Origin of the sequence: Rathayibacter sp. VKM Ac-2857 (assembly GCF_013205025.1) — a bacterium.
Lineage (GTDB): Bacteria > Actinomycetota > Actinomycetes > Actinomycetales > Microbacteriaceae > Rathayibacter.
This window is the reverse complement of sequence record NZ_JABMLE010000003.1, coordinates 589,332-702,546: the sequence shown is the minus strand read 5'-3', so window position 1 is coordinate 702,546 and position 113,215 is coordinate 589,332. Positions and strand designations below refer to the sequence as shown.

The following is a 113,215-nucleotide window of genomic DNA, read 5'->3' as shown; positions in this document are numbered from 1 at the left end:
CGGTCACCGTGACCGCCGCGCCCGCGAACCTCGACACCGAGTACGACGCGGGCTACCTTTGGACCCACTTCGCGTCGACCGACTACGAGAAGATCTACTTCGGCTCCAGCACCGACGGCCTGCACTGGTCGAAGCTCAACAACGACAAGGCCGTGCTCGCCAACCTCGCCGGCACGCTCGGCGTCCGCGACCCGCACCTGGTCCGCTCCCCCACGGGTGACGAGTACTGGATCCTCGGCACCGACCTGCACGCCGAGGGCACCGCCGGCGGCGGCTCCTGGGACCAGGTGAACGCCAGCCAGAAGCTCGTCGTCTGGCGCTCCACCGACCTCGTGACCTGGGGTCAGCAGAACCTCGTCTTCGCCGGCGCGCCGAACGCGGGCAACGTCTGGGCGCCCGAGGCGATCTGGGACGAGGCCACCGGCCAGTACTACGTCTACTGGTCCGGCCGCGACAAGACGCAGGTGAACACGGACGACTGGGCGCTGCGCGTCTACGTCAGCACCACCCGCGACTTCCAGACCTTCTCCGCCCCGACGGTCTGGCTCGACGAGAACTCGCCGACCAACAACGCCGACGGCCCGAACATCATCGACACCACCATCGCGGTCGAGAACGGCGTCTACTACCGCTTCTCCACCTCCGACTGGCGCACCGTCGTCGACAAGGCGACCAGCCTGGCCGGCCCCTGGACCCGCGTGATCGCCCGCGGCGAGGAGACCTCCCGCGGCCTCGCCGACCACCTCGAGGGCCTCACCGTCTACCAGCTGCCCGACGGCCGCTGGGTCGTGATGGGCGACTCGTTCGGCTACTCCGCCTACGTCACCGACACCCTCGCGGACATGCGGTTCACGGCGCTGCCGGTGGGCACGACCGGAGCGAACACCTACTCCTTCTCGAAGCCCTTCCGTCACGGCTCGGTGCTGCGGCTCTCCAGCGCCGAGGAGGCCCGCCTGAACGCGGCCTACGGCGGCACGACCGCCGGACCGACCCCGAAGCCGGTGAACGCGAAGGGCGAGATCCTCCGCTACTCCTTCGACGGCGGCTCCGGCACCACGGTGCAGGACGTCTCGGGCAACGGCCAGAACGCGACGATCGTCTCGGGCGGCGCCTGGCAGACCGGCTCGGTGAAGCTCGACGGCACCGACGACTACATCAAGCTGCCGGACAACCTGCTCGCCGGCGTCACCGACGTCACCGTGCAGACCGAGGTCTGGATCGACCCCGCGCAGAGCGGCGCCTACTTCCTCTACGGCCTCGGCAACACGACGAGCGGCGCGGGCGACGGCTACCTGTTCACCTCGGGGAACAACTACCGCACCAGCCTCGCGACCGGCAACTGGACCACCGAGCAGACCGTCTCCTCCGGCTCGGCCCTGCCCCGCGGCCAGTGGGCGCAGCTGACCTACACGCTCTCCGGCACCACCGCGACGCTCTACCTCGACGGCGTCCGCGTCGGCGGCGGCACCGTCACGGCCGACCCGAAGGACATCGGCGGCGGCACGACCACGGCCAACTCCATCGGCCGCTCGAACTACGACGCCGACAACCGCTTCCGCGGCCAAGTCCGCGAGTTCGCCCTCTACAACCGGGCGCTGAGCTCGGCCGAGGTGCTCGCCTCCTCCGGCAACACCACCGTGCTGGCCGACGTGACGCTGACCGGCGACGTGCTGAAGACCGCACCGATCGTCGACCAGGCGACCCGCACCGTCACCCTCCCGGTGAAGCCCGGCACGGATCGCTCGAAGCTGACCGCCACCTACTCCACCGCCGCGGGCGTCACCGCGAGCCCCGCCTCGGGCACCGTCCGCGACCTGCGCACCCCGCAGACCGTCGTGCTGACCCCGGCCGGCGGCGGCGCGACCACCACCTGGACGCTCAAGGCCGTCGAGATGAAGAGCCCCGTCCTCCCGGGTCTCTACGCCGACCCGAACATCGCGGTCTTCGGCGACACCTACTACCTCTACGCGACCTCGGACGGCTTCCCCGGCTGGGGCGGCAAGACCTTCTACGCCTGGTCGTCGAAGAACCTCGTCGACTGGACCCGCTCCGCGCAGCCGATCCTCACCCTGGACGGCGCGAACGGGAACGTCCCGTGGGCGACCGGCAACGCCTGGGCGCCGACGATCATCGAGAAGGGCGGGAAGTACTACTTCTACTTCTCCGGCCACAACGCGGCGCTCGACCGCAAGACCATCGGCGTCGCCGTGGCGTCGAGCCCGATGGGCCCGTTCACCGCGCAGCCGACCGCGATGATCACCAACGGCGAGTCCGTGAAGTCCGGCCAGGCCATCGACCCGGCCGCGTTCACCGACCCGGCCACCGGCAAGAGCTACCTCTTCTGGGGCAACGGCGCACCCGTGTACGCCGAGCTCTCGGACGACATGCTCTCGGTCAAGGCCGGCACCATCAAGACGATCTCGGGCCTCACGGACTTCCGCGAGGGCGCGTTCATGAACTACCGCAACGGGCTCTACCACCTGACCTACTCGATCGACGACACCGGCTCCGAGAACTACAAGGTCGGCTACGCGACCTCGACGAGCATCGACGGACCGTGGACCTACCGCGGCGTGATCCTGGAGAAGGACCCCTCGCAGGGCATCCTCGCCACCGGCCACAGCTCGATCGTCAACGTCCCCGGCACCGACGACTGGTACATCGCCTACCACCGCTTCGCCATCCCCGGCGGAGACGGCCAGCACCGCGAGACGACCATCGACAAGGTGACCTTCGACCCGGCGACCGGCCTGATGCAGAAGGTCGTCCCGACCCTCACGAGCGTCAGCCCGCAGACGGTGCCGACCGCGGCCCCCGCGATCACGGCGACCGCCACCGCCTCGACTCGCTGCGTGCAGGGCAAGGTCGTCCTCTCGGTCGTCGCGACGAACCCGAACGCCTTCCCGGTGAAGATGGTCGTCACCTCGACCTCGGGCTCCAAGACGTTCGAGGAGGTCGCCGCCGGCAAGAGCGTGACCCACTCCTTCACGACCCGCACCGCCGCGCTGCCCGCCGGCTCCGCGACCGCGACGGCCACCGCGTTCGTCGCAGGCAAGCCGGCCACCGCCACGGCCACGGCGCCGTACGCGGCGGCGAGCTGCGGCTGACGCGCGGTCGCCCCTCCTTCCACCACCCGACACCACTGACCCCACACCACTGAACCGGACGGCGACGACGCCGTCTCGAGAACGGAGAACACCCGCTATGAACACCCGATCCCTCCTCACCCGTGGCGCTGCCGGCATCGCCGGAGGCCTGCTCCTGCTCGGCGTCGCCGGGACCGCGTTCGCCGCCGAAGTCGAGCTCGGCAACGACGACGTCGACGTCAACGTGCAGATCGCGCCACTCACCACGCCCGGCTCGCTCTCGATGACCGTCGCGAGCGACTCCACCGCCCTGACCGAGAACGGCTCGACCAGCGTGGTCCGCCAGTTCACGGGCACCCTGCCCACGGTCACCGTCACCGACACCCGCGACGCCGCCGACATCCCCGACGGCGCCGGCTGGTACGTGCTCGGCACCGCGAGCGACTTCGTCTCGTCGACCGGTGACACCATCGGCGCCGAGAACCTGGGCTGGGCGCCGAACCTGATCGACGGCGGCGACTCGGGCCTGGTCGCCGAGGGCGACGTCGTCGACACCGCCATCGACGGCGGCCCCGACGGCGTCGGCCTCGTCGACCAGGAGCTGCTCGCCATCACCAACGACAGCGCCGGAGTCGCCGAGGAGGGCTCCTGGACCGCCAACGCGGCCCTGACCCTCAAGACCCCGACCACCGTCGACGCCGGCGACTACAGCTCGACGCTCACCCTCTCCCTCTTCGAGTGAGCCCAGCGGCCGAGAACCGCACCCTCATGCTGGTCGAGCAGCCGCCGCAGGCGGCGCCCATGCTGGTCGAGTAGCCGCCTCCGGCGGCGCCCATGCTGGTCGAGTAGTCGCCGCAGGCGGCGTATCGAGACCCACCCTCCTGAACACGGTGGATCTCGATACGCCCGCTGCGCGGCCTACTCGATCAGCATGAAGCGGCCCCGCCCGCGGGCTGCTCCTGCAGCGGTTCTAAGCGACGGCCTGCGCTGTGCATGCTGGTCGAGTAGCCGCCGCAGGCGGCGTATCGAGACCCACCCCGTGAGAACCTGGACTCCCCATGACCTCCGTGCTCCGCGCCCTCCTCGCCGTCCTCGTCGGCGCGCTCGCGCTCTCCGCCGCTCCCCCGGCCCTCGCCGCCGCGACCGACCAGATCACCTGGGCGGTCAGCCCCGCGACCGACGGCGCCGTCGACAAGCGCTCCTGGGTCGAGCTCGACCTCGACCCCGGAGCCACCGCCGACGAGCAGGCCGCCGTCCGCAACCTCAGCGACCAGACCGTCACCTTCCGCATCGACACCGCCGACGGCTACTTCACCGACAAGGGCCGCTTCAACATGCTCCCCTCCGACCAGGAGTCCGTCGACGCCGGCACCTGGATCACCGCCCCCGAGACCGTCACCGTCGAGCCCGGCGGCACCGGCATCGTCCCCTTCACCGTCACCGTCCCCGACGACGCCGAGCCCGGCGACCACGCCGCCGGCATCGCCGCCTCCCTCGTCTCCGTCGGCACCGACGTCGGCGGCTCCTCCGTCGGCGTCGAGAGCCGCATCGGCTTCCGCGTGATGACCCGCGTCACCGGCGACGTCGCCCCCGCCGTCGCCGTCGAGAACCTCACCGGCGACTACCGCCTGTCCTGGAACCCCTTCCAGCCCGGCTCGCTCACCGTCACCGCCGACATCGTCAACACCGGCAACGTCCGCCTCCTCCTCGACGGCAGCGCCACCGCCCAGAGCGCCACCGCCCCGCTCGTCGCCGCCGACGCCGCCCAGCAGGAGCTCCTCCCCGGAGACCGCCGCGCCGTCACCCTCCAACTCGACGACGTCTGGCCCCTCTTCGCCGTCGGCACCGACCTCACCGTCGCCCCCACCGTCGTCACCCCCGACGGCCTCGACCCCGTCGACATCGCCCCGCTCACCGAGTCGACCACCACCGCCGCCGTCCCCCTGCCCCAGCTCGCCGTCCTCCTCGGCCTCGCCCTGATCCTCGCCGCGCTCCTCGCCGGCCGCACCCGCTCCCGCCGCCGCGTCGCCACCCTCGTCGAGCAGGCCAAGGAGGAGGGCCGCCGCGAGGCCGCCCACCAGCCCTCCTGACGTGTCTCCTCCCCTCCGCGAGATGCCACTTGTGCGCGCTCTCCTCGGCGTGTCGCGCTCATAAGTGGCATCTCGCGGCGGCGGGAGGGTGTTGCGCGGGCCACCCGGAGGTCTACTGTCGGGCGTGCTGCCGCTCGATGACGCGCGCTTGACCGGATCCCCGCAGATGCAGCCTCTGACTCCGGGCGTGAACTCCCCCCTCGGGACCTCTCCCCCGAGCTCCCCCCTGAGCGCGGCCCTACCCCGTCGCGCACGATCCGGAGCGATCATGTCGGCTCTGCGGGCGGCACTCGCCCTCGTCCTCGTCCCCCTGCTGACCGCCGGTGTCGTGCAGGCGGCGGATCCACCCGCGTCGGCACTGCCCTCCGCCTCGGCGATCCTCGAGAAGACGTCGCTCGCGGCTGACTACTACCGCCCGATCCTCCGCCTCGCCCCGGTGTCGACCCTCGCCGGCTGGTCGTGGGCGACCTTCGCGCAGGGCGAGAACGCGATGTACTCGGCGTCCGGGAATCCCGCCTACCTCGCGGACGGGATGACCTGGGGCGGCCTCACCTCCTGGAAGGTCGCGACGACCGGGCTGGACCCGGACGACCTCAAGGCCGGGCAGGTCTACCACGCGCTGAACGACTCCGACCCGCGCGCCTCGCTGACCTCGATGGACGCCCGGATGGCGCAGGGGCTGGCGACCCTCCCGCTCGACCAGTACGACTGGTCGGACGCCCTCTTCATGGGGCTGCCGAACTGGGCCTCCTGGTCGAAGCGGAAGAACGACCCCGCCTACCTCGCCAAGATGGACGCCCTCTACGAGTGGTCCCGCGACCAGGGCGCGACGAGCGACCGCTGCGCAGGGCGGGCGGTGCCGCAGTCCGGGCTCTTCGACGCCGCCGAGGGGCTCTGGTACCGCGACTGCCGCTACGTCGGCGTGCCTGACGTCGGCGGGAACAAGGTCTTCTGGGGCCGCGGAAACGGCTGGGCGATGGCCGCGATGGCCGACGTGATCGATGCGCTCCCCGCGGGCGACGCGCGCGCCGTCCCGTACCGGGCCATGCTGCGGACGATGGCCGCCCGCGTCATCGGACTGCAGGGCTCCGACGGGCTCTGGCGATCGAGCCTGCTCAACAGCAGCGCTTTCCCCGCGCCCGAGACGAGCGCGACCGCGCTGTTCGCCTACGCGCTGGCCTCCGGGATCTCCTCCGGCACCCTAGACCGGGCGGTCTACCTGCCCGCCGTCACGCGTGCGTGGCAGGGATTGACGACCGTCTCGCTGAAGCCGAGCGGCTTCGTGAGCGGCTGCCAGTCGGTCGGCTTCCAGCCCGCCGGGAGCTACACCGCGGCCGCGCCGCGCACGGCCGCGACGGCGACCTCGGCCGGCACCCTGATCGCCGACTCGCCGCCCTTCTGCGTCGGCGCCCTCCTGCTCGCGGGCAGCGCCATCGCGGCGCTGGGCGGCGGATCGACGCCGACGCCGACCGTGACGCCGACAGCCACCGCCATTCCGACACCGACACCGACACCGACACCGACGGCCACCGCGACTCCGACCCGCACGCCCACCCCCACTCCCACCCCGACGCCCGGCGTCTCCGGACCGGGTCGCTACCAGGAGTCCTCGCCCGCCCTCACCCGCTCCGGCACCTGGACGACCCTCAAGGCCGCGTCCGACGACGGCGGCGGCTCGGCCTACAGCACGGGCGCCACCGCGACCGCGACGATGACGTTCACCGGCACCGGCGTGCAGTGGATCAGCCGGCTCTCGCCCTCCGGCGGCATCAACGAGGTCTACCTCGACGGCGTCCGCGTCGCCCGGATCGACCGCTACAGCAGCACGACGCAGTACCGGCGGACCGTCTGGACCAGCGCCGTGCTCCCCGCCGGCGTGCACACCGTCTCGTTCCGCGCCACCGCCGACCGCAACCCCGCCGCGAAGGGCAGGACCCTCCTCCTCGACGCCGTCCTCATCACGGGCTGACCCTCCCTCCCTCCCGCGAGATGCCACTTGTGCACGCCTTTCACGGCGTGTCGCGTGCACAAGTGGCATCTCGCGGAGAGGGGGGGGCTACTGGTACGTCACGAGGTCGGGGAGGGGGGCGACCTGGGACATGGTCTGGGCGGGGGTCAGCATCGGGAGGTCCTCGTCGTAGAAGTTCTTCCAGCCCCAGGCGATGCCGTCGGGGGCGCCCTCGTGCAGGGCGTTCCAGGTGGCCTGCTTGTCGGGCTGGCCGCCCTGGCCGTCGACGTGGATGAGGAACTCGAGCTCGGGGCGGTCGCGGCGGATGCTGCCGCGGTCCTGCAGCATCGACAGCCGGAACTGGTGCAGCACGAACATCTTCGGCGGCAGGCCCTCGCGCTGCACGAGATCGGCGAGCCAGCTCGAGACGCTGTCGACCTCGGCGGCCTGGACGCGGCCGATCTGCGCGAGCGGCACCTCGTCGGGGGCGAGGCGCCACTCCGGGTCGAGCGCGAGGCCGACGTTCGGCAGCCGCAGCAGCTCCTCGTAGGCCTGCGCCTGGCTGAGGAAGTCGGAGCGGCCCGGCTGCAGGTCGAGCACGACGTACATCCCCGCCGCGGCGGCCGCGTCGATGTAGGGGCGGATGCCCGACGGGTCGAGCTCGTTGGAGTAGTCGCCGTCGCCGCCGGCGCTGCCCGCCGCGACCGTGGTGATGATCTCGAGGCTCGGCACCACCTGCAGATCGGTGAGCGAGCGGTACGGCTCGGCCACCGCCTCCGCCCGCGCGATGGTCGCGTCGAGGCCCTGCTCGCCGAGCACGCCGAGGACGGGCGCGCCGGGCGTGCCGTAGATCGCGACGAAGAGGTGCCCGCCGAAGAGGCGCTGGCCCCCGCCGGGCAGCTGCCAGCCGCTCGCGGCGGCGCGCACGGACCACTCCGGCAGCGACTGGGCGGCGAGCACCGGGCCGAGCAGAAGGGTGCAGGACGCGCCAGCGTCGGCGATCGCGGTGACGGCCGGACCCGAGGCGAGCAGGTCGGTCACGCTGTCGGCGACGAGGGTCACCGGGACGCCCGCGGCGCGCGCGTTCGCGACGGCGGCGACGTCGGCCGTCTGGGCGAGGGCGGTCACGCCGGTCAGCGAGTCGGCCCGTGGGGGCAGCGCGCCGAACGGCGGCTCCGCGGGGGTACCGGGCGCGAGGGCGACGAGGGCCGCGACGTCGAGCGCGCCCACCGCGACTCCGGTCGCCTCCTCGATCGCGGCGGCCTCGGCGGCGGCGGACACGGTCTCGACGCCCGCGTGCTCGACGACGGTCCCCACGGCGAGGATCCGGGTGGTGCCGAGGCGGGAGAGCTCGGCGTCGACCGGCGAGTCCGACGGCGCGGGCGAGGCCGTCGCGGTCGCCGTCGACGCGGCACCCTCCACCAGCAGCGGCACGCCCCAGGCGATGCTCACCTGCGCGGCGAGCAGCACCGACGCGGGCACGTCCTCCACCACGACGACGAGCGGCGCCGCGGTGAACAGCAGAGCGCTCGCGCTCGCGGCGTCCGCGGCGAGCGCCACCGGACCGGCGGGCGCGGCGGCCTGCGTGCGCGGCGCCTCCTGCGGCTCGGAGTCCGAGGGGGACGCGGAGTCGAAGGTGCAGGCGCTCAGCAGCGGCAGGACGGCGAGCCCGCCGAGCACGACGCCGCGGCGGGTCAGGCCGCGGCGGGACAGCCGATCGAGGGCGGGGGAACCAGGGGTCTCGGGGGGCATGCGCGGACCTCTCCTCTCGGAGCCGGCGGGCTCACTGGTGCGCGGTGGGTCTCGCTCCAGTGTCGCAGGCGCCGCCCCCCTCCCGTGGGACCGGGGCGCCGGTCAGACCGTGCGCGGCGCCTTCGCCAGGTTGGCCTCGAGCTCCTCGCGGTTCTGCCGCACCACGTAGGCGGGGCGGTCGCGCTCGACGCGCCACGACTCGCTCAGCGGGGTGATCGCGACGGTGTCGAAGCCGAGGCGGTCGTAGAGGTCGGTGACGAAGTGCACGGCCTCCGGGTAGTCGCTCGATGTGGCGAGAGCGCGGCGGTCGTCGCTGCCGGCGGGCGTGCCCGTCGTCGTGATGTCGGCGGCCATGATGTGGTTGAACGCCTTGACGACCTTCGAAGTCGGGAGGTGCTTCTGCAGCATCTCGCTGACCGTCGTCTCGCCCTTGTCGAGCGCCTCGATGCGGCCGTCGCGCTCGAAGTAGTAGTTGTTCGTGTCGAGCACGATCTTGCCGGCGAGCGGCTCGACCGGCACCTGCTCGAGGTTCTTCAGCGGCACGGTCACGACCGCGATCTCCGCGGCCTCGGCCGCCTCCTGCGCCGTGGCGGCGCGCGCCTTCGGGCCGAGCTCCGCGATGAGGTCGGCGAGGGTCTCGGGACCGCGCGAGTTCGCGATCACGACCTCGTCGCCCTGGGCGAGGACCGCGCGCGCGACCTGGCTGCCGATGTTGCCTGCTCCGATGATTCCGTAAGTGGTCATGGGGAAGGGAACGCCCGCGGAGGGGAGGAATTCCGTCCCACGGCGCACTCCCACGCCGCGTCCAGGCACCACCGGGGTGCGCCGCCGCGATAGGTTCGAGCGTCCGCTGACGAACGACCCCGGAGACCGCGATGCCGCAGTTCGACCTCCCGCTCGAGCTCCTCGAGCAGTACCAGCCCGACCTTCCGGAGCCCGAGGGCTTCGCGGACTTCTGGCGCGAGACGATCGCCGAGGCCCGCGGCCTCGCGACCGAACCCGTCTTCGAGCCCGTCGACGCCGGCTTCCCGCTCCTGGAGATGTTCGACGTCACCTTCTCCGGTTTCGGCGGCCACCCGATCCGCGGCTGGCTGATCCTCCCCCGCGGCGTCGAGGGCCCGCTCCCCGCCCTGGTCACCTACATCGGCTACGGCGGCGGCCGCGGCCTCGTCGACGAGTGGACCGCGATGAGCGCCGCCGGCTACGCGCACTTCGTGATGGACACCCGCGGGCAGGGCTCCGGCCACCGCGGCGGCGTCACCCCCGACCCGGTCGGCAGCGGTCCGCACGTCAGCGGCTTCATGACCCAGGGCATCGAGTCGCCCGCCGACCACTTCTACCGCCGCGTCTTCACCGACGCGGTCCGCGCACTCGACGTGCTGCGAGCCCACCCCGCCGTCGATCCCGCGCGCGTCGCGATCTCGGGCGGCAGCCAGGGCGGCGGCATCTGCCTCGCCGTCGCCGGCATCGTGGGCCTGCTCGGCGAGTCGGAGTCGGCGCGCGCCGCGATCATCGACGTCCCGTTCCTCAGCCACATCGGCCACGCCGTCCGGATCGTGGAGACCATGCCCTACGGCGAGGTCGTGCGCTACCTGCGCACCCACCGCGGCTCGGAGTCGTTCGTCTTCGACACGCTGTCCTACTTCGACGGCACCTCGTTCGCCCCGCACGCCGAGGTCCCGGCGATGTTCTCCGTCGCCCTGCTCGACGAGATCTGCCCGCCCTCCACCGTCTACGCCTCCTACAACCGCTACGCCGGCCCGCGCGAGATCCGCGTCTACCCGTTCAACGGCCACGAGGGCGGCGAGGTGTTCCAGATCCGCGAGCACGTGCGCTTCCTGGCCCGCGAGCTGGCGTAGGCGCGGCCCGGCCCTGCCGACGCCGCTCAGCCCGACTGCGCGTCGAGCATCGCCGTGCCGATGCGGTCCTCCAGATCGGCCAGCTCGTCGAGGACGTCGACCGCGACCCAGGCCTGGTCCCGCTTCCGGTCGGTCAGCGGAGTCAGCACACCGACGGCGACGAGCTGCCCGATCGCCGCGCCGACGCTCGAGGGCGCCCGTCCGGTCAGCTCGATCGCGCGAGCGGTCGTGACGATCGGGTGGTCGAGGAGCCCGTCGAGGAGGAGCGCCGCCGCACTCCCCGCGCGCGGCCGGACGGCGGCCCGCCACGACGCCGGGAGCGCCTCGAGGACGGCGGCCGTCCGGGCCGATTCCGGAGCCGCGACCGCGCAGGCCCGCGCGAGCTCGTCGACGAAGGGCGCGAGCGCGCCGTCCCGGTAGTCGTTCACCAGCTCGAAGTAGCGCTCGCGATCCGCGACGAGCGCCGACGCCACGGGGACGACCGTGGTCCTCGTCAGCCCGCGACGGCGGAGGATCGCGGTGATCAGCGCTCGGCCGATGCGCCCGTTGCCGTCGGTGAAGGGGTGGATCGACTCGAACTGCGCGTGCGCGATCGAGGCCTGCACGATCGGATCGAGGTCGCTCCGATTCGAGAACCGGATCAGATCGGCCATCAGCGCCGGGACCGCCTCGGGCGGCGGCGGGACGTGCACCGCACCGCGCGGGGAGTGGTCGCTGCCGCCGATCCAGTTCTGCATCGGCCGGTAGGCCCCGGCGTACCGCGCGTCCACCAGGTCGTCGGCCATCAGGACCCGGTGCGCCGCGAGGATCGCCGCCTCGTCGATCACGCCGGTCCGGCCGGCGGCGTCGACCATGCCCGTCATCGCCTCGGCCGCGGCCACCATCGACGTCGCACTGGAGTTCGCCCGGATACCGATCGTGGCGCGGGCGTAGTCCTCGAGGCTCGCGTTCTCGTCTTCGATCTTGGAGGAGGAGACCGCCTCGGTCCGGAGCAGGAGCCTGCCGAGCACGCCGAGCCGGTTCCCGTACTCGGCGTCCAAGGCGACGACCGCGTGCCGCGCGTCGTCGAGGGCCGGCCGGGAGGCGGACGGCGGCTCCCAGGACGACTCCGCGATCAGCGGCGGCAGGGCGACCACGACCTCGCTGAGCATCCGGTCCGCGCGTGTGCCGGCTCGGACGGTCTGCCGCCAAGGGCGTGTCTCGTACTCGTGCGCCGGCCACTCGGACGTCATCGGGCTCCCTTCGACAACCCGAATCAGCGGGCGCGTTGTTTCGGCTTAACCGTACAACCCGAATCAGCGCCGTAGCTGTTTCGGGTTGCGGCGCGCAGACCGACGGCCATCGGTTTGTGACGTCGCGCGTCGGCCGCGGAGCGCACTCCCGGGCACACTCGGCACGATCGAGGAATGACTCGCCAGATCCGCTTTAACGCCTTCGACATGAACTGCGTCGCCCACCAGAGCTCGGGCATGTGGCGCCACCCGCAGGACCAGTCCTGGCGCTACAAGGATCTCTCCTACTGGACCGATCTGGCGAAGCTGCTCGAGCGGGGCACCTTCGACGGCATCTTCATCGCCGACGTGCTCGGCACCTACGACGTCTACGGCGGCTCGAACGAGGCCGCGATCCGGCACGGCGCGCAGGTCCCGGTGAACGACCCGATCCTGCTCGTCTCGGCGATGGCCGCGGCGACCGAGCACCTCGGCTTCGGCATCACGGCCGGCACCGCCTACGAGCACCCGTACCCGTTCGCGCGGCGCATGTCGACGCTCGACCACCTGACCAAGGGCCGGGTCGGCTGGAACGTCGTCACCGGCTACCTGCCCAGCGCCGCCCGCAACATGGGCCACGAGGACCAGCTCGAGCACGACGACCGCTACGACGTCGCCGACGAGTACCTCGAGGTCCTCTACAAGCTGTGGGAGGGGTCGTGGGAGGACGACGCCGTGATCCGCGACCGCGAGTCCGGCGTGTTCACCGACCCGGCGAAGGTGCACGAGATCGGCCACCGCGGCAAGAACTTCACGGTGCCCGGCATCCACCTCTCGGAGCCGTCGCTGCAGCGCACCCCCGTCATCTACCAGGCCGGCGCCTCGCCGCGCGGGATCCGCTTCGCGGCGGGCAACGCGGAGGCGATCTTCGTCGCGTCCTCGACCAAGGCCGGCCTGAAGGCCACGGTCTCGCGGATCCGCGACGCACTCGAGGCGGCCGGCCGCGACCGCTACTCCGCGAAGATCTACACGCTGCTGACGATCATCACCGACGAGACCAGCGAGAAGGCGCACGCGAAGCACCGCGACTACCTCTCCTACGCGAGCGAGGAGGGCGCGCTGGTCTTCATGTCCGGCTGGATGGGCATCGATCTGTCGCAGTACGACCTCGACGAGCCGATCGGCAACGTGAAGAGCAACGCGATCCAGTCGACCGTCGCCAACTTCCAGGAGGCGAACGAGGACGGCAGCGAGTGGAAGGTCCGCGACATCGCCAAGCTCGGAGCGATCGGCGGGCTCGGCCCGTTCATCGTCGGCTCGCCCTCCGAGGTGGCCGACCACCTGCAGGAGTGGGTCGAGGACACCGACGTCGACGGCTTCAACCTCGCCTACGCGATCACCCCGGGCACCTTCGAGGACGTCGTCGAGTTCATCGTGCCGGAGCTGCGCCGCCGCGGCGCCTACCCCGACGAGTACGTCGAGGGCAGCCTCCGCCAGAAGCTGCACGGCCGCGGCGACCGCCTGCCCGAGGAGCACCTCGGCGCCGGCTTCCGCTACCGCGCGGACGCCTGACGCCCGGGTCTCGATACGCCGCGTGCCGCGGCTACTCGACCAGCATGGGGGGCATCGGGCGTCTCGAGATCCGCCCACCGCACGCAGAGAAGCACCCCGCCGCAGTGCGCGACGGGGTGCTTCTGTGCGTGGGCGAGGAGCGTCAGCCCTCGAAGGTGGCGTCGAGGGTGATCTCGACTCCGGTGAGCGCCTTGCTGACGGGACAGGTGTTCTTCGCGTCCTCGGCGGCCTTGAGGAACGCGGCCTCGTCGATGCCGGAGACCTCGCCGCTGACGACGAGGGCGATCTTGGTCAGCTTGAAGCCGCCGGCCGAGTCCGGGCCGAGCGAGACGTCGGCGCGGACGTCGAGGGCCTCGACGGTGCCGCCGGCCTGGCCCAGGACGGCCGAGAACTGCATGGCGTAGCAGGCGGAGTGCGCGGCGCCGAGGAGCTCCTCGGGGCTGGTCGAGCCGTTGGCGTCGTCGGCCGCGCGCTTGGGGAACGAGACGTCGTAGGTGCCGAGCTTCGAGCTCGAGAGCTCGACCTGGCCCTCGCCGGTCTCGAGCGAGCCGTTCCAGGCGGTGCGTGCAGAACGAGTGGGCATGGTTCCTCCTTCGGGACGGGGAGCACCTGCCGTACCGGCGCTCTCCCTTGGGGTCCCGAGCCTAGGGGAACGATCGTTCTCCTGCAATGCGCTGGCGCGGAACGTCGCCTGGGAAGGCGCCGGCTCAGTGCAGCAGCTTCAGCCCGATCACGCAGCCGACGATCCCCAGGACCAGCAGCGTGCGCACGAGCGAGAAGCCCTCGCCGCCGAAGAACATGCCGTAGAGCACGGTCAGCGAGGCGCCGATCCCGACCCAGACGGCGTAGGCCGTTCCGGTGGGCAGGTCGCGCATCGCGTAGGCCAGCCCGGACAGGCTGGCGACGACGCCGACTCCGAAGATCACGGTCGGCCAGAGGCGGGTGAACCCCTCCGACTTGCCGAGGGCGGTGGCCCACACGGCCTCGAGGACACCGGAGACGATCAGGACGATCCAGGACACGACGACTCACTCCTTCGAGTCAGTCTTGTCGTGCTGCCGGGTACTGCTCCCTCGTCCGGATCGCCGTCATCGGCTCCCGCCAGCCTGTCACCGCGCCCTGGGCAGGCCCTGGGCAGCGATCCGGTCGCGTCAGCGGTCCTCCTGGCGCGCCGCGTCCAGGCCGTGCGGCGCCGGATCCGAGGGCGTCGCCGCCGTCTGCGGGGCGACCCGCGAGCCGGACGACGACTGTGAGACCTCGGGCAGCTCCTCGGCGACGGTTCCCGCAGGCTCCGCTCCGCCGCGCAGCTGCTCGAGGCGGGACCGGACGATCACGGTGATCGGCAGGCGGTCGCCGTGCGCCTCCTCGTAGGCGAGCAGCGTCGTGAGCGCCTCCTCGTCGAGCGGGCGGATCCGCTCGGCGAGCGTGCCCAGCGGGATGTCGTTCCAGTCGGGCAGCGGCAGGTCCTCGCGAGAGGGGGTGTTCGACATGGTGTCTCCTTCCGTTCCCTCCATCCCACGCGATCCGGCGCGAGGAACGAAGGGGTTGACCGCGTCCGGTCACGCGTCCGTGCGGGCGCCCCGGCGACGGGTGATCAGGTGCAGCAGCACGCCGACGACGAGCAGGGCCCCGGCGGAGAGCCAGACCGTCGGCTCCTGCTGGCTGAGCAGGAGGACGCAGGAGGCGACCCCCAGCACCGGTATCGCGGTCCAGACCCGGAAGTGCTCGTGCTCGACGCGGTCGCGCCGCAGCACCAGCACCGACACGTTCGTGCTGATGAACACCAGCAGCAGGAGCAGCACCACGGTCTGCGCGAGCGTCGCGAGATCGCCGACGAGCGTCAGCAGCGCGGCGGCGACGGTCGTGACGGCGATGGCGACCCACGGCGTCCGCCGCTTCGGCAGCACCCGGCCGAGGACGCCCGGCAGCAGCCCCTCCTTCGCCATGCCGTAGGTGACACGGCTGGCCATGATCATCGTCAGCAGGGCGCCGTTCGCCACCGCGATCAGCGCGATGACGCTGAACAGCCAGGCCGGGACGCCCGCGCCGCTCGCGGTCACGACGTCGAGCAGCGGGGCCGAGGAGCCGGCCAGATCGTCGGCGGGCACGGCGATCGAGCTGGCCAGGCCGACCAGCAGATAGACGCCGCCCGCGGTGATCAGCGCGCCGAACAGCGCGCGCGGGTAGATCCGGCTCGGGTCGCGCAGCTCCTCGGCGATGTTGGCCGAGGTCTCGAAGCCGACGAAGGAGTAGTAGGCGATGATCGCGGCGCCGAGCACGGCCAGCACGGGCGCCTGCTCGGAGCTCAGCTCGACGGTCCGGCCGAGGTCGCCGCCGCCGGCCGCGACCATCACTGCGACGCAGACGATGACGATCAGTAGCCCGCCGACCTCGATCACGGTCATCACCGTGTTGCTGAGCAGCGACTCCGCCACCCCGCGAGCGTTGAGGCAGGCCACGAGCACCAGGAAGACGATCGCCGTCGGCACGGCCGGCACGTCGAGGAAGGTCCCGAGGTAGTCGCCCGCGAAGGCGAGCGAGAGGCCCGCGGCGCTGGTGACACCGGCCGCGAGCATCGCGAAGCCCACCAGGAACGAGACGATGGGGCGGCGGAAGGCCCGCTGGGCGAAGACGGCCGCGCCGCCCGCCTTCGGGTACTTGGTGACCAGCTCGGCGTAGGAGCCGGCGGTCAGCAGCGCCAGGCCGAGGGCGACCAGCAGCGGCAGCCAGACCGCGCCGCCGACCTCCGCCGACAGGGTGCCCATCAGCGCGTAGATCCCGGCGCCGAGGACGTCGCCGAGGATGAAGAAGTAGAGCAGCGGACCGGTGATGCGGCGCCGGAGCGACGTGCGCTTCTCGCCGGTGGAGTTCTGCCGGTCGGTCGCGCTCACGCGAGCACCCGGTGCCCGCTGCCGCGCTGCTGCGCGATCTCGGCGCCGACGCTCTCGGCCTCCTCGCGGGAGTCGTGGCGGGTGAGCGGGACGGCGGCACCCGCGATGCGGTTGTGCCAGCCGGCGTCGTCGGCGTAGGTCTCGATGGCGGCGATGCGGTCGCTGGTGGTCCCGGTGGTGTGCGCAGTCAAGGCGCCTCCGTCTCTCCCTGCCTCGCGGAGAGGCCGGGCCCACCAGACAACCCCGCGCCGCGGCATAGGCCACAGGGGGTTGACGGCCTCGAGCCTCGAGGAGGAGGGCTCAGCCCGCGACGGTGGCGGCCGGATCGAGGTGGTCGGCCAGCGCGTCGATCGCCTGATCCCAGCCGTCGTAGAACGAGTCGTCGCCCTTCTCGCCGTCGACGCCGGCCAGCTCGAAGGTCAGCCGGGTCAGCTCGCCGGCCGAGCGGATCGACACGGTCACGACGGGCGCGTCCGCGTCGCCGGGCTCACCCCAGGTGAAGACGAGCTTCTCGGGGGCCTTGATCTCGCGGTAGACACCGCCGGTCGGGTAGGTCTCCTCGCTCGCGGTGGAGACCATCGTGTAGGCGTACGTGCCACCGACCTTGAGGTCCACCTCGACCGTCTCGCGCGGAGTGGTCAGCCCGCGCGGGTGCCACCACTGGGCGAGCTCGTCGGGGTCGGTCCACGCGCTCCAGATCTCCTGGGGCGTCACGTCGAACAGTCGGGTGAGGGTGAAGCCAGCGTCGTCGGTCATGGTCGTGCTCCTTGCTGAGCGTCGGAAGAGGTGCGCGCGAGCGTACTCCGGGGGCCTCCGAGGCTCCTCCACTCGGTTCCCGGCGCGCAACCCGGGCCATGCTGGTCGAGGGAGAGGATGCGCGGCGCCCCCTTCATGCTGGTCGAGTAGCCCCGCAGGGGCGTATCGAGACCTGCCATCGTCAGCAGGGCGGGGCTGCAGACTCGCGTTCTGACGGTGGTGGATCTCGATACGCCCGCTCCGCGGGCTACTCGATCAACATGGGGGAGCTCGCTCCGCGGGCTACTCGATCAACATGGGGGAGCTCGCTGCGCGGGCTAATCGATCAACATGATCGATCAGCATGGGGCGTCCCGGGTCAGCTGCCGAGGCGGCCTGTCAGGCGGCGGTGGAAGCCGGTGCTGCGCTCGTCGAGGCCCTCGATGGTGACGGTGGCGCCGTGGTCGCGGTACTTCGTCTCGATGGAGTCGAGGGCGGCGACGGTGGAGGCGTCCCAGATCTGGGCGCGGCCGAGGTCGATCACGACGGCGGACGGGTCGTCGGAGTAGGCGAAGCGGTCGACGAGGTCATTGCTGCTGCCGAAGAAGAGCGGGCCGGTCACCGTGTAACGGACGGACGCGCCGTCGTCGGCGACGGCGCGCTCGACCGCGATGACGTGGGCGACGCGGCGGGCGAAGAGGATCATCGCCAGGATCACGCCGACCAGCACGCCGAGCGCGAGGTTGTCGGTCGCGACGACGACCACGACGGTGACGACCATCACGAGCGTCTCGGGCACGGGCATCCGGCGCAGGGTCGAGGGGCGGAGGCTGTGCCAGTCGACGGTGCTGATCGCGACGATCATCATCACCGCGGCCAGCGCCACCATCGGGATGCGGCCCATCACCGAGCTGAGCCCGGTGACCAGCGCGAGCAGGAAGACGCCGGCGACGATCGTCGAGATCCGGGTGCGCGCGCCGCCGGTCTTCACGTTGAGGACGGTCTGGCCGATCATCGCGCAGCCGGCGATGCCGCCGTAGAAGCCGGCGAGCAGGTTCGAGACGCCGAGCGCCCAGGACTCGCGGCCCTTGTGCGAGGGGGTGCCGGTCATCTCGTCGACGAGCTTGGCGGTGAGCAGCGTCTCCATCAGGCCGACGAAGGCGACGCTGAGCGCGGTCGGCAGGATCAGCTGCAGCGTCGCGAGGTCCAGCGGCACCAGGAACGGGGTGATGCCGGGCAGCTGCCCGGTCAGCGGTCCCTCGTCGGCGACGTCGGGGACGGCCAGGTTCGCGAGGATGACGACGGCCGTCACGACGACGATCGCGACGAGCGGGGCCGGCACCGCGGTGGTGAAGCGGGGCAGCACGAAGATGATCAGCAGGGTCGCGGCGAAGAGCGCGTAAGCGATCCACGGCACATCGATCACGTGCGGCACCTGCGCGAGGAAGATCAGGATCCCGAGCGCGTTGACGAAGCCGATCATCACCGAGCGCGGGATGAACCGCATCAGCCTCGCGAGACCGGCGAAGCCGAAGACGATCTGGATGACCGCGGCGAGGATCACCGTCGCAGCACGTACTCGACGCCGTGCTCCGAGACGAGCGGCGCGATGACCAGCGCGACGGAGCCGGCGGCCGCGGTGATCACGCCGGGGCGTCCGCCGAGGATCGACATGGTCAGGGCGAGGACGATCGAGGCGACGAGGCTCACCATCGGGTCCACTCCCGCGACGACCGAGAAGGAGATCACCTCGGGCACCAGCGCGAGCGTCGTCACCATGCCGGCGAGCACCTCGCGGGAGAGCTGGCGCGGCGAGCGGAGGGCGTCGAGGACGGTGATCGCGCGGCGCGGGGCGGCGGGCCCGGCGGGCAGGCCTGCGGCGGGGGAGGTGGGGACGGACACGACGGCCCAACCTACCCCGGCCGTCCCGGCCGCCCGACCCGCCCCGGCCGCTCTAGAGGATGAAGAGCATCTCCTGGTAGGTCGGCAGCGGCCACAGGTCGTCGGCGATGAGCCCCTCGATGGTGTCGGCCGCCTCGCGGACCGCCGCCATCGCCGGGATCAGCGCGGCGCGGGCGTGCTCCGCCTCGTCGAGGGCCGTGTGGCCCGGCTCCGCGGCGAGCGCGTCCTTCAGAGTGGCGAGCGCCGCGCGCAGGTCGGCGATCGGCGCACTCACCTCGTGCAGCGGCGCGAGATCCGGCTCCACCCCCGCAGCCTTCAGCGCGCCGACGTTCAGCGCGACCTCGGTCTGGTGCCGCACGGCGGCCGGCAGGATCGAGGTCGTGCCCATCTCGAGCGTGAGCCGCGCCTCGACGCCGACCGAGAGCGCGTACTGCTCGAGGCCGATCTCGTAGCGGCTGTGCATCTCGCGGTGGTTGAAGACCTTGTACTTCTCGAAGAGCTCGAGGGCGGAGTCGGTGATCAGCTCGGGCAGGGCGTCGAGCGTCGTGCGCAGGTTCGCGAGGCCGCGCTTCTCGGCCTCGATCGGCCAGGCGTCCGCGTAGCCGTCGCCGTTGAAGACGACCGCGCCGTGCTCGGTGATGATCGCGGTCAGGAGGTCCTGCACCGCGGTGTCGAAGTCGGTGCCGGCGGCGACCGCGGTCTCGAGCTCGGTCGCGGCGAAGTCGAGCGATTCCGCCATGATCGTGGCGATCGTCACCATCGGGCCGGCGACCGACTGCATCGAGCCCGGCGCGCGGAACTCGAAGCGGTTGCCGGTGAAGGCGAACGGGCTGGTGCGGTTGCGGTCGCCCGGGTCGGTCGGGAGGATCGGCAGGGTGTCGACGCCGATCTGCATCGCGCCGCGCCCCTTCGACGAGGTCGCCGGGCCCTTCGCGAGCTGCTCGAAGACGTCGGCGAGCTGGTCGCCGAGGAAGATCGAGATGATCGCGGGCGGGGCCTCGTTGGCGCCGAGGCGGTGGTCGTTCGAGGCGGAGGCGACGGAGGCGCGCAGCAGCCCGCCGTAGCGGTGCACCGCGCGGATGACCGCGGCGCAGAAGACCAGGAACTGGGCGTTCTCGTGCGGGGTGTCGCCGGGGACGAGGAGCGAGCCGAGCTCGCTGTTGCCGAGCGAGAAGTTCACGTGCTTGCCCGAGCCGTTGACTCCGAGGAAGGGCTTCTCGTGGAAGAGGCACTCCATCCCGTGCTTCTTGGCGACCGACTTGAAGGTGGTCATCAGGAGCTGCTGGTGGTCGGCGGCGATGTTGCCGCGCTCGAACATCGGGGCGATCTCGAACTGACCGGGAGCGACCTCGTTGTGCCGGGTCTTCGCGGGGATGCCGAGCTTGAACAGCTCGCGCTCGGTGTCCATCATGAAGCCGAGCACGCGCTCCGGGATGGCGCCGAAGTAGTGGTCGTCGAACTCCTGGCCCTTGGGCGGCTTGGTGCCGAAGAGGGTGCGGCCGGCGTTCAGCAGGTCGGGGCGCGCGAGGAAGAAGTGCCGGTCGATCAGGAAGTACTCCTGCTCCGGTCCGCAGAACGAGACGACGGGCTTGGGCGCGACGTGCCCGAAGAGCTTCAGGATGCGGACCGCGTGCTCGCCCATCGCCTGCTGCGAGCGCAGCAGCGGCGTCTTGTGGTCGAGGGCCTCGCCGGTCATCGAGACGAAGACGGTCGGGATGCAGAGGGTGTTGCCGTTGGGGTTCTCGAGCACGTAGGCCGGGCTGGTGACGTCCCAGCCGGTGTAGCCGCGGGCCTCGAAGGTGTTGCGGAGCCCGCCGTTGGGGAAGCTCGAGGCGTCGGGCTCGCCCTGGACCAGCGTCTTGCCGGCGAACTCGGCCAGCGCGGAGCCGTCGCCGACCGGCTCGAAGAAGCTGTCGTGCTTCTCGGCGGTGAGGCCGGTCAGCGGGTAGAAGACGTGCGCGTAGTGGGTGGCGCCCTTCTCGAGGGCCCAGTCCTTCATCGCCGAGGCGACGGCGTCGGCGACCAGCGGGTCGAGCACGGCGCCGTGCTCGATGGTGGCCATGACCGACTTGAAGACCGACTTCGGCAGGCGCTGCCGCATCACGATCGTGCTGAAGACGTTCGAGCCGAAGATCTCGCCCGGAGCCTCGGTCTGGTCGAAGACGACCGCGGGCGGGACGTAGGCTTCGACGTCCTTGATCGCGTCGCGGCGGACCGTGTTCCCACTCATGTGTGCCCCGTTCAGCGGCGTCGTGCTCCGCGCCGACCGCGGAGACCGTGGCCAGGCTAGGGAGCGCAGATGCCGGGGCTGTTTCGGGGCCGTGACGTTCTGCTCCGGCCTGTCGCTCCCGCGCGTCTGCTTGCATGGGGGGATGAGCCTGCAGCGGACCGACGTGCTGGTCGTCGGCGGCGGACCGGTCGGCGTGCTGCTCGGCGCGCTGCTCGCCCGCCGCGGGGTCGACGTGCAGGTCTGGGAGCGGCGGACCGCGGTGCCCGCCGGCTCGCGGGCGATCGGCATCCATCCGCCCTCGCTCGACGCGATGGCCGAGGTCGGCGCGACCGAGCGGATCCTCGCCGAGGGCGTCCGGGTCGCCGAGGGCGTCGCGGTGAGCCGGCGCCGGGTGCTCGGGGCGCTGTCGTTCGCGCGGGCCTCGCGGACGCATCCGTACGTGGTCACCCTCGATCAGCACCGCACCGAGTCGATCCTGCGCGAGCGGCTTCGCGAGGTCGCGCCGGACGCACTGCGCTCGGGCGTCACGCTGACCGGGCTAGCCCGCGGGCGCGACCACGTCGACGCGACCGGGGCGGATGAGCACGGTGCGCCGGTGACGGTCCGCGCCGCCTTCGTCGTCGGCGCGGACGGGGCGCGCAGCGCGGTGCGCGAGCTGCTCGGGATCCGCAGCACGGGCCGCGACTACCCGGACTCCTACGTGATGGGCGACTTCGCCGACCCGGAGCCGGCCGCGCGGGCGTCGTCGGCGCTCGTCGACGTCGGGCCGGAGGGCGTGGTGGAGTCGTTCCCGCTGCCGGGCGGGCGGCGGCGCTACGTGGCGCTCGCCGGTGACGATCTGGTGGCGCCCGCGTGGCGGCCGGATGCGGCGCCCGATCCGGTCGCCGCCCTGGCGCTCAGCACCGTGGTGCGGGCGCGGACCGGCGCGGAGCCCGACCCGGCGACCTGCACGATGCTCAGCGGCTTCCAGGTGCGGCGGCGGGCGGCGGAGCGGATCGGCGTCGGGCGGGTGGTCCTGATCGGGGATGCGGCGCACGAAATCAGCCCGATCGGCGGGCAGGGGATGAACCTGGGCTGGCTGGACGCGGCCGAACTCGCGCCGCTGCTCGCGGACGCGGTGCGGAGCGGTTCGGCAGGGCCGTTCCCCGCGTTCGCCCGGCGGCGGATGCGGGTGGCCCGGCGGGCGGCGCGGCAGGCCGAGCTGAACATGGCGGCGGGGCGGCCGGCCGGCGGCGCGGGGCTGCTCGGGCGCGAGGGACTGCTGCGGGCGCTGCTGGCGCTGCCGACCTCGGACCTGCTGGCGCGGGTGTACTCGATGCGGTGGTCGTAGGGCTGCTGGTCGGGCTGCCGGGGCTGCTCAGGCGACCAGCCGCGCGCCCGCCAGGCCGAGCTCGACGACGAGGACGAGCGAGGAGGCGATCACCAGGCGGAACAGCGTGCGGGTCGGCGGGCCGGTGAGCACCAGGCGGATGCCGGCGGCCGCGAGGACGAGGACCGCGACGGTCGCGACGACGGCGAGGACGACTCCCGCGCCGCCGACCGGATCGTCGCCGACGACCTGGCCGAGCAGCACGAGCACCGCGCCGAGCATCAGCGAGCCGAAGGCGACGACGCCGGAGAGCCGCAGGCCGAGGCGGTGCGGGAAGCCGCGGACGCCGGTCGCCGCGTCGTCGACGAGGTCGGGGAGCACGTTGGTGCAGTGGATCGCGAAGCCGAAGACCGCGCCCGTGGCGATCGCCCACCAGGCCGGCAGCTGCCCGCCGCCCGCCGCGACGGAGACGACGGGGAGCAGCCCGAAGGCGACGAGGAACGGCACGACCGAGAACGCGGTGCGCTTGAGCCCGGCGTCGTAGGCCCAGCCCGCGGCGACGAGCACGAGGTGCGCGACGGCGGCGACCGGCCCGAGCAGGAGCGAGAGCACGACGGCGACGGCGGCGGTGCCGAGTGCGGCGGCGCGGACCTCGCCGACGCTGATCCGGCCGAGCGCGACGGGCTTGTCGGTGCGGCCGACGGCGCGGTCGCGGTCGGCGTCGATCCAGTCGTTCGCCAGCCCGATCGAGAGCTGCCCGGCGAACACGGCGAGCGCCACGAGGACGACGATCCCTGCTGCGTGCCCGGACGCGGCGGCGAGCACGGTCGCCAGCACGGTGACGGTGACGGTCGGCCCGGGATGCGACGAGGCCAGCAGGAGGCGCACCCGGGACGTCATCCGGCCAGCCTACGGCGGGCGTGCGCGCGGCAGCACGGGGCGACAGGGCGGGCAGAGGAAAACCCCGGGTCAGTAGCCTGATACCGGGGTTCCCGTGTCGTGGCCAGAGGGACGTGTCGCCGCGGCGATATCGGTCATCAAAGGCTCTCGATGGATCGATTGTACGCCGGGAGGGCGGAGGATGCCGAGCAGCGCTGGACCATGGGTCGTCGAATGGCTCACTGTCGAGCGCTTCGCGAAATATGTGCGGGCTGCAGGGGGTGACCACGCTCGCGCTCTCGCCTTCTACGAGTGGAACGCGCGCCTGTCGGCGGAGCTGCTCCACGACCTCGGTCACCTCGAGGTAGGACTGCGGAACGCCTACGACCGAGCGCTGCTCGCCCACCCTGCCATTCACGGCCGCGACTGGATCGAGCAAGCGACGTATGAGCAACTACTGCCCGTGCACCTGGCTCTCGACTCTCACGGTGTGCCTCAGGACAAGAACGCGACCCCGCGCTCCGCGATCAAGACCGCCCGCAGGTACGCGAGGTACACCGCCGGCGGGCGGACGCCCCGCGGCAAGGTCATCGCGGAACTGATGTTCGGCTTCTGGACGTACCTCTCGGACGGGCTCCACGAGAAGACGCTCTGGGTACCGGCCCTGAATCGGGCGTACCGGCCCGGCACCGATCGTGTGAAGATCCATGCCGCCCTTACGGACCTACGAGATGTCAGGAACCGTCTCGCTCACAACGAGTCCGTGTTCGACCGCCGTCCCGAGAACATCCGTCGCTCGCTCGTCTTCGTCGCCCGCTCGCTCTCCCCGGACCTCGGAGATCAGATCGTCAGTACGAGCCGAGCGTCGGACACGATCTCCGCACGTCCGTGACCGGGGCCTCCGTGCTGCCGAACCAGAAGGCGCACAGGGGAACCCCAGAAAGGTGCCAGGCGGCGCATCGGGTCGGAGCCGTAGGCTCGGAGCGTTCTGAAACCGCTCCCACACCCCGGGGCGGCGACCGCCACGACGCCAAGGACGACGCCGATGAACCGCATGCCCAGCAACCGCACGACCGTGATCACCGCACTGGCCTGCGGCCTGCTGCTCTCGACCGGAGCAGTCGCCCAGGGCGCCGCCGCCGACACGGCCGCCGCGTCGCTCGAGGACCACATCGGGCCGGACAGCGCCGCGGGCGACACCCTGCTGGTGAACGGGCGCGCGTATCCGCTCGAGTAGTGGCCGGCGCCGAGCAGTGCGCCACTGAGTAGTTCTCTCCAGGCCGCCCCGAACGGGTGGTATCCGCTCCCTGTGAATCTCATCACACTGAGGAGCCTTCTCGACGGACGTCGTTCAGCCGCGCTCGTGTCCCGCAGGCACCGCACTGCCACCCGCTCGCCGCTCGCCCTGGAGTCGTCATGCCCGAACACCGTCCCGCCCGCGCGCGGGTCCTCGCCCTCGCCACCGCCCTCGCGGTCGGCTTCGGGCTGCTGGTCGCTCCGGCGGCGGCTGCCGCGGAAGCCGCACCGTCGGCCGCGCCGGTCTCGGAGACCTCCGGGGAGTGGCACACGAAGGAACCGGCCGCCCGCCAGGCCGCGCCGCAGGCCGCCGAGCCGCGTGCGCTGGTCGCCGCGACGCCGCCCGCGAACGACCTGCGCGAGAACGCGACCGTCGTCACGAGCCTGCCGTACTCCGCGTACGGCGTTCCTTACGAGGGCGCGACGCTGTCTGAGGGCGAGATTTCAACATGCCGCACCACTGATCCGGACTACAGCGAGTACTTCGAGGGCGGAGACAGCTCGATCTGGTTCAAGTACGTCTCGACCAAGCGGCAGACGCTGACCTTCAACGGGAAGTCGCCGGGGTACACACAGATCACCAGCGCCTTCGTCGAGGGCCCGATCACGGACGCGACACGGATCAGCTGCGCCGAGATCGGCTACCGCGATCAGAACTTCGTGCAGGCGGAGGCCGGCCGCACCTACTACTTCCAGGTCAGCTCCGACATCTCCTCGTTGGACGTGCCGACTGGAACTGCGCAGTTCTCCCTCTCTGCCAGCGCTGCAGTCCCGAACACGACTTATTCCTCGGCCTCCTCGATCTCCACCCTCCCGGCGACCATCGAGGGGTCGACCCTCAAGGTCGACAGCAACTGGTATCAGCCGTACGCGGGATGCGACTACAACCCGTTCATGGGGTCGGTTTGGTACAAGTACCGGGCGACCTCCACGGGAAGCTTGCGGGCGGACGTCGGCGACAGCTACTCGCCGATGAACGTCGCCGTTTTCGAATCCGATGGCGTGACGCCGGGTCGTGAGCTCGGTTGCGGAGACGCGGATGCGGAGCCCGGGTACAACGAGCACTCCGCTGACCGCGCCAATGTCGAGTTCCCCGCGACAGCCGGTAGGACGTATTTCATCCAGGTGGGCAACTACTCCTTCCACGAGGGCGACTTCGTTCTGACGCTCGCGAACGTCGGCACTCTCACCGCGCCGACGCCGACCATCAGCGGGTCCGCGACCGCGGGTGACACGCTGACCGCGGTTCCCGGCACCTGGGGCCCCTCGCCGGTGGCGCTCAGCTACCAGTGGCTGAGCAACGGCTCTCCGATCAGCGACGCGACCGGTCCTCAGTACGTCGTCTCGCAGTGGGATCTCGGCAACGCGATCACCGTGCAGGTCACCGGTACCAAGGCCGGCTACGCGACGGCCTCGCGCACCAGTGCCGCCGTCACCGTCACCGCGGGGTCGCTCACGAACTCCGTGCCGACCGTCACCGGGTCCTCCGCGATCGGCGGGACGCTCACCGCGAACCCGGGCAACTGGGGTCCCGCGCCCGTCGAGCTGGCGTACCAGTGGAAGCGCAACGGGACCGCGATCGCGGGGGCCACGGGGAGCAGCTACGCCGTCACGTCGGCCGACTCCGGGACCGCGCTCACCGTCAGTGTCACCGGCACGAAGTACGGCTACACGACCGCGACCCGCACGAGCTCGGCCACCCAGATCGGGCTGCCGCTGCAGACGCTGATGCCGACGCCGACCATCACCGGCAGCACCACCGTCGGGTCGACGCTCACCGCGAACCCGGGCACCTGGGACTCGGGCGTGACGCTGAGCTACCAGTGGAAGAAGAACGGCGGCACCTACATCTCCGGCGCCACCGCGAAGACGTACGTGCTCAAGTCCTCCGACGCCGGAGCGACGCTGACCGTGAGCGTCACCGGCACCAAGACCGGCTACTCCCCCGCCACCAAGACCAGCGCGACGACCGCGGCCGTCACCAACGGCGCCGTCATCACCGGAGCGACGCCGACCATCACCGGCACCGCGACCGTCGGCCAGAAGCTGACCGCCGTCCCCGGGACCTGGACGCCCGCGCCCGTCACGCTCGCGTACCAGTGGCAGCGCAACGGCACCGCGATCAGCGGGGCGACCGCGAGCACCTACACGCTCGTCGCGGCCGACGCCGGCGCGGCGATCACCGTCGCCGTCACCGGCACCAAGTCCGGCTACACCGCGGTCACCAAGACCAGCGCCGCGGTCACGGCGAAGGCAGCACTGCAGACGCTCATGCCGACGCCGACGATCACCGGCACGACGAAGGTCGGCTCGACCCTCACCGCGAACCCGGGCACCTGGGACTCCGGCACGACGCTGAGCTACCAGTGGAAGAAGAACGGCGGCACGTACATCACCGGCGCCACCGCGAAGACCTACGTGCTCAAGGCCTCGGACGCCGGCGCCACGATCACCGTGAGCGTCACCTCCACCAGGACCGGCTACTCCCCCGCCACCAAGACCAGCGCCACCACGGCGGTCGTCACCGGCGGCGTGCTGACCGGCGCGACCCCGACGATCACCGGCACGGCGAAGGTCGGCCAGACCCTCACCGCGGTGCCGGGCACCTGGTCGCCGGCGCCCGTCGCGCTGAGCTACCAGTGGAAGCGCGGCGGCACGGCGATCTCGGGCGCGACGTCCGCGACCTACAAGACGGTGTCGGCGGACGCGGGCAAGGCGATCACGGTGACGGTCACCGGCACGAAGGCGGGCTACACGACGCTGAGCAAGACCAGCGCGGCCAAGACGGTCGTCAAGTGAGCACCGTCGCGAAGTAACCCGCCGGACACCTGAGGGGGGCCGGGGCGTGCGAGGCTTGATGGTCGCCGCCCGCCCCACCTCCCTCAGGACACCGTGAACACCCCTCCGCGCACCAGCTCCAGCACCCGCACGACCTCCCCCGCCGCCTTCCCCTGGATCGGCCTGCTCACGCTCGCCGGCGCCGTCTTCGTGTCGGTCACCAGCGAGTTCCTGCCGACCGGCCTCATCCCGGACATGTCGCGGGAACTCGGCGTGAGCATCCCGCTGACCGGTCAGCTGGTGACGATCTTCGCGGCGACCGTCGTGATCGCGACGACGCCGCTGACGCTCGTGACGCAGCGGTTCTCGCGGAAGAGCCTGCTCCTCATCGCGCTGTGCACGATCGCGGTCGCGAACGTGCTGGCCGCGCTCGCGCCGACGTTCGCGCTGCTGGTCGGCGCGCGCATCCTCGGCGGACTCGCGCACGGGCTGTTCTGGGCGATCGTCGCCGCCTACTCGGCGCACCTCGTCGCTCCGGAGCACCTCGGCCGGGCGACCGCGATCACGGCCGGCGGCGGCTCGGCGGCGTTCGTGCTCGGCGTGCCGGTGGGCACCGCGCTCGGCCACGCGTTCGGCTGGCGGCCGACCTTCGCGATCCTCGGCGCGATCGTGCTGCTGCTGGCGCTGCTGGTCGTGAAGTTCCTGCCGGCGGTCGACCACAGCATCCCGCTGCGCACTGGCGAGATCCGGCTGCCCGCCCGCAAGGACCGCAGCCTGCCGCGCATCATCGGCGTCTGCGTGGTCATCCTGCTGGTGCTGATCGGCCAGAACACGCTCTCGACCTACATCACGCCGTGGCTCGAGAACGCGTCGTTCTCCTCCGACAGCGTGCCCCTGCTCCTCTTCGCGTTCGGCGGCGCGGGGGCGGTGGGCCTCGTGCTCGCCGGCTTCGCGACCGACCGCTTCCCGCGCTCCGGCTTCGTGGTCGCGGCGATCGCCGTCGTGATCGCACTGGTCGCCCTCGGGCTGGCCGCCGGCTCGCAGGCCACGGTCGCGATCGTCGTCGCCGCGATCGTCTGGAACATCGCCTTCGGCGGCATCCCGGCGATGCTGCAGACGCGGATGCTGCGCACCTCGTCGTTCCAGCTGCGCAGCCTCGCCGCCGCGCTGCAGACGACGGCGTTCAACATCGGCATCGGCGGCGGCGCGATCGTCGGCGGGCTGACCATCGACCTGAGCGGACTCGACCTGCTGCCGTGGGTGGCGATCGTGATGATCGCGGTCGGGCTCGTGGTGAGCCTGGTCGTGGAGGCGCGCGCGACGAGCGCCGTGCGGCGGGAGCAGGGCGCGGCGGTCCGCTAGGGCGAGGCGCCTCCTCCCGGCGGGCGATGACCTGCCCGATGACTGCCGGATAGCGTGGAGGGCATGGATCTGAGCACGCCTCCCGCCCTCGGCCAGCCGTACTACGGCGCTCCTCCGCTCGCCGCGGTGCGCCGCTTCTTCGCGCAGTACGCGCGCTTCCGGGGCAGGGCGAGCCGCGCGGAGTACTGGTGGATCATCCTGGCGGCGACCCTGCTGAACCTCGCGCTGCAGTTGCTCGACGGCTCGGAGCCGGGGCTGCAGCTGTCGTTCACGCCGTTCCGCTCGGGCGAGCTGGACTTCGCGACGCCGTGGGTCGCCGTGCTCGCGGGGGCGATCGCGCTCGGCACGCTGGTGCCCTCGCTCGCGCTGATCTGGCGGCGGCTGCACGACGTGAACCGCAGCGGGATGTGGATCTTCGCGCTGTTCATCCCGATCGCGGGCGCGGTGTTCCTGCTGATCCTGTTCGTGCTGCCGCCGCGGCCGGAGGGGATGCGCTTCGACTGAGGCTCGCGGTGTCGCTCGCGCCCCCTACGGTGAGGGCGTGACTGCGCGCGGCAACGACTTCGACGCCCTGCGGCTGGTCGCCGCGCTGATGGTGATCGTCGGGCACGGCGCCGTGCTGCTCGGCGAGCCGGCGCCGCGGCTGCTCGGGCTGCCCGTGCACTCGCTCGGGGTCTCGGTGTTCTTCTGCGTCAGCGGGTTCCTGATCGCGGGGAGCATGGAGCGCGCGCCGAGCGCGGGGCGGTTCCTCTGGCACCGGGTGCTGCGGATCTTCCCGGCGCTGATCGTCGTGGTCGCGGTGAGCATGCTCCTGCTCGGGCCGCTGGTGTCGTCGCTGCCGGTCGGGGCGTACTTCTCCTCGCCGCAGACCTGGGCCTACGCGCTCAACGTGCCGCTGCTGGCGCAGTACGAGCTGCCGGGCGTCTTCGACTCGGCGGTGCACGCGCGGCCGGCGGTGAACGGCTCGCTGTGGACGCTCGGGGTGGAGTTCTGCTGCTACCTCGGGGTGCTGGCGCTGCGCTGGGTGCCGGGGCGGGCTCGCGGGGTGCTCGCGGTGGTGGCGCTCGTGGGGCTCGGGGTGGTGACGGGGCTGGGCGGAGCGCTCGGGTCCTCCGCGGAGCTGTGCGCGTTCTTCGCGGCGGCCGCGGCGGTGCGGCTGCTGGTGCCGGCCCGGTGGCTGCGCTGGCCGGCCGGCGTCGTGGCGCTCGCGGTGCTGCTCCTCGCGGCCGGGACTCCGCTGCAGCAGGTGGCGCTGTGGATCGCGCTGCCGGTGCTCGTGATCGTCGTCGGCACCGGATCGCTGCCGGTGCTGCGGCGGGCGGCGCGGTTCGGCGACTTCTCGTACGGGCTGTACCTGTGGAGCTATCCGGTGCAGCAGCTCGTGCTCGAGGTGCTGGGGCGGCTGCCGATGGCGGCGGACCTGGCGCTCGTCGTGGTGGTGACGCTCCTGCTCGCGGTGGCGTCGTGGTGGCTGGTGGAGCGGCCGGCGCTGCGGTTGAAGGACGCGCGGCAGCCGGGCAAAGATCGCTCAAACGGATTGTCCTGAGCTCCGCAAGTATCACCTGCATCCCTCCCACGGGGCCGCAACTCGCCCTCTGCGCATAATTCGTAACTTCGATCGCTCGTTGGCCGAACGTCCCGCGCGAAAGGATATGAGCTTCATTCAGGTAATCGATTCCATGCTCCCCCTCCCCAAGTCGAACTTGTGCTCGACTCGGTACGCAATCGGAGGCGCATACGACTGGCCACAACGAAGCTTGCAGCACTAGGCTCCTAAGCAACATCAAGATCGATCTATGCGGGGGTAGCGTGAAATATATCGTTCAACGCTCGTCTTCGAACCCTCATGAACTCGAGCGCGATGCTGTCTACTTGACGCTCTCCTACTGGGACGATTGGTTCAAATACCAGACTCTATATACGGTCTCTTACGTCGATGCCGACGGTACCCGCCACTCAATCGGCAGCACAAAAATTGGTATGAATGGCCTTCTGCCTCGGTCATCAAAAGACGAAAAGATACTAGGTCATCGAACTCCGCCGTTGCCGCCGGAGTTCGAATCATTGGACACTTCCTTTTTCTCAATTGGACAGGATGCCGACTTCTATGAAGAATTATCCAAGCTTGGGGATCAGAAAAGAAATTCGATTCTTCACGATCTAAGGGATCTGGCATTCGACTTAGACTCTTTGGAGCGTGCGCTGGAAGAAGACGTTACCAAAGTTTCTCTACTGCGCGATGTCTCCCTGCAAACCGTAAGAGATCAATTTGCGCGAATGGCTCACGGAGGCGTGAAGCTAACACCCTTCCGTTTCAGCTACCAACTGCTTTGGACACACCCGGAACCCAGCACTCTGGTCTTTGAGGTCGAACCAAACTCACTGCCCCCTTCGAACATCCATGTCTTGATTGGCCGGAACGGCGTTGGAAAGAGCACTCTTCTGAACACGCTTACGAACCACATGGTGAAACAGGGCACGAACGATCAGGTCAGTAACATTGTCTCCGTATCATTTTCAGCCTTCGACGCATTCGAGCCGATCGATGTGCCGGAGGACCGCGCAACAGGGCCTACCTACCATTACGTCGGACTGAAAAAGCTCTCGCAGGACACAAACAATGTTTATCTGACAAGGTCGACGAGCGACCTAGCAGCGGAACTTTTAGCATCGGCAAGGTCTTGCCTTCTCCCGGCGAAAAAGAGTCGATGGTTACGGGCGCTCGATCTTCTTGAGGGCGACCCTGTCTTTCGACGGATAGACATTTCAAACATCATCACGAATGGCGCCACGGACAAAGACGTCCTTTTCAATCTGGAGCGAATATTCGGGCTACTCAGCTCTGGTCACAAGATCGTTCTTCTAACTATCACAAAGCTGATTGAGACAGTCGAGGAAAAGAGTCTTGTGCTTCTCGACGAGCCCGAAGCCCACCTGCATCCGCCTCTTCTCTCTGCTTTTATTAGGGCGCTTAGCGACCTCCTAACCAACCGCAATGGCGTCGCCATTGTCGCGACACATTCCCCTGTCGTTCTGCAAGAGGTTCCTCGATCCTGCGTCTGGAGGATCAATAGGTGGGGAAATAAATCATCGATTGACCGGCTGAATAAAGAAACTTTCGGTGAGAATGTTGGCACTTTGACAAGTGAGGTGTTCGGACTCGAAGTAACTGCATCTGGGTTTCACCGCATGCTCAGCACCGCGGCAGGGACGCACGATTCGTACGATTCAGCGCTTGCCTCTTTTGGAGGACAACTGGGCGAAGAGGGGCGAGCAATATTGCGTGCCATGATGTACAACCTCCGCAATACTTCCGATGTGGCCCGTTAGATCACCTGCCGCAACTGCGACTCAAGTCGCAGAAGCGTGCGTAGAGGTGATGAATGATCGAGATCTCGCCGATCGAGTGCGCCTGGAGCTTGACCAGTTTGAGACAAACAGCGTTCGCCTGCAAGAAGCGGCTGAAAATCACCTCATCTATCTTATCTCGAAAGAATCCTTCGCAATCTCACGCTTGACGGAGGGTGAACTCAAGAAGCTTTACTCCAATCAAGTCGCGTCTATCGGTAGGCCTGCACGAGAATTTTACGATGAGATCTTACTCGGCGCGAGACAGAACCGGTGCAGCTACTGTCAATATGGGGCGGCTTCTACTCTCGATCATTTCATTCCAAAAGATAAAGTTCCTGGTTTGGCGATCGATCCCTGGAACCTAATTCCTTGTTGCTGGGATTGTAATCACCGAATGTTGTCAGTCTTCAGGACAACGCCTGACACTCAGGCCCTGCACCCCTATGCACTTCCGAATATGGGAAGGTGGCTCAGGGCTGTTCTAAACTCAGACGCGGGAACTGTCAGCTTTTTCGTTGAGACAGACTCTTCGGTCGATTCGACCGTGTCGCGCAGGATCTCCCAAAGCTTCGACGACTTGGGGCTTGCTGCTTTATATTCAAAGGTTTCTGGGGCCGATCTAGCAAAGCTAAATCAGCAACTGGGAAGATATTTCCCATCCGCTCATGAACAACTGATTAGAGAGCACCTCAGCGAGTCTGCGCGGCAGGAATTTAGTTTCGATTCGAACTCTCGCGAAGGCGCAATGCTCGAAGCGCTTGCAGGGGATGATTGGTATTGCGCAGGTGGGTTCGCCATTCTCTAGGGTGCGCAACTCTTGATATTCGCATCTATTCAATCAGGTCTTGGAACTGGCGGCTTGACCTTGGCGCCGAATAAACTCTGAGGCGCGGCGGGCCCACATGGGGCGTGCCTGGCGAGTACGTGACTTCTCCTTCGGTCTGTACCTATGGAGGTGCGGTAGCTGGTGCTTAGGCTTGGGCTTGGTGGCTGGCGGAGCGGCCGACGCTGCGGCTCAAGGACGCATGACTGCCGGGCGACCCGCCTGCGGCCCGTCGGACCGCGTTCGGCTCAGGCCATTAGGGCATCCGGCGGCGGGAGTCCATGCTGATCGAGAGTCCACGCAGCGGGGGAATCGGGATTCACCCGCGCCAGAATAGGAGTCTGCAGACCTGCCGTGCTGGTGACGGCGGGTCTCGATACGCCCCTTGGGGCTACTCGACCAGCATGAAGGGCAGCCCTGCGGGGCTGGTCGACCAGCATGGAGGGCAGCCCTGCGGGGCTAGGCGCACCAGTCGCGGGAGACGCCGTTGACACTGCGGGAGGTGTCGCCGGTGCCGAGGTCGACGAGGACGGTGGAGGTGGCGCTGAAGCCGGGGACGTCTGGGTAGTCGTCGGGGACGCCCTCCGCCGAGACGGCCTCGACGGCGGCGAACTGGCCGTTGGGCGAGAGGCAGACGCCGCGGATCCGGCCGGTCGGCGAGGTGCGGAAGATCTCGGTCGTGCCGCTCGCGTCGACGCGGACGACGGAGTACTGGGCGGTGCCGGTCTCGGGCGAGTAGTCGGCCTCGAGCTCGAGGTAGCTGGAGGAGTCCAGGAGCAGCAGCTGCACGGGTGAGGTGGCCGGGCCGACGTCGGCGGGCGGCAGGTCGAGCGTCTCGACGGAGCCGTCGGCGAGGTCGATCACGGAGCCGGAGTCGGGGTCGGCGACGACCAGCCGGTTCGCGCCGGGGACGAAGCCGCGCAGCTCGGCGTGCTGGCCGAGCGGGCTGATCGTGCCGGGGGTCAGCAGGTCGACGAGCAGCACGGTGTCGTCGAGCGAGTGCGTGACGACGGAGGTGGTGCCGGGGACGAACATCCAGTCGGTCGCGCGCAGCGGGCCGCCGTCGATGCCGGTGATCGGCACGGCCTCGGCCTTCTGGTCGGTGAGGTCGTAGGCGTAGAGCGCGCGGTCGAGCGGGCCGGTGGGCGCGGAGCCGGTGAAGGTCCAGCCGAGCACGCCCTTCTCGGGCGAGGCGTGCAGCTCGCGGACGACGCCGGGACCGGGCAGCGGGATGACGCCCTCCGAGCCGGTGTCGAGGGTCAGCGTGCGGATCAGGGTCGTGTCGTCGGGCTCGAGCGTCACGACGACGAGCACCGGGCCGACGACGGCGTAGTCCTGGATCCGGTCCGCCGTGTAGAGGACGCGGGTGTCGCCGCCGGAGAGCGGGCGGACGCGGATGGCGTCGGGCTGCGCGGGGTCCTCGGCGGTGCGGTCGAGGGTGAAGAGGTCGGGGTCCTTCGTGGTGAAGGCGGCGGAGAGGTCGGACTCGGCGCCGGTCGCGGTGCCCTGCGCGTCGTCGATCGCGATCTCGTACTCGGTGGCGTAGCGGAGGGTGTCGTCGAAGGTGACGGTGAGCACGCCGCCCTCGAGCTCGGCGGTGTGCGGGGTCTCCGGAGTGACGCGCACCCGGTCGAGGGCGTCGGGCTCGATCGTCTGGTCGAGGTGCACGCGGGCGCGGCCGCCGTCGCGCTCGACGACGCCCGAGGTGCTGACCTCGAGGGACGCGACGCGCGGGCCCTTGCCGATCGTGGCGGCGGTCAGGCCGCCGACGGCGAGGACGAGAACGGCGGTGGCGGTCCAAAAGACCCTCGAGAAGCTGCGCTCCCCGCCGCGGCGCTCATGAGAAGCACGGCGCTCAGTAGACATACGGCATCGCCGGCTCGTCGATCGGCGTCACGACGTCGGGCTCGAGGACGACCGCCTCGGCGCTGGTGACGCTCGGGTTGGCGCCGAAGCCGCCGGTCACCTCGAGCCACTCGCCCTCGGTGTACGTCTCGGCCCAGCCCGGCTGGTGGATCGGCACGCCGACCGGCTGGGCGTCGACCGCGCAGCAGGTGACGATGAAGCGGGCGACGTAGAAGACGTTCTCGGGGTCGCTCGCGTCGGGGGTGACGAAGCCGCTGACCGTCGCGGTGCGGCCGGCCAGGAACTGCTCGCTCGCGCCCTGGCGCAGGAGCGTCGCCCAGTCGCGCACGGTGAAGGACGCGGTGTCGCCGGTGGGCGCCTGCGCGGTGACGGAGGCGTCGACGGCGCTGGTGTTGACCTCGCGCTGGGTCGCGGTCGAGGCGGTCAGCGCGGCCGGCGGCACGACGAGCAGCGCCACGGCGGCGCAGGCGATCACCGCGAGGCTCCCGAGCGCGGCGAGCCCGGCCCGCCAGCGGCGGCGCGGGGCGTGCTCGTGCAGGTGGTCCTCCGCGTGCCCGTCGTCCTCCTCCGCCCCCGGCACGATCGCGAAGGCGCAGATCAGCAGCACCGCCGCGACCGCCGCGAGGATCACCGAGAACTCGAAGTAGCGCGGGTGGATGTAGAGGCCGAGGCGGCCGGTCGCCGCGAGCCAGAGCGTCGAGACGACGCCGATCAGGCTGAGGACGACGCCCTTCCAGTGGGCGAGCAGGCGCTCAGAGCGCATGGTTCACCGCCAGGCCGAGGACCGCGGCGCAGAGGCCGACCAGCGCGGTGATCCGCACGAGGGTGCGCGCGGAGAAAGTGGTGCGCAGCAGCGCGAGCATCTTGATGTCGATCATCGGGCCGAAGACGAGGAAAGCGATGATGCCGCCGGGCAGGAACGTCGAGCCGAAGGAGAGCACGAAGAACGCGTCGACGTTGGAGCAGATCGAGATCACGAAGGCGAGGACCATCAGCGCGAGCACCGACCAGAGCGGGTCGCCGCCGAGGGTGGTCAGCACGTCGCGGGAGACGCCGACCTGGATGAGGCCGGCGATCGCCGCGCCGACGAAGAGGGCCGGAAGCATCGCGCCGGTCTCCTCCGCGAAGAGCAGCACGCTGCGACGGGCCTTGGCGCGCACGGTGCGGGAGGGCCGCTCGCCCGCCTCGCAGGCCGCGCGGAACCGCGGGGTCAGCAGCGCCATCGGGTCGGTGTGCCGGCTGAAGATCCAGCCGACCAGGTTCGCGATGACGAAGCCGCCGACGATGCGCCAGACCAGGATCCCGTCGGCCCAGCCGAAGGCCTGGTAGGTCGTGATGATCGTGATCGGATTCACGATCGGCGCCGCGAGCAGGAACGTCATCGACTCCGAGACGGACAGCCCCTTCACGATCAGCCCGCGCGCGAGCGGCACGTTGCCGCACTCGCAGACCGGCAGCAGCACGCCGAGCAGCGAGATCACCAGGCGGCGCGGCAGGGCGCGCTTGGGGAGGATCTTGAGCAGCACCGCCTCCGGCACCCAGAGCTGCACGGCGATCGAGAGCACGATGCCGAGGAAGACGAACGGCAGCGACTCGATGACGACGCTGATCGACAGGGTGAGGAAGTCGCGGACGGCGTCGGAGAGGACGTCGCCGGCGGCGTCGGGCGAGAGGACGCGGAGGAGCGCGGCGGCCGCGACGAGCGCGAGGCCGAGGGCGAGGCGGCGGGCGAGGACGACGCGGGTGCTTCCGGGCGGAGTCGTTCCGCGCTCGGAGGTGGCGGTCGCCCTGTCGATCGTCATCCGGACCATCGTAGGCGGGGGGCACTCAGCGCGCGCCGGGCACCGGACGCCCCGGCAGCCAGCAGCGCACGGCGTCGCGGTAGCGCCGGAACTCGGCGCCGAACCGCGCCTCGAGGTCCGCCTCCTCGAGCGGGCGCACCGCGAGGTTCCAGACCAGCGCGCCCAGCAGCGCGTAGACGACGACCAGCCAGGAGGACAGCAGCAGCCCCACCGCGACGCCCTGGCCGATCCCCGCGACCGCCATCGGGTTGCGCACCCAGCGGTAGGGGCCGGCGATCACGAGGCGGTTCGTCATCGCGACCGGCAGCGGGGTGCCGTCGCCGAGCAGCGACATCGTCGCTCCCGACCACAGCCCGAGCGCGCTCGCGAGCACGAGCAGCGCGAGCCCGACCACGCGCAGCGGCTCCGGGAACGCCACGGCGAGCCCCCAGCGCGACTCCAGCGCCGCGACGACCAGCGGGATCACGACGAGCGCGCCGCCCCAGAACACCGCGATCTGCCCGAGCGTCGCCGCGAGGTGCGCGAGCGGCGTCCGGCCGCGGGCGTCCGGCCGCGGGCGGCCAGCCGGAAGGCGAACGGCCCGGAGGCGAGCCAGCGCGTCGGGATCCGCCCGAGCGTCAGCAGGCAGAGCGCCGCGACGGAGCCCCCCGATGCCGCGAGCATCAGGAGGACGCCCCAGCCTGCCTCGCCGGTGACGGTCGCGACCACGGCGAGCGCGACGGTGACGAGCAGGGTCCAGACGGTCGCGGTCCACGCCGCCCCGCGCAGGCCGAGCGCCGCGAGGGCGGAGGCGCCGACGAACAGCGGCAGGTCGAGCACGGCGGTCGGCACCGGATCGAGCGGACCGAGCGTCGCCTGCCGCACCTCCGGCACGAGCGCGACCGCCAGCCACCAGGCCGCCCCGCCGAGCGCCTGCACGGCGAAGTAGGCGCGCGCCCACCGCGCGGCCTCCCCTCGATGCATGGCAGCAGAGTACGGCAGCGCGGGCGCGGCGCCCCGGGTGCAGGATGAGCGCATGACCCTCCTCCACGTCCGGATGCGCCCGCGCGCCGTCGACGAGCCGCACCGGGTGTCGTCGCCGCTCGAGCTGCTCGTGGACCTGACCTTCGTCGTCGCCATCGCGCAGATCGCCGCGCAGCTCGCGCACGCGACGGAGGAGGGGCACCTCGGCGAGACGGTCCTGCCGTTCGCGATGGTGTTCTTCGCGATCTGGTGGGCCTGGATGAACTTCACCTGGTTCGCCTCCGGCTACGACACCGACGACGTGCCCTACCGACTGCTCACGCTCGCGCAGATGGGCGGGGTGCTGGTGCTCGCGGCCGGCGTGCCGACGGCGTTCGAGGAGGGCGACTTCACGGCGATCACCGTCGGCTACGCGATCATGCGGTTCGCGCTGGTGAGCCAGTGGCTGCGGGTCGCGGTGTCGAATCCGGAGCAGCGGGTCTCGGCGCTGCGCAGCGCGGGCGGGTTCTCGCTCGTGCAGGTCGGCTGGCTGCTGCGGCTCCTGCTGCCGGAGCAGTTCGGGGTGTCGAGCTTCGTGGTGCTGGCGGCGCTCGAACTGGCCGTGCCGCTCTGGGCGCTGCGAGCGGGCGAGTCGAGCTGGCATCCGCACCACATCGCCGAGCGCTACGGGCTGTTCACGATCATCCTGCTCGGCGAGGGCGTGCTCGCGGCCGTGACCGGGGTGCAGCAGGCGGTGACGGAGTCGGGGGTGAGCCTCTCGCTCGTGGTCGTCGCGGCGTGCGCCCTGGTGATCGTCTTCGCGCTGTGGTGGCTGTCGTTCCTGCACCCCTCGGGCGAGCTGCTCGAGCGGCGGCGCGGCCTCTCCTTCGCGTGGGGGTACGCGCACTTCGTGATCTTCGCGGCGCTCGGGGGGCTGGGCGCCGGGCTCGAGGTGGCGGTCGCGGCGACGGCCGGGCACCTGGAGGCGAGCGACACGGTGGTCGGCGCGGCGGTGGCCGTGCCGGTGGCCGCGTTCCTGGTGATGCTGTGGGCGGTGCACCTGCCGCTCGGCGAGGGCCGCCCGCTCCGCGCCGCCCTCGTGCTGCCCGCCGCCCTCGCGGTGCTGGCGACCCCCCTCCTCGCCGCGCCCCTCGGCGTCGGCGCCGCCCTCATCGCCGTCGCCCTCCTCTGCGCGACCCTGGTGGCCACCGCACTGACGCTCCCCCGCGTCTGACCCCCGCCGCGAGATGCCACTTGTGCACGCGACACGCCGTGAAAAGCGTGCACAAGTGGCATCTCGATGGCCGGAGAACGACGTCGACCCCGGATGTTCATCCACCCCCTCTAGGGTGACGTCACTCAGGACCGGTCCGCCGGCGCTGGACCGGATCCGGTTGCCGCGATCCCGCGAGGGGTGCCGGCCGGCAGTCGCCTCGCCCGTTGGCGGTCGCTCCCTCGAGGCCGCACGACCGCGGCTGGAGTCAGCATGGCGCACCCCCTCTCCCCCACGCAGCACCTCCCCTTCCCGCACGGCAGCGGCACGACGGTCGGGATGCTCTCGACCTTCCCGCCCACCCGCTGCGGCCTCGCGACCTTCGCGCAGTCGCTCGGCGACGCCCTGACGGCGGAGCACGGCGCGACGATCCGCACCGTCCGCGTGATGGACGAGCTCGCCGTCCCCGGCTCGGCCGTCGGCCGGACCGTCGCCGCCGAGCTCGTGGCGGGCGACCCGGCGAGCATCGCGTACGCCGCGGCCGAGCTCAGCCGGACGGACGTCGCCGTGATCCAGCACGAGTACGGCATCTACGGCGGCCCGGACGGCGACGAGGTCCTCGCGCTGATGGAGCAGCTCACGGTCCCGGCGATCGTCGTCCTGCACACCGTCCTCGAGACGCCGAGCGACACGCAGCGCTCGGTGCTGGAGCGGGTCGCCGCCCTCGCCGACGCGGTCGTCGTGATGACGGCCGTCGCCGCCGAGATCCTCGAGCGCCGCTACGCCGTCGACACCCGCAAGGTCGGCGTCATCGCCCACGGCGTGCCGGTCTGGACGGGCAGTGCCGAGCGCACCGCCGCTGCCGCCGACTCGAGCGCCACCGCGCAGATCATCACCTGGGGCCTGATCGGCCCCGGCAAGGGCATCGAGTGGGGGATCCGCGCCACGGCACTCCTGCGCGACGCGGGGGTCGACGCCCGCTACACGGTGTTCGGGCAGACGCACCCGAAGGTCGTCGCCTCGCACGGGGAGGCGTACCGCGAGTCGCTCGCCGCGCTCGTGGCCGAGCTCGGGCTGGAGCAGCAGGTCGTCCTCGACGGCCGCTACCTCGACCCGGCCCAGCTCGCCGCCGCGGTCGCGCAGGCCGACGCGGTGCTGCTCCCCTACGACTCCCGCAATCAGGTCACCTCGGGCGTGCTGGTGGAGGCGCTCGCCGCCGGCCGCCCGGTCGTCGCGACCGCGTTCCCGCACGCGCTCGAGCTGCTGACCGCGCACCGCGGCCGCACCGTCGCGCACGAGGACCCGGCCGCGATGGCCGACGCCCTGCAGCAGGTGCTCGCCGACACCACGGTCGCCGTGCCCGATCTCGACGTGCTGTCCGGCAGCACCCTGTCCTGGCCCGCCGCGGCCGGCCGCTACCTGGACCTGGTCGAGCGGCTCCGGGTGGAGCGGGCGGCGTGATCTTTCGAGCGGAGGGCGCTGCGCAGGTCCTCTCGCCCGCGCTCCCCTACTCCCACCTCGACGCGCTCACCGATGCCGGCGGGCTCTTCGAGCACGCGCTGCTCGACGCGCCGCGGCGCGAGCACGGCTATTGCGTCGACGACGTGGCGCGCGCGCTGATCGTGGTGGCGCAGGAGCCGGAGCAGTCCGAGGTGACGCGGAGGCTGACCGAGCAGTACCTGCGCTTCCTCGAGCGCGCGACCGCCGCCGACGGCACGGTGCGCAACCGGGTCTCGGCCGACGGCGACTCCCCGGAGGAGCCGTCGCTCGGCGACTGGTGGGGCCGCGCCGTCTGGGCCGCCGGCGTCGTCGCGGCGCGGGCGGAGCTGCCGCTCACCCGGCACCGCGGGTCGCGGCTGTTCCAGCGCCTCGCCGCGCGGCGCTCGCCGCACCTGCGCGCGATGACCTCCGCCGTGCTCGGCGCGGTCGAGGTGCTCGAGGCGCATCCGGAGAGCGCCGCGGCCGCGCAGCTCGTCGCGGACGGCTCGGCGCTGCTGCACGACGCCCCGCCCCTTCGGATCACAGCGGCCGACTGGCCCTGGCCCGAGCCGCGGCTGCGCTACGCGAACGGCTGCGTCCCGGAGGCGCTGCTCGCGGCCGGCGCGGCGCTCGGCGACCCCGTGCTGCTCGCCCGCGGCTTCCAGCAGCTGGCGTTCCTGCTCGCGCTCGAGTCCGGCGAGAACGGCCTGTCGGTCTGCGGAGTCGCGGGCCGCGGCCCCGGCGAGACCGGCGCGCTCTTCGACCAGCAGCCGATCGAGGTCGCGGCGCTCGCGGCCGCCTGCGCCCGCGCGCTGACGATCGAGGAGGACCCGCTCTGGCGCGACGGCCTCGCCGCGTGCTGGGCCTGGTTCGGGGGCGTCAACGACTCCGGGACCGTGATGATCGACCCGGTCACCGGCGCCGGCTACGACGGCTTGACGCCGACCGGCCGCAACGAGAACCGCGGCGCGGAGTCGACCATCGCGGCCCTGCACACCTCGCTCGTCGTCCGCCGCGCGGAGCTCGCGCAGGCGGCCGCGGCGTGACCGCTGTTCTGAGCGGCCTGCGCGTCGGGATGCTCGCGCCCGTCGCCTGGCGCACCCCGCCGCGGCACTACGGGCCGTGGGAGCGGGTCGCGAGCCTGCTCACCGAGGGCCTGGTGCGCCGCGGAGTCGACGTGACGCTGTTCGCGACCGGCGACTCCGTGACCGCGGCGCGCCTCTCGAGTGTCGTGCCGGAGGGCTACGCCGAGTCCGGCGCGGACGGCCGCGTCCAGGAGTCGCTGCACATCGCGCACGCGCTCGCCCGCTCGCGCGAGTTCGACCTCGTGCACAACCACCTCGACTGGCTGCCGCTCGCGCTCGCGGCGCAGTGGCCGGTGCCGCTGGTGACGACGGTGCACGGCTTCTCCGGCCCGGGCATCCTGCCCGCCTACCGCGAGGCGCTGCGGCACCCGCTGACGGCGACCCTGGTCTCGATCTCGGAGAACGACCGCTCGCCCGAGCTCGACTACGTCGCGACGGTGCACCACGGGATCGACCTGTCGGAGCTGCCGTATTCAGGTGTTTCGGGTGAGGACCTGGTGATCCTCGGCCGCATCCACCCGGACAAGGGCACGGCGGAGGCGGTGCGCATCGCCGCCGCCGCGGGCCTGCGCCTCGTGATCGCGGGCATCGTGCAGGACGAGCGCTACTGGCGCGAGGAGGTCGAACCGCACGTCGACGGCGACCGGGTGGTCTACGCCGGCTCGGTCGGGCCGGCCGAGCGCGCGGCGCTGCTCGGCTCGGCGGTCGCGCTGCTGCACCCGATCGGCTTCGACGAGCCGTTCGGCCTCTCGGTGGTCGAGGCGATGGCCTGCGGCACCCCCGTGATCGCGTACCGGCGCGGCTCGATGCCCGAGATCGTCGACGAGGGCGTGAGCGGCTTCGTCGTCGAGTCCGCGGCGGAGGCGGTCGCCGCGGTGCCGCGCGCCCGCCTGCTCGACCGCGCGCTGGTCCGCGAGACGGCCGTCCGCCGCTTCGCCGTCGAGCGCATGGTCGACGACTACCTCCGCGTGTACGCCCGGGTGCTGGGGCGCTGACCCCCCTCGCGAGATGCCACTTATGACGCGATTCCTCGGCGTGTCGGGCTCATAAGTGGCATCTCGCGCGGAGGGTGTCGGGGTGCCTCCGATCGCGATCCGCCCCTACGCCGAGTCCGACGCCGCCGGCACCCTGGCCGTCTTCCTCGCCGCCGTCACCGAGACGGCCGCCGCCGACTACTCCCCCGAGCAGATCCGCGCCTGGGCCGGCGAGCGCGACGTCCCGACGTGGCATCTCGCGATGCAGGCGCGGAACGCCTTCGTCGCCACCGTCGACGGCGAGCTCGCCGGCTTCTCGGACGTCAGCGTCACCGGGTACATCGACATGATGTTCGTCGCCCCGCGCTTCCTCCGCCGCGGCGTCGCGACCCGCCTGCTCGCCGAGGCGGAATCGCAGGCGCCCACCGCACCGGAGCTGTCGGCCGACGTGAGCATCACCGCGCGCCCCTTCTTCGAGCGCCACGGCTTCGTCGCGGTCGCCGAGCAGCACCCGGTGCGCGCGGGCGTCGAGCTGGTGAACTGGCGGATGGTGAAGCGCCGCGGGTGAGCGCGGCGCGGATCAGGCGCCACCGGCCACCGGTCGGACATCGACACGTCTATCGTCCGTCCATGCGAGTGGGCGTCTACATCGATGGGTTCAACCTCTACTACGGAGCACGCCGGATCTGCGGCCGCGGCACGACGGGGTGGCGCTGGCTCGACCTTCGCGCGCTCGCCGCTGGCCTCCTCACCGGTCCCGGCGCGGGATGGGGTGCGGTATCGAGCACGCGCATCGTCTTCTGCACCGCTCGCGTCAGCGGGGCCTATCATCCGCAGGGGCAACGCGATCAGGACACCTACCTCCGCGCACTGCAGCGGCACGGATCCATCGACGTCCTTGCTCTCGGAACCTATGTCTCGCGGGTGGCGACCGCTCCACTCGCGACACCGGACAGACGCGGCCGCCCAGTCCTCAGCACACCCTCCTGGCCGCTGATGATCAGGGGCCAGGACGGTGCCGACGCCCCGGGCGCCACCTTCATGGCTTCGATCGCCCGACGAGAGGAGAAGGGATCCGACGTCAACGTCGCCTCGCACCTTCTGATCGATGTGCTGGAACGCTCGGTCGACGCCGCGGTCGTTATCAGCAATGACAGCGATCTCGAGTTCCCGATCCGCGAAGCGCGTCGTCGGGTACCGGTCGGGGTGGTCAACCCCACTCCCGCCTACCGCGCGGGCGCGCTCGCGGGAGAACCTGACGAGGGTGCGGGCGGCCACTGGTGGTACGAGCTGACCGACCACGATCTTCGGAGTTCGCAGCTCCCCGAGCGGATCGACAGGCTCTCCCGACCGGACGATTGGTGACAGTCCGGCGCCACGTCACCGCCCGCAGGCGGCGTTCGGCTATGATTTTCGAATACCACCCGGCCCCTCTGGGGCCGGGTTTTCTCTTTGTCCCGATGGGACGGCGTCAGGCCGTCTCCGGCGCCCGCAGCGTCTGCGGCACCAGGCCCTCGGCCGCCAGCAGTCGGGCCGCGCCGAGGGTCGCCAGGTCGTCGCCGTGCGCGCCGATCAGCTGCGCGGCGAGCGGCAGGCCCGAGGTCGCGCCGAGGCCGATCGGGAGCACCGTCGACGGGCCCATCGCCAGGTTCGCCAGGCAGCTCCAGCGGCCGATCGCCCGGCAGTCGGCCTCGGCGAGCGGGAACGCGGGCGGCGCGAACGGCACCACCGGCGCGAGCACGACGTCCACCGCGGCGATGGCCCGCTCCCACTCCGCGCGCAGCCGCAGCTGCTCGTCCCAGTCGGCCCAGACCTGCGCGATCGGAGCACCGGAGCCGCCGGGGTAGGCGATCTCGTGCAGGACCAGCCGGTCGAACAGGGCCTCGGCCTCCGCGGTGCCGAGCACCGACGGCCCGAGATCCACCACCGTCACCCCGGAATCGCGCAGCCGGTCGGCGAGGCCGGCGAGCGCCGCTTCCGTCTCGTCGTCGACCGGCGCGCTCTCCTCCGCGAGCCACAGGCCCACGGTCAGCTCGCTCAGCCGCGAGAACCGCGGCTCGGGCAGGGCGAGCCGCCACGGGCCGGAGGAGACCGACCCGGCGAGCACGGCGAAGAGCGCCGCGGTGTCGTCGGCGCTGCGGGCGATCGGCCCGGCGGCGGAGGCGGACGGCTCGAGCCGGGTGCCGACCGGCCAGGGCAGGTGCCCGCGCTTGGAGATCACTCCGCTGCTCGGCCGGTGCCCGCAGACGCCGTTCCACGCGGCCGGCACGCGGATCGAGCCGGTCAGATCGCTGCCGAGGTCGCCCCAGGACAGCCCCGAGGCGACCGCCGCCGCGGACCCGCCGGAGGAGCCGCCCGCCGTGAGCTGCGCGCCCCACGGGTTCACCGCCCGGCCGTGAAGTGCGCTCGCGGTATCGAACGAATCGAGGAACGGCGGCACGGCCGTCTTGCCGAGGATCACGGCGTCGGCGGCCCGCAGCGCGGCGACCGCCGGGGCGTCCGCGACGGAGCGGTGCACGCTCTCGGCCGTGCCGACGCTGCCGTCGAACCCGGCGACGTCGAACGAGTCCTTCACCGTGATCGGGACGCCCGCGAGCGCCCCGAGCGGCTCCCCCCGCCGGCGGCGCTCGTCGACCGAGGCGGCGGCGCGGAGGACCGCCTCCTCGTCCCACGCCACGACCGTGCCGGACTGCGCCGCGACGGCGGCGAGCCGGTCCGCGGCGACCTCGACGGCCGACACCGCCCCGACGGCGAGCGCGGCGCGCAGCTCGGCGATGCTCCCGACGCTCACGCCCCGGTGCTCACGGTGCTCGTCGGGCCGCTGCTCGCGCCGGGGCTGGTCATGGGGCTGGTCATGCGGGCGCCTCTTCCGTGATCACGACGGCAGGCTCGGCTCCCGTGTCCGACGACACTATCCGGCAGCGCGTCACCGTCCCGCTCGGCCGGGTTCCGGGCTCGTGGACGCTCGGCCAGCAGTCCGTCGAGGCAGGCACGCCGAACGCCCCCCGACAGGGGGACCCTCTGCCGCTGCCCATTGCCGAGGCGGCGGCCGTCTCGCTAGCTTTCGAGCACCGATCCGTTCCCCTGTCGACCCCGACACCCCCGCCCGCGATGCCGCGGCCGCGAGGGAGGAGGGATCGCGCCGAGGGACCGGAGCGGCCCGATCCGCCCTCTCGAGAAAGGCGACACGATGTCGTCATCGCTCCACCTCTCCTGCACGCCGACCGCCGCGGTGGTGGCACTGTGAGGGCCCCGCGCCGCTCACGGGTCGCCCTGATCGCCGCCGCGGTGATCGCCGGCACGGTCGGCCTCACGCCCGCCCTCAGCGCGGCCGCCGCTCCGACCGCCTCGACGGACGTCACCTGCACCGACGGCGCCCCGGTCAGCGCCGTCGTCGCCGGCGACACCGGCGGCCCGGTCGCCGGCACGGGGGCCACGACCCTCGGACTGGCCGTCAACGGCACGACCGCCGACCAGACGACCGTTCCGGCGACCGGCGGCCCGTTCGCCTTCGACCCGGTGCCCGTCAAGACGGGCGACAGGCTCGTCGTCTGGGCCGGCAGCTCGGCCAACGTCCAGTACAGCTACGACGTCACCGCCGCGTCCTGCGACGACGGATCGACGCCCACGCCGACCCCGACCGCCACCGGCACGCCGACCGCGACGCCCACGGCCACGCCGACCGCGACTCCTACCGCGACGCCCACGGCCACGCCCACCGCCACTCCCACGGCGACCCCCACCGCCACGCCGACCGCGACCCCCACGCCCGGTGGCCCCGTGGTCGTCACCCGCATCGCGGGCGTCGACCGCCAGGACACCGCTGCGAAGGTCTCGGCCGCGACGTTCAAGGCGAACGTGCCGGTCGTCTTCATCGCCACCGGCGGCAACTTCCCCGACGCCCTCGCCGCGGCACCCGCCGCCGCGAAGCAGAACGGCCCGCTGCTGCTGGTCGACCAGGACTCGATGACGCAGCCGGTCCGCGACGAGCTGCGCCGCCTCAAGCCGAGCAAGATCGTCGTCGTCGGCTCGAACCTGAGCGTCAGCGACCGCCTCGTGACCGAGCTCGCCGCCTACGCGAAGACCGGCGAGGTTCAGCGCATCGGCGGCGTCGACCGCTACGACACCGCGGCGAAGCTCGTCGAAGCCGCCTTCCCGAAGGGCTCCTCGCAGGCGTGGCTCGCCACCGGTGAGAAGTTCCCCGACGCCCTCGCCGCCGCAGCCGCAGCCGGCTCGGTCCGGGCGCCCGTCCTCCTGGTGAACGGCGGACTCAGCGCCGTCGACGACACCACCCGCTCCCTGGTGCAGGGCCTCGGCGTCAAGAAGCTGACGATCGCGGGCGACCCCCTCTCGGTCAGCACCGGCATCGAGAACTCGTTCCGCATCACGCCGATCCGCATCGGCGGCGTCGACCGCTACGACACCTCGGTCCAGCTCAACCGCGCCGCCTTCACGGCCGCGTCGACGGTCTACCTCGCCACCGGCGAGAAGTTCCCCGACGCCCTCTCCGGAGCGGCCGCCGCCGGCTTCACCCGCAACCCGCTCTACACGGTGAAGCCCGACTGCGTCCCCCAGCCCGTCCTCGACGACATCAAGAGCCTCGGCGCCACCAGCGTCGTGCTCCTGGGCGGCACCGGCACCCTCTCCGACGGAGTGGCGAGCCTGACGGCCTGCCGCTAGCCGCCCGCCTCCACTCGGCCGCTCACCCGGCCGCTCACTCGCCCGAGAAGGCTCGTTCTCCACCCCGAGAACGAGCCTTCTCGGGCGATTCAGTTACACAGCGGCGTGGAGGCGGACCTCGTCCTGGTAGTCGAAGTGCGTCTTGACGACGTCCGAGACGTCGATGTTCTGCAGCTTGCTCGATGCCGGACTCATGCCGACGAGACCTGCCGCCGTCTCGCCGCCCTGTGCGGTCCGGTAGACGTACTTCAGGACGGCGTCGTTGAGCGAGTGGTAGCAGTAGACCGCCTCGTCGACCGCGGCGGTCAGCGAGTCCCAGTTGTTCTTCGCTCCGATGGCGGCGCCGAGCAGGTGCGCGGCTTCGATCCGCGGCCGGCCGGGCTTGGTGCCGAGCGCCTGAGCGGCGACGACCATCAGCCGTGCTCCGAGACTGTGCCCGATGAGCACGTAGGACTCGGCGTCGGTCCGGGCCAGGAGATCCCCGACGATGACGCCGGTCTTGTCCGCCCGGCTCTTCGCGACATGCCAGGGGTTCTTGAGGAGATCAGCGGCGATGAACGCCGGACCGACGATGTTCCCCAGGAATCTTGCGCCGGCCTTAGTGCCGATTGCTGCGGCCGCCTTGACGAGCCCGAGCCCGCTGACCTTGCCGGCGACTCCCGCAAGGAGGTCGCTGAGGTCGTCGAGCTCCTTGGAGCCCCAGTGAACCCGGTAGACAGGCGAATCCGGGTAGCGCGCGTCGACGATCGCCTTCCACCCTCCCCACTTCTCGCTCTTGCCGTCGGTGAGGAAACCGTTGGCGACGATCACCGGAACTCCGCCCTTGCCGGGCCGGAGCAGCTCGATCCGGAACGACTTGTCCTCTCGGAGGTAGGCGTTCGACACCGATGCGCCCAGCGCTCCTCCGACCGCCGCACCGACCGCAGTGACGACCGCAGTGCCACCGGCCATTCCGAGCCCGCCGGCGGCGAGGGTGCCCCCACCCAGCAGGGCGAGGCCATGGGAGCTCGCGGCGGCGCCGGACAGGCCGCCGAACACTCCGAGCGAGCCCAGCGCTCCGCCGATCGCGGGCGCGGCGACGAGAGCGAGCGGCGCAGCGACTCCGAGAGCGACGACGCTTCCGACCGCGATCTTCGAGATCGCGTCGAGGTCGGGCTTCTCGTACTTCAAGAACTCCTCGTAGTCGTGAAGCTCCCCGAAGGAGCCCTGGGCCTTCTCGAAGCCCGGGATCTCGCGCTTGTGCTCCGCGCAGAACTGCGGGACGCGGAGGGCACCACGATCCCGGACCGCCATGTTGTCGCAGCCCGGAGCCATGCACGGGAGGGTCGGAGAGCCGCAGCCCTGGCAGACGTAGACCGGGAGCTGGCCCGCGGGTCGATTCGACTTCCGGTGCTCCGTGTGGAAGAAGCAGGACGAGCACCAGCCGCGCTCCACCGTCAGGAGCGAGACGTCGTCGGCGACGTCGGCGATCCACTGGGCCGTCCTGGCGTACTCGTCCGCGCGCTTCTCCGCGGTCTTGCGCTCGATCTCCAGCACCTTCAAGGCGGCCTTCTGCTCCGCAGGATCAGCGATGCCGAGTGCCTCCAGATTCGATGCCGTCCGGGCGGCGTGCCGGGTCTTCGCAAAGGCCCACATGTTGCTGCGGAGTGCGGGATTGCTCTCCAGCACTCCGCCGCTCTCAACACTCGGCTCGAGATCGGTGTAGTCGCCGATCAGAGAGAGCGTCGCTCCCTGATCCGACCACATCCACTCGGAGACGCGATCCTTCGACGATGTGGGAATGCAGTGAGCCGGGCATGATCCGATAGTCGCACAAGCATCGGACAAACAGTTCCGCTCCCCTTACGCTCAGACCTATGACTGCCGCCGCCAGCTGGTATCCCGACCCCTCCGACCCTTCGCTCCTCCGCTATTGGGACGGCACTGCCTGGACGGAGCACACCCATCCCGTCGCACCCGCCGAAACGACGGCGAATCAGCAGTCCGCCTCTCGCCGCGAGATCCGGCAGGCCGAGCAGAACGCCGTGGAGAGCCGGCGCGCGCCGGCCGCGGAGGCGACGTCGGAGAGCACCCCGGACATCCCGTTCTTCGGAGCGAGAAAAGCGGCGAAGGAGCTCGCAGCGCGTGTCGCCGAACTGGAGCGCGCTCAGCAGCGCTACGGACTGCTCGAGTTGACGGAGCTCGACGCGGAGAAGAGCCGCCGGCGTGCCGAGATCGCCGAGGAGCAGGCTCGGTGGCAGAACGACGTCGCGACCCGCGCCGCCCAGGACGAGGCGCGCGCGGCCGCGTCACGCGCGGTCCTCGAAGAGATAGAAACGCATGTCGCTCGCCGGCGCCGAGAGTTCGAGGAGCTCGCGGACCAGATCATCGGCGTCCGTCAGACGGTCGACATCCAGGAGCTCGGCCTCTACGACTACGAGCATCCCGCCGAGGCATCGGCAGACCTCGCGACGCGACTGGAGGTCGTCCGCTCCCGCATCAAAGCGGCGATCCGGGACAAGAGAGCCGCGCGGGCGTCGAGCGCCTTCACCTTCAACAACTCCCAGGCCCAGGGAAAGCGGTTCGTCAGCGACATGACGAAGATCCTCCTGCGGGCGTACAACGCCGAGGCGGAGAACTGCGTGAAGACGGTCCGTGCGGGCAATCTCGCGGTCGCGCAGGCGAGGCTGAGCAAGGCCGCGGAGATGATCGAGCGTCAAGGATCGATGATCGCGCTCACCATCGATCCCGAGTACCACCACCTGAGGCTGACCGAGATCCAGCTCGCGAATCAGCATCTTCAGGCTCTGCAGCGGGAGAAGGAGATGGAGCGCGCTCGTCGGGAAGAGCTGCGCGAGCAGCGCAAGGCGGAGCAGGAACTGGCGCGCGAGCACGAGCGGCTCGATAAGGAGAAGGCGCACTACACGGCCACTCTCACCGCCCTGGAGGCCAACGGCGATCTGGAAGGCGCTGAGAGACTCCGCGCGAGGATCGCGGATGTCGATCGAGCGCTCCACGATGTGGACTACCGCGCTGCGAACATCCGGGCGGGATACGTCTACGTCATCTCGAACAGGGGCGCGTTCGGCGATCGGATGGTGAAGATCGGCATGACGAGACGCCTCGAGCCGATGGACCGGGTGAACGAGCTCGGTGACGCCTCGGTACCGTTCCGGTTCGATGTCCACGCGCTGTTCTTCGCGGACGACGCGGTCGGAATCGAGACGATGCTCCACCAGACGTTCTCGGACAAGCGCGTCAACCGCGTCAATCTCCGGCGCGAATTCTTCTACGTCACTCCCGAAGACGTCCTCGGCGTTCTCAAGGCACACTCCGTCGAGATCCTCGAATTCCGGACCGACGTCGCCTCGGAGGAGTATCTCGCCAGCGTCCCGGCCGTGACCACCGCCTGATCCGCCCCTGACCCCCCTGTCCGCTTCCGGACACGTCCGCAAGCGGCTCTTCCGCCGACGCCCGCGCGGCGCCAGACTCGACCGACCCCTCTTCGCCCGCGGCAGCGCCACTCCCGCACCCACCTCAGGAGCCCGCCCGTGAGCACGAGCGCACCCCAGGCCTCCGCCCCGGCCGAGGCCGACGAGGCCGAGACCGCAGACGGCCGGACCGCCGCCGCCGCGTCCCGGCGCCCCCTCCGCGCCTGGCTCAGCGAGGGCTCCTACGGCCCCACCGACCTCACGCGGCGCGGCGTCCTGCTGGTCGTCGTGTCGTTCCTCGCGGTGCTCGTGCCGGTGGTGACCCTCACCCTGCTCGACGTCGACTCGCACGTGTCGCTCAAGGTCTGGATACTGGCCGTCACCGTGATCGCGCTGCTCGGGGCGCTGCTGCGCGTCGTCGCCGACATGCGGCCCGGACCGCGCAGCGACCTCGACCGGGCCGGAAAAGCGGTCGGGGCGGTCGCGGCACTGTTCACCGCGCTCGCGGTCATCATCGACTGGAGCCTGCTGCACCTCTGAGCAGGCCCGGCGGCTCAGCTCTCGGGCAGGAACCGCACCGGCAGCTCCGCGACGGACAGGCCCGACTCGCTCAGCACCCGCTCGATCGCGGCGTGCTCGCTCGCGGGGGCGGTGACCTGCACTTTGTCGACGCCGTCGCTCTGCGTGCCGTCGCTGCTGTCGTAGTAGGCCGTCACCCCGTGCCGCTCCAGGAGCTCCGCGAGCACGGCGGCGTAGCGCTCCTGCTCCCCCGGCCCGACCATCGCGCTGAGCCGGGAGCCGCTGATCTCGACCGGGCGATCGGCGGCGACCCCGGCGGCGGCGCGGAGGTCCTCGGCGTGCGCGACGAGCGGCAGGAGGGCGTCGACCTCCGCGGGCTCCTCGATCGCCAGGAGCGAGAAGCGGCCCGCCTCGCCGTCGGCTCCGTCCCAGACGGCGGCCTGCAGGTCGAGACCGGCGACGACGTCGTCGAGGGGGCCGAGGAGACCGGCGGGATCGAAGCCGAACTCGGGGCAGCTGCCCGCGCCACCGGGGTCCTCCCACGAGCCGTGCACGGAGACCGCGTTGCCGCCGTCGGTCCGCACGCGGAACGACCAGGCGACGTGGTCGGCGTACTCGGTGGAGCAGGCGGTGTCGAGCACGGCGGGGAGGCTCGCCTCGTCCACGTCGAGAGCGATCAGAGACGTCGGGTCGAGGAAGACCGGCGCCTCGACCCAGCGCGCGGACTCCTGCACACCGACTCCGGGGACGCTCGCGACCTCCGCCGTCAGCCGGTCGAAGCCCGGATCCGCACGGGGGAACTGCGTCTCGCTGACCGTCCAGGAGAAGAGCGTGACGCCGCCGACGACGACCGCGACCGATCCCAGCGCCGCGAGGGCGGGCCCCCACCACTTCGTCATGCGACCAGGCTCGCTCGTCGCGGGCCGGGACACCAGAGCGGAGGGCGACGGTCTCGCGAACGCCGGACGAACGGGCGCCGGACGAATGCATGCCGCCGGGCAGAATGGGACGGTGCCGCCCACACCTTCCGACCCGCGCGACGACCTGCCCGGCGACGGCCGCGACGAGACCGAGAACGAGCGGCTCGACCGCAACTGGAGCGAGATCCTGCAGGAGCTGCGGGTCATCCAGACCGGCACGCAGATCCTGACCGGGTTCCTGCTCGCGATCGCGTTCCAGCAGCGCTTCGAGGACCTCGACCGCTTCCAGACCGACGTCTACCTGGTGCTGATCAGCGGCTCGGTGCTCGCGACCCTGCTCGGGCTCGCGCCGGTCAGCCTGCACCGCGAGCTGTTCCGCCGCCGGGCGAAGCGGACGCTGGTGCGCGCGGCGGACGTCCTGCTGCGGCTGACGCTGATGGCGGTGGCGCTCGTCCTCGTGGGGACGGTGCTGCTGATCTTCGACGTGGTGACGACGCGACCGCTCGCGATCACGATGGCATCGGTCACGGCGGTGCTGATCGTCGGCATCTGGCTGGCGCTGCCGTGGCGGATCCGTCGGCGCAGCTAGGCGCACGGCGATCGCCGCTGGGTGGATCTCCTAGGAAAGATCACCTAGTACGTATGGGAGAACCATGCTGATCGAGTAGCCCGCGGAGCGGGCGTATCGAGATCCACCACCCTCAGAACGCAAGTCTGCAGACCCGCTCTGCTGGTGGTGGCGGGTCTCGATACGCCCCTGCGGGGCTACTCGACCAACATGACGCGGCGCAGCCGCGTCCTTTCCCTCACCACCGAGACGCGAAGCGGCTCCGCCGCTCGATACGCCCGCTCCGCGGGCTACTCGATCAGCAGGAGGCGTGGCGAGCAGGGCGGCCGCTCGCCGGCGACGGCTCAGCGGTAGACGCTCCACTCCTTCTTCATCACGCGGGTCTCCTCGCCGTTGACGGCGACGATCCAGGCGCCGTCGGTCTTCGCCAGCACGCGGCCGCGGAGGTACTGCGGCTCCCAGCCGTCGGCCCGGTGCACCCACTTCACGAAGCGCGCGAACCGCCCCGGCATCACGTCGTCCCTGGACATCTCGTCTCCCCGTCGTCGGAGGCCGCGGCGGAGTCGTCTTCAGCCTCCGGATGCGGCCGGATGATCAGGACTCTAGGACGCGCTCAGCGGCCAGGAGGAGACCCTTGACGGATGCGCCGGCGTCGGCAACAGCTGTCGGAGAGCGCCGGATCTCAGCGCCCGAGCAGCGCCAGGACCCGCCGCTTGAGCGGGTGCAGCCGGTACGCCGCGTACCGCACCGCCGGGTGCGCCAGCCCCCGCAGGCGCCGCGGCAGCGTCGTCCGCGCGGCCACCGCCTCCGTGTAGATCGCGGCCTGGGTGCGCGCGGCCGCCGCGAGGCTGAAGCGCTCGACGACGACCTCGCGGCCGAGCGCGCCGAGCCGCTCCCGCAGCTCCGCATCGCCCGCGAGCGGCGCCAGGATCCCGGCGAGCCGCCCCGGCCCGTCGACGCCGTCGCCGAGCGAGTACCAGCCGCCCTCGAGGAAGAACGGCAGCGACTCCGGAGTCAGCAGCCGCCAGAACGCGCGCTCGCCCTGCACCACGAGCGGCTTGGCGAACGCCATCCCCCGCAGCGCGGAGCTGCCCATCCCGAGCACGATGTCGGCCACCGCGTAGGCGTCGCGCGGGTCGAGCATCTGCCCGGTCAGCGTGACCAGCTCGCGCGAGCGCCCCGCGTTCACCCGGTCGGCCGCGGCCTGCAGCTCGCCGCGCACCGGCCCGTCGCCGACGACGATCAGGCGGAGGCGGAGGTCGTCCCCGCCGTCCTGGTCACTCAGCGCACCGACCGCCTCGATCGCCGCGAGGATCCCCTCGCGCTTGAGATCGACGACGAGCCGCGCCACCGTGACGATCGCGATCTCGCCCTCCGCCACGTCGAAGCGCGCCCGCAGCTCCGCCACCCGCGCCGCGTCCGCGACCGGCGCGTTCAGCTCGGTGTCCACCGGCGGCTCGATCAGGTGCAGCGTCGGCCGGCGCCGCGACTCCTCCGCGAGCAGCTCGACGACGCCGACGATCATCGGGAACGCGGCCGGCACGAAGTCCGGCACCTCCGGCGAGAGCACGGTGGTCACCACGGGCACGCCGTCGACCAGGTGCGGTCCGAAGGCGGCGTCCATCGTCGGCGCCCACTCGTAGGCGTGGATCAGGTCGATCCGCCGCTCGCGGACGATGCGCCGCAGCCGCGCCATGCTGCGGACGGACAGGCGGGGCCCCTTCTCGGGCGCCTCCTCCCAGTCCAGCCCGAGCTCGGCGACGAGCGGCCGCAGATCGCCGTCCGGGCCGTAGACCACCGCCTCGTGACCGAGCGCGGCCATCCGCCCCGCGAGCTCGATCCCGTTGATCTGGCTCCCGCCGACCTCCATCGTGTGCAGGCAGGTGAGGATGCGCATCAGCCGGCCGACAAGGCGAGCGAGACGGCCTGCGCCGCGACCTGCCGCCGCGCCTCGTCGATCGTCGCCAGCACCGAGACGACCTCGTGGTGCGGGTGCACCGGCGACTCCACGAGCCCCGCGGCGACGTACGAGGCGAACGCCGTCGCCTGGAAGGACAGCGCGCCGTACGGCCACGGGCCCTCGTCGGTCCAGACCTCCGAGTCCTGCCCCGAGCTCATGCTGCCCAGCGTCAGCGTCACGCCGCTCGGGCCGAAGAACGGGCTGTGCACCGCGAGCCGCCCCTCCGAGCCGAGGACCATCGCCTCGACCGGCAGCGACGTCTGGAGCGAGGTCGACAGCAGCGCGCGAGCCCCGGAGCCCATGGTCAGCAGCAGGTCGGCGCTCGCGTCGACGCCCGTGGACGGGTCGACGGTGCCGGAGGCGACGACCGAGACGGGCGCCCCGAGCACCGAGGACGCGAACGAGATCGGGTACACGCCGGCGTCCAGCAGCGCGCCGCCGCCGAGCTCCTTCGCCCAGAGCCGCCCGGTCGGGTCGACGGGGACGGAGAAGCCGAAGTCGGCGGTGACCAGGCGGAGCTCGCCGAGCACCCCGCTCTCGACGACCTGGCGGATCACGTCGGCCTGCGGCAGGTAGCGCGCCCACATCGCCTCCATCACCAGCAGGCCGGCGGCGCGGCCCGCGTCGGTGATCTCGCGCGCCTCGTCCGCGGACATCGCGATCGGCTTCTCGATCAGCACGTGCTTGCCGGCCGCGAGCGCGGCGAGCGCCTGCGCGCGGTGCAGCGGGTGCGGGGTCGCGATGTAGACGGCGTCGATCCCGGAGTCGGCGACCAGCTCCTCGACCGTCGCGTGCACCGTCGCGATGCCGTGCTTGTCCGCGAAGGCCTGGGTCTTCTCGGCGTCCCGCGCGGTGACGGCGACGGCGCGCTGCACCGAGCGGGAGTGGATCGCCGCGACGAACGCGTCGGCGATGCCCGTGCCGATCACACCCCAGCGCAGGGCGGGGACGGAGGCGGGGTCGATCGTTCGCGGAGCGGGGAGGGTGACGGGCACCGCTGAATCCTACGGGCGCGGCCCCGCGGCCCCTAAGGGCTCCAGCCACGGGATCCGCTCGAACAAGGCCCGCAGCTTCGCCCCGCGGCCGGGGTGCACCGCGCTCACCCAGGCGATCCGGCCGAGCAGGTGCGCCCGGAGGTCGGGCACGCCCGCGCGGTTCTGCCCGGCCGGTCCGTGCACGGCGCAGTTGTGCAGGATGGCGTGCAGCCGGTCGACGTCGGCCCGCCGGACCGCCGGTCGCTCGTTGACCACGATCCCGGTCACGCTCTGCCGGGTGGACGCGGGGCGCAGCCGCGTCTTCCGCGGGTTCACGGCGTAGCCCGCGTCCTCGACGATCCGGGCGGCTCCGCGCGCGAACGCCTCCGCCCGCCGGGCGAACACCGCGTCGCCGCTGAAGGCGAGGTCGTCGGCGTAGCGGGTGTAGCGGGCGCCGGCCGCCTCGGCGTAGCCGGTCAGCCGCGCGTCGAGGCGGCGCAGCGCCAGGTTGGCCAGCGCGGGCGAGGTCGGCGCGCCCTGCGGCAGGTGCGCGAGCGCGAGGGAGCGGCGCAGCGCGGCCCGCTCCTCCGGGTCGCCGCCGGCGGGCATCCGATGGATCGCGGCGACCGGCACCGCGTGGGTGCACAGCCCGGTCAGCGCGTAGGCGACCGCCTCGGGCAGCCCCTCGCCGCGCAGCAGCCGGAAGACCCGCGCCGCCGTCACCTGCGCGAAGAAGCGCTGCAGGTCGAGGGTGATCAGCATCGCCGAGCCCGCGTGCACGGCCGCCCCGGTGATCGCGCTGCGCCCGGGGACGAAGCCGTGCGCGGCCGGGTGCACGGGAGCCAGGCCGACGATCTCGTCGAGGACGCTCCGCTGCACCGCGCGCAGCCGCGAGCGCGGCACCTCGAGCAGCCGCGGCGCCCGGCCCGGCCGCGAGCGCCAGACGTGGTCGTAGTTCTGCAGGGCACCGGGCTGCGCGGCACCGACAGGCGTGCGGCGGTTCCACTGCCCGAGGTCCGCGAAGCCGTCCAGCTGCGCGGGGGTGAGCCCGAGCAGCCGGGCGAGGTCGTCCCGGCCGTCGATCGCCGGCACCGGGGAGGAGGAGGGCACCGCCCGCGCGGCGACCGGTGCGAGGTGCGCGACCACCGGCTGCGCGCGCTCCGGGAGCAGCCCCGCGATCACCAGCGCGAGCTCGCGCGGCGCGTCGAGCGGCGGATGCGGGAAGGCGACGAGCACGGCGGTGATCAGCGGCCCGAGCCAGCGGCGGCGGGCGCCGAGCGAGTCGGCCGCGGCGGCGCGCAGTCCGGCCGGTGTCCACTCCGCCCCGAGGAACGCGTGCACGAGCGCCTCGACGACCGCGTCCCGTCCGTGCACGACGACCCCCCGCCTCGTTCGCCCCAGCCTAGGCTGGGGCGCGCCGCCCCTCCGGGCGAGGCGGACGGGGCACGCGCTGCACCGTCCTCTCCGGGGTCACCCCGGGGCACGTGGATCGACCAGGCATCACGCCGCAGGCACCCACCCGCGCTCCGCGCGGCACAGCGCCCGCACAGCTCGACAGGTCGCCCGGAGGGACGGTCCCGCCGCGCCGCCGCGCCGAACGGGTAGCCGTCTGATCCGCAAAGCGCACTCCCTCGATTCGGGGGTCGACCCGCGCGGGAGCCGGTCTTAGCCTTCTGGGAGTCGAACGGCGCGACGGCGCCGTGAACGATCACGGCCGCGAACACGGACGCGATCACGGAGGAGGCGCGGATGGACACCTGGCGGCACCGCCTGCCCACCGAGGACTGGACCCCGCTGTTCTCCGGCCCCGTCGACTCCGTGCCCGCCGAGGCGCTCGACGCCGCCGCGCGCATCCTCCGCCTCCTCCCCGACATCGAGCAGCTCACCATCGGCACCCCCGACGGGCCGATCATCGCCGAGCGCGGCTCCTCCGCCTCCGCCTGGCAGGCGGCCGACCGTGTCGCGATGGCCCTGCTCGCCTCCTCCCCCGCGGTGACCGGCGTCACGGCGCGCGCCTTCGACTCCCGCGACGGCGTCCGGCACGCCACCCCCGAGGACCCGTTCCTCACCCGCGAGGGCGGCCGGGCCGCGGCCCTGCGCGCCTCCGCCGACCTCGGCGAGATCTCGGCCGAGGAGGCCGAGCGCCGGCAGGCCGAGCTCCTCGCGGGCGAGGACGCCGACGACCCGCTCGAGGCCCTCTGGGACGCGGACGCCGCCTCCCGCCGCTGAGGTGCCGGGCCGAGGAGCCCACGGGCCGCTCAGGACCCCCGGCGGTCCAGCCGGTCCAGCCGCGCGTTGTAGGCGCTGAGCTCGGCCTCGCCGTCGCGGTCGGCGCGGCGGTCGTAGCGCTTGGCGGTCCGCTCCTCCGAGCGCATCCACTGCGCGACGACGACCAGCGCGATCAGCACCATCGGGATCTCGCCCGCCGACCAGGCGATCCCGCCGCCGACGCCCTGGTCCGCGAGCAGTGCCTCCGTGTCGGTGTAGCCGAGCGCCGTCCACCAGGAGGCGGCGAGGACGGTGGTCTGCGACATGATCGCCAGGCCGAAGAAGGCGTGGAAGGCCAGCGTCGCCAGCATCACCAGCAGCCGCAGCACGTGGCCGGGCCGGTCGGGGCCGGGGTCGACGCCGATCAGGACCCAGAAGAAGAGGTACCCGGTCGCGAGGAAGTGCAGGGTCATCAGCACGTGGCCCTGGTGGCTGAACATCGCCCACTCGAACCAGCCCGTGTAGTAGAACGCGACGAGGCTGCCCGCGAAGAGCACCGCGGCGACCGGCGCCTTCGACAGCACGGCCAGATAGCGCGAGTGCACGACCGCGAGGATCCACTCGCGCAGCCCCCGCCCGCCGTCGCGGCGCACCGGCAGCACCCGCAGCGCGAGCAGCACCGGCCCGCCGAGCACCAGCAGCGGCGGCACGACCATCATCAGCAGCATGTGCTGGATCATGTGCGTGCTGAAGTGCACCTGCCCGTACACGCCCGGCCCGCCGCTGGTCGTGTAGGCGAGGGCGGCGCAGCCGGCCACCCAGGCCACGGTCCGGCCGAGCGGCCACGCGTCACCGCGGCGCCGGAGCTTCAGCACCGCGTGCACGTAGAGGGCGGCGCCGACGACGGCGATCCCGAGCCAGACGGCGTCGAGATGCCACTGGTCGAGCATCCGCTCCGGCGTCACCTCGGGCGGGTAGCGGAAGCCGAGCAGGCTGCGCCGCGCATCGCCGCTGACCGGGTCCTGGGACACCGGCGGCGCGCTGTTCGAGAGGGCGACCGAGACGCCGATGGTCAGCGCCATCACCAGCACCTCGCCGACCGCGACCGCGACGAACGCGCGGCGGTCGCCCGGGTCCGCGCGCAGCCGCGGGATCAGCCGCAGCCGATGCCAGGCCCCCGCGCCGCCGAGCGCGAGCAGCGCGACGGCCTTCACGATCAGCAGCTGCCCGTAGGGCGTGCCCAGGTCCTCGAGCCCCTCGATCCGGAGCGACGCGTTGACCAGCCCGGAGAAGGCGACGGCGCCGAACGCCCAGCCCGCGAGCACCGAGTAGCGCGCGACGACCGCGCCGATCTGGTCGCCGACCGTGCGCCGCAGCAGGATCACCGCGACGAGCCCGCCCGCCCAGGCCGTCACTCCGATCAGGTGCACCGCGAGGCTGTTCACCGCGTTCGCGTGCTCGTCCGCGCCGGCCGCGTGCCCCGAGAGCGAGAGCGGCAGGAGCGCCAGCACCGCGATCGCAGTCGCCGCCGCCACCCCGCCGAGCCGCCGGGAGAAGAGGGTGAGCAGCAGCACCGCCAGCGCGCAGGCCGTCGACGCGACGAGGGTCTGCCCCAGCTCGAGCTGCGTGGCGTAGAAGACCAGCTGCGTCCGGAAGCCCGGTGCGTCCAGCGGCTGCCCGATCGCGTTCGCCGCGGTGAAGACCAGCACGGCGAGCGCCGACGCCACCCAGACCGCGGACGACCAGGTCGCCCAGCGCAGCGCCCGGTTCTGCGAGTAGGAGACGATCCCGGGCGCGATCCGCTGGCCGGGCAGGAGGAACGTCGCCGCGGTGAGCAGGCCGATCGTCAGCGACGCGGCGCTGTCGTGCACGACCCGCGCGATCGGCAGGCCGCGGGTCACCAGCTCGCCGGGGTCGATCAGGCGCGTCTCGGTCGAGAACGCGCCGGTGTACGTCAGCCCGGCGAGCGCGACCGCGACCGCCGCGGGCACGGCGAGCAGCAGGGTCGCCTCCGCCGCGCGCAACGGCGGGGCCGGTAGCCGCTCGGGCGGGCGGAGGTCGTCGTCCGGGTCGAGGTCGTCAGGGTCGAGAGAGGTCGATGGATGCGCCACAGCCGTGGCTCCCTTCACGCGGCCCGCCCGCGGGGACGGGGCGTCGCGCACAGCCCCCGCCGCCGCGCAGGCGGTGCGCAGGCGCGGGCAGGGGTCGTCGAAGACGCGCAACGCGCGTCGAGGATCAGGAGGCGGGGACGGCGGGCGGCCCGCGGCGGGGCACGGCCTGGGCGAGCACGGCCGTGGCGACCGGCAGGATCTCGCGCAGCGCGTACGAGGAGCGGCGCACGGGCGGTGCGGCGAGGACCGGGGTGACCGGCACCCGCACGAGCCGCACGATCGCGTGCGCGGTCGTCGCCGCGATCGCGAGCAGCAGCGCCTCGCCCCGGTGCAGCGCCGCGATGGTGACGACGGCGGCGAGGAGGTGTGAGGCGGTCATCGAGCCGGCCATGCCGGCGTGCGCCGTCGCACCGCTGACGTCGATCGTCCCGCCGTGATGCGCGTGCGCCGTGCCCATCGCCCCGGCCGGCCCCTCGGCGCTGCCGATCACGAACAGCGTGTGGAAGAGGACCTGGCTGAGCGTCACCGAGACCGCCAGGCGCACGAGCGACAGCCCGCGGCCGGCGAGGGCGACGCAGACCAGCACCGAGAGCACGAGCGGCACCGCGAGACCGAGCAGGCCCGGCAGCTCACCGCCGCCCGCGACGTGCGAGAACAGGGCCGTGGTCGTCGTCGTCGTCGCCGCCACGACACCGCGGAGGGTGCGCAGGGAGCGGGAGGACGACATCCACTCAGTCTCGCAGCCCCTCGCGGCCCTTCGCATCCGGCCCGATACGTGCAAGAGTGTGCATACGACAATACGTCCGCGGTCCTCGCGGCGAGCGGAGCACGGCGAGCGGAGCACAGGGAGTCGCATGGGACACGACCACGGGCACGCCGGTTCCGCCGCGTCCCGCCACCGCCGTCCGCTCGTCCTCGCCTTCGCCCTCACCGCCGCGTTCGCGGTCGTGGAGTTCGTCGTCGGGATCGCCACCGGCTCGCTCGCGCTGATCTCGGACGCCGCGCACATGGGCACCGACGTGATCGCGCTCGGGATGTCGATCGCCGCGATCTCGCTCGCCGCCCGCCCCGCCGCGAAGGCGCGCACCTACGGCTCCTACCGGCTCGAGGTGCTCGCCGCGCTGGCCAACGGCGTGCTGCTCTTCGGCGTCGCCGGCTTCGTGATCGTGGAGGCGGTCCGCCGCTTCGCCGAGCCGCCCGCGGTGCCCGGCGCGCCGCTCCTGATCACCGCGATCGTCGGCCTGGCGGTCAACCTGGTCAGCCTGCGCCTGCTCTCGGCCGGCGCGAAGGAGAGCATCACCCTGCGCGGGGCGTCGCTCGAGGTGCTCGGCGACGCGCTCGGCTCGGTCGGCGTGATCGTGGCCGCGATCGTGCTGCTGACCACCGGCTGGGCCTGGGCCGACCCGATCGTCGGCGTGCTGATCGGCCTGCTGATCCTGCCGCGCACCTGGTCGCTGACCCGCCAGGCCCTCGGGATCCTGATGGAGTCGGCCCCCGCGCACGTCGACCTCGCCGCGGTCGAGCGCGACGTCTGCGCGGTGCCCGGCGTGCTCGCGCTGCACGACCTGCACGTCTGGACCATCACCTCCGGCATGGAGAGCGCGACCGGCCACATCGTCGTCGCCCCGGACGCCGACTACCGCGAGGCCCTCTCCGGCGTGCTCGCCGTCCTGCACGACGACCACGGCATCGACCACGCCACCATCCAGTGCGAGCCCGAGGAGTTCCGCGAGCGCCCGCGCTCGGTCTAGCGCCGAGCCACTGAGCCGCTGAGCCGCCGAACGCCCTTCCACCTGTTGACGTCAACATGTACAGTCGGAGGCCACGGGCGTGTTCACGTGAACAGCTCCCCTTTCAGAGTTGAAAGAGAGACGCATCGATGTCGATGTCCACTGCCAGACGCACTCGCCGGAAGGCGGGCCGGATCGCCGCGCTCGCCACGAGCGCCGCCCTCGCCGCCGGAGCGCTGCTCGCGCTCCCCGCGGCCGCCGCCCCCGCGCAGGCCGCCGACGCCTTCCGCATCACCCCCAACCCCGCCGCGGCGGGCGAGTCGTTCGAGGGCTGGGGCACCAGCCTCGTCTGGTTCGCCAACGCCACCGGGAACTACCCCGAGGCGCTCCGCGAGGAGCTGTACCAGAAGGTCTTCGGCGACGACGGCCTCGACCTCAACATCGCCCGCTACAACATCGGCGGCGGCAACGCCTCCGACGTGAAGGACTACCTCCGCCCCGGCGGCGCCGTCGAGGGCTGGTGGAAGCAGAACCCGGCCGGCGACGCCGCGACCTACGGCGGCACGAGCACGAACTACGCCGACCGCGACGCGCTCCTGGCCAAGTGGAACGCGGGCGACGCCTCCTCCTACGACTGGACGAGCGACGGGACGCAGCGCTGGTGGGTCGAGAAGCTCGCCGAGGAGAAGCAGATCTCGCACTGGGAGGCGTTCGCCAACTCCGCCCCCTACTTCATGACCGAGAGCGGCTACGTCTCCGGCGGCTTCAACGCCTCGAGCGAGCAGCTGAAGCCCGCCGCGGAGGCGAAGTTCGCCCAGTACCTCGCGACCGTCACCGCGCACATGGAGGACGAGTACGGCATCGAGTTCGACACCCTCGACCCCTTCAACGAGCCGAACACCAACTACTGGGGCACGCAGCTCACCAACGGCGTGCCCACCGGCGGACGGCAGGAGGGCATGCACATGGGCCCGACCCGCCAGGCCGACCTGATCCCGGACGTCGCCGCCGCCCTCGCCGCCTCGTCGAGCGACGCCGGCATCGCCGCGATGGACGAGACCAACCCCAGCATCTTCAAGACCAACTGGGCCGCCTACTCCGCCGCCGTCCGCGCCGAAGTGGACCGGATGAACGTGCACACCTACGGCACCTCGGACCGCCTCGCGGTCCGCGACCTCGCCAAGCAGGCCGACAAGGACCTCTGGATGAGCGAGATCGAGGGCAACTGGGTCGCGGGCTACGACCCGGTCAACATCGAGAACGGCCTCGGCATCGCCGGCCGCATCAACGACGACCTGCGCGAGCTCGAGCCGAAGGCCTGGGTGCTCTGGCAGCCGGTCGAGGACCTCTACAACATGAGCCCGAAGGGCGAGAACCTCAACTGGGGCTCGATCTTCATCGACCTCGACTGCAAGCCGTACCAGGAGGCCGGCGCCGAGGTCTGGAAGTCCGCGCGCCGCGTCGCGGACGCCGGCGGCGACTCCACCAAGGCCCCGGTCTGCGGCGTCGAGACGAACTCGAAGTTCAACACGATCCGCAACTTCACCAAGTTCGTCCACGAGGGCGACCACCTGATGCCCACCAACGACACCTCCTCCACCGCCGCCGTCCGCGGCGACGGCAGCGGTGCGACCGTGGTGCACACCAACACCGGCGCGACCGCGAAGACCGTCGTGCTCGACCTCTCCCGCTTCGGCAGCATCGCCGACGGCGCGACGGTCACCCCCTACGTCACGACGCAGGCCGCCTCGGCCGCCGCGCCCACCGGCAACGCGCTCGTCGCGAAGCCCGCGGTCGCCGTCGACCGGGAGTCGCGCACCGCGACCGTCACGGTGCCCGCCAAGTCGGTCACCTCCTTCTCCATCGACGGCGTCTCCGGCGTCGCCGACTCCGCCCCCGCCCTCCGCGACGGCCACCGCTACCAGCTGGTCGGCACGCAGAGCGGCAAGGCGCTGACCGGCAACCCCACCGGCGCCGCGACCACGATCACCACCCTCGCCACCGACTCCACCGCCGCCGCGAAGCAGAGCTGGACCGTCCGCGAGGTCGCCCCCGGCGAGCGCGAGGCCACCCGCCGCGTCGTGCTGCAGAGCAGCGACGGCCGCGTGCTCGGCGCCACGAGCGCCGGCACCGACCTGCGCACGCTCTCGGTCGACGCCGCGAAGGCCGACGCCGCCACCCGCTGGATCGTCAGCACCACCGACGGCACCGCGTACACGCTGGTCAACGAGTCGATCGGCCTCTCGCTCGACGTCAACGGCCAGTCCAGCACCGAGAACACCACCGTCGGCGTCTACGGCTCGAACGGCGGAGCGAACCAGTCCTGGACGCTGCGCGACCTCGCCCCGTCCGCCGCGCAGATGGTCGCCGTCCGCACCACCGTCGGCGTCGCGCCGACCCTGCCCGCCTCGATCGCCCCGCAGTACGCCTGGGGCACCGGCGCACCGATCGCCGTCACCTGGCAGCGCCCGGCCGACTCGGCCTACGCCGCCGCCGGCCGCGTCGAGGTGACCGGCACCGCGACCGACCTCTTCGGCCAGTCGATCCCCGTCACCGCGCTCGTCGACGTCGGCGGCCTCACCGCCACCGACCCGGCGTCGCTCACCGTCGCGGCCGGAGCCTCCGTCGCCGCGGTGCAGGCCGCCGCCCCGACCACCGTGTCGGCCCGCGTCGGCGCCTCGACCAGCACCTTCGCGGTGCCGGTCGTCTGGGACTGGACGCCGCTGACCACCGCGTCGCTCGCCGCGCCCGGATCGGTGACGATCTCCGGCACCGCGACGGCCGACGGCCAGACCCTCCCTGCGACGCTCACGGTGCTGGTCACCGCGGGCACGCTCCGCAACTTCAACCCCGATGCGGGCATCGTCGCCACCGCGACCTCGTCCGAGTCGGGCTTCGGACCGGAGCGCACCCGCAACGGCATCGACGGCGACAAGGGCTGGTCCAACTGGACGAGCGGCACCAAGGCCGCGCAGAGCAGCCTGACCTACACCTTCCCCGCCACCCGCCAGGTGCAGCAGGTGTCGGTGCAGTTCCAGCGCGACGGCGGCACCAGCTGGGCGCAGAGCTACCAGCTGCAGTACCAGGGCGCCGGCAGCACGACCTGGACCGCGGTCCCCGGCTACGAGTCCGCGGTCGCGCTGGCCGCGCCCGCCGACGGCACCGCGCCGACGCTGAACGCGACCTTCGCGCCGGTGACGGCCAAGGCCTTCCGCGTCGTGATGAACGCCTACGCCAACACGCACCTCATCGTCTCGGAGACGAAGCTGTACGAGTCGGTGGCCTCGCCCGCCGCGGTCGCCACCCTCGGCGCCCTGCGCGTGAACGGAGTCGGCGTCGCCGGCTTCGAGCCGGCCCGCGGCTCCTACGCCGTGACCGTCGACGGCACGACGATGCCGGTGCTCACCGCGGTGGCCACCGACTCGGCGGCCCGCGTGCGCGTGACGCAGCCGACCACCGCGAACGGCGGAGTGGGCACGATCGCGGTCACCTCGGCCGACGGCACCGTCTCGCAGACGACGACCGTGACCGTGACACTGAAGGCGCCCGCCGCCCTCGCCGTCGCGGTGACGGCCACGACCCGCTGCATCGCCGGCAAGGTCACCCTGACGGTGACGGCGCAGAACAACGCGTCGGTCCCCGTCTCGATGACCGTCGCCTCCGCCTACGGCTCGAAGGAGTTCACCGGGATCCTCCCCGGCAAGAACGCCTCCGCCGCCTTCTCGACGCGCGCCGCCTCGGTGCCCGCCGGCGAGGCCACCGTCACCGCGACGGCCACCGTCGACGGCAAGCCCGTCACCACGGTGATCCCGGCCGCCTACGGAGCCCGCACCTGCTGACGCTCATGCCGACCGACTAGCCGCGCACTGCATGCTGGTCGAGTAGCCGCGCAGCGGCGTATCGAGACCCGCCCGCCGAACACGTGGATCTCGATACGCCCGCTCCGCGGCCTACTCGATCAGCATGAATCGTCCGCCCTTGCATGTTGGTCGAGTAGCCGCGCAGCGGCGTATCGAGACCCACCACCCCCAGCACGGCGGGTCTGCAGACTCCTGTTCTGATGCTTCGGATCTCGATACGCCCGCTCCGCGCGCTACTCGATCAGCATGCTTCCGCGAGTGGACGCGGAACGGGCCGCACGCCCCCAGCAGACCCCCGCACGCGTCCACTCGTCCACCCCACCTCCCGCCAACGGACCCGCATCGGGCCCCGCAGCTCCGCCAGACCCCATCCCACGTCCACTCCATGGTGGTCGACTAGCCGCGCAGCGGCGTATCGAGACCCACCGTCCTCAGCACGTCAGGTCTGCAGACTCGGCCTTCTGGCGCTGGTGGGTCTCGATACGCGCGCTCCGCGCGCTACTCGATCAGCATGAAGACACGGACCCACGCGAACGGGGCCGCGTCCATTCCATGCTGGTCGAGTAGCCGCGCAGCGGCGTATCGAGACCCGCCCGGGTCAGTCCGTCGCCGCGTCGTAGACCGCGAGCAGGCGGTCGAGGAAGGCCTGCACCGTCGCGCGCTCGGCCGCGTCGAGGTCGGCGACCGCCGCTTCGACGCCCGCGATCAGCGGCGCGACCCGCTCCTGCGCGCGCCGCGCCGACTCCTCCGAGGCCGTGACGATCAGCTTGCGCCCGTCCGTGGGGTGCCGCTCGCGACGGACGTGCCCGGCCGCCTCGAGGCGGTTCAGCACGAGGGTCGTCGCCGCGGTCGAGACGCCGAGGCGCCCGGCCAGCTCGGTCGGCGTCAGCGGCCCGGCCGACATCAGATGCGTCATCGCGTCGAGCCCGACGGCGTCGACGGCGAGCGCGCGGGTCAGCGACTGCTCGAAGAGCTTCTGCCGCTCCGTCACCTGGCGCACGCGGGTCCGGATGCCGAGATCGGGCGCTTCGGAGATCATCACCCCAGGGTACTCGTGTACATTGCCAATCTCATTGATTATCAACGAAGGCGGCAACCGTGACCCGTGTCCTGATCTCCGGCGCCAGCATCGCCGGCCCCGCCCTCGCCTTCTGGCTGCACCGCTACGGCGTCGAGACGATGATCGTCGAGCGCGCGCCCGCACTCCGGCTCGGCGGCCAGAACGTCGACGTCCGCGGCGCCGGCCGCGAGGTCGCCCGCCGCATGGGCCTCGAGGACGACATCCGCGCCGCGACCACCGGCGAGGTCGGCACCCGCTTCGTCGGCCGCGGCGGACGCACCCTCGCCGAGTTCCCGGCCGGCACCACCGACAGCGGCGGCGCGACCGCCGAGCTGGAGATCCTGCGCGGCGACCTCGCGCGACTGCTGGTCGACCGCACCGCCGAGCACGCCGAGTACCGCTACGGCGACCGCATCACCGGAATCGACGACAACGGGAGCGGCGTCACCGTCTCCTTCGAGCACGCCCCCGACGAGCGCTTCGACCTCGTCGTCGCCGCCGACGGCATCGGCTCGAGCACGCGCCGCCTCGTCTTCGGCACCGAGCCGGAGATCCGCTCGCTCGGCCTCGAGACCTCCTACGCCACCATCCCCCGCACCGCCGCGGACGACGACTGGTGGCGCTGGTACAGCGCGGCCGGCGGGCGCAGCATCACCCTCCGCCCGGACCCGCACGGCACGCTCCGCGTCGCGCTCTCGCAGGTGATCGACCGCCGCCTCGACCGCGCGAGCACCGAGCGCCGCTCGCTCGACGAGCAGCGCGCCCACCTCCGCGCGGTCTTCGGCGACGCCGGCTGGGAGGCGCAGCGCGTCCTCCGCGGGCTCGACGAGGCCGACGACCTCTACTACGAGCAGATCGGCCAGGTGCACGCGCCGCGCTGGTCGAGCGGACGGGTCGCGCTGGTCGGCGACGCCGCCTACTGCGCCTCGCCGGTCAGCGGCATGGGGACGAGCCTGTCGTTCGCGGGCGCGTACGTGCTCGCGGGGGAGCTCGCCGCGCATGTGGATCCGCGCGACGGCTTCGCGGGGTACGAGCGGATCATGCGGCCGTACGTGACGCAGGCGCAGCAGCTGCCGCCGGGGGTGCCGCGGGTGGCGAACCCCGTGTCGCGGCTGGGAGTGGCGGCGTTCGGGCTCGCGGTGAAGATCGCGGCGACGCCGGTGATCGGGCGGACGATGGGGCGGTTCTTCACGCCGCCTGCGGATGCGATCGCGCTGCCGGAGTACTCGCACCTGGAGGGCTGAGGACGGCGGATCTCGATACGCCCCTGCGGGGCTACTCGATCACCATGAAGCGGCCGCGGCTACTCGATGAGCGGCCGACCCATGTTGGTCGAGTAGCCGCGGAGCGGCGTATCGAGACCCGACGCGTCAGTGGGACGCGGTCGGCTCGCCGCGCTTCAGCACGCGCCGGACGCCCGTCAGCACGGCGACCACGATCAGGCCGAGCACGAGGCCGAAGATCATCGAGACGAAGGTGTCGGCGAGCCAGACGACGACCGGGCCGGCGCCCTCGACCGCGTGGGTGACGACGTGCACGAGGTCGTACGGGCCGTGCCAGAACGTCTCGGCCAGGTTCGCCGTGACGAGGTGCCCGCCGACCCAGAGCATCGCGAGCGTGCCGATGATGCTGATGGTGCGGAAGACGGCCGGCATCGACGCGACGATGCGCACGCCGAAGCGCCGGACGCCGCGCGCCGCGTTCTTCATCAGCCGCAGCCCGACGTCGTCGATCTTCACCAGCAGCGCGACCGCGCCGTAGACGAGCAGCGTCATGCCGAGGCCGACCACGGCGAGCGCCCCGAGCGTCCCGCCGAAGCCGAGGTCGGTGTCGAGTCCGTCGAGCGCGATCAGCATGATCTCGGTGCTGAGGATGAGGTCGGTGCGCACGGCGCCGAAGACGAGCTTCTTCTCGTCGCGCGCCTCCGTCTCGCCGGCCGCGTGGTGCACGCCGAACCACTCGAGCACCTTCTCCGCGCCCTCGAAGCAGAGGAAGGCGCCACCGACGATCAGCAGGTACGGCAGCACCCAGGGCGCGAACGACGAGAGCAGCAGCGCGATCGGGATGATGATCACGAACTTGTTGACGAGGCTGCCCAGCGCGATCTTCCAGACCACCGGCAGCTCGCGCGCCGGGGTCAGCCCCTGGACGTACTGCGGAGTGACGGCCGCGTCGTCGATGACGACACCGGCCGTCTTCGCGCTCGCCTTCAGGGCGGCGGTGAGGATGTCATCGACGACGGCGAGCAGGCCGACCGACATGGTTGCTCCTTAGCGAGGACGGGTGAGAGGCCTCACAGTATCGCCCGCGCTCCAGGTCTCGGCAGCACGCCTCAGCGCGGCGCCGGCCCCGTGCTCTCCCGCACGACGAGCTCCGTCGGCGTCAGCGTCACGCCCGAGCGCTCCCCCGACTCCAGCTCGCGCAGCAGGATGTCGACCGAGCGCCGCCCGGTGTCGCCGAACGACTGGTGCACGGTGGTCAGCGGCGGCCAGAAGCTCGCCGACTCCTCCATGTCGTCGAAGCCGACGACGCTGACGTCCCCGGGCACCGCGCGGCCCGCGTCGTGCAGCGCGCGGAGCACCCCGAGCGCCATCTGGTCGTTGGCGGCGAAGACCGCCGTCACCGACGGGTCCGCGGCCAGCACCTCCCCGATGCGGTGCCCGGACGCGCTCGACCAGTCGCCGACGAGCGCCTCGGGCACCGGGGCGCCCTGCGCGCGCAGCGTCGACTCCCAGGCCTCGCGGCGCCGCTCCGCGGAGTACGAGCGCTCGGGCCCGGCGACGTGGTGCACGGTCCGGTGGCCGAGCCCGAGCAGGTGCTCGACGGCCTGGCGCGCGCCCGAGACCTGGTCGGTGTCGACGACCGGGTAGCGATCGCCGCCCGCGGAGTCGACGACCACGACGGGCAGGTCGGGCGGCAGCACGATGTCGGCCTCGTCGAGCAGGTGCGCCTCCATGACGATGATGACGCCGTCGACCGCCTCCTCGCTCAGGCGGTGGAAGGCGACGGACACCTCGCCCTGCGTCGGGTGCGGGACGGGGATGAGGGTGATCGAGTAGCCGGCGTCGGCCGCCGCGACGGCGATGGCGTCGAGGGTGCGCATGTTGCCGAAGGAGGACAGCGTGAACATGATCACGCCGATGCTGTGGAAGCGGCCGGTGCGCAGGGCCCGCGCGGCGCTGTTGGGCCGGTAGCCGAGGTCGCGCATCGCCTCGAGCACGCGCTCGCGGGTCTCGGTGTCGACGTTCTGCTTGCCGTTGGACACCCGCGACACGGTCTGCCCGGACACGTTCGCGCGTCGCGCCACGTCGGCCATCGACACGCCCCGTCGGCGCGGGACGGCGGTCGCCGCGTTCGTCTCGATCGCCATGCCGTCCCTCCACGTGTCCCGCGCCGGCGGCGGAACATCGTTTCCCCATCGAAACCTAACGGATCGTGCGCGTGTTGACGTGGCCATGCTACGGTGGCGTTCTGCCATGTTGACGTGAACATGTCGGAACCGACCCCGAACGGAATCCCGCCGATGACGACGACGTCTCCCCCTGTCCCTCTGCGCGAGGTCACTCCGCCGGCCGCACCGCTCGCCGTCCCGCGCAGCCGGGCGAAGAGCGAGTGGAAGGGCCTGGCCTTCGTGGCCCCCTTCCTCGTGGTCTTCCTGCTGGTCTTCATCGCGCCGGTGATCTACTCGATCTACCTCAGCCTGTTCCGCGAGCAGCTCATCGGCGGCAACGCCTTCGTGGGCTTCGAGAACTACCTCGCGATCTTCCGCGACCCGAACTTCTGGGAGGGCTTCGGCCGCGTCCTGCTGTTCCTGGTCGTCCAGGTCCCGGTGATGCTGGTGCTCGCGCTCGTCGCGGCCCTCGCCATCGACAGCGGCCGCCTGCACGGCACCGGCTTCTTCCGCATCGTCGTCTTCCTCCCCTACGCGGTCCCCGCGGTCGTCGCGGTCCTGATGTGGGGCTTCATCTACGGCGACAACTTCGGCCTCACCGCCAACGTCAACGACCTGCTCGGCTCCGACCTGATCGCGCCGTTCTCGCGCGACTGGATCCTGGTCTCGATCGGCAACATCGTCACGTGGGAGTTCGTCGGCTACAACATGCTGATCTTCTACTCCGCGCTGAAGACGATCCCCGGCGAGCTCTACGAGGCGGCCGAGATCGACGGCGCCGGCCCGCTGCGGGTCATCCGCTCGATCAAGCTGCCCGCCCTTCGCGGCGCGATCGTCATCGCCTCGATCTTCTCGATCATCGGCAGCTTCCAGCTGTTCAACGAGCCGAACATCCTCCGGACGCTCGCGCCGAACATCATCACCACCTACTTCACGCCGAACATGTACGCCTACAACCTGTCCTTCGCGGGTCAGCAGTACAACGCGTCGGCCACGGTCGCCATCGTCATGGGCGTGATCACCGCGGTGATCGCCTACGTCGTGCAGCTCCGCGGCGCGCGCAAGGAGAACTGATGGCCATCGCAACCGCACCCCGCCCCACGCAGAGCAAGCCCGCCCCGGCGAAGCGCCCCGCCCGCCGCGGCTCCTCGGTCGCCCCGAAGAAGTCGATCGCCTTCACCCTGCTGATGTCGGCGTTCATCCTCTACAGCCTCGTGCCGCTCGCCTGGCTCGTGATCAACGCGACCAAGACTCAGGCCGGCCTGTTCTCGAGCTTCGGCCTCTGGTTCGACGGCGACTTCGTCCTCTTCCAGAACATCGCCGAGACGCTCACCTACCGCGACGGCATCTTCCTCCGCTGGCTCGGCAACACGCTGCTCTACGTGGTGGTCGGCGCGGGCGGAGCGACCCTGCTCGCCACGCTCGCCGGCTACGGCCTCGCGAAGTTCCGCTTCGCCGGGCGCAAGGCGGTCTTCGCGGTCGTCCTCGGCGCGATCGCCGTCCCCGGCACCGCGCTCGCCGTCCCGACCTTCCTGATGTTCAGCCAGCTCGGCCTCACCAACACCCCGTGGGCGATCATCATCCCCTCGCTGATCAGCCCCTTCGGCCTCTACCTGGTCTGGGTCTACGCGGTGGAGTCGGTGCCCACGGAGCTGCTCGAGGCGGCGCGGATGGACGGCGCGGGCGAGTTCCGCACCTTCTTCACCATCTCGATCCGCCTGCTCGCGCCCGGCATCGTCACCGTGCTGCTGTTCTCGGTCGTCGCGACCTGGAACAACTACTTCCTCCCGCTGATCATGCTGAGCGACCCGCAGTGGTACCCGCTCACGGTCGGCCTCAACCAGTGGAACGCGCAGGCCACCGGCGTCAGCGCCCAGCCGATCTACAACCTGGTGATCACCGGCTCGCTGCTGACGATCATCCCGATCGTCGTCGCGTTCCTCGGCCTGCAGCGCTTCTGGCAGTCCGGCCTCAGCGCCGGCAGCGTCAAGGGCTAGGCCCTCCGGCGTCACAGCCCCCCCACGAACCCCCACCCACCCCACAGCACGAAGAAGTGAAGGGAATCACCATGAAGATCGCCCACTCCGCCCTCCGGCGGACCTTGACGGTCGTCGCGGCCGCAGCACTCGCCGCGGGCTCGCTCGCCGCCTGCTCGTCCGGCGGCACCACCGGCGGCGGCACGACCGCCTCCGGCACCGCGGCCGACCTCGACGCCGCGCTCGAGACCGGCGGCAAGATCACCTACTGGAGCTGGACCCCCAGCGCCGAGGCCCAGGTCGCCGCGTTCGAGAAGGCGTACCCGAAGGTCGACGTCGAGCTGGTCAACGCCGGCACGAACAAGGACGAGTACACCAAGCTCGAGAACGCGATCAAGGCCGGCTCGGGCGCCCCCGACGTCGTCCAGATCGAGTACTACGCCATGCCGCAGTTCGCGCTGTCGGACTCGCTGCTCGACCTCTCGCAGTTCGGGATGAGCGACCTCGAGGACGAGTTCTCGGCGTCCACCTGGGGCAGCGTCAACATCGACGGCAAGCTCGTCGGCCTCCCGCAGGACTCGGGCCCCATGGCGATGTTCTACAACAAGAAGGTCTTCGACCAGTACGGCATCGCCGTCCCCACCACCTGGGACGAGTACATCGCCGCGGCCAAGGCCCTGCAGGCGGCCGACCCGTCGAAGTTCATCACCGCCGACACCGGCGACGCCGGCTTCGCGACCAGCATGATCTGGCAGGCGGGCGGCGAGCCCTTCACGACCGACGGCACGAACGTCACCGTGAACCTCGCCGACGAGGGCACCGAGAAGTGGACCGGCGTCTGGAACCAGCTCGTCGAGGGCGGCCTCCTCTCCGACACCCCCGCGTGGGGCGACGAGTGGTACAAGGGTCTCGGCGACGGCTCGATCGCCTCGCTGATCACCGGCGCCTGGATGCCCGGCGTGCTCGAGTCCAGCGTCCCCGACGCCTCCGGTGACTGGGCCGTCGCGCCCATCCCGACCTACGACGGCACCGCCGTCAGCGCCGAGAACGGCGGTGGCGGCCAGTCCGTCACCAAGCAGAGCGAGAACCCGGCGCTGGCCGCCGCGTTCCTGCGCTGGCTGAACAGCGACGAGGCCTCGGTCGACGTCTTCCTCGAGAGCGGCGGATTCCCGTCGACCTCGGCCGACCTCAGCAGCCCGGACTTCACCGGCGCCGAGTCCGAGTACTTCGGCGGCCAGAAGATCAACGAGGTGCTGACCCAGGCCTCGACGGACGTCCGTCCGGGCTGGTCGTACCTGCCCTTCCAGGTCTACGCGAACAGCGTCTTCGGCGACACCGTCGGCCAGGCCTACGCCAACAAGACGAGCCTCGACGACGGCATCGCCGCCTGGCAGAGCAAGCTCGTCGAGTACGGCAACGCTCAGGGCTTCACCGTCTCCGAGTAGCACTGTTCTCGAGTAGCACTGGCGGCGTTCGAGGCCGGTCGGATCCCTCCGGCCGGCCTCGACCCGTCCCACGATCCTGAGGGGGATCCCGCATGACCACCGCTCCCGACTCCACTGCGCCGACTGTTGCGCCCGAGAGCCGCTTCGCCATCGGCGCGACCGACTTCGAGCTCGACGGCAGGCCGCACCGCATCCTGTCGGGGGCGCTGCACTACTTCCGCATCCACCCGGACCTCTGGGCCGACCGGATCCGCAAGGCCCGCCTGATGGGCCTGAACACCATCGAGACCTACGTCGCCTGGAACGCGCACGAGCCCCAGCGCGGCGCGTGGCGCGAGGACGCCGGGCTCGACCTCGGCCGCTTCCTCGACCTGATCGCCGCCGAGGGCCTGCACGCGATCGTGCGCCCCGGCCCCTACATCTGCGCGGAGTGGAGCAACGGCGGCCTGCCCGCCTGGCTCCTCCGCGACCCCGAGGTGGGCGTGCGCCGCTCCGAGCCGCACTACCTCGCGGCGGTGAGCGAGTACCTCCGCCGGATCTCCGCGATCGTGGCGCCGCGCCAGATCGACGACGGCGGGCCCGTCGTGCTCGTGCAGATCGAGAACGAGTACGGCGCGTACGGCTCCGACAAGGAGTACCTCGCCGAGCTGGTCCGCGTCACCCGCGACAGCGGCATCACCGTGCCGCTCACCACGATCGACCAGCCGACCCCGCAGATGCTCGCCGACGGCAGCCTGCCCGGACTGCATCTGACCGGCTCGTTCGGCTCGCGCACGGCCGAGCGCCTCGCGACGCTGCGCGAATTCCAGCCCACCGGCCCGCTGATGTGCATGGAGTTCTGGTGCGGCTGGTTCGACGACTGGGGCACCCAGCACCACACCACGGACGCGGCGGCGTCGGCGAGCGAGCTCGACGCGCTGCTCGCGGTCGGCGGCTCGGTCAACATCTACATGTTCCACGGCGGCACCAACTTCGGCCTGACCAGCGGCGCGAACGACAAGGGCCGCTACGCCGCGATCACCACGAGCTACGACTACGACGCCCCGCTGAACGAGAGCGGCGACCCGACGGCGAAGTACTGGGCCTTCCGCGAGGTCATCGCGCGCTACGCGCCGGTGCCGGAGGAGGTGCCCGCGGTCTCCCCGCCGGCGCCGGTGCTCACCGCGCCGCTCGTGCCGGGCCCCGCGCTGCTCGGGCTCGACGCGGTCTTCGGGCCGGCGACGCGACTCGAGGCGATGGCGAGCTTCGACGACCTCGGGCAGGGCGACGGTTTCGTGCTGTTCACGACGACGCTCGACGCCGGTGCGGCTCCCGCCCGGCTGGTCGTCGGCGAGGAGGTGCGCGACCGCGCCTGGGTCCTGCTCGACGGCGTCCCGGTCGGCGTGCTCGCGCGCGACGACCACGAGCGGGCGATCACCCTGCCCCGCGGCATCGGCGAGCTGGCGGTCCTGGTCGAGGACCAGGGCCGGGTGAACTACGGCGAGCGGATCGGCGAGCACAAGGGGCTGATCGGCGGCGTGCGGCTGGACGGGGTCGAGCTCCGCGGCTGGGTCGCTCGGCCGCTGGCGCTCGAGTGCCTGCCCGAGTGCGGCAAGGTGCCCGGCAGCGGGTCGTTCGCGGCCGGACCGGGGCTCGCCTCCGGCTCCTTCGAGCTCGACGCGCCGGCCGACCTGCACCTCGACACGCTGCACTGGGGCAAGGGCCTGGTCTGGGTGAACGGCTTCCTGCTCGGCCGCTACTGGCGGCGCGGGCCGCAGCGCACGCTGATCGTGCCGTCGCCGGTCACCCGGGCGGGGCGCAACGAGGTGGTCGTGCTGGAGTTCGAGTCGATCGCGGAGCCGGAGATCCGGCTGCTCGCGCACGCGGACCTGGGGCACACGGAGATCTAGCGGGCTGCGGCGGGAGTGTCCGAGGCCTCTGCTAGCCTCGGGCCGCCTCCGCCCCGACGCACGGCGGAGCAGAGGGGGAACCACCATGACGCACACCACCGCCGCCCGAGCCGGAGTCGCCCGAGCCGGACTCGCCCTCACGGGCGCTCTGCTGCTCGCGCTGACCGGCTGCACCGCCGCCGCCGAGCCCGAGCCGACCGCCGAGGAGCTGCCGCAGCACACCGACGCCGAGCTGGCGACGATCTTCGACGACATCCAGTTCGTGCCCGCGGAGTTCACCAGCACCGAGGAGATGCTCGGGTCGGTCTACCCGGGGCTCACCGCGACGGACGCCTCCTGCCTCGCGCCGTTCGGCGTCGGCTGGGACGCGGACGACACGCTCACCGACGCGGGTCTCGCCTACGGCACGAGCGCCGACCGCTCGATGACCTCGGTCGTCACCAGCACCGGCGACGCGGACACCGCCTCCGCCCTCGTGGCCTCCGCCGAGGACGCGCTCGAGCGCTGCGCCGACGGCTCCGAGCTGTTCGCCCTGCAGGGCACCCCCGTGCAGACCACCGTCGAGCAGACCGAGCCCACCATCACGGGCACCGACGAGGCCGTCGGCTGGACCGTCACCGGCGACGTCGGCGGCGCCCCCTTCACCCTCGTCGGCATCACCACCCGCGTCGGCGGCGACGTCGTCGCCCTCGTCGGCTGGGACCCGTCGACGAACACCTCCTACGTCCCGCAGGCCACCCAGCTCTTCGTCGACGCCCTGTAGCGGCGCGCGAGTCGCCCACCGAGCGCTGCAGCCGGCCGAGCAGCCCGCAGAGCGATGGATACCGGCCCCATGCTGGTCGAGTAGCCCCGCAGGGGCGTATCGAGCGGCGAAGCCGCTTCGCGTCTCGGTGGTGAGGGAAAGGACGCGGCTCCGCCGCGTCCTGCTGGTCGAGTAGCCCCGCAGGGGCGTATCGAGACCCGCCACCACCAGCAGGGCGGGTCTGCAAGCCCGCATCCCCGCTCCGATGTCGGTGGTCCTTGCTTCAATACTCGTATGCCAGATGATGAGGATGCAGCAGCACTCGCGGAGGTGCGCGACTGCTTCGACGACTCCGCCGCCGCCGAGCGCGCCGCGTCCCCGACGCGCCTTCGGGCGGCGGAGCTGATGCACCGCGGCTACCGAAAAGCGCTCACCGTCCCGGAGGCGTTCGCCCGCGGTGCGACCCGCAGCGAGACTCGCGACCTGGTCGAGCGCTCCATTCGGGCCGAGCTGGCGGTGGCGTACGGCGAGTCGGAGCAGGAGGTCTCCCGCCGCCTCGAGACCGCGCAGCTCCTGATGGAGCACCTCCCGCTCACCCGCGCCCTGCTCCGCGACGGCCGGATCCTCTGGAAGGTCGGCGAGGCCATCTGCCGAACCGCCAGCAGCCTCCCGGAGACCTCCCGCGCGGCGCTCGACGAGCGCGCCGCCGACGCCGCCCTCACGATGACCACCACGCAGCTGCGCCGAGCACTCGGCCGCTGGCGCGAGGAACTGCACGAGCAACCCCTCGCCCAGCGCCACGCCCGCGCGAAGGAGGACCGCGCCGTCTGGGTCACGCCCGACATCGACGGGATGGCCACGCTCTGCCTCTACGGCCCGGCGCCCACCGTGATGGGCGCACACGACCGGCTCCGCCGCATCGCCCGCACCCTCCGCGACGAAGGCGACCCCCGCACTCTGCAGCAGCTCAGCGCAGACGCCGCGATCGATCTGCTCTGCGACGGCGACATCGCGGGGACCACGTCGAACGCCGACCACCGGCCCGACCCGACCTTCGTCCCCGGCATCCGCGCCGAGGTGCGACTCACCCTCGCCGCGTCCACCGCCGTCGGTCTCGACGACGCCCCCGCGGAGCTCGACGGCTACGGCCCCGTGCCCGCGGAGATCGCCCGCGAGCTCATCCGGACAGCTGCGTCTTTCACCCGCGTCCTGACCGATCCGGACACCGGCGCCGTCGTGTCCGTCGGACGCACCTGGCGCGTCCCACCACCTCAGATGCGCCTGCACCTGCAACTGCGCGACCAGACCTGCCGCTTCCCCGACTGCACCCGCAGCGCCAGCACGAGCGAGGCCGACCACACCCTCGAGTGGCGCAACGGCGGCGAGACCTCTCTCGAGAACCTCGTGAGTCTCTGCACGTCGCACCATCACGTCCGGCACGGGGACCAGTGGAGCTACAAGCGAATCGACGACCACGGCACGCTCGAATGGACGAGCCCAACCGGACGGCGCATCAGCAACCGGCCGCCACCCCTGCCCGGGCGCCCACCGGACCCGCCGCCGGGACCGCGCTTCAACGACGCCACCGCACCGTTCTGACGGTGGTGGATCTACTTGGAAGAGACGCCCGCAGACATGTTGGTCGAGTAGCCCCGCAGGGGCGTATCGAGACCCACCACCCCAAGGACGTCGGTCTCTTCCCCGCCCTGCGCTGGCGCCGAAGGCGCCCCCTCCGCTCGATACGCCCGCTGCGCGAGCTACTCGATCAGCATGCAGCGCTCGCTGCGCCGGCTACTGGACCAGCAGGCAGCGCTCGCTGCGCCGGCTACTGCATCAGCAGGCAGCGCCAAACGTCTGCGCGCCGATCAGCATGCTGCGCCCGCGGTACACGGCTACTCGATCGGCATGCTGCGCCGCTCGCGCTCGGCAGCGCGCCTTCCCTGCTGGTCGAGCAGCCCGAAGGGCGCCTTTCATGCTGGTCGAGCAGCCCGAAGGGCGCTTTTCCTGCTGGTCGAGCAACCCGAAGGACGCTTTTCCTGCTGGTCGAGCAACCCGAAGGACGCTTTTCCTGCTGGTCGAGCAACCCGAAGGACGCTTTTCCTGCTGGTCGAGCAGCCGGGAGGGCGCCTTTCATGCTGGTCGAGTAGCGCGCAGTGCGTATCGAGACCCGGCGTGAGCAGGCGCGCCTCCGCCGAGGTCCCGGCTCAGGTGGATCTCGATACGCCCGCTTCGCCGGCTACTCGATCAGCATGGGAGCGCAGCAGCTTCTCTCGTGTCCCTGTCCCTCCCTGCCGGTCGGGCAGCGCGCAGCGCGCATCGAGACCGCCGGCATCAGCTCAGCCAGGAGAGACGGCCGCCGTGCGGCGCGGCGAACGCGAGCGGCACCCCGTCCGCCGCCAGCAGGAACGGCGTGCGCTCGGGCGCCGTCAGCGCGGCGGCCCGCTCCCGGAGCGACGGCAGCAGCGCCTCCGCCTCGAGGGTCACCAGGCTCGCGCCCGCAGCGTCGACCGCGGCCAGCACCCGCTCGCGCGCGGCCCAGGGCAGGTACACCAGCGTCCCGAGCGACACCACGACCGCGCGCAACCCGCGCGGCACACCGGCGAGCACGCCCGGCAGCGCCTCCGCCGCATCGCCCGCGACGATCTCCGGCGGGTCCTCCCGCAGTGTCGCCACGGCGGCCCGGAGCCGCTCGGTGCGCTCCGGCCGGTCCGGCGGCAGCAGCGCCTCCAGCCAGGCGCGGTCCTCCGCCGAGCGAACATCGAGCGGACGCAGGTCCAGCCCGCGCCGCCAGGCGACGACCGGCAACCGGGACGGCGCCGCTCCTCCGGTCACCGCGCACTCGAGCACCGGCCCGCCCCGGCTCGGCTCACCCCGCCCCAGTCGAGTCGTGCCCTCCGTCCCCGCGAACGCGGACGAGTAGGAGTACGAGTACCGCTCCGGAGCCAGGCACAGCCCGGCCGAGGCGCCGATCTCGATCAGCGCGACCGGCTCCTCCGGCTCCGTGATCCGCTCCAGCGCCGCGACCAGCGGGGCGCAGCGCAACGCCTCGTTGGTCTGGGTGAGCCGCTCCGCCGCCACCGGCGCGACCCGCGGCCACTCCCGCCGCAGCCACTCCGCGAAGCCCGGGCCGTCCACCGCCGGCGCCCCGAGCAGCCGCGCTACCGAAAACAGCAGCGACGGCTGCCGATGCGCGGGCGGGAGCCCGTCGATCAGCGCGAGCAGTGCGTCATCGTCGGCGACGGCGAGCGCCCACTCGACCTGCAGCTCGGAGGTCTGCGCCAGCTCGACGGCGGCGCGGCGGTAGCGATCGGCAGTCGGCTCCATGCCCCCATCCTCCGCGATGTCCCATCCGCCGCGACGACCCGCTCAGCGCTCGAGGCGCGGCGGGTGGTCGCCGTGCCGGTGCACGATCCGCCAGCCCTGGCCGTCGAACCGGCGGTAGACGTGGGTGACGCGGATGACGAGCGGAGTCGCCTCCCGCCCGTCGATCCGCGTCGCGCCGATCTCGCGGCCCACCGTGTAGGCCAGATCACCCTCGACGTGGATCAGGTCGTAGTGCGGCGTCAGCCCGCCGCCGGCGAACCGGCTCGCGACCCAGCCGAGCGTCTCGTCGATCGCCGCGCGTCCCCGCTCGATCGTGCCGAACGCGCCGTACAGCGTGGAGTCGGCGGTGTCGGCCCAGCAGCGGCGGTAGGGCTCCGGGTCGCCCGCGGCCATCGCGGCGAGCGCCTCGCCCACGGCCTCGAGGGCGAGCACGAAGTCGGTCGGCAGCTCGGCGGCGTCCATGCGCGGACTCTACTCGCGCGGGCGCCTGCACTGTCGGTGACCTGCACTGTCGGTGGTCGCCGGTAGAACGGACGCATGTCCGGCACCCGTCAGCGCACACTCCATCAGCGCACCCTCCTCGACGTCCGCCGCATCTACGCCGAGCCCGCCGCGCTGGAGCTGCCCCGCGGGCGGGAGATCGTGGAGCGCTGGCCGGCGGCCGAGATCGTGCCGGTCGACTCGCACTGGAACATCCCGGAGGTGCACGGCGACGAGGCGAACGTCGCGCGCTGGGTGCGGATCAAGACGGAGGCGCTCGTCGTGGGCGTCAAGAAGTCGCTGGTCACCCGGCCCAACGGCCGCTCCGCCGACTTCATCGCCCCCTCCTCCGCGAACGGCTGCGCGATGGCCTGCGTCTACTGCTACGTGCCGCGGCGGAAGGGCTACAGCAACCCGATCACGGTCTTCGCGAACATCGAGCAGATCCAGCGCCACCTCGCCCGCCACATCGCGAAGCAGGGCGCGAAGACCGAGGCGAACCAGTGCGACCCCGAGGCCTGGGTCTACGACATCGGCGAGAACAGCGACTGCTCGGTCGACGCCCTGCTCAGCGACAACGTCCGCGACCTCTGCGAGCTGTTCCGGATGTCGCCGACCGCCAAGGCGTCGTTCGCCACCAAGTACGTCAACCGCGAGCTGCTCGAGTGGGACCCGCTCGGCCGCACCCGCATCCGCTTCTCGCTGATGCCCGCCGAGACGGCGAAGGTCACCGACGTCCGCACTTCGCCGATGGCCGAGCGGATCGCCGCGATCAACGACTTCGTCGACGCCGGCTACGAGGTGCACGTCAACTTCTCGCCGGTGATCCTCACCGAGACCTGGCAGCGCGACTGGACCGAGCTCTTCGAGCAGCTCGACGCGGCCCTGCACCCCCGAGCGAAGGCGCAGCTCGCCGCCGAGGTGATCCTGCTCACCCACAACGCGGGCCTGCACGAGGTGAACCTCGGCTGGCACCCGAAGGCCGAGGACCTGCTCTGGGCCCCGCGGATGCAGGAGTCGAAGGTCTCCGAGAACGGCGCCGTGAACATCCGCTACCGCCGCGACCTCAAGCGCGCCGCCCTCGACCGCTTCCTCGCCCTGCTCGCCGAGCGCCTGCCGTACTGCCGCGTCCGCTACGCGTTCTGAGCACCCGGCGCCGCGTTCCTGGGAGTCCGCCCGCCGGGCTCCGGGAGCGCTTCGCAAAGCGGATAGCTCCCCCCGTTCCAGGGTGGGTCCGCGTAGTTTCGGGGCACGGCCGTTCCGACGGCCACCAGCTCGACTCCCCCCTCCGCCCGGCACCCGGCAGAGGGAGTCACCGCCAGGGCCCTCGAGTCCGGCGGTGGGTCGGCCCGTCCGACCCGCACGACGTCCCGGCGCTCAGCCGGTTCCTCTTCAGCACGAGTCGCGGCCGACACCGCGACGCCTCACACAGAACGGCGGCTCCGCACATGGGCGCTCTCCTCTACGGCACTCCTGCCACCTCCCACGACATCGACGACCGCGCCCTGGCGCACCTGCAGATCGTGATGATCAACAAGTTCCGCCGCAACGAGGCCTTCGCCTTCCAGCTGGACGCGTCGAGCGCGCACGGCACCGGCCGGCAGACGCTCTGGCTGCACCCGACCATCCCGCTGCAGTTCTCCTTCCACGGCAGCCGCGTGCCCGCCATCAACGCCGCCTGGGTGCGCGCGCTGATGGAGGAGGCCAACAGCGGCCGCGGGCTGCGCATCGTCCCCGAGCCGGCCCAGCAGCCGGAATCGGCCCTCGCCACCGCCGCAGCCTGATCCGCCGCGGGGTCCGGGGGAGGGGAGCAGGCGCATGACGACGACGACGCACGACCGCGACCTCTGGGCCCCGGACTTCCTCCAGCTGGCCGGGCAGGTCGACCGGAACGCGGTCTTCACCTGCTCCACCACGGTCGGCGGCGTCACCGGCTCGCTCTGCGTCACCGAGGGCGTCCTGACCCTCGTCGGCTCGCAGCCGACCGTGCAGCTGCGCGCGGCCGACATCCGCTCCTGGTGGGACACTCCGGCGAGCGGAACCTTCTCGCTCGACGTCGAATCGCGCGCGCGGCACTCGGTCGTGCTGCTCTCGCAGTTCCGCGGCGCCACGGTGCACGCCATGACGCAGGCCTTCGGGCCGCGCAGGCGGCGCAGCGCTGCCTAGAGCCGTGTCCGCCTAGCGAACTTCTGCGCGGCGGCACTCGACGTCGATGCGGACGCATGCGACGCTGGTCGCGATGGACGACTCGAGCGACGAGGTGATCCGCTCCGACATCGGCGGGCGGGACTTCGAACAGGCGCGCGCGCTGCTCGAATCGGTGTACAACGGCCACCGCTTCTCGGTCGAGCCGGGCGCGGACTTCTCCTACCGCTACACCTCGGTCGGCGACGGCGACGTCACCCTGCGCGGCAGCCAGTTCGCCGGCTCGATCGAGGGCCGGATCCAGACCGAGGGCGAGTACGTCGTCTCCTGGCTCACGGCCGGCGAGGGCGTCACCGACCTCGACGGCGAGCCGATGCGTCAGATCTACGGCAAGCCCTCGATCTTCGTCACCGGCCGCCCGAACGCCTTCGAGTTCCACGACTACCGGCAGAACCTCATCCACTTCGACGGCCACTACCTCGAGAGCGTCGCCGAGGAGGTCGAGGGCACCGCGGGCGGACCGCTGCTGTTCGACACCACCGCGCGTCCCGAGGGGGAGGCGCTGCGCCGCTGGTCGGCCACTGTCGCCGCGGTCGCCCGGGTGATCTACGACGTGGACAGCTCCGCCCTGCTGCGCCGCGAGGCCGACCGCGCGGTCGCCGTGGCACTGCTCGAGACCTTCCCGCACGAGTCGCTCACCGCGCCGACCGACCTCGCCGTCCCGCGCAGCGGGCGCCTGCGCACCGCGATCGAGTTCATGTACGCGCACGCGCACGAGCCGATCCGCACGGAGACGATCGCCGAGGCCTGCGGGGTGGGGCTGCGCACCCTGCAGTCCGAGTTCCGCCGCGAGTTCGGCTTCACCGCGGTCGACTACCTGCGCCGCATCCGGCTCGACGCCGTCCGCAAGGAGCTGCGCGCCAAGGAGTCGGGCCAGGTCAGCGTGACCGAGGTGGCGCGCCGCTGGGGCTTCGCGCACCTCGGCCGCTTCTCGGCCTCCTACGCGCACCGCTTCGGCGAGCGGCCGAGCACGACACTCGAGTCGTAGCCGGACCCGCGCGGCGCTGCCTAGAAGAAGTCCCCGCCGGTGTCGTGATCCTCGGTCGCCCGCGCCTCGGTGGTGGGCCGGGCCGGCAGCAGCCGCCGCGTCTTGTCGCGCATCGACTCGACCGCCTCGTCGTCGTCGAGGTCGATGCCGCGGTCGAGCGCCGGGCTGGTGAAGAGCTGGCTGGCGGGCCCGAGCAGCAGGCGCGTCTCGCCGCGCAGCCCCTCGTCGGACAGTCCCGGCACGACGACGAGGTCGGACTTCCCGACGTTCGCCAGGGCCTGGGCGTACTCGACGACCGCGGTGCACACCGCGTCCCCCAGCAGCACGAATCCGCTCGCGTAGTACAGCTTCTGCATCGTGTTCCCCTCTCGCGCGCGCACGACCGCGCCGAGATCCGACGCTAGAACGCGGGGCTGGACGCTCCCACCCCCTTGACGAGCGGCGCTACTCCGCCTCGCGCGCCACCGTCTCGAGCCGGGCCACGTGCTCCGGCCACCACTCGGCGGGGACCGGCGGCAGGTTGTCGCCCGGTGTGCGCAGCCCGACCCGGCCGTCGATCAGCTCGCGGACGATGTCGGCGTGCCCCGCGTGCCGGTGGGTCTCGGCGGTGAGGTGCACGAGGATCCGGTGCAGCGTCACGTCGCGGTTCGTCCACCAGGGTACGAACCCCGGAGCGTCGAGGTCGAGCGCGGCCACCGTCGCGTCCGAGTGCGCCCAGACCCGGCGGTACCGCTCCACCACCTGCTCCCGCGACTCCTCGGCCGTCGCCCACATGTCGGCGTTCGGCTCGGCGTCCTCCGCCATCCACGGCAGCGGCTCGGGGAACGGCCGGCCGAAGACGTCGCCGAGGTAGCCCGCCTCCGTCCCCGAGACGTGCTTCACCAGGCCGAGCAGATTGGTGCCGGTGGGCACCAGCGGGCGGCGGAGGTCGTACTCCCCCAGACCGTCGAGCTTCTGCAGGAGGGCGTCGCGGCCCTCCTGCAGATAGCGGAGGAGAGTCTGCTTCTGATGGGCGCTGCTCGGATCGGTGCTGCTCATGCCCCCAGCCTGGCCCGACCCTCAGAGCACCGCCACCCGCGCGTCCTCGCGGACGACCTCGGTCAGCACGGTCCGCCGCGACTCGGCGCCGATCGGCGACACCTCGCCGACCAGCACGACCTCTGCGGTCGTCTCCTTCGAGGCGCAGTCCGGCCCGACCCAGAGCTCGACGAGCCCCGGCTCGACGGAGCGCACCCCGCGGCGGTCGGTGAAGGCCAGCCGCGCGGCGGGGACGTCGAAGCTCACGAGCGCCTCCTCCCCCGCGGCGAGTGCGACCCGCGCGTAGCCGAGCAGCTGCGCGACGGGGCGGGTGACGGAGGCGACCACGTCGCGCGCGTAGAGCTGCACGACGTCGACGCCGTCGCGGTCGCCGGTGTTGCGCACCCGAACGGAGGCGGTGAAGGCGCCGTCGGTCGCCGCCTCGCCCGATTCCAGCGCGAGCCCGGACCGGGTGAACGCTGTGTACGTCAGCCCGTGCCCGAACGGCAGCACCGGCGTGCTGTCGGCGCTGGTCACGTCCGAGGGCCCGCCGAGGATCGGGTGCAGGTAGGAGAACGGCTGCGCCCCGGCCGAGCGCGGCAGCGAGACCGGCAGCCGCCCGGACGGCGCGACCCGGCCGGAGAGGACGCCCGCGATCGCGCCGGCCCCCTCCTCCCCGGGGAAGAACGCCTGGAGCACCGCCGCGGGGGCGGAGGCACCGCGGATCGCCCAGTCGATCGCGTAGGGGCGGCCCGTGAGCAGCACCAGGGCGACCGGCGTGCCGGTGGCCACGACCGCCTCGACCAGCTCGCGCTGACGGCCGGGCAGCTCGAGGCTCTCGACGTCGTTGCCCTCGCCGACGGTGCCGCGGCCGAAGAGCCCGGCCCGGTCGCCGACGACGAGCACGGCGATCTCCGCGTCGCGGGCGGCCTCGACGGCCTCGGCGATTCCGGCGGTGTCGGCGGAGGAGTCGTCGCCCTCCACCGAGCAGCCCTCGGCGAGGAGCAGCTCGCTCCCCGGGAACTCGGCGACGAGCGCCTCCCGGACCGTCGGGATCTCGAAGCCGAGCGGCACGCCCTCGTGGTGGGCGAGCACGTGGTTGGCGAAGGAGTAGCAGCCCATCAGGGCCGGCGCGCTGTCGGCGTTCGGACCGATCAGGGCGATCCGACGCGGCGGTGCCGTCTCACCGGGCCGGGCGAGCGGCAGCACGCCGTCGTTCGTCAGCAGCACGAGCGACTCCTCGGCCAGGCGGCGCGCGAGGTCGCGGTGCGCGGGCGAGTCGAGGTCGATCGACTCGGGCGGGTCGTCGAAGCGGGCGTCGAGCAGGCCGAGCCGCTCCTTCTGCGCGAGCACCCGCAGCAGCGCGCGGTCGACGATCGCCTCGTCGGCGCCGCCGGAGCGGATCCGCTCGGCGAGCGGCGCGAGGAACGCGTCGCCGGTCGGCAGCTCCACGTCGATGCCCGCCTCCAGCGCGAGCTGCGCGGCCTCGCCGAGGTCGGCGGCGACGGCGTGCATCAGGTGCAGGAAGGCGACCGAGAAGTAGTCGGCCACCACCACGCCGTCGAAGCCCCAGCGCTCGCGGAGGACGCCGGTGAGGTAGGCCGGCGTCGCGCCGACCGGGTCGCCGTCGATCTCCGCGTAGGAGTTCATCACCGAGCGGGCGCCGCCATCGCGGATCGCCATCTCGAACGGCGGGAGCAGCACGTCCGCGATCTCGCGCGGTCCGGCGTGCACCGGCGCGTGGTTGCGGCCGCCGCGCGAGGCGGAGTAGCCGATGAAGTGCTTGAGCGTCGCGTCGACGCCCGCCGACTGCAGCCCGCGCACATAGGCGGTGCCGATCGTGCCGACCACGTACGGGTCCTCGGCGATGCACTCGTCCACCCGGCCCCAGCGCGGGTCGCGGATCACGTCGAGCACGGGGGCCAAGCCCTGGTGGATGCCGAGCTCGCGCATCGAGCCGCCGATGGCCGCCGCCATCTGCTCGACGAGCTCGGGGTCGAACGAGGCGCCCCAGGCCAGCGGAGTCGGGAAGGTCGCCGCCTTCCAGGCCGCCAGCCCGGTCAGGCACTCCTCGTGCACGATCGCCGGGATGCCCAGCCGGGTCTCCTCGACCAGCCGGCACTGCTCGGCCCACAGCCACTGCGCGCGCTCGACCGGATCGACCGGGCGGGTGCCGTAGACGCGGGTGAGCTGGCCGATGCCCTCGCGGGTCGCGTCGGCGTAGCCGGTGGAGGTGGCCATCTCGCCGGCCAGCGGCGCGACGACCTCGCCGCCCTGATCGACCCAGTAGCCGACGAGCTGGGTGAGCTTCTCCTCCAGCGTCATCCGGCCGATCAGGTCGGCGACGCGCGCGGAGGGGGCCGGCGTCTCGGTGGTCGGGCTCTCGTTCTTGTCGGTCCTGTGGGTCATGGAGGTCATCCCTTCACCGCTCCGGTGAGTCCGCCGACGATGCGGCGCTCGAAGACGCTGAAGAAGATCAGCGCCGGGATCATCGACAGCGACACGAAGGCGAGCACCTTCGCCGTGTCGACGGAGTACTGCGACGAGAAGGCCTGCACACCCAGTGGCAGGGTGAAGCTCGACTCGTCGTTGAGGATGAACAGCGGCAGCAGGTAGCTGTTCCAGCTCGCGATGAAGGCGAGGATGCCCGTCGTGATCACGCCCGGCATCGCCAGGCGGACGACCATCCGCCAGAAGAAGCCGATCCGGCTGCAGCCGTCGATGAAGGCGGCCTCCTGGATCTCGTCGGGGATCGCCCGCAGGAACGGCACCAGGATGATGATCGTCGTCGGCAGGCCGAACGCGATCTGCGGGAGCACGACGCCGGCGAGCGAGTTCATCAGGCCGAGGCTCTTGATCACCAGGTAGAGCGGGGTGATCGCGACGGTCATCGGGAACATCAGGCCGGCGGCGAAGAGCGCGTAGAACACGCCCCGGCCGCTGAAGCTGTAGCGGGCGAGCACGTAGCTCGCCATCAGCCCCAGCACGACGACGCCGAGGGTGGTCGCCCCGGCCGCGATCGCCGAGTTGCCGACCTCCTGCCAGAAGATGCCGCCGGTGATCACGTCGAGGTAGTTCTGCACGTTCCACGGCGCGGGGAAGCCGGACGGGTCGGTGGTGATCTGCGCGTTCGTGCGGAACCCGCCGATGATGATGTACGCGACCGGCGCGAGCATCAGCGCGATCACGACGATCGCGACGACGTAGGCGATGATCGTGCCGCGGCCCAGCGGGCGGCGGCGCGGCTTCGGCGGCCGCGGCGCGAGCGGAGTGGTCGCGGTGGGGGGCTTGGTGCCCGGGGGCACGGCGGTCAGGGTGCTCATCGCACGGCTCCCATCAGGATCGATCCGGTCACTTCTTGTCTCCGGTCAGTGCGCCTTCGGTGTCCCGCCGGAGCACGAAGCGCTGGTAGAGCAGCGCGACGATCAGCGAGACGAGGAACAGGACCACGGCGACCGCGTTGCCGTAGCCGTAGTTGCCGGCGTTGCGGCCGTTGGTGACGAGGTAGGTCGCCATGGTCGAGGTGCCGGCGGTGGAGGACACGTACTGCCCCCAGATGATGTAGACGAGGTCGAACAGCTGCAGCGCGCCGATGATCGACAGGAACGCCCAGATCCGCAGGGTCGGAGCGAGCAGCGGCAGGGTGATCCGCCGCTGCACCTGCCAATAGGAGGCGCCGTCGATCGACGCGGCCTCGGACAGCTCCTCCGGGATGCCCTGGAGGCCGGCGAGGAAGAGGATCACGGCGAAGCCGATGTACTTCCACGTGATGATCAGCATCAGGGTCCAGATGGCGATCGCCGGGTCCGAGAGCCAGTCCTGCTTCAGCGCGCCGAGCCCGACCTTCTCCAGGAAGCCGTTGACGGCGCCGCTGGTCTGGAGCATCAGGCTCCAGCCGGTGCCGACGACGACCTCGGAGATCACGTAGGGCACGAAGATCAGGACGCGGATGATCGACTGCCCGCGCAGCTTGCGGTTGAGCAGCAGCGCGATCAGGATCGCGGCCGGCCCCTGCAGCACGAGCGAGAGCACCACGATCGTGCCGTTGTGGGTGAGCGCCTCGTGGAAGGTCGGGTCCTGCAGGATCGTCAGGTAGTTCTTGAACCCGACGAAGTCGGTGGGGACGCCGTAGCCCTGCCAGCTGAAGAAGCCGTAGTACGCCGCCATCACCACCGGGAAGATGACGAAGGCGAGGAAGACGATCAGCGCCGGGCCGACGAGGATCGCGACCTCGAGGCGGCCGGACCAGCCGAGGCCCCGCCTTCGCCGCAAGGCGGGGCCGGCAGTGGTCGTCACGGTCAGGCCTTGGCCGCGGCCGCGTTGACAGCCTCGACGAGCTGCTCCGGGTCGCTCTTGCCGGCGAGCAGGTCGACGACGGCGACGTTCAGCGCGTTGCCGACGTTCTGGCCGTAGACGGTGTCGAGCCACTGCGAGACGTAGGGCGCCGAGTTGTACGCGGCGAGGATGTCCTGCAGGTACGGCTCGGTGACGGCCTCCTGCGCGACGGTGTTCACCGGCGGCGCGTTGAAGGCGGCATAGTACTCCTTCTGCACGTCGGAGGTGGCGAGGTAGTTCAGGAAGTCGACGCACTCGTCGGGTGCCGCGGCGGAGCAGGAGTAGCCGTCGACGCCGCCCATGATCGAGCCGGGTGCGCCGTCGCCGCCGTCCACCTCGGGGAAGGGGAACCAGCCGAGGTCCGGCAGCGGCTTCTCGTCGGGAGTGAGCGAGGCGATGACGCCGGGGTTCCAGGCGCCCATCAGCTCCATGCCGGCCTGGTGGTTGGCCAGGAGTCCGGCCGAGGAGCCGGCGCCCTGCTGGGCGGCGGTGGTGAGGAAGCCCTCGTTGAACGGCTCGGTGCCGGCGAAGGACTGCAGGTCCTCGCCCGCCTTCAGCCAGCAGTCGTCCGAGAAGTCCTTGGAGTCGGCCGCCTCGGCCAGGGTGTCGGCGCTGCACTCGCGCAGCGCGAAGAAGTAGAACCAGTGCGCGGCGGGCCAGGCGTCCTTGGCGCCGAGCGCGATCGCCTGGGTGCCGCTGCCCTTGAGCGCGGTCACCGCGGAGTCGAGCTCGTCGAGCGTCTTCGGGGTTTCGGCGATGCCGGCCGCGGTGAAGAGGTCCTGGCTGTAGAAGACGCCGCCGGGGAGCACGGCCACGGGCATCGCCCAGACCTTGTCGTCGAGCGTGTTCGCCAGGAACGAGCCCTCGGGGATCTCGCTGCGCGCCTGGTCGGAGACGCCGTCGGTGATGTCCTTGACGAGGCCGCCCGCGACCATCGCCGCGAGCTTGCCGCCGCCGCGCTGGAGGAAGATGTCTGGGGCGTCGCCCGAGTTGAGCGCCGTCTGCAGCTTGCCGTCCAGGTCCTCGTTCTGGATGGCCTGCGACTCGATGGTGACGCCCGGGTTGGCGGCCTCGAAGTCGGCGATCGTCTTCTCCCAGAACTCCTGGCCGGGGCCGGTGGTGGAGTTCTGCCACAGGGTCATCGCGACGGTGCCGTCGGAGGATCCCGCGTCCTGGGCGGAGCAGCCGCTGAGGGCCGCCGCCGCGCCGAGCAGGGCCACAGTGGCCACCGCCGTCTTCCTGAATGCTGATCTCGTGAACTTCATCGTTCGAACCGTTCTCTTCGCTGAGAGGCGCCGCCAGGGAGAGCGGCGCCGGGGTGCACCCGTCCGGGGGCGGGCAGGCCCAGTCTCAGATCGGGCGACGCGAACGGCAAACGTTTTCGAAACCATTTTCCATTTTCGAGAACGCGCTCTCTTCGCCGCCGTCCCGTCGCCTCGCAGCGGGGTCTATGGTCGAGCCCATGAGCCTCCGCCCGACCATCCACGACGTCGCCGCCGCCGCCGGCGTCTCGGTCGCGACCGTGTCGAAAGCGGTGAACGGCCGCTACGGCATCGCGCCGGCGACGGCGAACCGGGTGCTCGAGATCGTCCGCGAGCTCGGCTACGAGTCGAGCCTCGTCGCGAGCAGCATGCGCTCGCGGCACACCGGCGTGATCGGCGTGCTCGTCGCGGGCTTCGAGCCGTTCAGCGCCGAGATCCTCAAGGGCGTCGGCTCGGTGCTGCGCCGGTCGCGCTTCGACCTGCTCGCCTACAGCGGCTCACACGAGGGCGAGCAGGAGGGCTGGGAGCGGCGCTCGCTCAGCCGGCTCAGCGGCACCCTGATCGACGGCGCGATCATGGTCACCCCGTCGGTGGTCAGCGCCCCGTCCGACATCCCGCTCGTCGCGGTCGACCCGCACACCGGCCGGGCCGACCTGCCGACCGTCGAGTCCGACAGCTTCGGCGGCGCGCTCCAGGCGGTGCGGCATCTCGTCGCACTCGGTCACCGGCGGATCGGCTTCGTCGCCGGCCGCGTCGACCTCCGCTCCGCCCGGCTGCGCGAGGCCGGCTACTGCGCGGGGCTGTCGGAGGCGGGGATCGCGTTCGACGAGCGGCTGCTCCGGGTGGGCAGCTACCACCACGACGCGGCGCGGCTGCCGGCGTCGTCGATGCTCTCGCTGGCCGACCGGCCGACCGCCGTCTTCGCCGCGAACGACGTCTCGGCGCTGGCGATCATCGAGACCGCGGCGCACCTGGGGCTCGCCGTGCCGCACGACCTCTCGGTGGTCGGCTTCGACGACGTGCCGGAGGCGGCCCGCTTCGACCCGCCGCTCACGACGATCCGCCAGCCGATGCAGACCCTCGGCGCGACGGCGGCCGAGATGCTGATCGCGCTGATGGCGGGCGGCACTCCCCCGTCGCTGCACGTGCAGCTGCCGACCCAGCTGGTGCGCCGCGCGACGACCGCGCCGCCGTCGATGCGGAGGACGCCGTGACGCCGGACGACGTGACGCCGGTCGAGGGCCGGGCCGAGCCCCGCGAAGCGCACGACGAGCTCTTCGACGCGCTGGTGTTCGTCGACCTCCCCGTGCTCGACGCACTGCTCGACACCCGCTTCGTGATCGAGCACCCGACCGGGCTCGTGCAGTCGAAGCTCGACTGGATGGACGACATCGCCGAGGGCCTGAAGGAGTACCACGCCATCGACCACGTCGAGAGCGCGGTCTCCGGCACGGCAGCGCATCCGGTGCTCGTCTCACGCACGCTGACCGAGGCGACGATCGGCTCGCTGCATGCCACCTGGCGGCTGCAGCTGACGAGTCGCCTCGTGCCCGTGGGCGACGAGTGGGTGATCACCCGCACGACCGTCACCACCTGGTGACGCGACCCGGGCCTCAGGCCTGCAGGATCACCGCGCCGTAGTGCGTGCCCGCGCCGGTGCCGACCAGCAGCACCGACTCGCCCTCCCGGACGCGGGCGCGGTGCAGCGCGAGCGGGATCGCGGCGCCGATGGTGTTGCCGACCTCGGGGAGGGTGATCACCATCCGCTCGCGGCCCCAGAGCCGGGCCATGCCCTCGAGACCCGCCTTGCTGGTCTGGTGCGGCACGACCCGGTCGATGCCGGGCAGCCCCGTGCCGAGGCCGGGCCGCACCCGCTCGAGGAAGGCCGGGAAGTGCCGGAGCGCGTCCACGAGCAGCGCGCCGCCGTGCATGTCGAAGCGGAAGTCGTCGAGCCGCCCCGGGGCGTCCTCGATCCGGATGCGCGAGCCGAAGCCGCGGATCTCGGCGTGCCGGACCCCGCTCGGCCGGGTCTCGAAGCGCGAGGTGACGATGCCCTGGTCCGGCCGCTCGGCGCGGCCGAGGACCACGGCGGCCGCCGCGTCGCCGAAGAGCAGCGCGCTCTCGGGCTGCCGGACGTCGATGCCGCGGCTGCCGCCCTCCGTCGAGACGACGAGCACCCGCTCGGCGCGGCCGGTCGCGAGCAGGAAGCCGGCCTCCTGCAGCGCGAAGAGGAACGAGAGGCAGGTCGCGTTCAGGCTGTAGGCCGAGACGTCCTCGAGACCGAGGCCTGCGGCGATCAGCGCCCCGCCGTCGGGGATCGCCTGCAGCTGGGTCCCGGAGGCGTTCAGCACGACGTCGACGTCGGCCGCGTCGATCCCCGCCGCGGCCAGCGCCCGCCGGGCGGCGAGCAGGCCGAGCTCGAGCGGGTCCTCGTCGTCGGCGAGCCAGTGCCGGGTGAGCACTCCGGAGCGGCGGGCCGCCTCCTCCGCGTCGATGCCGCAGAGCGCGGCGACCTCGGCGGTCGGGACCACGCGCGACGGCAGGGCCTCGCCGGTGCCGAGGACACGGACGGGCAGCAGGAGCGGGAGCGCATCGGCCACGGTCCTGTATAGCGCTGATCGACCCGCCGACGCTCGCGCTAGGCTCCGGCGGGACGGAAGGGGGGTCTGGCGTGGATCGTGGCGCGTTCTGGGTGGTCGTGCCCTTCTACGACGAGGAGAAGCTGCTCGGCGGCGCCCTCGACGCCCTCGCCGACCAGACCGACCCCGGCTTCACCCTGCTGCTCGTCGACAACGGCAGCACCGACCGCTCCCGCGCGGTGATCGAGGCCTTCCAGGCCCGGCGGCCCGACCGCCCGGTCCTCGTGATCGACGAGCCGAAGAAGGGCACCGGAGCCGCTTCGGACACCGGTTTCCGCCACGCGATCGCGCACGGCCCCACGACCGTCGCGCGCACCGACGCCGACTGCCTGCCCGCCCCGGACTGGGTGGCGCGGCTGAAGGCGGACGTCGCCGACGGCGCCCGCTTCGTCGGCGGCCGGCTCTCGCCGCGCACCGACGAGCCGGTCTACCGCTGGTACGACGGCGTGATCGGCACCGCGATGATCCGCCTGATGGAGCACGCCCCCGGGATCTTCTACCGGCGGCCCGGCCAGCGCTACCGGATGTTCATGGCGGCCGGCTCGAACCTGGCGATCGACGCCGCGCTCTACCTCGAGGTCGGCGGCTTCCCGCGCTCGAGCATCGACGACACCGACGAGGACCTGGAGCTGCACCTGAAGGTCTGCCGGGTGATCCCGCGGGCGCAGGCGCGGCTCGACCGGAAGGCGGTCGTGCGGATGTCGATCCGGAAGGGCAAGGCGCTGGGCTACCTCGGGATCCTGCTCTGGTACTGGGGCCGCAAGCGCTGGGGCCGCGCGGGCGTCGCGGAGGTCGTCGATGTCCGCTGATGCGCGGGAGTCCGCTGAGCAGCGCGGGCCCCGCCGCGTCCTGATCACCGGCGCGACCGGCTTCCTCGGCGGCCACGCGGTCGCCGAGTTCCTGGCCGCCGGCGACGAGGTCGTCGCGACCGGCCGCAACGCCGACGCGCTCGCCCGCCTGCGCGCGACGGGCGCCGAGACGATCGAGGCCGACCTCGCCGAGCTGGGGACGCGCGACGTCCGCGCCGACGTGCTCGTGCACGCCGCCGCCCTCTCCAGCCCGTGGGGCCGCTGGCGCGAGTTCCACGCCGCGAACGTCGCGGGCACCGCGGCGATGATCGACCTCGCCGAGCGCTGCGGGATCCGCCGGATCGTCTTCGTCTCCTCGCCCAGCATCTACTCCGCCCGGCGCCACCGGCTCGGCATCCGCGAGGAGGACGTCGACACCGGCAGCCGGATGAGCCTCTACATCCGCAGCAAGATCGCCGCCGAGCGGCTGCTGCAGGAGGCGCACGCCGCCGGCCGGATCCCGGAGCTGGTGATCCTGCGGCCGCGCGGGCTGATCGGCGTCGGCGACCCGAGCCTGATCCCGCGGTTCGTCGCGGCGAGCCGGCGCCGCGGCGTCCCGCTCTTCGACGGCGGCCGGAACCCGGTCGACATCACCTGCGTCGAGAACGCGGCCCTCGCGCTCCGCCTCGCCGCGGACGCCCCGGTCGCGACCGGCGGCGTCTACAACATCACCAACGGCGAGCCGGCCCCGCTCGGCGACCTGCTCGACCGCTTCTTCGCCTCGATGGGCGAGGAGCCGCGCTACCTCACGGTGGACCTGCGGGTGCTCAGCGCGCTCGCGGTCGTCCTCGAGCGCGTGTACGCGGCGCTCCCGGGCGGCGCGGAGCCGCCGTTCACCCGCTACACCGTGGCGACGCTCGCCTACGCGCAGACGCTCGACATCTCGCGGGCGCGGGCCGAGCTCGGCTACGCGCCGCGCGTGCCGCTCGCGGAGGGCCTGCGGAGGGTCGGCGAGCACTACCGGAGCGCGCATGAGTGAGCCGCGCCTCCAGGTCTTCGCCTGCGGCGAGACGAGCTTCCCGCTCTCCCGCGTCTTCCGCGGCGGGAGCCCTACCCGCCGCACCTTCCCCTCCGCCGCCTTCCTCTACACGCACCCGAGCGGCCGGCGCGTGCTCTTCGACACCGGCTACCCGCCGACGCTGCGCGGCACCGGCGCCGTCGGCGCGCTCTACCGGCGGATCCTCCCGGCCCGCGTGGGCGCCGAGGAGACGATCGACCGGCGGCTCGCGGCCATCGGCCTCGCGCCGTCCGACATCGACACCGTCGTGCTCTCGCACCTGCACCCCGACCACGTCGGCGGCCTCCGCTGGTTCCCGGACGCGACGCTCGTGCTCTCGCGCGGGCAGCTGGCGACGATCGAGAACAACCGGATCACCGACGGCGTCTTCCCGGCGCTGATCCCGCCGCGGGAGGACACGGCGACGCTGGTCGACGACCAGCCGATCGCGACCACGCCGAGCGGCGTCTCCGGCTACGACCTCTTCGGCGACGGCCGATTCGTCGTCACCCCGCTGCCCGGCCACGCGAGCGGCCACCTCGGCGCGCTGGTCGAGGACCGCGTGCTGCTGGCGGGCGACGCGGCCTGGGGACGGGAGTTCCTGACCTGGTCGGACCGCCTGCGGCCCCTCCCCCGGCTGATCAGCCACGACGAGGAGGCGCACCACCGCACCTCGCTCGAGCTGGAGCGCCTCGAGGCCGCCGGGCTGACGCTGTGCTTCAGCCACGACCCGTATCCGGAGCGCGTGCTGCTGGCCTGAACGACCGGGGCGGTCCGCTCAGCCGGCGAACTCCTCCGGCCGGCCGTGCTCGGCCAGCGACAGCCGGACCCGCTCGATGTCGGCGTCGGAGGGCAGCTCGGAGGTGACCCCGGCGATCGCGGTGCCGACGTCGATGCGGCTCGCCGGCAGCCCGCCCTCGGCGGCCAGGCGCGTCGCGACCTCGGCGACCTCCTCGTCGGACAGCCGGCGCCGCAGCAGCGCGATCAGCGGCACGAAGTCCTGCTCGGGCAGCCCCGCGGGGTAGCCGGCACGGAGCCAGCGGACGACGCGCGTGACGAGACCGGCGCGCTGCTCCTCCGGCGCCGCGAGCTCCTCCGGGCGGGCCAGCGGCCAGCCCGCGCTCGCGAGCCGCGCCGAGACCCGGACGAGGTCCTCCGGCAGCGCGGGGCCGAGGAGCGTCTCCTCGATCCGCTGGCGCATCCGCGCGGCCGAGAACTCCTGGCCGTCCGCGTCGGCGCGCACCGCGTCGGCGAGCAGCTGGCGGACGACCTGCTCCAGCTCGTCCGGGGTCAGGCTGCGCTGGAGGATGCCGAGCAGCGGCAGGTAGTCGGTCTCGGGCACCCCGGCGGGATAGCCGGCGCGCAGCCAGCTGACCACCCGCGCGACCACGCCGTCCGCGGGAGCGGGCTCAGGCGCTGCCGGGTCGGTCGCCGCCATGCTCAGCCCTTGGGGACGAAGGTCGGGAAGACGTGCTCGAAGCTGACGGCCTGGCCGAGACCGGTCGCGATAATGATGCTCAGGCCCACCGCCACGGCGGCGACCACGATCACGAAGCAGAGCACGCCGAGCGCGCGCAGCAGCGGCGCGGGGAGGCCGGGGGCCTGCGCGGTCGAGGCCGCGGTTCCACTGGCTCCGTCACCGCCGGCGAGGGCGAACGAGCGGACGCCGACCGCGAAGAGCACGGGCAGGCCGGCCCCGAGGATCACGGCGATGAGCGCCACCTGGCCGGCGGCACCGAGGAAGAGGGAGAGCACGGAGAGATCCTTTCGAGTCGGGGGCTAGACGCCGGCGGTCTGCTTGGCCGCGGAGCCCGCGTCCGACCACTCGTCGTTGACGTTGTGCGCGCCGATGCTGTCGCGGCGCGAGCGGACGTAGATGAGGATCGCGACGGCGACGAGGACGGCGGTCATCAGGATGCCGCCGGCGGCCCCGCCGACCAGGTGGCCGATCCACCACATCACGGCGCCCATCAGGGCGGCGGCGGGGAGCGTGATCACCCAGGCGATCACCATCCGGAGCGCGACGCGCCAGCGGACCTGCGCGCCGGGCCGGCCGACGCCGGAGCCGAGGATCGAGCCGGTCGCGACGTGCGTGGTCGAGAGGGCGAAGCCGAGGTGGCTGGAGGCGAGGATGACCGCGGCGGAGGCGCTCTCGGCGGCCATGCCCTGCGGGGTGTCGATCTCGACGAGGCCCTTGCCGACGGTGCGGATGATGCGCCAGCCGCCGATGTAGGTGCCGAGCGAGATGGCGAGCGCGCAGCTGAGCTTGACCCAGAACGGCACCGACTCGGTGTCGCTCCAGCCGCCCGCCGCGATCAGCGCCAGCGTGATGACGCCCATGGTCTTCTGCGCGTCGTTGGTGCCGTGCGCGAGCGAGACGAGCGAGGCGCTGCCGATCTGGCCGATCCGGAAGCCGCGGTGGATGCGCCGATCGGCGAGGTTGCCGATCACGCGGAAGACGAGCCAGGTGCCGATCGCGGCGACCGCGCCGGCGAGCACCGGCGACATCAGCGCGGGCAGGATCACCTTGCCGACGACGCCGTCGAGCTTCGAGCCGTCGCCCGCCCAGTTGACGCCGTTGAGGCCGAGGCCCGCGAGCGCCGAGCCGATCAGGCCGCCGAAGAGCGCGTGCGACGAGCTCGAGGGCAGACCGAGCAGCCAGGTGAGGAGGTTCCAGACGATGCCGCCGATCAGGCCGGCGAGCACGATCAGCAGGAGCGCCGAGCCGCCGCCCTCGAGCAGCGCCGGGTCGGGCGCCCCGCTGGAGTCCTGGATCTTGACGACCGCGTTCGTGACGGTGAGCGCGACCTCGATGCTGAGGAACGCGCCGACCAGGTTCAGCACGGCGGAGAGGGTGACGGCCACCTTCGGCTTCAACGCGCCGGTCGCGATGGACGTGGCCATCGCGTTCGCCGTGTCGTGGAAGCCGTTGGTGAAGTCGAACGCCAGCGCGGTGACGACGACCAGCGCGAGAAGGATGAAGGGATCCACGGAGGAGATCCTGCCGCCCGCGCGGGCCGCTCGGAAGGGTTCGCCGGGGCGTTCACCGGCTGTTCACCTCTCCGAGCGGCGCGCCGGGCTACCCTGTGCAGATTTTCAGGCTAGGGCTCTGCTTGCTCGAGATCAGGGCGTCCCGCCGGATCAGTTCGAGGAGTGCGGCAGCGGCAGCGTGAGGTCCGGCACGTGCTCGGGGTCGACGTCGGGAGCGGGCTGCTCCTCGGGCTGCTCCTCGGCCTGCTCCGGCTCCGCGTCCCGCTCGTCGTGCGCCGCGCTCGGCAGCGGCGGCGTGAAGTCGGGCGTGACCGACGGGTCCGCCGCACCGACGGCGACGTTCTCGCGCTCGACCACGTGCTTCGGCGCGGAGGGGGCGCTGCGCTTCTCGGCCTGGGCCGCCTTCTTCGCGGCCTTCTCCTGCCGGCGCTTGAGCGTGTCGGTCTGCTCGGCGAGCTTGCGGGCCTTCTTGCGCAGCTTCTTGCTGGAGTCGCGGACGGCGTCGTGCGCCGCGCGCACCGACTTCTCGGCCTTCGCCAGGGCCTTCTTCGCGCGCTTCTGCGCCGCCTTGTCGTCCTTCTTCTGAGACGACTTCTTCGAATCCGACTTCTTCTGCTGCGCCATGCTGGCTCCTCACACTCGTCGACCGAATCGGTCGTGGGTCCACCGTAGCGAGCGGGCACGGGCAGGGCCTGGGCAGCAGTACCGCTCAGGGAGTACAACTGCCGCATGACCGATGCGATCTCCCCGCGCGACTTCCGCGCCGCCCCCGGCACCGCCGACTGGCGGGTCGTCGGCGACGGCGCCCGCGCCTACTTCCGGACCGGCGATCGCGGGGCCGGCTCCTTCGCCGTCGGGGCCGCCTTCGTCGCCGCGATCGCCGCCCTCGCCGAGGAGGCCGGCCACCACCCCGACGTCGATCTGCGCTACGGGGGCGTCGGCGTGCGCCTGATCAGCCACGACGTCGGCGACATCAGCGAGCGCGACCTCGCCCTGGCCCGCGGGATCTCCGCCGCCGCCCGCGAGCTCGGCCTCGCCGCGGAGCCGGCCGCGGTGCAGAGCCTGCAGATCGCGATCGACGCCGTCGACGTCGCCGCGGTCCACGCCTTCTGGCAGGCCGTGCTCGGCTACTCCCCCGTCGAGGACGCCGACCTCGCCGACCCGCGCGCCCTCGGCCCGAACGTCTGGATCCAGCGGATCGAGGAGCCGCGGGCCGAGCGCAACTCGATCCACCTCGACCTCTACCTCCCCCGCGACGCGATCGACGCCCGCCTCGCCGCGGCCCTCGCCGCGGGCGGCCGCATCGTGAACGAGGAGAACGCGCCGGAGTGGTGGACCCTCGCCGACCCGGAGGGCAACGAGGTCGACCTCGCCCCATGGCGGGACGACAGCGAGTGGAGCGCCTGAGGCAGCGCCTCTTCGAAGGGGTGGTGCAGGCTGGTCCCCATGGTCTTCACTCCGAACCACGGCGGCTACTCCGGCAGGCACGGGCTGCGCCGCCCGATGCGCGGCCCCAAGCGCGACCGCTGGATGTGGTGGCGCCTCGGCTCCGGCGTCGCGGCGACGCTCGCGGGCCTGATCGCCCTGCTGGTGTTCACGAGCGGCCGGTACTGATCGTGTCCCGCGAGAGGGTCACGGGCATCGGCGGCTTCTTCTTCGCCGCGCGCGATCCGGAGGCGCTGGCCCACTGGTACGCCGAGCACCTCGGCATCGACGAGGTGCCGACCGAGTACGGCGCCCCCTCGTGGCGCCAGGACGCCGGCACCACCGTCCTCGCCCCGATGCCGGCCGGCTCAGAGCCCCTCGGCCCCGCCGGCTGGACCCTGAACCTCCGCGTCCGCTCGCTCGACGCGCTCGTCGCCCAGCTCCGCGACGCGGGCATCCCCGTCGAGATCGACCCCGAGACCTACCCGAACGGCCGCTTTGCCGACCTGCACGACCCCGAGGGCAACCGCCTGCAGCTCTGGCAGCCGGCCGGCGCCGACGCCTAGCCGCAAGCGCTCCGATCCGCGCTCGCGTCCCCGCTACGCCGCGACGAAGGAGCGAGCGGCGGCCAGGATCCGCGGGCCCGCTTCACCGAGTTCCGCCTCGCGGACAAGCCGGGCCGGCGAGACGTCGTCGAGTTGTGGGTTCAACCCTTGGAACCAGGCCTGCACCACCCGGGGCTGCTCGCGCTCCGAGATCAGGCCTGCCACCTGATAGGCCAGCCGGAGACGACTGACGACCTCGTTCGACGGAGTGCGCTCGCCCTCCGCCCACTGACGCACCGCCCGCGTCTCGTTGACCGAGCCGAGATACGCCACGAGCTTCGCCCCCAGCAGCTCCCGCAACGCCGTCACGACGTCCGCGGTCGAGGATCGGACGGACTGCTCGTAGGCACCGAGACCCGGAGTGATGAGTGACATGCTTCGAGAATACCGTCGGACACAGGCTGGCGCGCTCCGTGAATCCCGCCCCGAATCACAGAATGTGCGCGAAGTCGCCAGGACACCTCAGGCGCGGTCGTGGAGGGTGATCAGGTAGCCGTCGGGGTCGGCGAAGGTGAAGGTCAGGCCGAAGGGGCCCTCAGCGGGGGCCGACGTGATCGGGACGCCGGCGGCGGCGAGATCGTCGTGCAGGGCGGCGACCTCGGTGGCGTGCAGCCAGAGGGCGATGCCGCGGCCGGGCTCGGCGGGGAGCTCGGTGCCGGGGACGATGTCCCTGATGGCGAACGGGATCGGCGCGGTGTCGAAGACGACGGCGTGCGGCGGGCCCGGGCGGCGGGAGAGGCCGAGGCGGGTCTCGTAGAACTCGGCGGAGCGCTCGAGGTCGCGGACCTGGAGGGAGAGGAAGTCGGGGCCGGTGATCGCCATGAGAGCGCCTTTCGTCGGTGGTGCGTGTCAGTTTCCTTACATGGAGGGTATGTCAGACTACTGACATGAGTCAAGACGGCGAGAGCATCGCGCGGATCGAGCTGGACACCTCCGTCGGCTACGTGCTGAAGGAGGCGTCGAGCGCCCTGCGCGTCGCGATGGAGGCGGCGCTGCGGCCGCTCGGGATCACGGTCACCGCCTACTCCTGCCTGGAGCTGCTGGCGCACCGGCCGGGGCTGTCCAGCTCCGAGCTGGCGCGCGGCGCGTTCGTGACCCGGCAGTCGATGCACGTGCTGCTGCAGGCGATGGAGCGCGACGGCCACCTGATCCGGGCCGAGACCGCGCCGAGCGGGCGGGCCCTGCCGATCCGGCTGACGACGTCCGGCGAGGAGCTCCTGGGCGAGGCGAGCGCGGCCGTCCGGGGCGTCGAGGAGCGCATGCTGACGGGGCTGGACGGGGCGCGGATCCGCGACCTGCACGCCCTGCTCCGCCACTGCGCGGAGGCGCTCGACTGACCTCGTCGCGTGAATACCGCGCGCTGTTCGGCATTCTCCCAGTGGCGTTCCGGAGCACCGCAGGTACTCTGGAGGGTCGCCGCGCGGCCCCCTGAACCCCGGCTGACACCCCCCTGTGTACTGAAACCCCGAGCACCCCCCCCCCCGAGCTCCGCCGAGCATCCTGTTCCCCCGCCCCGCCCTGCCGCGCCCCTGTTCCCCCGCGGCGAACGACCCGGAAACACCGACTGCATGCACCACTCCGACCACGCCCCGGCCCCCGTCCCCGCAGGGACCGCGCACACTCCCCCGACCCGTCGGCAGCTGCGCGAGCAGCGCGAGGCCGAGCAGGCCGGAGCCCGTCGCGTCGCTCGCAGCACCGCCCCTCGCCGCACCGCCGCCCGCCCCTCGAAGCGCCGCGTCTCCGCCTTCGCCGCGATGACCTTCGTGGTCGGTCTGGCCGTCACCTCGACGATGCCGGCCTTCGCCGTCGGCGACACCCCGGAGTCCGTGGCCGCGACCGACACGGCGAACGCCGTCGCCGCCGCCCGTCCGCAGAGCTTCGTGGCCGCGGGCGTCGTGCAGCAGAACGTCACCCGCGACGCCTTCGCCGCCGAGGCCAAGCCCGAGGTCCTCGTGCCGACCGCCTCGCTCGACGCGATCACCGCCGGAGCCGGCGAGTCCACGGCCGCGGCCGCCGGAGTCTCGGGCACCTGGGTGCTCCCGATCGCCGGGCACATCAGCAGCAGCTACGGCCCCCGCCCCGACCAGCCGGTCGCCGGCGTGAACCTCTTCCACAAGGGCACCGACCTCGCGGGCGCCTGCGGGACCCCGGTCCTCGCGGCCGCGAGCGGCACCGTCGAAGAGGCGGCCTACTCCGGCAGCTACGGCAACTGGATCCTGCTCGACAACGGCGGCGGCATCGAGACCGGCTACGCCCACAACACCGATCTGCTCGTCGACGTCGGAGACACCGTCACGGTGGGCCAGGTCATCGCGACCCGCGGCTCGACCGGCGCCTCCACCGGCTGCCACCTGCACTTCGAGACGCGCGTCGACGGCGAGGCGGTCGACGCCGTCCCGTTCATGGCCGCGCTCGGCGTGGCCCTGGGCTGACCCGCGCGAGCGGACCGGCTCGCGCGAGTGGACGCTTGACGGTGCCTACAGCGGTCGCAGGCCCCGGTTCGCGTCTGGTCGGACGGGGCTCAGGACGCGGAACGGGGGCCGACGGGCGCTAGCCCAGCGGCACCGTGAGCGGCCCGGTCGAGACCGCGCCGGACCAGTGCGCGTCGGCCGGATCGGTGGTCACGGTGATGCGCGCGTCCTGGTCGACGGCGACGTGCATCGTGCCGGTGTTGCCGCCGCCGTCGTTCGGCGTGCGGGTGATGTTCGGGCTGTAGACGCAGGACGAGCCGGTCGTCGTCAGGCCCTCGACCTCGACGGTGACCTCGGCGTCGGCGGAGTCGCAGACGACCGAGACGGTCACGTACAGCGGCTCGCCGGCGAGGCGCACGGTCTGCGGCTCGACGGCGCCGATCTCGTCGATCCACTCGACGGCGGCGGTCGCGCCCTCCGGCAGCCGGACCGGGCCGATCGGAGGGTCGGTCGGCGGGTCGGTCGGCTCGGCGAAGGCCGAGGCGGTCGGCGCGACCGTCGGCGTCGGTGTCGCCGCGTCGCTTCCGGACGGTGCCGTGCAGGCGGCCAGCGCCAGCCCGGTCAGCGCCAGTGCGGCGCCGGACAGCAGTCTTCTCGAGTTGGTCTTCACGGCTCCCCCTGCTCGTGTCGGTCTGCTCGTTTCGATCACTCCGGTCTACCCGAGGCGGCCACCGGGCGGGCGGGTCTCTGCGGCGGTTGCCAGGGTCGCGCGGTCGCGATGAACAGGCATTACCGAGCATCACTAGGTATATAGTGGACCTATGGATATCAGCAGCACCCGCTTCACCGACCGCGTCGTCCTCATCACCGGCGGCGGCTCCGGCCTCGGCCGCGCCACCGCCGTCCGCCTCGCCGCGGAGGGCGCGAAGCTCGCCCTCGTCGACGTCTCCGAGCAGGGCCTGGCCGCCACCGTCGAGGCGCTCCCCGAGGGCACCGAGGCGCTCACCGTGATCGCGGACGTGTCGAAGGCGTCCGACGTCGACGACTACGTCGCGCAGACCCTGGCCCGCTTCGGCCGGATCGACGGTTTCTTCAACAACGCCGGCATCGAGGGCCGTCAGAACCGCACCGAGGACTTCACCGCCGACGAGTTCGACAAGGTCGTCGCGATCAACCTCCGCGGCGTGTTCCTCGGCCTCGAGAAGGTGCTGAAGGTGATGCGCGAGCAGGGCTCGGGCATGGTCGTCAACACCGCGAGCGTCGGCGGCATCACGGGCATCGGCAACCAGTCCGGCTACGCGGCCGCGAAGCACGGCGTCGTCGGCCTCACCCGCAACTCCGGCATCGAGTACGGGCAGTACGGCATCCGCATCAACGCGATCGCCCCCGGCGCCATCTGGACGCCGATGGTCGAGAACTCGATGAAGCAGCTCGACGCCGAGAACCCGCGCAAGGCCGCGGAGGAGTTCATCCAGGTGAACCCGACCAAGCGCTACGGAGAGGCCGCCGAGATCGCCTCGGTCGTCGCCTTCCTGCTCTCCGACGACGCCTCCTACATCAACGCGGTCGTGCTGCCGATCGACGGCGGGCAGTCGATCAAGTACTAGTCGATCAAGTACCGAGCCCTCACGTCGAAGCCGCCGCGGCGCGAGAGGATGGTCGGATGAACCCCACCGGGCGCTTCCGCGCCGCGCGCGACACCCTGCTCGAGCACCGCACCGACGCGGCGGCCGCCACGGACGCCTTCCGCTGGCCGGACGTCGGCCCGCACTTCAACTGGGCCGTCGACTGGTTCGACGAGATCGCGATCGGCAACGAGAAGACCGCCCTCTGGATCGTCGAGGAGGACGGCTCGGAGACGAAGGTCTCGTTCGACGAGATGCGCTGGCGCTCCGACGAGGTCGCCGCCTGGCTGCACTCCGTCGGCGTCGAGCAGGGCGACCACGTGATGCTGATGCTGGGCAATCGGCTCGAGCTGTGGGAGTCGATGCTCGCGATCATGAAGCTCGGCGCGGTCATCCTGCCCACCACGACGCTCCTCTCCCCCGCCGACCTGGCCGACCGCCTCGAGCGCGGCGAGGTCGCGCACGTGATCGCGGACGCCTCGGAGACCGGCAAGTTCGAGGGCGTCGCGGACGACGTCGGCCTGATCGCGGTCGGCGGCGCCGGCGGCGCAGTGCCCGACGGCTGGCTCGACTACACCGACTCGATCGAGGCCCCCGGCATCGCCCCGAGCGTCGTCGTCGACAGCACCGACGCCTGCCTGATCTACTTCACCTCGGGGACCACCTCGAAGCCGAAGATGGTCGTGCACACCCACGAGTCGTACCCGGTCGGGCACCTCAGCACGATGTACTGGCTCGGCGTGCAGCCGGGCGACGTGCACTCGGCGATCAGCTCGCCCGGCTGGGGCAAGCACGCCTGGAGCTGCTTCTTCGCTCCGTGGAACGCCGAGGCGACGGTGTTCGTCTACAACTACTCCCGCTTCTCGCCGGTGGCGCTGCGCGAGCAGCTGGACCGCGCCGGGGTCACCACCTTCTGCGCGCCGCCGACGGTCTGGCGGATGCTGATCCAGTCCGACCTCGGCGGCCGGCCGCGCGCGCTCAGCGAGATCCTCTCGGCCGGCGAGCCGCTGAACCCCGAGGTGATCGCGACCGTCGAGCGCGACTGGGGCCTGACCATCCGGGACGGCTACGGCCAGACCGAGACCACGGCGATCATCGCCAACCCGCCCGGCGCCGAGGTCGTCTCCGGAGCGATGGGCCGGCCGCTGCCGGGCGTCGCGATCGCGCTGATCGACCCGGTCACCGGCGAGCCCGCCTCCACCGGCGAGATCTGCCTCGACCTCGCCACCGAGCCGGTCAACCTGATGTCCGGCTACCTCGGCGACGACGAGCGCACCTCGCGCGCGCGGGCCGACGGCTACTTCCACACCGGCGACGTCGCCGTCCGCGCGGTCGACGGCACCATCACCTTCCTCGGCCGCACCGACGACATCTTCAAGTCCTCCGACTTCAAGATCTCGCCCTTCGAGGTCGAGAGCGTGCTGCTGCAGCACCCGGCCGTCGCCGAGTCCGCTGTCGTCCCCGCGCCCGACCCGACCCGGCACAGCGTGGTCAAGGCCTACGTCGCGCTGGCGGACGGCTGGGAGCCGACCGCCGAGACCGCCGCGGCGATCTTCCGGCACACCGACGAGCTGCTCTCCTCCTTCGAGCGGGTGCGCCGGATCGAGTTCCACGCGCTGCCCAAGACGATCTCGGGCAAGATCCGCCGCGTTGAGCTGCGCGAGCGCGAGGAGCAGGCCTTCGCGCGCGGCGAGGAGCTCGCGGCGGAGTGGCGGAGCGACCGGGTCTAGCCGCGGTCCTGCCCTCCCGTCGGTCCTGGCGCCCTCAGTCCGCGGTCGGGCGGCGGCGCTGCTGCTTGGTGGCGGAGCGCTGCTGCTTGCTCGCGAGGTGGCGGCGGCTGGAGCCGCGGGTGGGGCGGGTCGGGCGGCGCGGAGCGGCGGGCGGGGCGAGCGCGGCGATCACGAGGTCGCGGAGGGCGTCCAGGGCGATCTCGCGGTTGCGCAGCTGCGAGCGCTCCCGCGAGACGGTCACGGTGATCGCGCCCGCGACCAGACGCTGAGCGAGCTGCTGCAGGAGGCGCATCCGCTGCTCGTCGGTCAGCACGGCGGACTCCGCGACGCTCCAGGTGAGCTGCACGCGGCTGTCGGAGGTGTTGACGTGCTGCCCGCCGGGGCCGGAGGAGCGCGAGAACCGCCACTGCAGCTCGGACGCGGGGATCGTCAGCCGCCGGTTCACCTCGAGATCCACGCGGCGATCCTCGCCTTGAGCCGCTCGACCTGGCGGTCGGTCCACGCGTTCGACAGCGCGAAGGCGGCGGCGGCGGGGTCACCGCCGCTGCTGATCCGCTGGATCGCCTCGAGCGCCTGCTGGGCGGGGTCGCGGTCGTCGGGCGCGTGGGGGTCCGGCGCATGGGGGTCCGGCGCGTGGAGGTCAGGAGGCGACCCGGTCACGATGCGCTCTCCGGGTACGGCGTGCTCGCCGCCGGCCAGTCCGAGGCCAGCAGCTCCCCGCGCAGCCGGTGGTACTGCTGGACGGCGCTGAGCGAGTCGGTGCGGAACGCGATCGCGACGGCGGCGTCGCGCCAGTAGTCGTCCCAGCCGCCGTACTGCGCGAAGACGCGCGCGCCGATGCCCTCGAGCAGCTGCCAGGCCCGGTCGGCGGTGAGGTAGCCGGCCACGTAGGCGTAGCGGATCGCTCCGATCGTGCGCTCGGCGTCGCCCGCGAGCAGCAGCACCGGCGGGCGGCCGCCGATCGGCTGCGCGCGCTCGAGGAGGTGGAACTCGCTCTCGCCGGTCAGGGCGGCGATCCGGGAGCGCATCCGCTCGGCGTCCTCCGAGGCGGAGACCTCGGCGAAGCGCGTCGACAGCGGACCGCCGGCGAGGACGTCCGCGACGAAGAGCTCGACGTCCTCGGCCGAGGCGATGCGGAAGTCGCGGTCGAGCGCGCCCCGCTGCTCGGTGAGGGCGGGCATCGGCAGCTCGGGCCAGGGCGAGCCCTTGGCGCCGTCGGCGAAGCGGGCGCGGAGTGTGGCGGGCAGCTCGGCCCAGGTGGGCTGGAAGGCGAGCGAGGAGTTCCAGCCGCCGAAGGAGAAGTCGCTGACGGCGTCGAGGGCGAGCAGCTGCTGCTGGCGCAGGGTCGGCGGCGGGGTGCGCGCCTCGGCCCGGTAGGCGAGCTGCTGCCGGCGGGGCGCGCCGGAGTCGCGGATCTGGAAGGCGATCGACGCGAGGGCCAGCCCGAAGACGAGGCCGATGCCGAAGGTGAAGACGGGCAGTCCGGTGCTGCCGTCGGCGTTCGCCAGGCCGAGCACGAAGCCGACGATCCCGAGCGGAGCGGCGCACGCAGTGACCAGCAGTGCGCGGCGGCCGATCCCCCCGCCGGGCGAGCGCCGGTGGGCGTCCGCGGCGCGGGCGTAGCGCAGCCGCGAGCGCACGGGGAACTCGACGTCTCCGGGGTGATTCTGCAGCGGCACGATCGGCAGCCTAGACGGGCTGCGGGCGAGTGGTGTGGAGTCGTGCGCAGTGTGGTTGCCTGGGGGCATGAAGCTTGCCGAAGCACTCCTCGAGCGGGCCGATCTGCAGAAGCGGATCGAGGCCCTCCAGTCGCGGATCGTCGCGAACGCCTCCTACCAGGAGGGCGAGGAGCCGACGGAGGACCCGTCCGAGCTGCTCGCGGAGTGCCTGCGCGCGCTGGACGCGCTGGAGCGCCTGGTCACCGTGGTGAACCTGACCAACACGGCGGCGACCACGCCCGACGGCACGCGGCTGACCGCGGCGCTCGCTCGGCGCGAATCGCTCCGGACGCAGCACAGCATCGTCGTGCGCGCGGCCGACGCGGCGGCGGGCGACCGCGGCTACCGCCAGCTGCGCAGCGAGCTGCGGCGGCTGCCGGCGCTGCCGGTGCGCGAGCTGCGCGGCCGGGCCGATGTGCTCGCCCGCGAGCTGCGCGACCTCGATGCGGCGATCCAGCGCACGAACTGGGAGGTCGATCTGCTGCAGGAGTGAGACGCAGCGCCCCGCGAGGCGCAGTCGGGCGGTGAGTCGGTAGGCGCACCGGAGCGAGCACACACCGTCGGGCCGGCGGTCGATCCGGCCCACTGTCACGCGGTGGGCAGCGTACGGCTCCGGCCATCACTCACAGCCCAGCACCGACGACCGGTGACCGCGCAGACAGGACATCTCATCACCACGTGCTGGCCGGTGCACCGAGGGCGGGTTCGGGGACCTCACCGCCCGAGTGTCCGCAGCTGGGCCGCGAAGAAGGCGAGCGAGCGGTCGACCTCGGGCAGCGCGGGCGTGCGGTTGAGGTGACCGTGCGGCATTCCCTGCGCGAGGTAGCCGGTCGCCGCGACACCCGCCTCCGCGAGCTGGCGCAGCAGGAGCTCGGCCGAGCCGCGGAGCTCGTCGAACTCGTTGACGAGCACCGAGGTCGGCGGCAGGCCGTGCAGCGGCGCCGCGCCGGGTAGGGCGTGCGGGGGCAGGTCGGAGAGACGGCCGACGTAGGTGCGGACCATGCCCTCGATGCCGGCGGTCGGGAAGCGCAGCAGCGACGGGAGCGGCAGCAGCTCGCGGATCACGGCGTCGTCGAGCGCCGGGTTGGGGAAGTGCGCGAACGGGTAGGCGAGCAGCACGTGGTCCGGCAGTCGGGTGCCGGCGTCGCGCTCGCGGAGCGTCGCGGCGAGGGCCAGGGCGGCGCCGGCGCTGGCCCCGCCGATCGCGACCGGCAGCGCCTCCGGAGTCTCAGCGCGGAGGTGGCGCCAGGCAGCCTGCACGTCGTCGAGCGGCACGGGGAAGCGGACGTCGGCACTCGCCAGGCGGTAGCCGACCGAGACGACGCGGCTGCCCGCTCGGGCGGCGAGCTCGGCGGAGACGACGTGCGACTCGCGCATGTCGAGGTCGCCGGCCTGGAAGCCGCCGCCGTGCACCCAGAGGAGCGCGGAGACGGGAGCGGCGGGCGCGTAGACGCGGACGGGGATCGGGCCGTGCGGGCCGTCGAGCGAGTCGTCGGAGACCGTGACGCCCTCGGGGAGCGACCACGGGCCGGGGTCCTGCTCGAACTCGGCGACCTTCGCCGCCTGTGTCGCGTCGAGCGGGTAGGCGACGCCGTCGAGCAGCGGCAGGCGAGCGGCGAGGTAGGGATCGAGCGGCAACGGTGCCTCCAGAAGGGGTGCGGGGTACGGGGAACACGGTAGTCAGCGTTCTGCGGGACGGTGGATCTCGATACGCCCTCTGCGAGGGCTACTCGATCAGCATGAAGCGGCGGTTGCCTTCCATGTTGGTCGAGTAGCGCGCAGCGCGTATCGAGACCCGCGCACCGGACACGTCGGATCTCGATACGCCCTCTGCGAGGGCTACTCGATCAGCATGGACGCGCGCCGGCGCGGGCGGGCTGCACGAGACCGCCTGGGCGGCGAACCCCTGCTGGTCGAGTAGCGCGGAGCGCGTATCGAGACCCGCGTCCGTCAGAACGGCGGGACGTCCACGAAGCGGGGACCCGGCGGCGCCCCGGCCAGCGCCGGCGGACGGACGACGACGACGCGGCCCGTCGGGGTGGTCCAGACGATGCTGCCGTCCGGGCGGGGGCCGTAGGTCCAGCGGTCGCCGTGGCGGACGTGGTGGTGGCCGGTGCAGAGGGAGACGAGGTTCTCGAGCGAGGTCTCGCCGCCGTTGCGCCACTCGAGGGTGTGGTCCGCCTCCGCCCGAGATGCGGTGCGGGTGCAGCCGGGGAAGCGGCAGGTCTGGTCGCGGAGCTGGAGGTGCAGTCGCATCTGCGGCGGCGGGAGACGGTGGGTGCGGCCGACGGAGACGACCGCACGGGTGTCCGGATCGGTGAGGACCCGGGTGAACGACGCGCCGGTCTCGACCAGCGCACGAGCGAGGTCGGCCGGGATCAGGCCGTAGCCGTCGAGGTCCGCCGGAGCGTCATCGAGACCGACGGCGGTCGATGCGGCGAGGGTGAGCCGCACCTCGGCGCGGATCCCGGGCACGTACGACGCGGACAGCTGAGGTCCGTCGCTCGCGGGGGTGGTGCCGGCGATGTCGCCGTCGCGCAGAAGGTCGGTGAGGACGTCGGCCTTCAGCTGGGCCAGGGTGCGCTCGTCGCCGCCGTCGCGGAGAGAGCGGGCGATGCGGTCGACGCGGTCGCCGATGCCCATCGCGTCCGGCGCGGGGAGGAGTGCGCAGAGGGTGGCCATCCCGTCGACGTCGGGCGTGATCCAGACGGCACGGTCCTGACGGGCCCGGGCATGGCGCTGGACGAGCGAGTCCTCGTGCAGCTCGTCACGCAGACGGCCGACGATCCTCCTCAGCTGCGTCGGCGTCACCTCCGGAGCGACCTCCGCCGCACGCTCGTCGAACACGGCGCGCGAGGTCGCGGGGAGGGTCGCGGCGGTCGCGCCGATGATCTCGCCCGACTCCCACAGCAGCCGGCCCTCCGCCAGCAGAGCGCGCGTGCAGGGCAGCTCCTCGACGAGCAGGATCGCGTGATCGAGCACCTTCGACGCCTCCCGCTCCGACAGGCGCAGCGCGACCGCGAACTCCGCACGGATCGACCGCTCGACCAGACCGGTCACCTCGCTCGGGGACAGTCTGCGGGCGAACTCCTGCGGAGCGGTGAGCGCCGTCCGATACGCGAGATGCAGCGCCTCCGCCCGCGTGAGGAGGAATCGCGCCGACGTGAGGCCGAGATCGGCGGCGACGCCGAGCACCGCGCCGACGGCGGCGGCCGGCCCGGGCCGTTCCTCCGCCGCATCCGCGTCGCTGATCTCATCCATACGCGTATTGAAGCAGGAACCACCGACACCCGAGCGGCCGCTCCGGCTCACCCGAAGACAACTCCTGAAAACCCGTCCTGTGGAGGAGCGACAGCGACTCGCGGACGGCTCAGCGCGTCGAGACAGCGCGCCGCTCGAGGAGCAGGACCCCGTCGAGCAGGACGACCTCCTCGCCGTCCCGACCGGTCGCCGTCCGCTCGCGCGTCTCGACGAGCCGCGGCGTCCACTCGGCCGGATCGAGGGCGAGGGCGTCGAGCTCCTCCTCGGGCGAGGCGAGGGTCGGCCCACCCTCGTGCCGGTGCGAGTGCGCGGACCACGGAGGCGCGGCGGCGTGGGAGACGATCGCGAGGACGCCGCCCGGCGCGACGAGGTCGGCGGCGCGACGGAGGATCGGGAGGCGCGGCAGCTCGACCATCGAGTGCAGGAAGCTCGAGGCGACCAGGTCGAAGAGGCCCTCGACCGGCCAGTCGGCGCTGAGGTCCGCCTGGCGGACGTCGATCACCAGGCCCCGGGCGAGCGCCTCGGCGCGAGCCCGCTCGAGCGCGGTCTCGGAGAGGTCGAGGCCCGTGACGGCCCAGCCCTGCGCCGCGAGCCAGAGGACGTCGCCGCCCTCGCCGCAGCCCAGGTCGAGTGCTCGACCGGGGGTCAGGTCGCCGACGAGCTCGACGAGCGTCGCGTTCGGTCGGCCCGACCAGACGCGGTCGGAGTCGGAGTAGCGCGCCTCCCAGTGCTCGCGCGCGCTGCCGCCCTCGGTGCCGTGCTGCTCGTGCTGCTCGTGCTCGGTGCTCACGTCGCCCCCTCCGGGCGAGCTCGGATCGTCCGTCCGGCTCGGATCGAGGATGCCGGACCACGCGGCGGGGAGCCAGCGGTCGTGCCGGTTCGGCATGCACTCCTCCCCAGCCGCCTCGCGCCGGGATCCGTCCACCGATCTCCGCGACCCCTTCCGCGACACCGCGGACGCCGATTAGCGTCGGCGGCATGAGCCTGAGCTTCGAAGAGATCATCGTCGACTGCACCGACTTCCGCGCCCTCGGGCACTGGTGGCAGGAGGCCCTCGGCTGGGACGTCGTGGACGAGGACGACGAGGGGATCGAGCTGCTGCCCGCCTCCGGTCGCGGGCCGAGCCTGCTCTTCCTGGACGTGCCGGAGAAGAAGACCGTGAAGAACCGCCTGCATCTCGACTTCGTCCCCGATGATCAGGCGGCCGAGGTCGACCGGCTGATCGCGCTGGGCGCCACCCGGATCGACATCGGCCAGGGCGAGCAGTCGTGGGTGGTGCTCGCCGATCCGGAGGGGAACGAGTTCTGCATCCTCTCCGCGCGCGAGTGACGGAGGGCGAGTGACGAAGGATGAAGATGCGTATGTATCGATAGTCGTCTGAGAATGTCAAGGGTAGAACGATCGTTCTCCGCCCCTCTACCATCGGCTTCGACGCGAGCCGCCCCCGGCCGCGTTGAGACGAGGAGAGACCCGTGAGCGCGAACGCCCTGCCCTCGACGGCCCAGCCCGCGACGATGCAGCCCGCGACGGCCCAGCCCGCGAAGGCGGAGAAGGCGCAGTCCCCCGCGCTGAACCGCACGGCCGGGCTGCACGCCTACGCCTACCGGCTGACGCTCTCGGAGTCGATGGCCACCGCCGCCCTGCACCAGGCCGCGGTCACCCTCCGCTCGGGGTCGCCGCGGGTCGTCGACGAGCAGTCCGCCCTCGAGATCGCGCGGACCGAGATCGGCCGCCACAGCGTCGGGCGGTCGGCGGCTCTGCTCCCGGCGATCGCGACGATCGGGCTCCGCGAGGACGACCTGGTGCGCAGCGGCTTCCACCGGCGCCTGCACGGACTGGCCGCCCTCGAGCGCCAGTGCTGGCTGCTGCGCCACACCGGCGGGCACGACGTCGACGCGATCGCCGGCCTCCTCGAGATCAGCGTCGGGCAGGTGCGCACGGCCCTGAGCGCGGCTGCGGCGATCCTGGTCGCGGGCGAGCTCGCCGAGTCCGGCGCGGAGGACGGCGAGAGCACGGCCTCCTGAGCCGCGCCTCGCAGCGGCGGGCGCGAGAGAAGAAGGAGCCCGAGGGACGCCGGGTCGAGCCGGCGGCGCCCCTCAGGCGTCTGGCACCGCGCGGGCGACACTCATCAGGGAGCGCATCCGAACGGAAGTCCGGGTCAGTCGAGGTAGTCGATGTCATCCCACGGCTCCTGCAGGTCGCCGGTGTCACGGACGTCGTCGGGGACCTGGACCTCTTCGAAGATCACCGGCACGCCGGACGAGATCAGCACGCTGACCTGGCGGTTGCCGACCACGACGAAGTCGATCAGTCCACCGCCGGCCTGGGTCGCGCGGGTCGCCGAGTCCTTGAGGTCGGCGACGTCCGTGCCCTGGGACAGGCCGTAGGTCTTGCCCTCGATGGTGACGGTGGTTCGGATCATCTGGCGCGCCTGCTCCTCGACTCGGTGCCCTCACCCTACGAATCGCGCCGAAGTGCAGCCAGGCCTTGCGGAGGAGGCGGCGGACTGCCACGTGCGCTCGGCACGCGCACCCTTCCGTCGGCAGCGCACGCGCTCGCCGCTCGCGTCAACGGGGGTCACGGCGGGCCGAGCGGACCGTAGCGTGGCCGACGCACGATCCGAAGAACCGCACAGCACTGAGGAGGATCACATGACGGACAAGAGCACTCCCGACACCCAGCCGGCCGACCCGGACGAGGTCGACCCCGAGACGGCGACCGACCCCGAGGGCGACCCGGTCGAGAACCCGTCCGGCTGAGCCGCGCCTGCGCGACTGCCGCGCGGAACGACGAAGGCTGAGAGCGCCGGAACCCTGGAAGATCGGGGATCCGGCGCTCTCAGCCTTCGTCGTGTGCGGGCTTCGTCGTGCGGGCTGCCGCGATGCTGTCACCGCGGCACCCGCCGGCCGGGAGAGGGAGGCTCAGAGCCCCCCTCCCTCAGCGGCGGTGCCGCGTCGCGGTGATCAGCCGCGGTGGCGGCGTCGTGCTCGTCGCTGCTGGAGCAGCAGCAGTGCGCCGCCGCCCAGAGCGAGGAACGCGAGCGACAGACCCGCTCCGGTCTCGACTCCGGTCGAGGCCAGTCCGGCGGTCGGAGGCGTGCCCGACTTCGCCGGGATCACCGGCGGCGTCGACGCCCGCGGCGTGGGGTGCACCGTCGGGGACGGCGTCGGGGTCGTCGGCGGCGTGGTCGGCGGCGTGGTCGGCGGGGTCGTGGGCGGCGTGGTCGGCGGCGTCGTCGGCGGCGTCGTCGGCGGCGGCGTCGTCGGAGGCGTGGTGGGCGGCGTCGTCGGAGGGGTCGTCGGCGGCGCCGTCGGCGGCGTGGTCGGAGGAGTCGTCGGCGGCGTCGTCGGCGGCGTCGTCGGAGGGGTCGTCGGAGGGGTGGTCGGCGGCGTCGTCGGAGGCGTCGTCGGAGGCGTCGTCGGAGGCGTCGTCGGAGGCGTCGTCGGAGGCGTCGTCGGAGGCGTCGTCGGAGGCGT

106 protein-coding genes, 1 pseudogene and 1 riboswitch (1 of these 108 running past the window's edge) are annotated in these 113,215 nt (G+C 72.1%); of the genes and pseudogenes, 54 read left to right on the top strand and 53 right to left on the bottom strand.

What is annotated here, in order from left to right:
• The 4 genes from HQQ86_RS16795 to HQQ86_RS16780 all read left to right on the top strand — a co-directional run.
• Positions 1-3,107 carry the 3' portion of a family 43 glycosylhydrolase gene (locus tag HQQ86_RS16795; protein WP_173289365.1) on the top strand. 1,213 nt of this gene lie to the left of the window's left edge, so the window shows 3,107 of its 4,320 coding nt (coding positions 1,214-4,320); its start codon lies off the left edge, out of view; the stop codon is at positions 3,105-3,107.
• Between the two features lie 97 nt (positions 3,108-3,204).
• Positions 3,205-3,828: a hypothetical protein gene (locus tag HQQ86_RS16790; RefSeq protein ID WP_173289364.1), complete on the top strand. Its 624-nt coding sequence runs from the start codon at positions 3,205-3,207 to the stop codon at positions 3,826-3,828.
• Positions 3,829-4,144: 316 nt separating this feature from the next.
• On the top strand, positions 4,145-5,176 hold the full coding sequence (locus HQQ86_RS16785; protein WP_173289363.1) for a DUF916 domain-containing protein: 1,032 nt from the start codon (positions 4,145-4,147) through the stop codon (positions 5,174-5,176).
• 268 nt (positions 5,177-5,444) lie between these two features.
• A complete protein-coding gene (locus HQQ86_RS16780) occupies positions 5,445-7,145 on the top strand; it encodes a glycoside hydrolase family 88 protein (protein WP_173289362.1) in 1,701 nt (566 codons plus the stop codon).
• Positions 7,146-7,232: 87 nt separating this feature from the next.
• Here HQQ86_RS16780 and HQQ86_RS16775 read toward each other — a convergent pair whose 3' ends face one another.
• Both HQQ86_RS16775 and HQQ86_RS16770 read right to left on the bottom strand, forming a co-directional pair.
• Positions 7,233-8,876, bottom strand: a complete 1,644-nt coding sequence (locus HQQ86_RS16775; RefSeq protein ID WP_173289361.1) for a hypothetical protein — start codon at positions 8,874-8,876, stop codon at positions 7,233-7,235.
• Positions 8,877-8,978: 102 nt separating this feature from the next.
• On the bottom strand, positions 8,979-9,620 hold the full coding sequence (locus HQQ86_RS16770; RefSeq protein WP_173289360.1) for an NADPH-dependent F420 reductase: 642 nt from the start codon (positions 9,618-9,620) through the stop codon (positions 8,979-8,981).
• 131 nt (positions 9,621-9,751) lie between these two features.
• Here HQQ86_RS16770 and HQQ86_RS16765 point away from each other — a divergent pair, with 131 nt between their 5' ends.
• Complete coding sequence (locus HQQ86_RS16765; RefSeq protein WP_173289359.1) at positions 9,752-10,735, top strand: acetylxylan esterase; 984 nt, start codon at positions 9,752-9,754, stop codon at positions 10,733-10,735.
• Positions 10,736-10,761: 26 nt separating this feature from the next.
• Here the strand turns inward: HQQ86_RS16765 and HQQ86_RS16760 are convergent, their stop codons facing one another.
• Positions 10,762-11,967 carry a Fic family protein gene (locus HQQ86_RS16760; RefSeq protein WP_173289358.1) on the bottom strand — a complete coding sequence of 402 codons (1,206 nt, stop codon included), beginning with the start codon at positions 11,965-11,967 and terminating at the stop codon, positions 10,762-10,764.
• A gap of 174 nt (positions 11,968-12,141) precedes the next feature.
• Here HQQ86_RS16760 and HQQ86_RS16755 point away from each other — a divergent pair, with 174 nt between their 5' ends.
• The gene (locus HQQ86_RS16755) at positions 12,142-13,518 is read left to right on the top strand and encodes an LLM class flavin-dependent oxidoreductase (RefSeq protein ID WP_173289357.1); all 1,377 of its coding nucleotides are present in this window, start codon (positions 12,142-12,144) and stop codon (positions 13,516-13,518) included.
• Positions 13,519-13,660: 142 nt separating this feature from the next.
• Here HQQ86_RS16755 and HQQ86_RS16750 read toward each other — a convergent pair whose 3' ends face one another.
• The 8 genes and pseudogenes from HQQ86_RS16750 to HQQ86_RS16715 all read right to left on the bottom strand — a co-directional run bounded on the left by HQQ86_RS16750 (position 13,661) and on the right by HQQ86_RS16715 (position 21,276).
• Positions 13,661-14,101, bottom strand: coding sequence for an OsmC family peroxiredoxin (locus tag HQQ86_RS16750; protein WP_123444486.1), 441 nt, complete (start codon positions 14,099-14,101; stop codon positions 13,661-13,663).
• Positions 14,102-14,225: 124 nt separating this feature from the next.
• Positions 14,226-14,540, bottom strand: a complete 315-nt coding sequence (locus tag HQQ86_RS16745) for a multidrug efflux SMR transporter (protein ID WP_173289356.1) — start codon at positions 14,538-14,540, stop codon at positions 14,226-14,228.
• A gap of 13 nt (positions 14,541-14,553) precedes the next feature.
• Positions 14,554-14,619: riboswitch (guanidine-III (ykkC-III) riboswitch) on the bottom strand.
• Between the two features lie 50 nt (positions 14,620-14,669).
• Positions 14,670-15,008 carry a hypothetical protein gene (locus HQQ86_RS16740; RefSeq protein ID WP_173289355.1) on the bottom strand — a complete coding sequence of 113 codons (339 nt, stop codon included), beginning with the start codon at positions 15,006-15,008 and terminating at the stop codon, positions 14,670-14,672.
• A gap of 69 nt (positions 15,009-15,077) precedes the next feature.
• Complete coding sequence (locus tag HQQ86_RS16735; protein ID WP_173289354.1) at positions 15,078-16,409, bottom strand: APC family permease; 1,332 nt, start codon at positions 16,407-16,409, stop codon at positions 15,078-15,080.
• Positions 16,406-16,600, bottom strand: coding sequence for a DUF2188 domain-containing protein (locus HQQ86_RS16730; protein WP_173289353.1), 195 nt, complete (start codon positions 16,598-16,600; stop codon positions 16,406-16,408). The genes HQQ86_RS16735 and HQQ86_RS16730 overlap by 4 nt, the downstream gene beginning before the upstream one ends.
• A gap of 109 nt (positions 16,601-16,709) precedes the next feature.
• The gene (locus HQQ86_RS16725) at positions 16,710-17,165 is read right to left on the bottom strand and encodes an SRPBCC domain-containing protein (protein WP_173289352.1); all 456 of its coding nucleotides are present in this window, start codon (positions 17,163-17,165) and stop codon (positions 16,710-16,712) included.
• Positions 17,166-17,523: 358 nt separating this feature from the next.
• Positions 17,524-19,016, bottom strand: a pseudogene (locus tag HQQ86_RS16720) (SulP family inorganic anion transporter).
• A gap of 82 nt (positions 19,017-19,098) precedes the next feature.
• Complete coding sequence (locus HQQ86_RS16715; RefSeq protein ID WP_173289351.1) at positions 19,099-21,276, bottom strand: glutamine synthetase III; 2,178 nt, start codon at positions 21,274-21,276, stop codon at positions 19,099-19,101.
• Positions 21,277-21,418: 142 nt separating this feature from the next.
• Between HQQ86_RS16715 and HQQ86_RS16710 the strand changes: the two genes are divergently transcribed.
• The gene (locus tag HQQ86_RS16710; protein WP_254072142.1) at positions 21,419-22,606 is read left to right on the top strand and encodes an NAD(P)/FAD-dependent oxidoreductase; all 1,188 of its coding nucleotides are present in this window, start codon (positions 21,419-21,421) and stop codon (positions 22,604-22,606) included.
• A 27-nt stretch (positions 22,607-22,633) separates the two neighbouring features.
• On the opposite strand, the gene HQQ86_RS16705 is transcribed toward HQQ86_RS16710, so the two are convergent.
• Complete coding sequence (locus HQQ86_RS16705; RefSeq protein ID WP_173289350.1) at positions 22,634-23,485, bottom strand: UbiA family prenyltransferase; 852 nt, start codon at positions 23,483-23,485, stop codon at positions 22,634-22,636.
• Between the two features lie 181 nt (positions 23,486-23,666).
• Here HQQ86_RS16705 and HQQ86_RS16700 point away from each other — a divergent pair, with 181 nt between their 5' ends.
• The 8 genes from HQQ86_RS16700 (at position 23,667) to HQQ86_RS16665 (ending at position 33,056) form a co-directional block, all read left to right on the top strand.
• On the top strand, positions 23,667-24,356 hold the full coding sequence (locus tag HQQ86_RS16700) for an Abi family protein (protein ID WP_173289349.1): 690 nt from the start codon (positions 23,667-23,669) through the stop codon (positions 24,354-24,356).
• Positions 24,357-24,509: 153 nt separating this feature from the next.
• Positions 24,510-24,701 carry a hypothetical protein gene (locus HQQ86_RS16695; protein WP_173289348.1) on the top strand — a complete coding sequence of 64 codons (192 nt, stop codon included), beginning with the start codon at positions 24,510-24,512 and terminating at the stop codon, positions 24,699-24,701.
• 179 nt (positions 24,702-24,880) lie between these two features.
• Positions 24,881-27,559: a hypothetical protein gene (locus tag HQQ86_RS16690; protein WP_173289347.1), complete on the top strand. Its 2,679-nt coding sequence runs from the start codon at positions 24,881-24,883 to the stop codon at positions 27,557-27,559.
• A gap of 93 nt (positions 27,560-27,652) precedes the next feature.
• Complete coding sequence (locus tag HQQ86_RS16685) at positions 27,653-28,900, top strand: MFS transporter (protein WP_173289346.1); 1,248 nt, start codon at positions 27,653-27,655, stop codon at positions 28,898-28,900.
• Positions 28,901-28,963: 63 nt separating this feature from the next.
• Positions 28,964-29,404 carry a DUF805 domain-containing protein gene (locus HQQ86_RS16680; protein WP_173289345.1) on the top strand — a complete coding sequence of 147 codons (441 nt, stop codon included), beginning with the start codon at positions 28,964-28,966 and terminating at the stop codon, positions 29,402-29,404.
• Positions 29,405-29,441: 37 nt separating this feature from the next.
• Positions 29,442-30,446 (top strand): acyltransferase, encoded by a 1,005-nt coding sequence (locus HQQ86_RS16675; RefSeq protein ID WP_173289344.1) that lies wholly within the window; start codon positions 29,442-29,444, stop codon positions 30,444-30,446.
• Positions 30,447-30,772: 326 nt separating this feature from the next.
• Entirely contained in the window at positions 30,773-32,230 is a 1,458-nt protein-coding gene (locus HQQ86_RS16670; RefSeq protein ID WP_216845575.1) for an AAA family ATPase, read from the top strand.
• A 49-nt stretch (positions 32,231-32,279) separates the two neighbouring features.
• Positions 32,280-33,056 carry an HNH endonuclease gene (locus HQQ86_RS16665; protein WP_254072200.1) on the top strand — a complete coding sequence of 259 codons (777 nt, stop codon included), beginning with the start codon at positions 32,280-32,282 and terminating at the stop codon, positions 33,054-33,056.
• A 477-nt stretch (positions 33,057-33,533) separates the two neighbouring features.
• Here HQQ86_RS16665 and HQQ86_RS16660 read toward each other — a convergent pair whose 3' ends face one another.
• The 5 genes from HQQ86_RS16660 to HQQ86_RS22145 are packed head-to-tail and all read right to left on the bottom strand — an operon-like array spanning position 33,534 to position 37,705.
• Positions 33,534-34,940 (bottom strand): hypothetical protein, encoded by a 1,407-nt coding sequence (locus HQQ86_RS16660; protein ID WP_173289341.1) that lies wholly within the window; start codon positions 34,938-34,940, stop codon positions 33,534-33,536.
• Entirely contained in the window at positions 34,930-35,703 is a 774-nt protein-coding gene (locus tag HQQ86_RS16655; protein ID WP_173289340.1) for a TIGR03943 family protein, read from the bottom strand. The genes HQQ86_RS16660 and HQQ86_RS16655 overlap by 11 nt, the downstream gene beginning before the upstream one ends.
• On the bottom strand, positions 35,693-36,742 hold the full coding sequence (locus HQQ86_RS16650; protein WP_173289339.1) for a permease: 1,050 nt from the start codon (positions 36,740-36,742) through the stop codon (positions 35,693-35,695). Before HQQ86_RS16650 ends, HQQ86_RS16655 begins: the two co-directional genes overlap by 11 nt.
• Positions 36,743-36,767: 25 nt before the next feature.
• Positions 36,768-37,232 (bottom strand): isoprenylcysteine carboxylmethyltransferase family protein, encoded by a 465-nt coding sequence (locus tag HQQ86_RS22150; protein WP_367948697.1) that lies wholly within the window; start codon positions 37,230-37,232, stop codon positions 36,768-36,770.
• A complete protein-coding gene (locus HQQ86_RS22145) occupies positions 37,205-37,705 on the bottom strand; it encodes a hypothetical protein (RefSeq protein WP_367948696.1) in 501 nt (166 codons plus the stop codon). Before HQQ86_RS22145 ends, HQQ86_RS22150 begins: the two co-directional genes overlap by 28 nt.
• A gap of 52 nt (positions 37,706-37,757) precedes the next feature.
• Here HQQ86_RS22145 and HQQ86_RS16640 point away from each other — a divergent pair, with 52 nt between their 5' ends.
• The 6 genes from HQQ86_RS16640 to HQQ86_RS16615 all read left to right on the top strand — a co-directional run bounded on the left by HQQ86_RS16640 (position 37,758) and on the right by HQQ86_RS16615 (position 43,800).
• A complete protein-coding gene (locus tag HQQ86_RS16640) occupies positions 37,758-38,918 on the top strand; it encodes a low temperature requirement protein A (protein WP_216845574.1) in 1,161 nt (386 codons plus the stop codon).
• Between the two features lie 252 nt (positions 38,919-39,170).
• Positions 39,171-40,358, top strand: coding sequence for a glycosyltransferase (locus tag HQQ86_RS16635; protein WP_216845573.1), 1,188 nt, complete (start codon positions 39,171-39,173; stop codon positions 40,356-40,358).
• Positions 40,355-41,422, top strand: coding sequence for a glycosyltransferase (locus HQQ86_RS16630; protein ID WP_216845572.1), 1,068 nt, complete (start codon positions 40,355-40,357; stop codon positions 41,420-41,422). The genes HQQ86_RS16635 and HQQ86_RS16630 overlap by 4 nt, the downstream gene beginning before the upstream one ends.
• Positions 41,419-42,456, top strand: coding sequence for a glycosyltransferase family 4 protein (locus tag HQQ86_RS16625; RefSeq protein WP_367948695.1), 1,038 nt, complete (start codon positions 41,419-41,421; stop codon positions 42,454-42,456). Before HQQ86_RS16630 ends, HQQ86_RS16625 begins: the two co-directional genes overlap by 4 nt.
• 82 nt (positions 42,457-42,538) lie before the next feature.
• The gene (locus HQQ86_RS16620) at positions 42,539-43,003 is read left to right on the top strand and encodes a GNAT family N-acetyltransferase (RefSeq protein WP_173289337.1); all 465 of its coding nucleotides are present in this window, start codon (positions 42,539-42,541) and stop codon (positions 43,001-43,003) included.
• 62 nt (positions 43,004-43,065) lie between these two features.
• On the top strand, positions 43,066-43,800 hold the full coding sequence (locus tag HQQ86_RS16615) for an NYN domain-containing protein (protein ID WP_173289336.1): 735 nt from the start codon (positions 43,066-43,068) through the stop codon (positions 43,798-43,800).
• 106 nt (positions 43,801-43,906) lie between these two features.
• On the opposite strand, the gene HQQ86_RS16610 is transcribed toward HQQ86_RS16615, so the two are convergent.
• Positions 43,907-45,226 carry an amidase family protein gene (locus HQQ86_RS16610; protein ID WP_173289335.1) on the bottom strand — a complete coding sequence of 440 codons (1,320 nt, stop codon included), beginning with the start codon at positions 45,224-45,226 and terminating at the stop codon, positions 43,907-43,909.
• A gap of 452 nt (positions 45,227-45,678) precedes the next feature.
• On the opposite strand from HQQ86_RS16610, the gene HQQ86_RS16605 reads away from it, so the two are divergent.
• Positions 45,679-47,115, top strand: coding sequence for a cell wall-binding repeat-containing protein (locus HQQ86_RS16605; RefSeq protein WP_173289334.1), 1,437 nt, complete (start codon positions 45,679-45,681; stop codon positions 47,113-47,115).
• A gap of 93 nt (positions 47,116-47,208) precedes the next feature.
• Here HQQ86_RS16605 and HQQ86_RS16600 read toward each other — a convergent pair whose 3' ends face one another.
• A complete protein-coding gene (locus HQQ86_RS16600) occupies positions 47,209-48,861 on the bottom strand; it encodes a DUF726 domain-containing protein (protein ID WP_173289333.1) in 1,653 nt (550 codons plus the stop codon).
• Between the two features lie 110 nt (positions 48,862-48,971).
• Between HQQ86_RS16600 and HQQ86_RS16595 the strand changes: the two genes are divergently transcribed.
• Both HQQ86_RS16595 and HQQ86_RS16590 read left to right on the top strand, forming a co-directional pair.
• Positions 48,972-50,507, top strand: a complete 1,536-nt coding sequence (locus HQQ86_RS16595) for a DUF4041 domain-containing protein (protein ID WP_173289332.1) — start codon at positions 48,972-48,974, stop codon at positions 50,505-50,507.
• 138 nt (positions 50,508-50,645) lie between these two features.
• Positions 50,646-51,065: a hypothetical protein gene (locus HQQ86_RS16590; protein WP_173289331.1), complete on the top strand. Its 420-nt coding sequence runs from the start codon at positions 50,646-50,648 to the stop codon at positions 51,063-51,065.
• Between the two features lie 14 nt (positions 51,066-51,079).
• Here the strand turns inward: HQQ86_RS16590 and HQQ86_RS16585 are convergent, their stop codons facing one another.
• A complete protein-coding gene (locus HQQ86_RS16585; RefSeq protein WP_173289330.1) occupies positions 51,080-51,943 on the bottom strand; it encodes a hypothetical protein in 864 nt (287 codons plus the stop codon).
• Between the two features lie 112 nt (positions 51,944-52,055).
• Between HQQ86_RS16585 and HQQ86_RS16580 the strand changes: the two genes are divergently transcribed.
• Entirely contained in the window at positions 52,056-52,553 is a 498-nt protein-coding gene (locus HQQ86_RS16580) for a DUF6328 family protein (protein ID WP_367948694.1), read from the top strand.
• Positions 52,554-52,876: 323 nt separating this feature from the next.
• Here HQQ86_RS16580 and HQQ86_RS16575 read toward each other — a convergent pair whose 3' ends face one another.
• The 4 genes from HQQ86_RS16575 to HQQ86_RS21425 all read right to left on the bottom strand — a co-directional run bounded on the left by HQQ86_RS16575 (position 52,877) and on the right by HQQ86_RS21425 (position 56,840).
• A complete protein-coding gene (locus HQQ86_RS16575; protein WP_148059211.1) occupies positions 52,877-53,062 on the bottom strand; it encodes a hypothetical protein in 186 nt (61 codons plus the stop codon).
• A 152-nt stretch (positions 53,063-53,214) separates the two neighbouring features.
• Entirely contained in the window at positions 53,215-54,429 is a 1,215-nt protein-coding gene (locus HQQ86_RS16570) for a glycosyltransferase (protein WP_173289329.1), read from the bottom strand.
• Positions 54,429-55,487 carry a Gfo/Idh/MocA family protein gene (locus HQQ86_RS16565; protein WP_173289328.1) on the bottom strand — a complete coding sequence of 353 codons (1,059 nt, stop codon included), beginning with the start codon at positions 55,485-55,487 and terminating at the stop codon, positions 54,429-54,431. Before HQQ86_RS16565 ends, HQQ86_RS16570 begins: the two co-directional genes overlap by 1 nt.
• Positions 55,488-55,496: 9 nt before the next feature.
• Positions 55,497-56,840 carry a reverse transcriptase family protein gene (locus HQQ86_RS21425; RefSeq protein WP_173289327.1) on the bottom strand — a complete coding sequence of 448 codons (1,344 nt, stop codon included), beginning with the start codon at positions 56,838-56,840 and terminating at the stop codon, positions 55,497-55,499.
• A 375-nt stretch (positions 56,841-57,215) separates the two neighbouring features.
• Here HQQ86_RS21425 and HQQ86_RS16555 point away from each other — a divergent pair, with 375 nt between their 5' ends.
• Complete coding sequence (locus tag HQQ86_RS16555; RefSeq protein WP_173289326.1) at positions 57,216-57,695, top strand: hypothetical protein; 480 nt, start codon at positions 57,216-57,218, stop codon at positions 57,693-57,695.
• Between the two features lie 29 nt (positions 57,696-57,724).
• Here the strand turns inward: HQQ86_RS16555 and HQQ86_RS16550 are convergent, their stop codons facing one another.
• Both HQQ86_RS16550 and HQQ86_RS16545 read right to left on the bottom strand, forming a co-directional pair.
• Positions 57,725-59,785 carry a cytochrome c oxidase assembly protein gene (locus HQQ86_RS16550; RefSeq protein ID WP_367948693.1) on the bottom strand — a complete coding sequence of 687 codons (2,061 nt, stop codon included), beginning with the start codon at positions 59,783-59,785 and terminating at the stop codon, positions 57,725-57,727.
• A 124-nt stretch (positions 59,786-59,909) separates the two neighbouring features.
• The gene (locus tag HQQ86_RS16545; protein ID WP_173289325.1) at positions 59,910-60,512 is read right to left on the bottom strand and encodes a hypothetical protein; all 603 of its coding nucleotides are present in this window, start codon (positions 60,510-60,512) and stop codon (positions 59,910-59,912) included.
• A 127-nt stretch (positions 60,513-60,639) separates the two neighbouring features.
• On the opposite strand from HQQ86_RS16545, the gene HQQ86_RS16540 reads away from it, so the two are divergent.
• Together HQQ86_RS16540 and HQQ86_RS16535 are read left to right on the top strand one after the other, a co-directional pair.
• Positions 60,640-61,536 (top strand): cation diffusion facilitator family transporter, encoded by an 897-nt coding sequence (locus tag HQQ86_RS16540; RefSeq protein ID WP_173289324.1) that lies wholly within the window; start codon positions 60,640-60,642, stop codon positions 61,534-61,536.
• Positions 61,537-61,670: 134 nt separating this feature from the next.
• Positions 61,671-65,354 (top strand): glycoside hydrolase, encoded by a 3,684-nt coding sequence (locus tag HQQ86_RS16535; protein WP_173289323.1) that lies wholly within the window; start codon positions 61,671-61,673, stop codon positions 65,352-65,354.
• A gap of 619 nt (positions 65,355-65,973) precedes the next feature.
• On the opposite strand, the gene HQQ86_RS16530 is transcribed toward HQQ86_RS16535, so the two are convergent.
• The gene (locus HQQ86_RS16530; protein WP_173289322.1) at positions 65,974-66,414 is read right to left on the bottom strand and encodes a MarR family winged helix-turn-helix transcriptional regulator; all 441 of its coding nucleotides are present in this window, start codon (positions 66,412-66,414) and stop codon (positions 65,974-65,976) included.
• Positions 66,415-66,473: 59 nt separating this feature from the next.
• On the opposite strand from HQQ86_RS16530, the gene HQQ86_RS16525 reads away from it, so the two are divergent.
• On the top strand, positions 66,474-67,679 hold the full coding sequence (locus HQQ86_RS16525) for an FAD-dependent monooxygenase (RefSeq protein ID WP_173289321.1): 1,206 nt from the start codon (positions 66,474-66,476) through the stop codon (positions 67,677-67,679).
• 126 nt (positions 67,680-67,805) lie between these two features.
• On the opposite strand, the gene HQQ86_RS16520 is transcribed toward HQQ86_RS16525, so the two are convergent.
• Positions 67,806-68,696 (bottom strand): DUF808 domain-containing protein, encoded by an 891-nt coding sequence (locus HQQ86_RS16520; protein WP_173289320.1) that lies wholly within the window; start codon positions 68,694-68,696, stop codon positions 67,806-67,808.
• Between the two features lie 71 nt (positions 68,697-68,767).
• Positions 68,768-69,805 (bottom strand): LacI family DNA-binding transcriptional regulator, encoded by a 1,038-nt coding sequence (locus HQQ86_RS16515; RefSeq protein ID WP_173289319.1) that lies wholly within the window; start codon positions 69,803-69,805, stop codon positions 68,768-68,770.
• Between the two features lie 153 nt (positions 69,806-69,958).
• On the opposite strand from HQQ86_RS16515, the gene HQQ86_RS16510 reads away from it, so the two are divergent.
• The 6 genes from HQQ86_RS16510 (at position 69,959) to HQQ86_RS16485 (ending at position 77,477) form a co-directional block, all read left to right on the top strand.
• A complete protein-coding gene (locus HQQ86_RS16510; protein ID WP_123444496.1) occupies positions 69,959-70,900 on the top strand; it encodes a carbohydrate ABC transporter permease in 942 nt (313 codons plus the stop codon).
• Positions 70,900-71,823, top strand: a complete 924-nt coding sequence (locus HQQ86_RS16505; protein ID WP_173289318.1) for a carbohydrate ABC transporter permease — start codon at positions 70,900-70,902, stop codon at positions 71,821-71,823. Before HQQ86_RS16510 ends, HQQ86_RS16505 begins: the two co-directional genes overlap by 1 nt.
• 71 nt (positions 71,824-71,894) lie before the next feature.
• Complete coding sequence (locus HQQ86_RS16500) at positions 71,895-73,247, top strand: sugar ABC transporter substrate-binding protein (RefSeq protein ID WP_173289317.1); 1,353 nt, start codon at positions 71,895-71,897, stop codon at positions 73,245-73,247.
• A gap of 92 nt (positions 73,248-73,339) precedes the next feature.
• A complete protein-coding gene (locus HQQ86_RS16495; protein ID WP_173289316.1) occupies positions 73,340-75,136 on the top strand; it encodes a beta-galactosidase family protein in 1,797 nt (598 codons plus the stop codon).
• An 85-nt stretch (positions 75,137-75,221) separates the two neighbouring features.
• Positions 75,222-75,899 carry a hypothetical protein gene (locus HQQ86_RS16490; protein WP_173289315.1) on the top strand — a complete coding sequence of 226 codons (678 nt, stop codon included), beginning with the start codon at positions 75,222-75,224 and terminating at the stop codon, positions 75,897-75,899.
• 273 nt (positions 75,900-76,172) lie between these two features.
• A complete protein-coding gene (locus tag HQQ86_RS16485; RefSeq protein ID WP_173289314.1) occupies positions 76,173-77,477 on the top strand; it encodes an HNH endonuclease signature motif containing protein in 1,305 nt (434 codons plus the stop codon).
• Positions 77,478-78,209: 732 nt separating this feature from the next.
• On the opposite strand, the gene HQQ86_RS16480 is transcribed toward HQQ86_RS16485, so the two are convergent.
• A complete protein-coding gene (locus tag HQQ86_RS16480) occupies positions 78,210-79,202 on the bottom strand; it encodes a DUF2332 domain-containing protein (protein ID WP_173289313.1) in 993 nt (330 codons plus the stop codon).
• A 42-nt stretch (positions 79,203-79,244) separates the two neighbouring features.
• Complete coding sequence (locus tag HQQ86_RS16475; RefSeq protein WP_173289312.1) at positions 79,245-79,664, bottom strand: DUF4440 domain-containing protein; 420 nt, start codon at positions 79,662-79,664, stop codon at positions 79,245-79,247.
• 75 nt (positions 79,665-79,739) lie between these two features.
• Between HQQ86_RS16475 and HQQ86_RS16470 the strand changes: the two genes are divergently transcribed.
• From HQQ86_RS16470 to HQQ86_RS16455, 4 genes are all read left to right on the top strand, one after another.
• Positions 79,740-80,828: a spore photoproduct lyase family protein gene (locus HQQ86_RS16470; protein WP_173289311.1), complete on the top strand. Its 1,089-nt coding sequence runs from the start codon at positions 79,740-79,742 to the stop codon at positions 80,826-80,828.
• Positions 80,829-81,130: 302 nt separating this feature from the next.
• A complete protein-coding gene (locus HQQ86_RS16465; protein ID WP_173289310.1) occupies positions 81,131-81,466 on the top strand; it encodes an ATP-dependent DNA ligase in 336 nt (111 codons plus the stop codon).
• 34 nt (positions 81,467-81,500) lie between these two features.
• On the top strand, positions 81,501-81,848 hold the full coding sequence (locus HQQ86_RS16460; RefSeq protein WP_173289309.1) for a hypothetical protein: 348 nt from the start codon (positions 81,501-81,503) through the stop codon (positions 81,846-81,848).
• Positions 81,849-81,921: 73 nt separating this feature from the next.
• Positions 81,922-82,875 carry an AraC family transcriptional regulator gene (locus HQQ86_RS16455; RefSeq protein WP_173289308.1) on the top strand — a complete coding sequence of 318 codons (954 nt, stop codon included), beginning with the start codon at positions 81,922-81,924 and terminating at the stop codon, positions 82,873-82,875.
• Between the two features lie 20 nt (positions 82,876-82,895).
• On the opposite strand, the gene HQQ86_RS16450 is transcribed toward HQQ86_RS16455, so the two are convergent.
• From HQQ86_RS16450 to HQQ86_RS16425, 6 genes are all read right to left on the bottom strand, one after another.
• Positions 82,896-83,231 carry a hypothetical protein gene (locus tag HQQ86_RS16450; protein WP_173289307.1) on the bottom strand — a complete coding sequence of 112 codons (336 nt, stop codon included), beginning with the start codon at positions 83,229-83,231 and terminating at the stop codon, positions 82,896-82,898.
• 88 nt (positions 83,232-83,319) lie between these two features.
• Positions 83,320-83,913, bottom strand: a complete 594-nt coding sequence (locus HQQ86_RS16445; RefSeq protein ID WP_173289306.1) for a DinB family protein — start codon at positions 83,911-83,913, stop codon at positions 83,320-83,322.
• A 21-nt stretch (positions 83,914-83,934) separates the two neighbouring features.
• On the bottom strand, positions 83,935-86,301 hold the full coding sequence (locus HQQ86_RS16440; RefSeq protein ID WP_173289305.1) for a glycoside hydrolase family 3 N-terminal domain-containing protein: 2,367 nt from the start codon (positions 86,299-86,301) through the stop codon (positions 83,935-83,937).
• Between the two features lie 5 nt (positions 86,302-86,306).
• Complete coding sequence (locus HQQ86_RS16435; protein ID WP_173289304.1) at positions 86,307-87,215, bottom strand: carbohydrate ABC transporter permease; 909 nt, start codon at positions 87,213-87,215, stop codon at positions 86,307-86,309.
• 28 nt (positions 87,216-87,243) lie between these two features.
• Positions 87,244-88,188 (bottom strand): carbohydrate ABC transporter permease, encoded by a 945-nt coding sequence (locus HQQ86_RS16430; protein WP_367948692.1) that lies wholly within the window; start codon positions 88,186-88,188, stop codon positions 87,244-87,246.
• 2 nt (positions 88,189-88,190) lie between these two features.
• On the bottom strand, positions 88,191-89,492 hold the full coding sequence (locus tag HQQ86_RS16425) for an extracellular solute-binding protein (RefSeq protein WP_173289303.1): 1,302 nt from the start codon (positions 89,490-89,492) through the stop codon (positions 88,191-88,193).
• A 197-nt stretch (positions 89,493-89,689) separates the two neighbouring features.
• Here HQQ86_RS16425 and HQQ86_RS16420 point away from each other — a divergent pair, with 197 nt between their 5' ends.
• Positions 89,690-90,703 carry a LacI family DNA-binding transcriptional regulator gene (locus tag HQQ86_RS16420; protein WP_173289302.1) on the top strand — a complete coding sequence of 338 codons (1,014 nt, stop codon included), beginning with the start codon at positions 89,690-89,692 and terminating at the stop codon, positions 90,701-90,703.
• Entirely contained in the window at positions 90,700-91,089 is a 390-nt protein-coding gene (locus tag HQQ86_RS16415) for a nuclear transport factor 2 family protein (protein WP_173289301.1), read from the top strand. Before HQQ86_RS16420 ends, HQQ86_RS16415 begins: the two co-directional genes overlap by 4 nt.
• A 13-nt stretch (positions 91,090-91,102) precedes the next feature.
• Here the strand turns inward: HQQ86_RS16415 and HQQ86_RS21420 are convergent, their stop codons facing one another.
• On the bottom strand, positions 91,103-92,089 hold the full coding sequence (locus HQQ86_RS21420) for a 3-oxoacyl-[acyl-carrier-protein] synthase III C-terminal domain-containing protein (protein WP_173289300.1): 987 nt from the start codon (positions 92,087-92,089) through the stop codon (positions 91,103-91,105).
• Positions 92,090-92,160: 71 nt separating this feature from the next.
• Here HQQ86_RS21420 and HQQ86_RS16405 point away from each other — a divergent pair, with 71 nt between their 5' ends.
• The 3 genes from HQQ86_RS16405 to HQQ86_RS16395 are packed head-to-tail and all read left to right on the top strand — an operon-like array spanning position 92,161 to position 94,733.
• Complete coding sequence (locus HQQ86_RS16405; protein ID WP_173289299.1) at positions 92,161-92,937, top strand: glycosyltransferase family 2 protein; 777 nt, start codon at positions 92,161-92,163, stop codon at positions 92,935-92,937.
• On the top strand, positions 92,927-93,955 hold the full coding sequence (locus HQQ86_RS16400; protein ID WP_173289298.1) for an NAD(P)-dependent oxidoreductase: 1,029 nt from the start codon (positions 92,927-92,929) through the stop codon (positions 93,953-93,955). The genes HQQ86_RS16405 and HQQ86_RS16400 overlap by 11 nt, the downstream gene beginning before the upstream one ends.
• Positions 93,948-94,733 (top strand): MBL fold metallo-hydrolase, encoded by a 786-nt coding sequence (locus HQQ86_RS16395; RefSeq protein WP_173289297.1) that lies wholly within the window; start codon positions 93,948-93,950, stop codon positions 94,731-94,733. The genes HQQ86_RS16400 and HQQ86_RS16395 overlap by 8 nt, the downstream gene beginning before the upstream one ends.
• Before the next feature lie 18 nt (positions 94,734-94,751).
• Here HQQ86_RS16395 and HQQ86_RS16390 read toward each other — a convergent pair whose 3' ends face one another.
• From HQQ86_RS16390 to HQQ86_RS16375, 4 genes are all read right to left on the bottom strand, one after another.
• On the bottom strand, positions 94,752-95,411 hold the full coding sequence (locus HQQ86_RS16390; protein WP_173289296.1) for a DUF3349 domain-containing protein: 660 nt from the start codon (positions 95,409-95,411) through the stop codon (positions 94,752-94,754).
• A 2-nt stretch (positions 95,412-95,413) separates the two neighbouring features.
• Positions 95,414-95,728: a hypothetical protein gene (locus HQQ86_RS16385; RefSeq protein WP_173289295.1), complete on the bottom strand. Its 315-nt coding sequence runs from the start codon at positions 95,726-95,728 to the stop codon at positions 95,414-95,416.
• Positions 95,729-95,752: 24 nt separating this feature from the next.
• Entirely contained in the window at positions 95,753-96,964 is a 1,212-nt protein-coding gene (locus tag HQQ86_RS16380) for an inorganic phosphate transporter (RefSeq protein WP_173289294.1), read from the bottom strand.
• A gap of 150 nt (positions 96,965-97,114) precedes the next feature.
• Complete coding sequence (locus HQQ86_RS16375) at positions 97,115-97,588, bottom strand: hypothetical protein (RefSeq protein ID WP_173289293.1); 474 nt, start codon at positions 97,586-97,588, stop codon at positions 97,115-97,117.
• A 105-nt stretch (positions 97,589-97,693) separates the two neighbouring features.
• On the opposite strand from HQQ86_RS16375, the gene HQQ86_RS16370 reads away from it, so the two are divergent.
• From HQQ86_RS16370 to HQQ86_RS21410, 3 genes are read left to right on the top strand one after another with little or no spacing between them, the layout of a single operon-like run.
• Positions 97,694-98,371 carry a VOC family protein gene (locus HQQ86_RS16370; RefSeq protein ID WP_173289292.1) on the top strand — a complete coding sequence of 226 codons (678 nt, stop codon included), beginning with the start codon at positions 97,694-97,696 and terminating at the stop codon, positions 98,369-98,371.
• 39 nt (positions 98,372-98,410) lie between these two features.
• Positions 98,411-98,578 (top strand): hypothetical protein, encoded by a 168-nt coding sequence (locus tag HQQ86_RS21415; RefSeq protein WP_159986316.1) that lies wholly within the window; start codon positions 98,411-98,413, stop codon positions 98,576-98,578.
• 2 nt (positions 98,579-98,580) lie between these two features.
• Positions 98,581-98,955 carry a VOC family protein gene (locus tag HQQ86_RS21410; RefSeq protein ID WP_367948691.1) on the top strand — a complete coding sequence of 125 codons (375 nt, stop codon included), beginning with the start codon at positions 98,581-98,583 and terminating at the stop codon, positions 98,953-98,955.
• Between the two features lie 33 nt (positions 98,956-98,988).
• On the opposite strand, the gene HQQ86_RS16360 is transcribed toward HQQ86_RS21410, so the two are convergent.
• The gene (locus tag HQQ86_RS16360) at positions 98,989-99,369 is read right to left on the bottom strand and encodes a hypothetical protein (RefSeq protein WP_173289290.1); all 381 of its coding nucleotides are present in this window, start codon (positions 99,367-99,369) and stop codon (positions 98,989-98,991) included.
• An 87-nt stretch (positions 99,370-99,456) separates the two neighbouring features.
• Positions 99,457-99,816 carry a VOC family protein gene (locus HQQ86_RS16355; protein WP_173289289.1) on the bottom strand — a complete coding sequence of 120 codons (360 nt, stop codon included), beginning with the start codon at positions 99,814-99,816 and terminating at the stop codon, positions 99,457-99,459.
• Positions 99,817-99,881: 65 nt separating this feature from the next.
• On the opposite strand from HQQ86_RS16355, the gene HQQ86_RS16350 reads away from it, so the two are divergent.
• A complete protein-coding gene (locus tag HQQ86_RS16350; protein ID WP_173289288.1) occupies positions 99,882-100,331 on the top strand; it encodes a MarR family winged helix-turn-helix transcriptional regulator in 450 nt (149 codons plus the stop codon).
• A gap of 231 nt (positions 100,332-100,562) precedes the next feature.
• The gene (locus tag HQQ86_RS16345) at positions 100,563-101,426 is read left to right on the top strand and encodes a M23 family metallopeptidase (protein ID WP_173289287.1); all 864 of its coding nucleotides are present in this window, start codon (positions 100,563-100,565) and stop codon (positions 101,424-101,426) included.
• A gap of 118 nt (positions 101,427-101,544) precedes the next feature.
• On the opposite strand, the gene HQQ86_RS16340 is transcribed toward HQQ86_RS16345, so the two are convergent.
• A complete protein-coding gene (locus HQQ86_RS16340) occupies positions 101,545-102,075 on the bottom strand; it encodes a hypothetical protein (protein ID WP_173289286.1) in 531 nt (176 codons plus the stop codon).
• Positions 102,076-102,226: 151 nt separating this feature from the next.
• Here HQQ86_RS16340 and HQQ86_RS16335 point away from each other — a divergent pair, with 151 nt between their 5' ends.
• Together HQQ86_RS16335 and HQQ86_RS16330 are read left to right on the top strand one after the other, a co-directional pair.
• Positions 102,227-103,012: a glucose 1-dehydrogenase gene (locus HQQ86_RS16335; protein ID WP_173289285.1), complete on the top strand. Its 786-nt coding sequence runs from the start codon at positions 102,227-102,229 to the stop codon at positions 103,010-103,012.
• Between the two features lie 56 nt (positions 103,013-103,068).
• Positions 103,069-104,760, top strand: a complete 1,692-nt coding sequence (locus tag HQQ86_RS16330) for an AMP-binding protein (RefSeq protein ID WP_173289284.1) — start codon at positions 103,069-103,071, stop codon at positions 104,758-104,760.
• Between the two features lie 34 nt (positions 104,761-104,794).
• Here the strand turns inward: HQQ86_RS16330 and arfB are convergent, their stop codons facing one another.
• Genes arfB through HQQ86_RS16315 form a run of 3 tightly spaced genes read right to left on the bottom strand, consistent with a single transcriptional unit; the run spans position 104,795 to position 106,439 of the window.
• Entirely contained in the window at positions 104,795-105,217 is a 423-nt protein-coding gene (arfB, locus tag HQQ86_RS16325) for an alternative ribosome rescue aminoacyl-tRNA hydrolase ArfB (RefSeq protein WP_173289283.1), read from the bottom strand.
• Positions 105,202-105,420, bottom strand: a complete 219-nt coding sequence (locus HQQ86_RS16320) for a hypothetical protein (RefSeq protein WP_173289282.1) — start codon at positions 105,418-105,420, stop codon at positions 105,202-105,204. The genes arfB and HQQ86_RS16320 overlap by 16 nt, the downstream gene beginning before the upstream one ends.
• Positions 105,417-106,439: a DUF1266 domain-containing protein gene (locus HQQ86_RS16315; RefSeq protein ID WP_173289281.1), complete on the bottom strand. Its 1,023-nt coding sequence runs from the start codon at positions 106,437-106,439 to the stop codon at positions 105,417-105,419. Before HQQ86_RS16315 ends, HQQ86_RS16320 begins: the two co-directional genes overlap by 4 nt.
• Positions 106,440-106,506: 67 nt before the next feature.
• Here HQQ86_RS16315 and HQQ86_RS16310 point away from each other — a divergent pair, with 67 nt between their 5' ends.
• Complete coding sequence (locus tag HQQ86_RS16310; RefSeq protein WP_173289280.1) at positions 106,507-106,971, top strand: DIP1984 family protein; 465 nt, start codon at positions 106,507-106,509, stop codon at positions 106,969-106,971.
• Positions 106,972-107,192: 221 nt separating this feature from the next.
• Here the strand turns inward: HQQ86_RS16310 and HQQ86_RS16305 are convergent, their stop codons facing one another.
• From HQQ86_RS16305 to HQQ86_RS16295, 3 genes are all read right to left on the bottom strand, one after another.
• On the bottom strand, positions 107,193-108,116 hold the full coding sequence (locus HQQ86_RS16305) for an alpha/beta hydrolase (protein ID WP_173289279.1): 924 nt from the start codon (positions 108,114-108,116) through the stop codon (positions 107,193-107,195).
• A gap of 312 nt (positions 108,117-108,428) precedes the next feature.
• On the bottom strand, positions 108,429-109,739 hold the full coding sequence (locus tag HQQ86_RS16300) for an HNH endonuclease signature motif containing protein (protein WP_173289278.1): 1,311 nt from the start codon (positions 109,737-109,739) through the stop codon (positions 108,429-108,431).
• A gap of 109 nt (positions 109,740-109,848) precedes the next feature.
• Positions 109,849-110,529, bottom strand: coding sequence for a cyclopropane-fatty-acyl-phospholipid synthase family protein (locus HQQ86_RS16295; protein WP_367948690.1), 681 nt, complete (start codon positions 110,527-110,529; stop codon positions 109,849-109,851).
• Positions 110,530-110,717: 188 nt separating this feature from the next.
• Between HQQ86_RS16295 and HQQ86_RS16290 the strand changes: the two genes are divergently transcribed.
• Both HQQ86_RS16290 and HQQ86_RS16285 read left to right on the top strand, forming a co-directional pair.
• Complete coding sequence (locus tag HQQ86_RS16290; protein WP_173289276.1) at positions 110,718-111,068, top strand: VOC family protein; 351 nt, start codon at positions 110,718-110,720, stop codon at positions 111,066-111,068.
• A 143-nt stretch (positions 111,069-111,211) separates the two neighbouring features.
• Positions 111,212-111,763 carry a hypothetical protein gene (locus HQQ86_RS16285; protein WP_173289275.1) on the top strand — a complete coding sequence of 184 codons (552 nt, stop codon included), beginning with the start codon at positions 111,212-111,214 and terminating at the stop codon, positions 111,761-111,763.
• Positions 111,764-111,897: 134 nt separating this feature from the next.
• On the opposite strand, the gene HQQ86_RS16280 is transcribed toward HQQ86_RS16285, so the two are convergent.
• Positions 111,898-112,161, bottom strand: a complete 264-nt coding sequence (locus HQQ86_RS16280; RefSeq protein WP_173289274.1) for a hypothetical protein — start codon at positions 112,159-112,161, stop codon at positions 111,898-111,900.
• A 515-nt stretch (positions 112,162-112,676) separates the two neighbouring features.
• Positions 112,677-113,215 (bottom strand): hypothetical protein (locus HQQ86_RS21000; RefSeq protein WP_216845570.1); only part of this gene is annotated, 539 nt, incomplete at its 5' end.

Bases quoted from the DNA above. Each gene is read 5' to 3' on its own strand.
- HQQ86_RS16595 (WP_173289332.1), top strand. From the start codon at position 48,972: ATGACTGCCGCCGCCAGCTGGTATCCCGACCCCTCCGACCCTTCGCTC.
- HQQ86_RS16785 (WP_173289363.1), top strand. From the start codon at position 4,145: ATGACCTCCGTGCTCCGCGCCCTCCTCGCCGTCCTCGTCGGCGCGCTC.
- HQQ86_RS16440 (WP_173289305.1), bottom strand. From the start codon at position 86,301: ATGACCCACAGGACCGACAAGAACGAGAGCCCGACCACCGAGACGCCG.
- HQQ86_RS16665 (WP_254072200.1), top strand. From the start codon at position 32,280: ATGAATGATCGAGATCTCGCCGATCGAGTGCGCCTGGAGCTTGACCAG.
- HQQ86_RS22145 (WP_367948696.1), bottom strand. From the start codon at position 37,705: ATGCATCGAGGGGAGGCCGCGCGGTGGGCGCGCGCCTACTTCGCCGTG.
- HQQ86_RS16420 (WP_173289302.1), top strand. From the start codon at position 89,690: ATGAGCCTCCGCCCGACCATCCACGACGTCGCCGCCGCCGCCGGCGTC.
- HQQ86_RS16705 (WP_173289350.1), bottom strand. From the start codon at position 23,485: ATGACGTCCCGGGTGCGCCTCCTGCTGGCCTCGTCGCATCCCGGGCCG.
- HQQ86_RS16280 (WP_173289274.1), bottom strand. From the start codon at position 112,161: ATGATCCGAACCACCGTCACCATCGAGGGCAAGACCTACGGCCTGTCC.
- HQQ86_RS16640 (WP_216845574.1), top strand. From the start codon at position 37,758: ATGACCCTCCTCCACGTCCGGATGCGCCCGCGCGCCGTCGACGAGCCG.
- HQQ86_RS16505 (WP_173289318.1), top strand. From the start codon at position 70,900: ATGGCCATCGCAACCGCACCCCGCCCCACGCAGAGCAAGCCCGCCCCG.
- HQQ86_RS16510 (WP_123444496.1), top strand. From the start codon at position 69,959: ATGACGACGACGTCTCCCCCTGTCCCTCTGCGCGAGGTCACTCCGCCG.
- HQQ86_RS16530 (WP_173289322.1), bottom strand. From the start codon at position 66,414: ATGATCTCCGAAGCGCCCGATCTCGGCATCCGGACCCGCGTGCGCCAG.
- HQQ86_RS16765 (WP_173289359.1), top strand. From the start codon at position 9,752: ATGCCGCAGTTCGACCTCCCGCTCGAGCTCCTCGAGCAGTACCAGCCC.
- HQQ86_RS16470 (WP_173289311.1), top strand. From the start codon at position 79,740: ATGTCCGGCACCCGTCAGCGCACACTCCATCAGCGCACCCTCCTCGAC.
- HQQ86_RS16635 (WP_216845573.1), top strand. From the start codon at position 39,171: ATGGCGCACCCCCTCTCCCCCACGCAGCACCTCCCCTTCCCGCACGGC.
- HQQ86_RS16490 (WP_173289315.1), top strand. From the start codon at position 75,222: ATGACGCACACCACCGCCGCCCGAGCCGGAGTCGCCCGAGCCGGACTC.
- HQQ86_RS16780 (WP_173289362.1), top strand. From the start codon at position 5,445: ATGTCGGCTCTGCGGGCGGCACTCGCCCTCGTCCTCGTCCCCCTGCTG.
- HQQ86_RS16335 (WP_173289285.1), top strand. From the start codon at position 102,227: ATGGATATCAGCAGCACCCGCTTCACCGACCGCGTCGTCCTCATCACC.
- HQQ86_RS16400 (WP_173289298.1), top strand. From the start codon at position 92,927: ATGTCCGCTGATGCGCGGGAGTCCGCTGAGCAGCGCGGGCCCCGCCGC.
- HQQ86_RS16455 (WP_173289308.1), top strand. From the start codon at position 81,922: ATGGACGACTCGAGCGACGAGGTGATCCGCTCCGACATCGGCGGGCGG.
- HQQ86_RS16585 (WP_173289330.1), bottom strand. From the start codon at position 51,943: ATGACGAAGTGGTGGGGGCCCGCCCTCGCGGCGCTGGGATCGGTCGCG.
- HQQ86_RS16390 (WP_173289296.1), bottom strand. From the start codon at position 95,411: ATGGCGGCGACCGACCCGGCAGCGCCTGAGCCCGCTCCCGCGGACGGC.
- HQQ86_RS21415 (WP_159986316.1), top strand. From the start codon at position 98,411: ATGGTCTTCACTCCGAACCACGGCGGCTACTCCGGCAGGCACGGGCTG.
- HQQ86_RS16600 (WP_173289333.1), bottom strand. From the start codon at position 48,861: ATGTGGTCGGATCAGGGAGCGACGCTCTCTCTGATCGGCGACTACACC.
- HQQ86_RS16500 (WP_173289317.1), top strand. From the start codon at position 71,895: ATGAAGATCGCCCACTCCGCCCTCCGGCGGACCTTGACGGTCGTCGCG.
- HQQ86_RS16750 (WP_123444486.1), bottom strand. From the start codon at position 14,101: ATGCCCACTCGTTCTGCACGCACCGCCTGGAACGGCTCGCTCGAGACC.
- HQQ86_RS16690 (WP_173289347.1), top strand. From the start codon at position 24,881: ATGCCCGAACACCGTCCCGCCCGCGCGCGGGTCCTCGCCCTCGCCACC.
- HQQ86_RS16425 (WP_173289303.1), bottom strand. From the start codon at position 89,492: ATGAAGTTCACGAGATCAGCATTCAGGAAGACGGCGGTGGCCACTGTG.
- HQQ86_RS16650 (WP_173289339.1), bottom strand. From the start codon at position 36,742: ATGACGATCGACAGGGCGACCGCCACCTCCGAGCGCGGAACGACTCCG.
- HQQ86_RS16475 (WP_173289312.1), bottom strand. From the start codon at position 79,664: ATGGACGCCGCCGAGCTGCCGACCGACTTCGTGCTCGCCCTCGAGGCC.
- HQQ86_RS16465 (WP_173289310.1), top strand. From the start codon at position 81,131: ATGGGCGCTCTCCTCTACGGCACTCCTGCCACCTCCCACGACATCGAC.
- HQQ86_RS16300 (WP_173289278.1), bottom strand. From the start codon at position 109,739: ATGGATGAGATCAGCGACGCGGATGCGGCGGAGGAACGGCCCGGGCCG.
- HQQ86_RS16485 (WP_173289314.1), top strand. From the start codon at position 76,173: ATGCCAGATGATGAGGATGCAGCAGCACTCGCGGAGGTGCGCGACTGC.
- HQQ86_RS16370 (WP_173289292.1), top strand. From the start codon at position 97,694: ATGACCGATGCGATCTCCCCGCGCGACTTCCGCGCCGCCCCCGGCACC.
- HQQ86_RS16740 (WP_173289355.1), bottom strand. From the start codon at position 15,008: ATGTCGAACACCCCCTCTCGCGAGGACCTGCCGCTGCCCGACTGGAAC.
- HQQ86_RS16710 (WP_254072142.1), top strand. From the start codon at position 21,419: ATGAGCCTGCAGCGGACCGACGTGCTGGTCGTCGGCGGCGGACCGGTC.
- HQQ86_RS16355 (WP_173289289.1), bottom strand. From the start codon at position 99,816: ATGGCGATCACCGGCCCCGACTTCCTCTCCCTCCAGGTCCGCGACCTC.
- HQQ86_RS16515 (WP_173289319.1), bottom strand. From the start codon at position 69,805: ATGGCGATCGAGACGAACGCGGCGACCGCCGTCCCGCGCCGACGGGGC.
- HQQ86_RS16435 (WP_173289304.1), bottom strand. From the start codon at position 87,215: ATGAGCACCCTGACCGCCGTGCCCCCGGGCACCAAGCCCCCCACCGCG.
- HQQ86_RS16540 (WP_173289324.1), top strand. From the start codon at position 60,640: ATGGGACACGACCACGGGCACGCCGGTTCCGCCGCGTCCCGCCACCGC.
- HQQ86_RS16330 (WP_173289284.1), top strand. From the start codon at position 103,069: ATGAACCCCACCGGGCGCTTCCGCGCCGCGCGCGACACCCTGCTCGAG.
- HQQ86_RS16770 (WP_173289360.1), bottom strand. From the start codon at position 9,620: ATGACCACTTACGGAATCATCGGAGCAGGCAACATCGGCAGCCAGGTC.
- HQQ86_RS16680 (WP_173289345.1), top strand. From the start codon at position 28,964: ATGGATCTGAGCACGCCTCCCGCCCTCGGCCAGCCGTACTACGGCGCT.
- HQQ86_RS16790 (WP_173289364.1), top strand. From the start codon at position 3,205: ATGAACACCCGATCCCTCCTCACCCGTGGCGCTGCCGGCATCGCCGGA.
- HQQ86_RS16290 (WP_173289276.1), top strand. From the start codon at position 110,718: ATGAGCCTGAGCTTCGAAGAGATCATCGTCGACTGCACCGACTTCCGC.
- HQQ86_RS16350 (WP_173289288.1), top strand. From the start codon at position 99,882: ATGAGTCAAGACGGCGAGAGCATCGCGCGGATCGAGCTGGACACCTCC.
- HQQ86_RS16715 (WP_173289351.1), bottom strand. From the start codon at position 21,276: ATGAGTGGGAACACGGTCCGCCGCGACGCGATCAAGGACGTCGAAGCC.
- HQQ86_RS16360 (WP_173289290.1), bottom strand. From the start codon at position 99,369: ATGTCACTCATCACTCCGGGTCTCGGTGCCTACGAGCAGTCCGTCCGA.
- HQQ86_RS16310 (WP_173289280.1), top strand. From the start codon at position 106,507: ATGAAGCTTGCCGAAGCACTCCTCGAGCGGGCCGATCTGCAGAAGCGG.
- HQQ86_RS16495 (WP_173289316.1), top strand. From the start codon at position 73,340: ATGACCACCGCTCCCGACTCCACTGCGCCGACTGTTGCGCCCGAGAGC.
- HQQ86_RS16655 (WP_173289340.1), bottom strand. From the start codon at position 35,703: ATGCGCTCTGAGCGCCTGCTCGCCCACTGGAAGGGCGTCGTCCTCAGC.
- HQQ86_RS16545 (WP_173289325.1), bottom strand. From the start codon at position 60,512: ATGTCGTCCTCCCGCTCCCTGCGCACCCTCCGCGGTGTCGTGGCGGCG.
- HQQ86_RS16480 (WP_173289313.1), bottom strand. From the start codon at position 79,202: ATGGAGCCGACTGCCGATCGCTACCGCCGCGCCGCCGTCGAGCTGGCG.
- HQQ86_RS16775 (WP_173289361.1), bottom strand. From the start codon at position 8,876: ATGCCCCCCGAGACCCCTGGTTCCCCCGCCCTCGATCGGCTGTCCCGC.
- HQQ86_RS16460 (WP_173289309.1), top strand. From the start codon at position 81,501: ATGACGACGACGACGCACGACCGCGACCTCTGGGCCCCGGACTTCCTC.
- HQQ86_RS16520 (WP_173289320.1), bottom strand. From the start codon at position 68,696: ATGTCGGTCGGCCTGCTCGCCGTCGTCGATGACATCCTCACCGCCGCC.
- HQQ86_RS16555 (WP_173289326.1), top strand. From the start codon at position 57,216: ATGGACACCTGGCGGCACCGCCTGCCCACCGAGGACTGGACCCCGCTG.
- HQQ86_RS16450 (WP_173289307.1), bottom strand. From the start codon at position 83,231: ATGCAGAAGCTGTACTACGCGAGCGGATTCGTGCTGCTGGGGGACGCG.
- HQQ86_RS16755 (WP_173289357.1), top strand. From the start codon at position 12,142: ATGACTCGCCAGATCCGCTTTAACGCCTTCGACATGAACTGCGTCGCC.
- HQQ86_RS16760 (WP_173289358.1), bottom strand. From the start codon at position 11,967: ATGACGTCCGAGTGGCCGGCGCACGAGTACGAGACACGCCCTTGGCGG.
- HQQ86_RS16345 (WP_173289287.1), top strand. From the start codon at position 100,563: ATGCACCACTCCGACCACGCCCCGGCCCCCGTCCCCGCAGGGACCGCG.
- HQQ86_RS16375 (WP_173289293.1), bottom strand. From the start codon at position 97,588: ATGGCGCAGCAGAAGAAGTCGGATTCGAAGAAGTCGTCTCAGAAGAAG.
- HQQ86_RS16615 (WP_173289336.1), top strand. From the start codon at position 43,066: ATGCGAGTGGGCGTCTACATCGATGGGTTCAACCTCTACTACGGAGCA.
- HQQ86_RS16535 (WP_173289323.1), top strand. From the start codon at position 61,671: ATGTCCACTGCCAGACGCACTCGCCGGAAGGCGGGCCGGATCGCCGCG.
- HQQ86_RS16395 (WP_173289297.1), top strand. From the start codon at position 93,948: ATGAGTGAGCCGCGCCTCCAGGTCTTCGCCTGCGGCGAGACGAGCTTC.
- HQQ86_RS16700 (WP_173289349.1), top strand. From the start codon at position 23,667: ATGCCGAGCAGCGCTGGACCATGGGTCGTCGAATGGCTCACTGTCGAG.
- HQQ86_RS16575 (WP_148059211.1), bottom strand. From the start codon at position 53,062: ATGTCCAGGGACGACGTGATGCCGGGGCGGTTCGCGCGCTTCGTGAAG.
- HQQ86_RS16570 (WP_173289329.1), bottom strand. From the start codon at position 54,429: ATGCGCATCCTCACCTGCCTGCACACGATGGAGGTCGGCGGGAGCCAG.
- HQQ86_RS16695 (WP_173289348.1), top strand. From the start codon at position 24,510: ATGAACCGCATGCCCAGCAACCGCACGACCGTGATCACCGCACTGGCC.
- HQQ86_RS16725 (WP_173289352.1), bottom strand. From the start codon at position 17,165: ATGACCGACGACGCTGGCTTCACCCTCACCCGACTGTTCGACGTGACG.
- HQQ86_RS16660 (WP_173289341.1), bottom strand. From the start codon at position 34,940: ATGTCTACTGAGCGCCGTGCTTCTCATGAGCGCCGCGGCGGGGAGCGC.
- HQQ86_RS16445 (WP_173289306.1), bottom strand. From the start codon at position 83,913: ATGAGCAGCACCGATCCGAGCAGCGCCCATCAGAAGCAGACTCTCCTC.